Below are 114794 nucleotides of genomic sequence, written 5' to 3' on the forward strand. Positions count from 1 at the left end.
GACCCACCCCGGGCCGGGGTGGGGCGTTCCTCCCCCCCCGCCCGCCCCCCCCCCCCGCCCCCGGGGGGGGGGGGGGTGTGGGGGGGGGGGGGGGGGGGGGGGCCCCGGCCCCCCCCCCCCCCCGCTCCCCCGAGGCCTAGGCCTCTTCGTCGTTCACCCAGCTCATGAGCTTGCGCAGCTCACGGCCCGTGGTCTCCAGCAGGTGGTCGCTGTCGGCCTTCTTGTACTCGTTGTACTTGGGCAGACCGTTGTGGTACTCCGCCATCCAGGCCTTGGCGAAGGTGCCGTCCTGGATCTCGGTGAGGACCTTCTTCATCTCGGCCTTGGTGGCGTCGGTGATGATCCGCGGGCCGGTGACGTAGTCGCCCCACTCGGCGGTCTCCGAGATGGACCAGCGCATCTTCTCCAGGCCGCCCTCGTACATGAGGTCGACGATGAGCTTCAGCTCGTGCAGGCACTCGAAGTACGCGATCTCGGGCTGGTAACCGGCCTCGGTCAGCGTCTCGAAACCGGCCTTGACCAGGGCGGCGGTGCCACCGCAGAGGACGGCCTGCTCACCGAACAGGTCGGTCTCGGTCTCCTCGGTGAAGGTCGTCTTGATGACGCCGGCGCGGGTGCCGCCGATGCCCTTGGCGTACGAGAGGGCGAGCTCCAGGCCCTTGCCCGAGGCGTCCTGCTCGACGGCCACGATGCAGGGAACGCCGCGGCCCTCCTCGTACTGGCGGCGGACCAGGTGGCCGGGGCCCTTGGGGGCGACCATGCAGACGTCGACGTTGGCCGGCGGCTTGATGAAGCCGAAGCGGATGTTCAGGCCGTGGCCGAAGAACAGCGCGTCGCCGTCCTTGAGGTTGTCCTTGACGGACTCCTCGTAGACCTGGGCCTGGATCGGGTCCGGGACGAGGATCATGATGACGTCGGCCTCGGCGGCGGCCTCGGACGGGGTCACCACGCGCAGGCCCTGCTCCTCGGCCTTGGCCTTGGACTTCGAGCCCTCGTGCAGACCGACGCGGACGTCGACGCCGGAGTCACGGAGCGACAGCGCGTGGGCGTGGCCCTGGCTGCCGTAACCGAGAACCGCGACCTTGCGGCCCTGGATGATGGACAGGTCGGCATCGTCGTCGTAGAACAGCTCGGCCACTGGGTCTTCTCCTTGGTGTGCAGGTGTTGCGTCCCACCGTACGGCGGGGTGCGTCGTATGCGTTGTCGGGTCTCGCCATGCGAGCGGAGCGTGTGACTCCGCCCGGGTCCGTCCGCTCAGGCCGAGCGGTCGAGGGCGCGCAGGGACCGGTCGGTGATCGAGCGCGCGCCGCGCCCTATGGCGATGGTGCCGGACTGGACGAGCTCCTTGATGCCGTACTGCTCCAGCATCTTGAGCATCGCCTCCAGCTTGTCGGCCCCTCCGGTCGCCTCGATCGTGACGGCCTCCGGGGAGACGTCGACGGTCTTGGCGCGGAACAGCTGGACGATCTCGACGATCTGGGAGCGGGTCTCGCTGTCGGCGCGGACCTTCACCAGGACGAGCTCCCGCTGGATCGCAGCGGCGGGCTCGAGTTCGACGATCTTCAGGACGTTGACCAGCTTGTTGAGCTGCTTGGTCACCTGCTCCAGGGGCAGGCCCTCGACATTCACGACGATGGTGATGCGGGAGATGTCGGGGTGCTCGGTGGTACCGACCGCGAGCGAGTCGATGTTGAAGCCGCGTCGGGAGAACAGGGCGGTGATCCGGGCGAGGACACCGGGCTTGTTCTCGACCAGGACGGAGAGCGTGTGCTTTTCGGACATGGGAGTCGTTCTCTCTCTGTCTCTCAGTCGTCTTCGTTGTCGCCGAAGTCGGGGCGGACGCCGCGTGCGGCCTGGACCTCGTCGTTGGAGGTGCCGGCGGCGACCATCGGCCAGACCATGGCGTCCTCGTGGACGATGAAGTCGATGACGACGGGGCGGTCGTTGATGGAGTTGGCCTCTTCGATGACCTTGTCCAGGTCGGCCGGGTCCTCGCAGCGGATGGCGTAGCAGCCCATGGCCTCGGAGAGCTTGACGAAGTCCGGGACGCGGGTGCCCTTGGCGGCGTTGCCGTCCGTGTCCGCGCCGGAGTGCAGCACGGTGTTGGAGTAGCGCTGGTTGTAGAAGAGGGTCTGCCACTGGCGGACCATCCCGAGGGCGCCGTTGTTGATGACGGCGACCTTGATCGGGATGTTGTTGAGCGCGCAGGTGGTCAGTTCCTGGTTGGTCATCTGGAAGCAGCCGTCGCCGTCGATCGCCCAGACCGTGCGGTCGGGCATGCCGGCCTTGGCGCCCATGGCGGCCGGGACCGCGTATCCCATCGTCCCGGCGCCGCCGCTGTTGAGCCAGGTGGCGGGCTGCTCGTAGTCGATGAAGTGGGAGGCCCACATCTGGTGCTGGCCGACGCCCGCGGCGAAGATCGTGCCCTCGGGGGCGAGCTTGCCGATGCGCTGGATGACCTGCTGCGGGGAGAGGCTGCCGTCCTCGGGCAGGTCGTAGCCGAGCGGGTAGGTGTCGCGCCAGCGGTTGAGGTCCTTCCACCAGGCGGTGTAGTCGCCGGTGTTGCCTTCGGTGTGCTCGGCCTGGACGGCCTGGACCAGGTCGGCCAGGACCTCGCGGGCGTCTCCGACGATCGGGACGTCGGCGACGCGGTTCTTGCCGATCTCGGCCGGGTCGATGTCGGCGTGGACGATCTTGGCGTACGGGGCGAAGCTGTCCAGCTTGCCGGTGACGCGGTCGTCGAAGCGGGCTCCGAGGGCGACGATCAGGTCGGCCTTCTGCAGCGCGGTGACGGCAGTGACCGCACCGTGCATGCCCGGCATTCCCACGTGCAGCGGGTGGCTGTCGGGGAAGGAGCCGAGCGCCATCAGGGTGGTGGTGACGGGCGCTCCGGTCAGCTCCGCGAGGACCTTCAGCTCGGCGGTGGCCCCGGCCTTGAGGACGCCGCCGCCGACGTACAGCACGGGGCGCTTGGCCTGGGTGATCAGCTTCGCGGCCTCGCGGATCTGCTTGGCGTGCGGCTTGGTCACCGGGCGGTAGCCGGGCAGGTCCTGGGTGGGCGGCCAGCTGAAGGTGGTCTTCGCCTGGAGGGCGTCCTTGGCGATGTCGACGAGGACCGGTCCCGGACGGCCGGTGGAGGCGATGTGGAAGGCCTCGGCGATGGTGTGCGGGATGTCCTCGGCCTTGGTGACCAGGAAGTTGTGCTTGGTGATCGGCATCGTGATGCCGCAGATGTCGGCTTCCTGGAAGGCGTCGGTGCCGATCGCCTTGGCGGCGACCTGGCCGGTGATCGCGACGAGCGGCACGGAGTCCATGTGCGCGTCGGCGATCGGGGTGACCAGGTTGGTGGCGCCGGGGCCCGAGGTGGCCATGCAGACGCCGACCTTGCCGGTGGCCTGCGCGTACCCGGTGGCGGCGTGGCCGGCGCCCTGCTCGTGGCGGACCAGGACGTGGCGGACCCGGGTGGAGTCCATCATCGGGTCGTAGGCGGGGAGGATCGCGCCGCCGGGAATGCCGAATACCGTGTCGGCGCCGACTTCCTCGAGAGAACGGATGAGGGACTGCGCGCCCGTGACGTGCTCAACGGTGACGGACGGCTGTCCGCCGTTACGGGCGCGCGGCTGCGGGTGGTGGGCCCCGGTGGCCTGCTCGGTCATCGGCATTCTCTTCTCGAAGCTGAGGGTTTTCGCGGGTGTTTTGCAGCGGTTTGAGCGGTGTCAGTGCAACAAAAAACCCCTCGTGCCGTGAGGCAAGCGAGGGGAGCGCGCCGGGTGCGGTCCGCAGAGTGTCGTGGAGTGACTCTGCTTCAGCCGACGCGCTTTCCAAGTACGAGAATTCGGGTGCGCATGGCATTGACCCTCTCTCCGGCACGCATGACGTGTCAAGTGGGTGGGACGGGCGTCTCAGCATGTGATCCGGTGAGCAGCGGGATCGAGCCGCCCGCCATGGCCGGCCGGGGGCTCGGAATGCCCGGTACGGGGAACTCCCCGCGGACCAGGGCGCGTCGCAGTCGGTACTCGTCGAGCGGGCCGGAGAAGGCCATCCCCTGGCCGTGGGTGCACCCCATGGCGCGCAGGGCGAGGACCTGCTCGGGGACGTCGACGCCGTCGGCGACGGACTGGAGGCCGAGATCGCAGGCGATCCGCAGGAGGCCGCTGGTGATCTTGTGCAGCCTGGCCGACTCGACCACGCCCTCGACCAGATTCCGGTCGAGCTTCAGTACGTCGATGGGGAGCCGGCGCAGCGCGTTGACCGCCGCGAACCCGCTGCCGAAGCCGTCGAGCGCGATCCGTACGCCGAGCCGGCGCAGGGCCACGAGACGCTGCTCCAGGGCGTCGAAGGAGACCCGCGGGTCGCTGTCGGCGACCTCGATCATCAGGGCGCCCGAGGGCAGGCCGTGGCGGGTCAGCAGCGCCTCGATGGAGCCGGGGGGCGGGCCCGCGTCCAGCAGCCGGGCGGCGGAGAGCCGGACGGAGACGGCGACGGGGTGTCCGGCCCTGGCCCGGTCGGCGGCCTGGGCCACCGCTTCCTCCAGGAGCCAGCGGCCGAGCTCGGCGGTGCGGTCGTCGTCGCCCGCGACCCGGAGGAACTCGGCGGGGGTGAACAGGATGCCCTGGGCGGAGCGCCACCGGGCCTGGGCGGCGACGGCGGCGACGGAGCCGCTGGCGAGGTGGACGACGGGCTGGTGGAGCAGGGCGAACTCGCCGTCGCGCAGGGCGGTGCGCAGCCGGGTGGCCAGCTCGGAGCGGCGGACGACGTCGGCCTGCATCTGCGGGGCGTACAGCTCGACGCGGTCCTTGCCGCCGGCCTTGGCGCGGTACATCGCGAGGTCCGCGTTGCGCATGAGGTCGGTGGGGGTGATGGCGGGCTCGGCGAAGGCCACGCCGATGGAGGCGGCCACCCGGACCTCGCTGGGGCCGATCCGGTAGGGCTGGGAGAGGGTGAGGCGCAGCCGGTCGGCGATCTCGTGGACCTGGTACTCGCGGGCGCCCTGGTCGCGGGTGCCGTCGCCCATGATGAGCGCGGCGAACTCGTCGCCGCCGAGCCGGGCGGCGGTGTCGCCGGCCCGGACGGAGTCCTGGAGCCGGCGGCCGGCCTGGACGAGCAGTTCGTCGCCCGCCTGGTGGCCGATGGTGTCGTTGACCGCCTTGAAGCCGTCGAGGTCGATGAAGAGGACGGCGGTGCCGGGGTCGCCCGAGCGGCGGCCGCCGAGCGCCTGGCGGACCCGGGCGGTGAACAGGGCCCGGTTGGGCAGGTCGGTGAGCGGGTCGTGCTCGGCGTTGTGCTGCAACTGGGCCTGGAGCCTGACCCGTTCGGTGACGTCCCGGCTGTTGAGGAGGAGGCCGCCCTGGTGGCGGTTGACGGTGGACTCGACGTTGAGCCAGTCGCCCGTGCCCGAGCGGAAGCGGCACTCGATGCGGGTGGTGGGCTCCTCGTGCGGCGGGGCGGCGAGGAAGCGCCGCAGCTCGTGGACGACCCGGCCGAGGTCCTCGGGGTGGATGACCGAGGACAGCTCGGAGCCGACGAGGTCCTCCGCCTCGCGCCCGTAGACCCCGGCGGCGGCGGGGCTGACATAGCGCAGGGTGCCGTTGGGCGCGGCGATCATGATGACGTCGCTGGAGCCCTGCACCAGGGAGCGGAAGTGGTTCTCCTTCTGGGCCAGTTCCTGGGTGAGGGAGATGTTGTCGAGGAGCATGATGCCCTGCCGGACGACCAGCGCCAGGACGACGGTGCAGCCGGTGAAGATGACGACCCGGTCCACCCGGCGGCCGTCGACCACGTTGTACAGGATGCCCAGGGTGCAGACGGCGGCGGCGAGATACGGGGTCAGCGCGGCCAGGGAGCCGGCGATGGGCCGGCTGGCGATGGCGCGCGGTGGCCCGGGCCTGGCGGCCGGCCGGGCCGCGCGCCGGGCGCCCCAGGGGGCGTAGGCGAGGAGCAGCGACCCGGCGAACCAGCCGGCGTCGAGGAGCTGGCCCGAGTGGTAGGTGGAGCGCAGCAGCGGCGAGGTGAACACCGCGTCGCTGAGCACGGTGAGCGCCAGGGCGGCGATGGCGGTGTTGACCGCGGAGCGGTTCACCCCGGCCCGGCGGAAGTGCAGGGCGAGCACCATCGAGACAAGCACGATGTCGAGCAGCGGGTAGGCGAGCGAGAGGGCCGCGGGCGCGACGCTGGTGTCCGTGAAGCCCGCCAGGTGCGTGGTGTGCGCGAGGGCGAGGCTCCAGGCGAGCGTCAGCAGGGAGCCGCCGATCAGCCAGGCGTCCAGGGCCAGGCACACCCAGCCGGCGCGGGTGACGGGGCGTTTGGCGAGGACGAGCAGTCCGACGATGGCGGGCGGCGCGAAGCAGAGGAAGAAGACGTCGGCGAGGGAGGGGGTGGGCACGGGGACGCCGAGGATCACCTCGTACCAGCCCCAGACGGCGTTTCCGCAGGCCGCCATGAGGGACGAGAGCGAGAACAGCAGCCAGGCGGGCCGCAGCCGGCCCGCGCCCGTCCGTGCGTAGAGGAAACAGGAGACCGCGGCGATCAGCGCCGCCGCGGCGAGACCGAAGTCCCCCATGAAGACGGCCACCTGTGGTGAGCCCCAGCCGACGGCGGCACCCACGGAATACCCCGCGCAGACGAAGCCGAGCAGGATCCGGGACCGCATCCCCGTGGCACCGGAGGCGGACCGCGGGGCGAGCAGGGCTCCCAGCGCGCTCACCGGAGGGCTCCCCGCCCCGGGCCCGCCGGGCACGTGCTCCCCGGCGCCCGGCGCCTCGCGGGGACCCTGCGGCGCCGCTCGCTCCGGCCCGGCCGCGACGGCGTCGGCGATGCCGGTCCGGGGCAGGAATCCGGCCATCGGCGGGTGCTGCGCTCCATCGGCGCGGGCGGCAGCGACCGTCCGCCCGTCCGCGTCGGATCGTCTCTCCATGGCCAGCACATCGCCCGTCGCCCCCTCGCGTTCCGGTGCTCCCCCCGCGCCGTCCCTTCCACGGCGCAGCCCCCCGGATCGGACGATACACCAGATCCGTCACTCAGGGCCATAGATTCTCTACGCTCCGTGACGAAAGGCGAGGTGAGCGGCACTGCGTGCATCCGAACCGCCCCGTAGCGTGGCCGCCCCGGCGGGTCAGCCGGTGGTGCGGACGACGTTGTGCACGGGCTCTCCGGCGGCGAACCGGGTGAGCTGTGCGGCCAGCAGCCGCTTGGCGCGCGGTTCGAACGCCGAGGTGCTGCCGCCCACATGAGGCGTGATCAAGACATTCGGAGCATGCCAGAGAGGATGGCCCGCGGGCAGCGGTTCCGGGTCGGTCACATCGAGTGCGGCCCGCAGCCGCCCGGACTCGAGTTCGGAAAGCAGGGCCTTGGTGTTGACGACTCCGCCCCGGGCGACGTTGACGAGAAGGGCTCCGTCGGGCATCGCGGCGAGGAAGTCGGCGCCCACCAGCCCCTGCGTGGACGGGTTCAGCGGGGTGGAGAGGATCACCACGTCGGCCTCGGGCAGCAGGGCGGGCAGATCGTCGAGCGTGTGTACGGGGCCGCGCGCGGTGGTCCGTGCGGAGCGCGCGACGCGCGCCACCCGCGCGCACTCGAACGGGACGAGCCGGTCCTCGATGGCCGAGCCGATGGAGCCGTACCCCACGATGAGGACGGACTTGTCGGCGAGCGCGGGGTAGAAGCCGGACCGCCACTCCTCCTTGTCCTGGCCGTGGACGAACCCGGGGAGGTCGCGCAGGGAGGCGAGGACGAGCGCGAGCGTCAACTCGGCGGTGGACGCCTCGTGCACGCCCTTGGCGTTGCAGAGGCGCACGCCGGCGGGCAGCAGCCGGAGACCGGGCTCCACGTGGTCGATGCCGGCGGAGAGTGTCTGCACCACCTGGACGGCCCCCATCGCGGCGAGCGGGCGCACCGCGACCTCGGACCCCTTCAGGTAGGGCACGACGTAGTAGGCGCAGTCGGCCGGATCTCCGGGATAGTCCGGTTCGCCGTCCCAGAAGAGGTAGTTGAAGCTCTCGGGGAGTCCGTCGATCTCCTCGGCGGGGAAGGGCAGCCACACGTCGGCAGTCGTCGCAGTCATGGTCAGGAGGTTATGCGACGGGTGTGCGAGCGCTCCAGGACGGCTGCGCGGGGGCCCGGAGGGACCAGAGGTTACTTTTGGGTGCGGTGCGGCCCCGTGACCGCGGGAACGAGGGAGGGTTCGGGGAGTTGGAGTGCAGGACTATCGGGGCGGCGGGGCTTGCCGTGGGTGCGGTCGGGCTTGGCTGCATGCCGATGAGCTGGGGTTACAGCGCGTCGCAGCAGCTCGGCGACCGTTCGGTGCGCACGGTGCACGCGGCGCTGGACGCGGGCGTCCGGCTGCTCGACACCGCGGACATGTACGGGCCGTTCACCAATGAGCTGCTGGTGGGGCGGGCGTTGAAGGGCCGCCGCCACGAGGCGTTCGTCTCCACCAAGTGCGGGCTGCTGGTGGGCGATCAGCACATCGTCGCCAACGGCCGGCCGGGGTACGTCCGGCGGGCCTGCGACGCTTCACTGCGGCGGCTCCAGACCGATGTGATCGACCTGTACCAGCTGCACCGGGCCGACCCCGAGGTGCCGGTGGAGGAGACCTGGGGTGCGCTGGCGGAGCTGGTCACCGCGGGCAAGGTGCGTTCGCTCGGGCTGTGCGCGGTGGGGGCGCGGGCGCCGCGCCGGTCGGGCGAGGGGCCGCATGAGGGAACGATCCGGCAACTGGAGCGGATCCAGCAGGTGTTCCCGGTCAGCGCCGTCGAGGCGGAGCTGTCGGTGTGGTCGCGCGAGGCGCTGACGGAGCTGCTGCCGTGGTGTGTGGCGCGCGGGGTCGGGCTGCTGGCCGCGATGCCGCTGGGCAGCGGCTATCTGACCGGGACGCTGAAGCCGGGCCAGGGCTTCGAGCCGGAGGATCTGCGAGCCAGGCATCCGCGGTTCACGGCGGAGGTGATGGCGGCGAACCAGCCGGTGGTGGCCGGTCTGCGGAGGGTCGCGGAGCGCCGGGGGGCGACCGTGGCCCAGGTGGCGCTGGCGTGGGTGCTGCGGCAGGGCCCGCATGTGGTGCCGGTGCCGGGGGCGAAGCGGGAGCGGTGGGCGGTGGAGAACGCCGGGGCGGCGCGGGTGGTCCTGGACGACCGGGACCTGGCGGAGATCGACGCCCTGCCCGCAGCCCGCGAGTCGTGGGACTGAGCGTCACCGGCGCCGCGGCGGGAGAATGGCCGCATCGGGAACTTCTGGGCCGGTCGCCGTGTAGGAACAGGGTGTAGGTACAAGGTGCAGGAGCGGTAGTCGGGCAACCGTCGAAAGGATCGGTTCCGTGCGTGGTGCTCTGTTCGGACCTGTGCAGTCCCCGGCGATGCGCAGGGGGGTGGTGGCCGCGCTGGCGTCGGCCGCCCTGCTGCTGTCGACGGCGTGTTCCGCCGACGGGGACGGGGGTTCGTCCGGGCGGCCGGCCGGTTCCCCGACCGCCTCGGAGGGCTCCGCTCCGCCGGCCTCGCCGAGCCGGTCGGCCGACCTGCCGCCCGCGAAGGGGTCGGCGAAAGTGGTCTCGACGCTGACCGAGAATCTGAAGTCGCCCTGGGGTCTCGCCGCACTGCCGGGCGGTGATCTGCTGGTCGCCTCGCGTGACGAGGGCACGGTCCACCGGATCGACGGCGAGAGCGGCAAGCAGACGCTGCTGGGCTCGGTGCCCGGGGTGGCCCCGGCCGGCGAGGGCGGACTCCTCGGGCTCGCCGTCTCCTCCACGTTCGGCGCGGACCAGCTGGTGTACGCCTACTTCACCACCACGTCCGACAACCGGATCGTCCGCATGAGTTACGACGAGAAGCGCCCGGTGGGACAGCAGCTGGGGGCCCCGGACACCGTCCTGCGCGGGATCCCCAAGGGCAGCATCCACAACGGCGGCCGGATCGCGTTCGGCCCGGACAAGATGCTGTACGCGGGCACGGGCGAGACCGGGGACACCGGGCTGGCCCAGGACAAGGAGTCGCTGGCGGGCAAGATCCTGCGGATGACCCCCGACGGCGAGCCGGTGCACGGCAATCCGGAGGCGGACTCGGTGGTGTATTCGTACGGGCACCGCAATGTGCAGGGTCTCGCCTGGGACGCGCAGAAGCGGCTGTGGGCCGCCGAGTTCGGCCAGAACACCTGGGACGAGCTGAATCTGATCGAGCCCGGCGGGAACTACGGCTGGCCCGAGGTCGAGGGCAAGGAGGGCGAGGACGGGTTCATCGACCCGGTGGCGCAGTGGAAGACCTCGGAGGCCTCCCCCAGCGGCATCGCGTACGCCGAGGGCTCGATCTGGATGGCCGGGCTGCGGGGCGAGCGGCTGTGGCGGATTCCGCTGTCGGGCGAGAAGGCGGAGGAACCTTTGGCGGACCCCCAGTCGTTCCTGGATGAGAAGCACGGCCGCCTGCGCACTGTGGTGAGTGCGGGGAGCGACCGCTTGTGGCTGGTCACCAGCAACACGGACGGACGGGGCACGCAGAAGCCCGGGGACGACAGGGTCCTCCAGGTGGAAGTGCGGTAGCCGGTCCGCCCGCGCGGCATGTCGGAGGGAGCACGGCCGGTGTTCAATTTCTTCGAGGAGCTCTTCGCGCCGGGACGCAAACACGTCTCCGACGAGCAGAAGCGGCTGGAGCTGAGCCGGGTGGATCTCGGCGTCGGCGATCCGGACCGGGGGCCGATAGACCTGACGTCCGGAAAGGTGACCGTCCGCGCCCCGGCCCCGGACGGTGATCCGATCCCGGCCGGTGCTCCGGCCCCGGGCGATGCCTTGATACCGGCCGGTGCTCCGGAGCACCGGCACGGGCGCATGCTGCCGGTGGTGGCGCCCGAGCAGGACGCCGTGCTCGGGCGGCCCCGGCCCGGGAAGCCGGTGAGCGGACCGGAGCGCCGCGCGGACGAGGAGCCCGAGGTGTAGGGGCCCCGGAGGGGGCCTCAGGCGGCCGGGTAGAGCCTCAGGCGGTGGGCGAGGGCGGCCGCCTCGCCCCGGCTGGAGACGCCGAGCTTGGCCAGGATGTTGGAGACGTGCACGCTCGCGGTCTTCGGCGAGATGAACAGCTCCTCGGCGATCCTGCGGTTGGTGTGCCCGGCCGCGACCAGCCGGTGCACGTCCTGCTCGCGCGGGGTCAGCCCGAAGGACGCCACGGCGGCGATGGCGGGGTCCTGCTCCTCGGCCGGCGGCTGCCCCGGGCTCCCTCCGGCGGGTTCGGCGGCCAGGACGGCCGGGTGGATCCCGGTGTCGGGACCGGATGCCGCGCCGGAGCCGTCCAGGGTGATGCGGGCCCGGGCCGCCAGCTGTTCGACCGCCTCGGCGAGCGGGCGTGCGCCGAGCCGGCGGGCGGTCTCCAGTGAGCGGTGCAGCAGGGCCGTGGCGGCGGACCGGTCGCCGGGGGCGATGAGCAGGGATTCGGCCCAGCGGCGGTGGATCTGGGCCAGTTGGTAGGGGCGGCACAGCGGTCCGAAGGCCTCGGCGGCGCGTGCCCAGTGTTCGGGGGTGTCCGTGCCCTCCGCGCGGGCCAGCTCCGCCTCGATGAAGACGCCATGGGCCAGCCATACGGGGACGAGCATCGGGAGGTGCCTCACGCACCGGCGGATCAGGGCCAGCAGCTCCGGGCGGCCCGGTTCTGCGGCGGGCAGTCCGCGGGCGTCCGCCTCGATCATGGCGGCGGTCTGGAGCAGCGGCAGGGCGTAGCGCTGGGTGCTGTGCGGGAAGCCGGGCCGGGCCAGCTCCTCGAACGCGGCCCGTGCCTCGGCGAGCCTGCCCTGTGAGGCGGCCAGCACCATGCCGTGCCGGACGGGGTCGATCAGGTGCTGGTGCTGCGGATCGCGCTGCCCGAAGTGCCTGCGGACCAGGGCGAGGAGCTCCTCCCCCTCGGCGAGGTCCCCGCGGGCGACGGCCAGTTCGGTACGGCGGAGGGCGGCGAGGCCTTTCGACTTGGGCCCCAGCGCCAGGCGGGCGGAGGACACGGCCGCGGCCTCGCTCTGGGGCCAGTGCCCGAGGGAGAACAGGGACTGTGCCTGGTTGGCGTACACCCAGGCCCCGGAGTCGGCCAGGCCGAGGCTGTGGCAGATCTCGATGCCGTGGTCGGCGGCGGCGACGGCCTCCAGCGAGCGGCCCATCGCTTCGAGCGAGGAGGGCAGGTTGACGCTGACCCGGCCGAGGAGGTTGATCAGGTGCAGCTTCTCGGCGCGGTCCCGGACGGCGTACATCTCGGCGAGGCCGTCCTCGACGCCGCCCGCGTCCGCGGTGAGCCAGCCCCGGGTGAGGCGGGCGTGCAGCTCGATGTACTCGTCGCCGACGAGCCGGGCGTACTCCACGGCGCGGTCGCTGTCGGCGAGCGCCTGCGGGCCCGGCTCGTGCAGCGCCCGCCAACTGGCCACATTGGTCAGGACGTCGGCCTGCACGGGGGACGGCGGCAGTCCGCGCACCAGCTCCTGGGCGGTGGCCAGCTCCTCCCAGCCGTCTCCCTTGTCGAGCCCCTGCACCAGTCGGCTGCGCTGCACCAGGAACCAGGCCTCGCGCAGCGGGTCGGGCTCGGCGGCCAGGACCCGCATGGCCTTCTTGGAGATGGCGAGGGCGCGTTTGCGGTCGCCGCCGAAGTGGGCGGCGACGGTGGCCTCGGCCATCAGGTCCAGGTAGCGCAGCGGCGTGTTCTCCGGGTCGCGGCCGGAGCCCGGGTAGACCTCCGCGAAGTCGAAGGGGCGCAGGGTGGCGCGTACCGCGTCGGGCACGTCGTCCCAGAGCTCCATCGCCCTTTCCAGCAGCCTCAGTTGCTCGGCGTAGGCGTAGCGGCGGCGGGCCTCGACGGCGGCCCGGAGCACGGCGGGCAGGGCCTTGGCGGCGTCGTGGGCGGCGTACCAGTAGCTGGCGAGGCGGGTGGCGCGTTCGTCGTCCCGGACGAGGGAGGGGTTGGCCTCCAGGGCTTCGGCGTACCGGCGGTTGAGGCGGGTGCGTTCACCGGGCAGCAGGTCGTCGCTGACGGCCTCGCGGACCAGGGAGTGCCGGAAGCGGTAGCCGTCGTTGTCGGGCGCGGGTTGCAGCAGGTTGGCGCCGACGGCCGCGCGCAGGGCCTCGTCGAGCTCGTCCTCACCGAGTCCGGCGACGGCGGCCAGCAGTTCGTGTTCGACGAAGGAGCCGCCCTCGGCGACCAGTCTGGCGATCCGCTGGGCGTGCTCGGGGAGCGCCTCCACACGGACGAGCAGGAGGTCGCGGAGCGATTCGGTCAGCCCGGAGCTGTCGCCGCAGCACTCCAGGGAGCGGGCCAGCTCCTCGACGAAGAACGCGTTGCCGTCGGAGCGGTCGAATATCTCGTCGACGAGTGCGGCCTCGGGGGTCTCCGCGAGGATGCCGGCCAGTTGGCTGCCGACCTCGCCGTGGCTGAACCGGTCGAGTTCGACGCGGGTGACGGTGCGCAGCCGGTCCAGCTCGGCGAGGAGCGGGCGCAGGGGGTGGCGGCGGTGGATGTCGTCGGCGCGGTAGGTGCCGACGACCATGAGGCGGCCGCTGCTGAGGGTGCGGAAGAGATAGGCGAGCAGGTGCCGGGTGGAGGCGTCCGCCCAGTGCAGGTCCTCCAGGACGAGGACGACGGCCCGGTCGGCGGATATCCGTTCCAGCAGCCGGGCGGTGAGCTCGAAGAGGCGGGCGATGCTGTGCTCGTCGGTCGCGTCCCGGTGGGCCTCGCCCAGTTCGGGCAGGAGCCGGGCCAGTTCGCCCTCCTGGCCGGCGCAGGCGGTGGCCATCTCCTCGGGCAGGGCCCGGCGCAGGGCGCGCAGGGCGGTCGGGAAGGGGGCGAACGGCAGCCCGTCGGCCCCGATCTCGACGCAGGACCCGACGGCCACGACGGCGTCGCGCCGCTCGGCCGCCGTGACGAACTGCTCGACGAGACGGGTCTTGCCGACGCCCGCCTCGCCGCCGATCAGCAGCGCCTGCGGGTCGCCGGACGCGGCCCGCCCGAGCGCCTCGGTGAGCGAGGCGAGCTCCTCGGCGCGCCCGACGAACACGGGGCTGACTGACCTGGTCTCCACGCTGCCGAGCATCGCATACGCGGAGGAGGCGGTGGGATCTTTTCGGCCGACGGTGATCATGCTTCCGGTCAGGCGGCCGGGGCGAAGCGGGTGTGGTCGGCCTCCATCACCTTCCCTTCGGGATCACCGCGTCCGGTACGGCGGGCGGCCCGGCGGACGAGGCGGGCCCGGCCGATCTCGCGCTCGGTGTCGGCCTGGCGGATCAGCTCGGCGGAGGTGTGGCGGTAGAGCTCGTAGTCGTACACGGTGTACTCCCTGGTTCCTGGTCGTGGCAGCGGACCGGAGGGTTGCCCGGCCGGTCGGCCGGGGCCCTGTGTCGCTGTGTATCCACTGTCGTCGGCCAGGAGGGGGCACCGCATCGGGCGAGTTCCGCATCTTCCCGGTGCCGGGGGCCTTAGACGGTCCCCGTACGGGCCTACCCCGTGTCCGAGGGGTGGGCGGGTGCCTTAGGAGGTGCCGTACGGGGCCGCGGCCGGGGGGGGTCAGCCGGCGGCCGGGGCGCCCGCGGTGGGCAGGGCGGCGAAGAGGTCGAAGTACATGCCCACGGAGATCAGCACGCCGAGGACGCCGAGGGCGACGCCGGCCAGGGCGACCGCGCGGATCCAGGTGGGCTGCGGCTTCGCGGAGGGTGCGCCGAAGGCGGGGCGGACCAGGACGAAGGCGCCGACGAGCAGGGCCAGCACGGCGAAGACGCCGTTGACCAGGGCGGTGGTGTGCCAGGCGTCCCCGTAGATCTCGGAGATCTGCTGGGCCGCGCTGCTGCCGCCCGCGGTCTGGATCTGTCCGATGAGCGTCTCGCGCTCGGCGGCGACCCGGCCGGTCCACGCGCCGGTCAGGGCGACGACGCCCAGGGCGGCGGAGACGACGGCGGCCGCGCCCGTGCCGACGCCCTGCCGGGCCTCGTCGAAGGGGTCGGGCTCCAGGTCCTCGTCCTCGTCGTCGCTCTGCTCGGCGAGGTCGTCGGGGGCTGTCGCGGGGTCGGCGGCGTCCGACGGCGTACCGGTGGCGTCCTTCGGCTCGGCGTCCTTCACCAGGGAGTCCTGCGTGGTCGCCTCCTCCGTAACGGCGTCGGCGGTGCCCTCTGCGGGGTCGGTCGTCCCGGCGGGCGGGGTGGTCGTGGACGGGGTCGTCGTCTTGGAGGGGGAGGTGTTCATGCGCCGCACGCTAGGGGGCCCGGATGAGAGCCCTCTTAACGCCGGGCGTGCGCCGGGGCTCAGCGCCCGGCGCGGGCCCGCCACTCCGGGGCGAGGACGGACCAGATCTCCGAGTCGTGACGTACGCCCCGGTAGAGGTAGTTCTGCCGGATCACGCCGTCCCGCGTCATCCCGAGCCGCTTCGCCACCGCGATCGAGCGGGTGTTCGCGGCGGAGGCGTCCCACTCCACGCGGTGCATGCCGCGCTCGTACACCGCCCAGTCGATCAGGCGCTCGGCGGCGCGGGTGATCAGCCCGCGGCCCTGGGCGGCGGGCTCCAGCCAGACGCCGATCTCGCAGTTGCCGGACTCCGCGTCGAAGATCCGGAAGAGGACGCCGCCGACGAGGGTGCCGTCCAGCCAGATGCCGTACAGCCGTCCGGTGTCCGCCGCCTGCTTCTCCGCGTACCGCTGGAGCAGGGCGCGCGCCGAGTCCAGGTCGGTGGCGAAGGAGGCGAACGGGATCCAGGGGTCGACGCCCTCCCGGGCCCGGTCCATGTGGACGAGGAACTCCTCGGCCTGCCAGACCTCCAGCGGCCGCAGCTCCGCCTTGTCGTCACCCAGGGATATGGCGAACATCGTGCTCCTCCTCAGCCTGCGCGACGCTCTCTTCCATGGCGCGCGCCACCGGGATCTTCGCATGGAGCGGTACGCAGTCGGGCGGCTCGATGCTGATGCGGGGCAGCCGCCGGTCCAGCCAGCCCGGCAGCCACCAGTTCGCCCCGCCGAGCATGTGCATCAGGGCGGGCACCAGCAGGGTGCGCAGGACGAAGGCGTCCAGGGCGACGGCGGTGGCCAGCGCGATGCCGAACATGGCGATGACCCGGTCGCCGCTGAGCACGAACGCGAGGAAGACGGAGATCATGATCACGGCGGCGGAGTTGATGACCCGGCCGGTCTCGGCGAGGCCGACCCGGACGGAGCGCCGGTTGTCGCCGGTCTCCAGCCACTCCTCGTACATCCGGCCGACCAGGAAGACCTGGTAGTCCATGGAGAGGCCGAAGAGGACCGAGACCATGATCACGGGCAGGAAGGGTTCGATGGGCCCGGCGCTGCCGAGGCCGAGCAGTTCGCTGCCCCAGCCCCACTGGAAGACGGCGACGACGACGCCGAAGGAGGAGGCGACGGCGGCCACGTTCATCACGGCGGCCTTGAGCGGGATGCCGATGGACCGGAAGGCCAGGAGCAGCAGCAGGCAGCCGAGTCCGATGACGACGCCGACGAAGAGCGGGAGCTTGCCGACGATGATCTCGGCGAAGTCGTCGTAGCTCGCCGTCACCCCGCCGACCTGGGCCTCCAGCGAGGTCGTGTCCTGGACCGGCGGCAGCACCTCGCCCCGGATCCGGTCGACCAGCTCGCTGGTGTCCTGCGACTGGGGGGACGAGTCGGGTACGACGGTGAGGAAGGCGGTGTCGCCGCCCGCGTTGTAGGTGACCGGGCTGACGGAGGCGACGCCTTCGGTGGTGCGCAGCTTCTCGGGCAGGGAGTCCAGCGCCAGCCGGTCGTCGGCGCCGTCGAGCTGGGCGGCGATGGTGAGGGGGCCGTTGACGCCGGGCCCGAAGCCGTCGGCGAGCAGGTCGTAGGCCTGCCGGGTGGTGGCCGTGGCCGGGTTGTTGCCCTGGTCGGAGGTGCCCAGGTGGAGGCCGAGGGCGGGCAGGGCGAGCACGACCATGACGACGGCCGCGATGCCGCCCAGCAGCTTGGGGTGCCGCTCCACGAAGGCGGACCAGCGGGCGGCGAACCCGGTGGGCAGCTCGGGCCGGGGTCCGTGGTCGGCGAGCTCGCGCCGCTCACGGCGGCTGAGCGCCCGCATCCCGATGAGCGAGAGCAGGGCGGGCAGCAGGGTGACCGAGGCCATGACGGTGAGGACGACGGTGAGCGAGGCGGCGATGGCGACGCCGTTGAGGAAGCCGAGCCGCAGGATCAGCATGCCGAGCAGGGCGATGCAGACGGTGGCCCCGGCGAAGACGACGGCGCGGCCGGTGGTGGTGACCGCGTTCTGGGCCGCTTCGTCGACGGACATGCCGCGCCGCAGTCCTCTGCGGTGTCTGGTGACGATGAACAGCGCGTAGTCGATGCCGACGCCGAGCCCGATGAGCATGCCGAGCATCGGGGCGAAGTCCGCGACGGTCATCACATGGCCGAGCAGCACGATGCCCGCGTAGGCAGTGCCCACGGAGACCAGGGCGGTGGCGATGGGCAGCAGGCTGGCGGCGAGCGAGCCGAAGGCGAGGAAGAGCACCACGGCCGCGACGACGACGCCGATGCCCTCGGCGAGGTGGACGGAGGGCGCTTCGGTGAGGGCGACGGCGGTGCCGCCCAGCTCGACCTGGAGCCCGTCGGCCTCGGCGGCCTTCGCGGTGTCGACGAGTGCCTGGGCCTGGGAGGCGGGGATCTCGTCAGCGGGGCGGTCGAAGGTGACCGTGGCGTAGGCGGTGTGGCCGTCCTCGCTGATCTGGCCGGGGCCGGCCGCTCCGTAGGGGCCGGTGACCCCGCCGACGCCGGGCAGGCCCTCGATCGCGTGGAGCGTGCGGGTCATGGTCTGCTCGACGTCGGCGGCCGTGACCGTGGAGCCGGTGGTGTGCCAGACGACGGTGTCGGTGTCGCCGCCGAGGTCGGTGAAGCCGCGCGAGAGGAGCTCGGTGGCCCGGCCGGACTCCGTGCCGGGGACCTCGTAGTCGTTGGAGTACGCCGAACCCGCGAAACCCGCCGCGGCGGCGGTCCCGCCGAGGGCGGCGAGCCAGATGAGGACGGCGACGAGGCGGTGCCTGATGCACCAGCGGGCGATGGCAGCCAACGGATGAGCTCCCTGCGGGTTCGTGGACCTTTACCCGCAGATAACGCGATCTGCCCGCAAACGTCTCATGACCTGAGACCGTCACTCTGTCAGCAGAACGTGATCCTTTGTCCGTTTCGTGGCCATGGTCACAGGGCTTGATCTGTTCCCTACACGGGATGGATCAGGCCCTGCGACCGTGGGTTCGGACCTGGCCCGGTCAGCCGGAGACGCTGGCGCGGCCGTTCTCGATGTGTCCCATGAGCCGCCGACGGAAGCCGTCCTCCCCCTCGGCCGTGACCGCGAGGTCGTACCAGCCGTGGGCGTCGGCCGCCGAGTGCACGAGCGACCGGCTGCGGCCCGGCTTGACCGTGACACGGCGGGTCCAGTCCCGCACGTCGTCCTCGTCGACGTAGCCGAGCGGCCGCACCAGGAAGGTCAGGGTCCGGCGGCCGGTGTTGCGCAGGGTGAGGTGGAGGTCGCGGTCGCGGGGGTCGATGCGGGTGGCGACCTCCGCTCCCCCGTCGGCCGGTCCGGCGAACTCGCGCCGGAAGCCGTTCGGCCCGGTGACCGTGAAGCGGTACGCCTCCCCCGTCAGCGGGACGGTCCAGTGCGCGCTGCCCCGGACGTCCTGGTGGAGCGGGGCCGGGAACTCGCCCGCGTACGGGTAGAGCGCGAAGTGCGCCGAGGACCGGCCGCTGTTGGCGAGGTCCACGCGCAGGGCGTCGCCCGACCGGTGCGCACGAGCGTCCGGCTGGTAGGGCAGCGGGCGCGCCGGGCGTGCGCCGGGCTCCTGCTCGGGGAGGTGCTGGACCGCCGGAGGCTTCGGCTGCCAGCGCCCGCTGATCGGCGGGATCGCACCGGGCTGCTCGACGGCGGGCTGCCGCCGGGCCCGGGTGAAGTCGAAGGCGGAGGTGAGGTCGCCGGTGACGCGACGCCGCCAGTCGCTGATGTTGGGTTCCTTCACCCCGGTCCAGCGCTCCAGGAAGCGGATGACGGAGGTGTGGTCGAAGACCTCGGAGCAGACGTACCCGCCGACGGTCCACGGCGAGACGACCAGCAGCGGCACCCGGATCCCGAGGCCGGTGGGCCGGCCCTCCCACTGCTCGTCGGTGACCTCGGGCGGTGCGACGGGCGGCGGCACGTGGTCGAAGAAGCCGTCGTTCTCGTCGTAGTTGATCAGTACGGCGGTGTGCCGCCACACGTCCGGGTTCTTGCCGAGCGCGTCGAGGATCTTGTACACGATGGTGGCGCTGTGCACCGGCGACGAGGTGCTCGGGTGCTCGGAGTCGATCGCCGAGGGCACCAGGTAGGAGACCTCGGGCAGGGTCCCGGCGGCCACGTCCTTGGCGAACTCCTCGGCCAGCGTCCCGGACGGCACCCGGCGCAGCGCACGCTCGAACAGGCTGCGCTCCTGCTTCGTGAGGGTGGCGACGCCCTCGTCCAGCAGCCCGAGGAGCCGGGTGCGCTCGGCCTCGGACGCACCGCGGACCTTCGCGTAGAAGGCCTCCATGTACGTATGGCCGCCGGTCTTGGCGAGCGCCTTGCGGGCGACGGCCTTGAAGGTGGCGTAGAACTCGATCTGGTTGTCGGTGAAGTTCTCCCACTCGGTGTACGTACGCCAGCTGCGCCCGGCCTTCTCCAGCCGCTCGGCGTAGGTGGACCAGTCGTAGCCGGGGTGGCTGCCCTCGCTGTAGGCGTCGTTGCCGACGGCCCGCTTCCCGTTCGCCTCGAAGCCGGTCTTGCCGCTCCACAGGTGGTTGCGGTTGGGGCTGGTGGAGGTGTGGATCGAGGAGTGGTAGGCGTCGCAGACGGTGAAGGTGTCGGCCAGCTCGTAGTGGAGCGGGATGTCACGGCGGTCGTAGTACGCCATCGTGGCCGCGGTCTTCGCGCTGATCCAGCCGTTCATCCAGCCGCCGCCCCAGGCCTGCGCGCCGCCGTTCCAGGAGTGGTCGAGGGCGCCGATGTACTGGAGGTCCTTCTTCTGCTCCTCGGCCGCGCCGCGCACCGGGAAGGGCAGCACGGTGTCGCCGGCCGCGCCGGGCTGCTCGAACACCGTCCCGCCGGTGGGCAGCTCGATGGCGTTACGGTCGCCGAAGCCGCGTACGCCGCGCAGGGTGCCGAAGTAGTGGTCGAAGGACCGGTTCTCCTGCATCAGGATCACCACATGCTTGATGGAGCCGAGGCCTCCGGACCCCGCGTGGGCGGGCTGCGCGGCGATGGCGGCCTGGAGCGACGGCGGCAGGAACGATCCGGCCGCAGCGGCGCCGAGTGCGCCGCCGCCCAGCGCGAAGAGCCGTCGCCGAGACATGTCCGTGGTCAAAAGAGCCTCCTGGTTCCGGGTGGTCACAGCCGGGAAGCTAGTCAGCCCAGGTGGCGTCGGGAAGGACTGCGTACGGACCGGTGGTGAACGTCCAAGAGGTCGGACGAGAAGTCCAACCCGCGGCCTATACCCCGATGAGGTGCAGCGATCCCCACAGCGCGAGCGTCGAGGCGAGCAGCGTCGCCGGTACGGTCGCGAGTCCCAGCCGGGTGAAGTGGCCCAGCTGGGGGGCGTCCCCGTGGGCGTGCAGGATGCGCCGCCACAGGAGCGTGGCCAACGACCCGACGTAGGTGAGGTTCGGCCCGAGGTTCACCCCGATCAGGGCGGCGAGCAGCGGTCCGGGCCCGGCCGTCGCGACGATCGGCAGGAGGGCGAGGATCGCGGGCAGGTTGTTGATCAGGTTGGCGAGCAGCGCGGCGACCACGGCGACGCCGAGCAGGGCGGGCAGGGTGTCGCCGTCGGGCAGCAGGGCGGCGATGCCGTCGCCGAGGCCGTTGTCGACGACCGCCTTGACGACGACGCCGAGCGCCAGGACGAAGAGGCAGAACAGCGGGTTGGCCGAGCGGACGACGGCGACGGGCGTGGTCTCCCGCTTGGCCAGCGCCCGTACGGCGAGCACCAGGGCCCCCGCCAGCGCCGCCCACAGCGGCTCGACCCCCTCGAACGAGGTCACGACGAACCCGGCCAGGGTCAGCGCCAACACGACGAGCGTGAAGACGGGTACGGGGGTGCGCTCCGCCTCGGGATCCGGCGCGTGCGCCCCGGCGGCCAGGTCGGCGGCGAACGCGCGCCGGAACACCACGTACTCGACGGCGATGGCGGCGAGCCATGGCAGCGCCATCAGCGCGGCGAACCGGGTGAAGGAGAGACCGCTCGCGGTGAACGCCAGCAGGTTGGTGAGGTTGGAGACGGGGAGCAGGAGGGAGGCGGAGTTGGCGAGGTGGGCGCAGGCGTAGACGTACGGGCGCGGCCGCGCGCCGACCCGGGCGGCGGTGGCGAGGACGACCGGGGTGAGCAGGACGACGGTGGCGTCCAGGCTGAGGACAGCGGTGATGAGCGAGGCGACGACGAAGACGCCGCCGAGCAGGGGGCCGGTCTGGCCCCGGCAGGCGCGGGCGACGAGATCCCCGGCAGCCCGGAAGAGGCCCTCGTCGGCGCAGAGCCGGGCCAGCACCAGGATCGCGGCGAGGAAGCCGACGACCGGCAGCAGCTCGCCGACCTGCTCCCGGGCCTCGGGCCAGGAGACCGCCCCCACCGCGACCACGAGGACAGCGGCGGGCACGGCGACGGTCGCCTCCGGCAGGCCCCGGGGGCGTACGACGGCGAAGGCGAGCACGCCCAGGAGCAGGGCGAAGGAGACGAGCTCGGCGGTGACGGTGTTCAGCGGGGTCTCTCAGGGTTCTGCGAAGCACGGCCGGAGGGGCGGGTGCCCCGTGTTCGCGAAGCACGGCCGGAGGGGCGGTGCCCCCCGTGTTCGCGAAGCACAGGCGGAGGGGCGGTGCGCCCGTGTTACGGGTGCACCGCCCCTCCGGGTGGTGATCGGATCAGCCGGAATCAGCCCTCGACGCCGAGCTTCTCCAGGATCAGCTCGCGCACGCGCGCCGCGTCCGCCTGGCCGCGGGTGGCCTTCATGACCGCGCCGACGAGCGCGCCCGCCGCCGCGACCTTGCCGCCGCGGATCTTGTCCGCGATGGCCGCGTTGCCCGCGATGGCCTCGTCGACGGCCGTGGACAGCGCGCCCTCGTCGGAGACGACCTTCAGGCCGCGCTTCTCGACGACGGTGTCGGGGTCGCCCTCGCCCGCGAGGACGCCCTCGATGACCTGGCGGGCCAGCTTGTCGTTGAGGTCGCCCGCGGCGACGAGCGCGGCCACCCGGGCGACCTGCGCCGGGGTGATCGGCAGCTCGTCGATGGCGCGGCCGGTCTCGTTGGCGTTACGGGCCAGCTCGCCCATCCACCACTTGCGGGCCTGGTCGGAGGGTGCGCCCTCCTCGGTGGTGGCGACGATCAGGTCGACCGCGCCCGCGTTGAGGATGGACTGCATGTCGTGCGCGTTGACGCCCCACTCCTCCTTGAGCCGCGCCCGGCGCAGCCGGGGAAGCTCGGGGAGGCCCTTGCGGAGCTCCTCGACCCACTCGCGGGCGGGTGCCACGGGCACCAGGTCCGGCTCGGGGAAGTAGCGGTAGTCCTCGGCGTTGTCCTTGATGCGGCCGGCCGTGGTGGAGCCGTCCTCCTCGTGGAAGTGCCGGGTCTCCTGCACGATCGTGCCGCCCGACGACAGCACGGCGGCGTGCCGCTGGATCTCGAAGCGCGCGGCCCGCTCGACGGAACGCAGCGAGTTCACGTTCTTCGTCTCGGAGCGGGTGCCGAACGCCTCGCGGCCGTGCGGGCGCAGCGACAGGTTCACGTCGCAGCGCATCTGGCCCATCTCCATGCGCGCCTCGGAGACGCCGAGCGCCTTGATCAGCTCGCGGAGCTCGGCGACGTACGCCTTGGCGACCTCGGGGGCGCGGGCGCCGGCTCCCTCGATCGGCTTGGTGACGATCTCGATGAGCGGGATACCGGCCCGGTTGTAGTCGAGCAGGGAGTGGGACGCGCCGTGGATACGGCCGGTGGCGCCGCCGACGTGCGTCGACTTGCCGGTGTCCTCCTCCATGTGGGCACGCTCGATCTGCACCCGGAAGATCTCGCCGTCCTCCAGCTGGACGTCCAGATAGCCGTTGAAGGCGATCGGCTCGTCGTACTGGGAGGTCTGGAAGTTCTTCGGCATGTCCGGATAGAAGTAGTTCTTCCGGGCGAAGCGGCACCAGTCGGCGATCTCGCAGTTGAGTGCGAGGCCGATCTTGATGGCCGACTCCACGCCGATCTCGTTGACGACCGGCAGCGCGCCGGGCAGTCCGAGACAGACCGGGCAGGTCTGGGAGTTGGCGTCCTGCTTCAGCTCCGTGGAGCAGCCGCAGAACATCTTCGTCTTGGTGCCGAGCTCGACATGGACTTCGAGGCCCATGACGGGGTCGTAGGACGCGAGCGCGTCCTCGTACGACACCAGGTCAGTGACAGTCACGGTGAAACTTTCCCTCTCAGCCCAGCAGAACGTCGTCGTCGCCGAGACGCTTCAGTTCGCGATAGAGGATCGCGAGTCCGGTGACGATGGCGGCCGCGGAGACGGCCGCGTCGACGAGACGCAGCATGTCGTTGTCGTTGCGGGCGAGCTTCGCCTGCTTGACGACACTGATCGCGCCGAACGCGGTACTGCCGATCGCGATGTACGCGCCCGTCTTGGACTTCTTGAAGTTCTTGGCCTTCTTTGCCATGGCATTCACAGCGACGGAGCCTCCTCAAGCAGCGGGTGCCCCCACTTTTCCACGAACGCGGCCTCGACGGCCGCTCCGACCTTGTAGAGCCGGTCGTCCTTCATGGCGGGGGCGATGATCTGCAGTCCGACCGGCAGACCGTCCTCCGGGGCCAGGCCGCAGGGCAGCGACATGGCGGAGTTGCCGGCCAGGTTGGTGGGGATGGTGCACAGGTCCGCGAGGTACATCGCCATCGGGTCGTCGGCGCGCTCGCCGATCGGGAAGGCGGTGGTCGGGGTCGTCGGGGAGACGATCACGTCGACCTGCTCGAAGGCCTTCGCGAAGTCCTGGGTGATGAGGGTGCGGACCTTCTGGGCGGAGCCGTAGTACGCGTCGTAGTAGCCGGAGCTGAGCGCGTACGTCCCCAGGATGATGCGGCGCTTGACCTCGTCGCCGAAGCCGGCCTCGCGGGTGAGGGCGGTGACGTCCTCGGCCGACTTCGTGCCGTCGTCGCCGACCCGCAGGCCGTAGCGCATGGCGTCGAATCGGGCCAGGTTGGAGGAGCACTCGGACGGGGCGATCAGGTAGTACGCGGAGAGCGCCAGGTCGAAGGACGGGCAGTCCAGCTCGACGACGTCCGCGCCCAGCGACTTCAGCAGCTCGACCGACTCGTCGAAGCGCTGGAGGACACCGGCCTGGTAGCCCTCGCCGCGGAACTGCTTGACGACGCCGACGCGCATGCCCTGGACGGAGCCGTTGCGGGCGGCCTCGACGACCGGCGGGACCGGGGCGTCGATGGACGTCGAGTCCAGCGGGTCGTGTCCGGCGATGGCCTCGTGCAGCAGCGCCGCGTCCAGGACCGTACGGGCGCAGGGCCCGCCCTGGTCCAGGGAGGACGAGAAGGCGACCATGCCGTAGCGGGAGACGCCGCCGTAGGTGGGCTTGACGCCGACCGTGCCGGTGACGGCGGCGGGCTGGCGGATCGAGCCGCCGGTGTCCGTGCCGATGGCGAGCGGGGCCTCGTAGGAGGCGAGGGCGGCGGAGGAGCCGCCGCCGGAGCCGCCGGGGATGCGGGTGAGGTCCCATGGGTTGCCGGTGGGGCCGTAGGCGCTGTTCTCGGTGGAGGACCCCATGGCGAACTCGTCCATGTTGGTCTTGCCGAGGATGACGACGTCGGCGGCGCGCAGTTTCTGCGTGAGCGTCGCGTCGTACGGCGGGACCCAGCCCTCAAGGATCTTGGAACCGACGGTGGTCGGCATGTCCTTGGTGGTGAAGATGTCCTTCAGCGCGAGCGGGACGCCGGCCAGCGGGCCGAGCTTCTCGCCCGCCTCCCGCTTCGCGTCCACGGCACGGGCCTGGGCGAGCGCGCCCTCGCGGTCGATGTGCAGGAAGGCGTGGACCTTCTCGTCGACCGCGTCGATCCGGGCCAGGTGGGCCTCGGTGACCTCGACGGCGGTCAGCTCGCCGGAGGCGATCTTCCCGGCGATCTCGGCCGCGGTGAGCTTGATGATGGTGCTGATGTCCGTCATGGCGATTAGTCCTCCCCCAGGATCTGCGGCACCTTGAAACGCTGCTGCTCCTGGGCCGGGGCGCCGGAGAGCGCCTGCGCGGGGGTGAGCGACGGACGGACCTCGTCCGCGCGCATGACGTTGGTCAGCGGCAGCGGGTGGGAGGTCGGCGGTACGTCTTGGTCGGCGACCTCGGAGACGCGGGCGACCGCGCCGATGATGTCGTCGAGCTGACCGGCGAAGTGATCGAGCTCTTCGCCCTTCAGCTCCAGACGCGCCAGCCGGGCGAGGTGGGCGACCTCCTCGCGCGTGATGCCAGGCATGCAGCGATCCTCAGGGGTTGGTGTGTGGTTTTGGCCCAATCCTATGGGGTCACCCGGGGACGGGTGCCCCACCCCGATCCGCCCATGCCTTTCCGGCGGCACGGCCCTGTCCGAACGAGCGGCCTTCAGGGGCTCTCGGTCTCCGCCGCGCCGTTCACCGCACCGTTCACGACACCGTTCAGCGACGCGTTCATCGAGCCGGTCGCCGACCCGGTCGCCGCCCCGGTGGCTGCCGCGGCCGCCGCCTGGGCCTTCAGCTCCGCGGGCCGCCGCCAGCCGTGCTCGCCGCGCGCCCGCAGCCAGGCCGTCGTCTCCTGGGGCGGCATCGCGGCCGCCACCAGCCAGCCCTGCACCGCGTCGCACCTGAGGTCCCGCAACCGCTCCCACGTCTCGTCGTCCTCGACGCCCTCGGCGACGACGACCAGGCCCAGCGAGTGGGCCAGGTCGATGGTGCAGCGGACGATCTCCGCGTCCTCGTGGTCGACGGCGAGGCGGGCCACGAAGGACCGGTCGATCTTCAGCTCGCTGACCGGCAGTCTGCGCAGGTGGACGAGGGAGGAGTAGCCGGTGCCGAAGTCGTCCAGCGACATCTTCACGCCGTGCGCGGTGAGCCCGGCCAGGGTGTCGGCGGCACGCTGCGGGTCCTCGAGGAGCACATGCTCGGTGATCTCCAGTTGGAGCGCTCCCGCGGGCACGCCGTGGCGGGCGAGCCGGGCCGCGACGCCCCCCGCGAAGCCGGGGGTGTGGACGTCGCGCGGGGAGACGTTGACCGCGACCGGCACGAACAGGCCCTGCGCCCGCCAGCGGGCGACCTGGGCGAGCGCCGTCTCCAGGACGTACTCCGTGAGGTGCGGCATCAGTCCGGAGGACTCGGCGATGGCGATGAACTCGTCCGGAGGGACCCGGCCGCGCTCCGGGTGCACCCAGCGCACCAGCGCCTCCAGGCCGGCGACCTGCCCGTCGAAGCGGACCTTGGGCTGGTAGTGCAGCTCGACCTCGGACGCGTCCAGCGCCCGGCGCAGGTCGCCGAGGAGCCCGAGCCGGTCGGGGGTGTTGCTGTCCCGCTTGGACTCGTAGACCTCCACGCCCGTGCGGTCCCGCTTGGCCTGGTACATCGCGACGTCCGCCCGCCGCAGCAGGCCCTCGGCGTCCAGGGCGTGGTCGGGGTAGACCGCGACCCCGGCGCTGGCCTCCAGGACGAGGGTCAGCCCGTCCAGGTCGAGCGGCGAGGACAGCTCGGCGACCAGATGGCGGGCGACCTGCTGGGCGCTGGTGGTCGAGTCGGTGTGCGGCAGCAGGACGGCGAACTCGTCGCCGCCGAGCCGGGCCGCCTCCGCGCCGCGCGGCAGGGCGAGCCGCAGGCGTTCCGCTATCTGCAGCAGCAGCCGGTCGCCGGCCAGGTGGCCCAGGGTGTCGTTGACCGCGCGGAAGCGGTCCAGGTCGATGAGGACCAGCGCGGAGCGGGTGCCGATCGACTCCGCGTCCTCCAGCGCCGACCAGGTCCGCTCCAGCAGCCACTGGCGGTTGGGCAGCCCGGTCAGCGGATCGCGCAACTGCTCCTCGGCGCGGGCGCGGGCGATCCAGAGCGTGGAGTCCAGGGCGATCAGCGGCACCGCGAAGAGCGGCAGCAGGACGGGCATGGACATCGCGACGGCGCAGATCAGCGGGGCGAGCCCGAGGAGCGCGACGGCGACGAGCCCCTGCCGCAGCATCGCCGTGCGGGCGATGGTGGGCAGCCCGCCGTTGTGCGGGGCCTGGGCGTACCACAGCAGGACCCGGGTGACGAGCAGATACGTGGACGCCGTCAGGAGCAGTTCCGGGACGGCCGCGATACCCCAGTCGAGTGGCCGCCAGGGGTCCTCGACGGTGGGCACCTCGCCGAACGCGGCCAGCACGAGGGCCGCCGCGCCGATGCCCAGCATGTCGACCCCGCCGTGCAGCAGCCCCTGCCACCAGCGGTGCCGACGGGCGGTCCCGACGAGCACCACGACGGCGAGGCTGACGAGCACGGCCGGCAGCCAGCCGTACAGCAGCAGTACGGCGAGAGTGAGGGCGGCCCCGGAGCCGGTGCCGCCCCACCACCGGTCGCGGCCGAGCGCCACCAGATGGCCGACGATGATCCCGGTGAGCACGGCCAGGGACCAGCCCACCGCCCCGTCCGGGAAGAGCGCGTGGCCCTGCGACACGGTCCGGTAGGACCCGACCGCCAGCAGTAACGCGGCGATCCCCACGACGGCGGCGCCCACGGGGGGCGTGAGGCCGACGAAACCTTGCAGCCGCGACACCGGTGCGGCGCTCTCGGTCGGTTTCATTCCGTCCCTCTCACAGCCGGCGGTGCCGATGTCCCTCGGTGGCGCCACTCCCGTGACGTCACGGCCCGGTCGGGCAGCCGTGCACGGCGGGCGCACCTCTCAACAGTAGGCCGCGAAAGGCTTCCAGGGGCAGCGCTCTACAGCTCTTGCCCGAATGCGAACCGACGACCCGTCACCATCTGCTATTGGCCCGAACGGGTGGTGCGGCAGGGCCATTCGGGGAGCGACCGACCCTTCTTCACCCCTCTGCCCCATTTCCTTCCCCGCTCGGGCCGCGCCACGCCGGAACAGCGTCTCGAAGGCGTCTCGATCCGGAGAACAGCGGGCGAAGTGCGGCCCGGCGGTCGGTTACTCCCCGTTTACTCCGCGCTGTCCGCCGGGGCGGTTTCGGGCGCGGCTTCCGGGACGGGAAGGGCGGCCTCCCGGGCGCGTTCGGGTCCGTCTTCGAGCAGGATCGCGAATCCGTCCTCGTCGAGCACGGGCACCTTCAGCTGCATTGCCTTGTCGTACTTGGAGCCGGGGTTGTCGCCGACGACGACGAAGGCGGTCTTCTTCGACACCGATCCGGCGACCTTCGCGCCGAGGGCCTGGAGCGCCTCCTTGGCGCCGTCGCGGGTGTGGCCCGTGAGGGTGCCGGTGACGACGACGGTGTGTCCTTCGAGGGGGCGGGGGCCCTCGTCCTCGTCGGAGCCCTCGTCCGCCATCCGCACCCCGGCCTCGCGCCACTTGCGCACGATCTCGCGGTGCCAGTCCTCGGCGAACCACTGCTTGACCGAGGCGGCGATGGTGGGTCCGACGCCGTCGGCGTCGGCCAGCTCCTGCTCGGTGGCCTCCTCGATGCGGTCGATGGAGCGGAACTGGCGGGCCAGCTCCTGGGCCGCGACGGGCCCGACGTGCCGGATGGAGAGCCCGGTGAGGACCCGGGCGAGGGGGGCCTCCTTGGCGGCGGCGATGCCCTCCAGCATGGCGACGGCGTTCTTCTTCGGCTCGCCCTGCTGGTTGGCGAAGACCGTCGCGATCTTCTCCTCGCCGGTCTTCGGGTCGCGCTTGGGCAACCCGCTGTCCTGGTCCAGGACGTAGGCCCGGATCGGCAGGAGCTGGTCGATGGTGAGGTCGAACAGATCGCTCTCGTCCTTGAGGACCGGCTCGGCGGGCTCCAGCGGCCGGGTCAGGGCCGCGGCGGCCACATAGCCGAAGTGGTCGATGTCCAGGCTCTTGCGCCCGGCGAGGTAGAAGACGCGCTCGCGCAACTGGGCCGGGCAGGTGCGGGCGTTGGGGCAGCGGAGGTCGATGTCGCCCTCCTTCATGGGGCGCAGCTCCGTCCCGCACTCGGGGCAGTGGGACGGCATCTCGAAGGCCTTCTCGGTGCCGTCCCGCAGATCGACGACGGGGCCGAGGATCTCGGGGATGACCTCGCCCGCCTTGCGGATGACGACGGTGTCGCCGATGAGGACGCCCTTGGCCTTGACCACGTTCTGGTTGTGCAGGGTGGCGAACTCGACCTCGGAACCGGCCACTTCGACCGGCTCGACCTGGGCGTACGGGGTGACGCGACCGGTGCGGCCGACGCCGACGCGGATGTTGACGAGCTTGGTGTTGACCTCTTCGGGGGCGTATTTCCAGGCGATGGCCCAGCGCGGGGCGCGCGAGGTGGAGCCGAGGCGTCCCTGGAGCGGGATCTCGTCGAGCTTGACGACGACGCCGTCGATCTCGTGCTCCACGGAGTGCCGGTTCTCGCCGTAGTACGCGATGAACTCCCGTACGCCGGCGAGGGAGTCGACGACCTTGTTGTGCCGGGCGGTGGGCAGGCCCCAGGCCTGGAGGAGGTCGTAGGCCGCGGAGAGGCGGTCGATGCTCAGGCCCTCGTGGGCGCCGATGCCGTGCACCACCATGTGCAGCGGGCGGGTGGCCGTGACCTTGGGGTCCTTCTGGCGCAGGGAACCGGCCGCCGCGTTACGGGGGTTGGCGAAGGGCTTGTCGTCGGCGGCGACCAGCCGGGCGTTCAGCTCCTCGAAGTCCTCCATGGGGAAGAAGACCTCGCCGCGGATCTCGACGAGCGCGGGGATGTTCTCGCCCCGGAGGCGGTGCGGGATCTCGGCGATCGTACGGACGTTGGGGGTGATGTCCTCGCCGGTGCGGCCGTCGCCGCGGGTCGCCGCCCGGGTGAGGCGGCCGTGCTCGTAGGTGAGGTTGACGGCGAGCCCGTCGACCTTGAGCTCGCACAGGAAGTGGTGGTCGGGGGTGCCGACGTCCTTGGCGACCCGGTCCGCCCAGGCGGCCAGCTCCTCGTCGTCGAAGGCGTTGTCCAGGGAGAGCATGCGTTCGCGGTGGACCACGGAGGTGAACTCCGTGCGGTAGGGCCCGGCGACCTTCTGGGTCGGGGAGTCGGGGGTGCGCAGCGCCGGGTGCTCCTCCTCCAGGGCCTCCAGCGCACGCAGCTGCCGGTCGAAGTCGCCGTCGCTGACGACCGGCTGGTCCTTCACGTAGTAGCGGAAGCGGTGCTCCTCGATCTGCTCGGCCAGCAGCGCGTGCTTCTCCCGCACGTCCGCCGGAACCGAACTCTCCTGCTCCACCCGCTGTTCGCCGGCCATGGTCCCGTCCTCCCGTTTGCCCGTCGTCCCCGTCACTCAGGGTTGTCCGCGAGCGACCTCGCCGCTCTGGCGCTGTGAGCCAGCGCGGTGCGGGCGTACGCGGGCGACGCACCCGCGAGACCGCACGACGGGGTGATCGCGACGGACTCGGCGAGAGTCCCCGGATTCAGCCCCAGCCTGCTCCACAGCTTCCTGACCCCCATGACGCTACCGCCCGGGTCTGACAATCCCTCCGAAGCCGTGTCCGTGGAGGGCACCACGCCGAGGAAGAGCTGGGTGCCGCCCTCGACGGCTTCCCCGATCGCCTCCTCCTCACGCTCCGTGAGGAGGGAGAAGTCGAACGAGATTCCGTCCGCCCCGGCCCGGCGCAGCAGGGCGAACGGCACTTCGGGGGCGCAGGAGTGGACGAGCGTGGTGCCGTCCTCTCCCGCGACGGCGAGGACGTCGCGCAGGGTCCCCTCGACGACCTGGCGGTCGACGGCGCGGTAGGTGCGGTAGCCGCTGGCGGAGCGGACCCGGCCCAGCAGGACGGCGGTCAGGGAGGGTTCGTCGAGCTGGAGGACGACCTGTGCCCCGGGCATCCGGCGGCGGACCTCCGCGAGGTGGGCGCGGAGTCCCTCGGCCAGGGATCCGGCGAGGTCGCGGCAGGCGCCGGGGTCGGCCAGCATGGCTTCGCCGCCGCGCAGTTCCAGGCCGCCGGCGAGTGTCCAGGGCCCGACGGCCTGGACCTTGAGCAGGCCCTCGTACCCCTGGGTGAACTCCTCCAGGGCGTCCAGGTCCTCCCCCAGCCAGGAGCGGGCGCGGCGGGTGTCGCGGCCGGGCCGGTCGCTGATCCGCCAGCCGCTCGGCTCGACGTGTCCGTACATCTCGACGAGCATGCCGACGGTCCGGCCGATCATGTCGGCGCCCGGCCCGCGCGCGGGCAGTTCCGCCAGGTACGGCATGCCCTGGCCGTCGGCGAAGGAGCCGGTGACGGTCTTCGCCGCCTCCCTCGCGTCTCCCCCGGGCATCGACCCGATGCCGGTCGCCGGACACCCGCTGAACTTGCTCTTCTCGCTCACGCGCGAAGCCTACGGTCCGGGGCGGGGAACCTCCTCCCCAGGGCGCGTCAGCGGCCGGGGCGGACCGTCAGGTCGTTGACCTCGGCGTCGCGCGGCAGGTCCAGCGCCATCAGGATCGTGGTCGCCACCGACTCGGGGTCGATCCAGCGGTCGGCGTCGTACTCCTTGCCCTCCTGCTGGTGCACCTTGGCCTGCATGGGGCTGGCGGTGCGGCCGGGGTAGACGGTGGTGACGCGCACCCCGTTGCCGTGCTCCTCGTGGCGCAGCGAGTCGGCGAGCGCCTTGAGGCCGTGCTTGCTCGCGGCGTACGCGCTCCACCCGGCGTGGGCGTTGAGCCCGGCCCCGGAGTTCACGAACAGGACCTGGCCCTGGGAGACGCGGAGCTGCGGGAGCAGGAGGCGGGTGATCTCGGCGGGGGCGACCAGGTTGGCGTTGAGCTGGAAGTGCCAGGCCTTGGGGGTGAGCTCGCCGACCTCGCCGAGTTCGACGACGCCCGCGATGTGCAGCAGGGTGTCGATCCGCTCGGGCATGGCCTGCTGGCCGAACGCCCAGGAGAGCCGGTCGGGGTTGCCGAGGTCGCCGACGAGCGTGCGCGCGCCCGGGTAGCGGTCGGCGAACTCCTTGGCACGGCCGGCGTCGCGGGCGAGCAGGACGAGGTCGTCCCCGCGCTCCAGAAGACGGCGGGCGACAGCGGCGCCGATGCCGGATCCGGCGCCGGTGATGAGGTGGGTAGACATGGGGCGATCCTAGGTCCGGGGCTCCTGGCGGAGTCCGGCGGTCTCCTCCGGGTGGGCGAGCGCCGCTCCCGGATCCGGGCCGCTCACTGAAGTCCGGCAGTCTCCTCCAGGTAGGCGAGCGCGCCGACGCCGTCCTTCGCGAAGAAGACCAGGTCGGTCAGGGGAACGGGGAGGAAGCCCTCGTCCTCCATGCGCTGGAACTGCTGGCGCAGGCCGTCGTAGAAGCCCGCCGTGTTGAGCAGGACGACCGGTTTGGTGTGCTTGCCGTGCTTCTTCAGCTCCAGGATCTCGGTGGCCTCGTCGAGCGTCCCGGTCCCGCCGACCATGATCACGACGGCGTCGGCCTTCTCCAGGAGGAGCGCCTTGCGCTCGGCGAGATCGCGGGCGATGACCATCTCGTCGGCGTTCGTACGGGCCTTCGCGGCGAGGAAGTCGACCGATACGCCCACGAGCCGTCCGCCCGCCGACTGGACGCCGTCCGCGACGACCTTCATCAGGCCGCTCTCCGATCCGCCCCAGACAAGGGTGTGGCCGCCTCTGCCGAGCAGCTCGGCGAACTCCCGGGCGGGCACGGTGTAGCGATCGTCGAGGTCGGCGGCGGAGAGGAAGACGCAGATGTTCATGGGCCAACCGTACGACCCGCCTCGGACACTCCCCCGTTCCGGGGACGGATCGGCGAACGGGGAAGAAGACGGCCCCGTACGCCGCTGATACAGGCATGACTGCCACACGAGGACACCGCATCACCGTCGAGCCGGGCACCGCGCACGTCCGGGTGGTGCACGACGGACAGGTGCTCGCCGAGAGCCGCCGCCCGCTCGTGCTCCGCGAGACCGGCTGTCCGGTCCGCTACTACCTGCCGCCCGAGGACGTCCGCACCGAGCTGCTCTCCCCGTCGGACACCAACACCCACTGCCCGTTCAAGGGGGACGCCTCCTACTGGTCGCTGCCCGGGGCCGCCGATCTCGTCTGGGCCTACCCGGACCCGAAGCCGGAAGTCGCCGCGATCAAGGACCACTTCTGCTTCTACGCGACGGAGACGGTGGCCGACTGACCCCCAAGACGGGCTCCGTGAAGTTTTTTTCGCCGGAGCGATGAGTTTCCCGGACCGCCCCGGTCTCCTCTCCCATGGACAGGATTCTCTCCGCCGACGGCACTCCGATCGCCTGTCGCCGCCAGGGCGAGGGGCCGCCGCTGGTGCTGGTCGGCGGGGCGCTGAGCGTGGCTGCGACCGACGCGCCGCTGGCCGCTCTGCTCGCGCCACGTTTCACGGTGCTCACCTACGACCGCCGGGGCCGGGGCGCCAGCGGTGACACCGGGCGCTCGACCGTGGCGCGGGAGATCGAGGATCTTGCCGCCGTCGTCGGTGCGGCCGGGCCGGGCGCGTCGGTCTTCGGGATGTCGTCCGGCGGGGCGCTGGCCCTGGAGGCGGCGGCCGCGGGGCTCCCGGTGGAGCTGCTCGCCGTGTACGAACCGCCCTACACACCGGGCGCGTCGGGCCTGTTGTTCAAGTCTCGCTGCACGGTCCGGCTGCACCGGCTGCTGGCGGCCGGGAACCGGGTCGGGGCGGTGGAGCTGTTCCTGTCCATGACGGGCGTCGCCGAGGAGACGGCCGCCCGGATGCGGCGCACCCCGGGGTGGGCGGAGCTGGAGGCGATGGCGCACACCCTGGCGTACGACGACGCGCTGCTGGGCGACGGGGCGGTCCCGGTCGAGCGGTTCGCGGGTATCGCCGCCCGGACGCTGGTGGTCTGCGGCGGCTTCAGCAGCGCCCCGGCGCGCGCGGCGACCCGGACCCTGGCCGAGGCCCTGCCGCGCGGCCGGCACCGCACGCTGACGGGCCAGATGCGCGAGGTGGCGCCGCAGGTGCTGGCGCCGGTGCTGACGGAGTTCTTCGCCAGGGACGTGTACGCGTACCGGCGGGCGTCGTGAGCCGGTCCCGCGAAACGTCCGGGCGATGGCCCGACCCGGACGCTGCCTGGGCCCGGCGTCCGCCCCGGACACGTCGGCCCGGCAGACCGTCAGCTCTTCGTCCTGTCGAACGGCGGTACGGCGATCAGGCGGGCGAAGCTCTCGGGGCGGCCCCGTTCGCCGATCAGTTCGCCGTCCGCCTCGACCCAGGCGTGAGCGGCGAAGGGCGGTGCTGCCCGTACGCCGACGCACCAGGTCGGCCAGACGCCCTGGAGGCGGCAGAGCAGGGTGATGGAGACCGAGCGCGGCAGGCAGGAGCGCAGACCGTTGAGGCTGAGGCTGGCGGCGAGGACGGAGCTGCGGGCGGCATGGGCCTGTGCGCTGCTCGCGGGCGCGGCGCCCCGGCTGAGCCGGGTGAGCACACGGGTCAGCAGATGGGGTTTGAGCAGGGCCAGCGGCCGGGCCGTGCAGATGGCCAGCCGGGTGAGCAGCCGCAGCCGCAGCGGCCGTCTGGTGCGGTCGCGGTCCAGGGCGACGTCGATGCTCACTCCTGGACCACCCCGGCGGAGCGCATGGCCTCGATCAGGGCCCGTACGTCGTCGGCCGCGCGCGCCTCGTCCACGTCGAACTGCTCGGTGACGCTGCGGACGGCGTCAGCGGCGTCGCCGCCGTCCAGCAGGGCCTGAGCGGCAGCGGCGGCGCTGGGGTTCATCTGCCAGTACTGGCCGCTCTTGGTATCCAGCAGAACCGCACCGTATTCGGTCTGGGTGACGGTGAGATACGGGCGGTTGCGCAGCTTCATCGCATTCCTTTCTTCCGGCCGGGCACGTCAGGCGACCGCGCGCAGCCATGCTTCGCAGATGATGGTGGAGTCCACGGCGCCGTCCTTGAAGGCGGGCGTGCCGGGTGTCCCGGTCAGCCGGGAGAGGGATTCGGCGTCGACGAGTCCGGCCTTGGCCAGGGTGCTGTCCTCCCACAGCGACCGGATCTCGTCGCGGTGCCGGTAGAGGCCGGCGACCGCGTCGACGGTGCCTTCGAACTTGGTGACCCGGACCCGGCACTCCTCGGGGAGGACGCCGCGTACCGCCTTCTTGAGGACGGGCTTGAACTGCCAGGGGTCGGTCCGGTCCTCGGGGCGCACCGACAGGGCGGCGTCGACGACCGCGTCGTCGAAGTACGGCATCGTGACGGGGACGCCGGCCCGGCGCCCGGCCTCGGCGATCGCCGCGCACTCCTGGGTGCCGGTGTAAAGGGCGGACAACTCCCGGTGGCGGCCCAGGGTCGGCGCGTACGGTTCGGCCCGCGCAGCGGCCTCGCGCAGCCCGACGGTGACCAGTTCGCGGCACTCGGCGGTGAGCCAGGGCTGGACCACCGGCGGGACGACCCAGGCGAGCTGCGGGGTGCAGAAGCCGAGGTCGCCGGGGGCCTTCAGGTCCATCCCGGCCACTGCCCGGCGGTAGGAGCGCCGGTCGGCGAGCTGGCGCAGCACGGGGCGCCAGCGCCATCCGTAGAGCGTGCGGTAGCCGCGGATCCGCTGCCAGGCGAGCAGCGGGCGGCGGGCGATCAGGTCGTGGCAGTGGGCGCCGCTCTGGAAGAAGAGGTGGTCGCCGCCGTGTCCGGTCATGTGCAGCCGGGAGCCGCGCCGAGCCATCAGGGAGATCACCGCGGTGGCCCGGTCCCGGCTCATGGCGACGCCTGCGGGGATGTCGGTGCGGCAGCCGTCGTCGACGATGCCCCGGTAGAACAGCGGTGTCTGCTGCGGCGTGAGCTCCACGTGCTCGACGTGCGGCCAGTGCGCGGCGGCAAGACGGGCGTAGTGGGCGTCGTCGCTGATCGTCTCGTCGCCGGGGATGCCGCCGACGATCAGTTCGCCCGCGCCGAGCTGTCCGGCGGCGAAGGAGCACAGCGTCGTGGAGTCCAGTCCGCCGGACAGGTCCGCGCTCAGCAGGCCGTCCCGCTCGGTTCGTACGGTGACGGCGGCGGCCAGCGCCTCGTGTACGGCCGCCGCGCCGTCGGCCGCCGGGCGCACCGGGGCGGGCGGGGTGTGCCAGCGGACGTGCCGGGGAGCGGCGCGCCCGGCGGGGACGATCAGGCAGGCGCCGGGCGCCACGTCGGTGACGGCGCGCCACATGGAGCGTGGCGGGAGCTGGACGGCCAGGGGTTCGGGCAGCCGCATCGCCAGGGCGGTGAGGTCGATCTCGGCGCCCGCGAGGTCGGCCAGCGCGACAGCACGGTCGCCGGCGACGGGGCAGCCGTCGACGACGGTGTGGTGCACGCGCCGCATGCCGTAGGCCGTGCCCTGTACGTAGAGGGCGCCACCGACGCTGCCGACCACATGGAAGCTGCCGGGGAACGCCGCGGACAGGGCCTGAAGCCGTTCGGTGCTGCCTTGCAGCTTCCCGGTCTGGCGGGCGAGTCCGTCCGTCCGTTTCGGCAGCATGCCGATCAGCGCGACGGCGTCCGTTCCGGTCCGGGCGACGGCGATGTCCTCGTCCGCCCATCGGCCGATGATCCAGGGGCGGCCCGACGGGTGGTACAACACCCTCAGGCCGACGGCCTCCGGCTGGAGGCGACGGGCCACGGCGCCCGCGTCCTCGCGGTCAGGAAGCGCAAAGAAGTGCGGTGCGCCGCGGCTCGTCATCAGGGGTTCCCTCGGGTATCCGTCAGAACCAGCCGCGGCCGGTGCCGTCGTTGCCGACGATGACCACGAAGCCGGTGACGTCGTGGAAGGAACCGGCGGAAACGAACTCCGGCGTCTCGTAAGCCTTCTTCACCATGATTCAGCCCTCTCTCTCAGGGCGGCCTGGCGACCGCCGGGCACCATGTTCGCGGCCCCGGTGGGGGTGCCGGTAGGACGTTGGCCGCTTGGTGCCAGAGGTGGGAACGCGCTTGGCAGCAAAGGGCACAGCGCGCATGGCCGGCCGAGGGGTTGCCCCTGTCGCGCGCCCCCGTGTCCGGTCCGGGAAACGCCCGAGGGCGGCACCCCGTGAAAGGGGTACCGCCCTCGACACGCGCCGGGCAGCGAAAGGCGTCGCCCCGGATCAGCCCGCCGGCACCCGCTCGCGGCGGGCCGTCGTCGCGATGGTGGCCGAGCCGACCACGCGGGTGCCGTCGTACAGGACGACCGCCTGGCCGGGGGCCACGCCCCGGACCGGCTCGGTGAAGGTGACGTTCAGCTCCGTGCCGTCCACCAGCTCGGCCGTGACCTCGGTCTCGCCGCCGTGGGCGCGGAGCTGGGCGGTGTACGTGCCCGGGCCGGCCGGGGGCGTACCGCACCAGCGGGGCTTGATGGCGGTCAGGGAGGTGACGTCGAGGGCCTCGACGGGGCCGACGGTGACGGTGTTGTTCACCGGGGAGATGTCCAGCACGTAGCGCGGCTTGCCGTCGGGGGCCGGGTGGCCGATCTTCAGGCCCTTGCGCTGGCCGATGGTGAAGCCGAACGCGCCCTCGTGGGTGCCCAGCTTCGTACCGGACTCGTCCAGGATGTCGCCCTCGGCCGGGCCGCCGAGGCGGTTCGCCAGGAAGCCCTGGGTGTCGCCGTCGGCGATGAAGCAGATGTCGTGGCTGTCGGGCTTCTTGGCGACGGCCAGGCCCCGGCGCTCGGCCTCGGCGCGGATCTCGTCCTTGGTGGTGAGGGTGTCGCCGAGCGGGAACATGGCGTGGGCGAGCTGCTTCTCGTCCAGGACGCCCAGCACATAGCTCTGGTCCTTGGCCATGTCGGAGGCGCGGTGCAGCTCGCGGCTGCCGTCCTCGGCGAGCACGACCGTGGCGTAGTGGCCGGTGCACACGGCGTCGAAGCCGAGGGCGAGGGCCTTGTCGAGGAGCGCGGCGAACTTGATCTTCTCGTTGCAGCGCAGGCAGGGGTTGGGCGTGCGCCCGGCCTCGTACTCCGCGACGAAGTCCTCGACGACGTCCTCGCGGAAGCGTTCCGCCAGGTCCCAGACGTAGAACGGGATACCGATGACGTCGGCCGCGCGGCGGGCGTCCCGGGAGTCCTCGATGGTGCAACAGCCGCGTGCCCCGGTCCGGAAGGACTGGGGGTTCGCGGACAGGGCGAGGTGGACACCGGTCACGTCGTGGCCCGCCTCGGCGGCGCGGGCCGCGGCGACGGCGGAGTCCACGCCGCCCGACATCGCGGCGAGGACACGCAGGGGGCGCTGGGAAGTCTGAGTCATAGCTCCTCCAGGGTACGGGTCGCCGGGAACCGAATGCTCGCGGATATGCGTTGACGATCACATGGGGAACAACGGGAGCACCCGGGCGCCGAAAAAGCCCTCGGGCAAGTCGTCGGGCAGGCCGTCGGGCAGGTCGTCGCGGAAAAAGCCCGCCGACGGCGTCAGCCGGCGCGCGCTGCTGATCGGCGGCGGTGCGGTGGCGGCCGCCGGCACGGCCGCCGTGCTCGCGCGCGACAAGGTGAAGCGCCTGTGGTGGCAGGTGCCCGGCATCGAGAAGCCCCGGAAGCCGGGCGAGCTGGACTACGCGGGGGCGACCTGGGTGGCCGCGTCGGAGGCGAACTGGCGGCGTGCGGACCGCCCGGACGACTTCACGATCGACCGGGTGATCATCCATGTCACCCAGGGCAGCTTCGACAGCGCGGTGAAGGTGTTCCAGGATCCGGCCCACCGGGCCGCGACGCACTACATCGTGGGGCAGGACGGGCGGGTGGTGCAGATGATCCGCGAGCTGGACGTGGCGTACCAGGCGGGCAACCGCGCCTACAACGAGCGCGCCGTCGGCATCGAGCACGAGGGGTTCGTCGACCGGCCCAAGGACCTCACGAAGGCGATGTACGAGGCATCGGCGCGGCTCACGGCGTCGATCTGCGCCCGGCACGGCATACCCATCGACCGGAAGCACATCATCGGGCATGTGGAGGTGCCGGGCACCGACCACACCGATCCGGGGCCGCACTGGGACTGGGACCGCTATCTGGAGCTGGTGCGGCGGTCCGCGACGGCGCCGCCCACCCCTTCGCCCACGTCACCCACGCCTTCGGCGAAGGCCGCCGGCTGACGGTCACGGGGGCCGACCCCCAGCTGAACACGGTCACAGAGGCCGTCCCTCAGCTGAGCCCGGCCGTCCTCGCCCGCTCGACCGCCGGGCCGATCGCCTCGGCGAGCGCCTTCACGTCCTCCTCGGTCGACGTGTGGCCGAGCGAGAAGCGCAGGGTGCCCCGGGCCAGCTCCGGGTCGGTGCCGGTGGCGAGCAGGACGTGGCTGGGCTGGGCGATCCCGGCGGTGCAGGCGGAGCCGGTGGAGCATTCGATGCCCTGGGCGTCCAGCAGCAGGAGGAGGGAGTCGCCCTCGCAGCCCGGGAAGCTGAAGTGGGCGTTGGCCGGGAGGCGTCCGGCCGGATCCGGGTCGCCGCCGAGCACGGCGTCCGGCACGGCCCGGCGCACGGCGGCCACGAGGTCGTCGCGCAGGGAGCCCACACGGCGGGCGAAATGCTCGCGCCGCTCGGCCGCCAGCCGTCCGGCGACGGCGAAGGAGGCCACGGCGGGCACATCCAGGGTGCCGGAGCGCACATGCCGCTCCTGGCCGCCGCCGTGCAGCACGGGTACGGGGGTGTGGTCACGGCCCAGCAGCAGCGCGCCGATCCCGAACGGGCCGCCGATCTTGTGTCCGCTGACCGTCATCGCGGCCAGTCCGGAGCGGGCGAAGTCGACCTCCAGCTGCCCGAAGGCCTGCACCGCGTCGGCGTGCATGGGGATGGCGAACTCGGCGGCGACCGCCGCCAGTTCACGGACCGGCATGATGGTGCCGATCTCGTTGTTGGCCCACATCACGGTGATCATCGCGACGTCGTCGGGATTGCGGAGGATCGCCTCGCGCAGGTCCTCGGGGTGCACCCGGCCGTGGTGGTCGACGGGGAGGTAGTCGACGGTGGCGCCCTCGTGCTCGGCGAGCCAGTCGACGGCGTCCAGGACGGCGTGGTGTTCGACGGGACCGGCGAGGACCCGGGTGCGGCGGGGGTCGGCGTCGCGACGGGACCAGTAGAGGCCCTTCACGGCGAGGTTGTCGGCCTCCGTGCCGCCGGAGGTGAACACGACCTCGCTGGGGCGTGCGCCGAGGGCGTCGGCGAGGGCTTCTCTGGACTCCTCGACGGTACGGCGGGCCCGGCGTCCGGCGGCGTGCAGCGAGGACGCGTTGCCGGTCGCGGAGAGCTGGGCGGTCATCGCCCCGATCGCTTCGGGAAGCATCGGGGTGGTCGCGGCGTGGTCGAGGTAGGCCATGGTGGGGCCGATTCTACGAGCCCCGGGTGGGGCGCATGCCGGGCGCGTCACGGCCCGGTGCCCGCGCACGCCCGCGCGAGGTGCGGCGGACCGGCTCGGAGGGCGGTGGGGGAACCGCTGCGGAGTGGTGGAGGACCCGCTGCGGAGCGGCTCGACCGACGATCGCGGACCCGGTCCGGAGCCCGATCCGGAACGGGTGGGAAGCGGCTCGCGGGGCCGCGTCGGGGGTGTGCGTCAGCCGCCGAGGTTCCAGGCGACCGTGCCGTTGGCGGTGACCAGGACGGCGAGCACGGCGAGGTCGGCGACGCCCAGGGCGAGGCCGAGCCAGGCGCGTCCCCGGCGGCGGGTGCGGCGGGCCAGGGCCAGCAGCGCCATCACGATCGCGGTGGGCCCGAGCAGGATGTTGAAGACCAGCAGCCCGACGAGGCCGAGGACGAACGAGGCGACGGCGAGACCGTCCGCCTCACGGCCGGCGGCCCGGGGGGCGGGGGCCGGCGCGGCGGCCTCGGGAGCGGCGGCGACATCGGTGCCGCCACCGGCATCGGCATCCGTAGGGACATCCGTATCGGCATCGGTCACGCGGCGGGCGAAGTCGGTGAGGGTCATGGTGCGAGCTCCTTCGGATCGGTCCGGGAAACGGCAGGCTCGGCGGGTGCGGGTGCGGCGGGTCAGTGGGTGCGGCGCGACACGCGCTCGCGTACGGCGAAGATCAGCAGCCAGCAGCCGATCACGGCCGCGGCGGCCAGGGTCAGCGGCAGCGGGATGTGGGTGACCGCCCCGAGGACGATCCCCAGCAGGAGCAGCGCGGCGACGAGGACAAGCACGGCGGAACCTCTCTGTGCGACGACGAGTACCGCTCGGAAGCGGGCCGGAAGCCGTTCGGAGTACGAGTGTTCACTGACTTGGAAGTCTAAACCCCGAACCCCTTCCTCGACTCGGAGAACGGTTGTTTACTGAATGGCATGAGTCACATCCCCGTCGGAATCCGCCAGACCCAGAAGCTCAGGACCCGCCAGGCCCTTCTGGACGCCGCGCTCGTCCTGCTGGAGCACCAGAGCCTGAGCAGCCTGGGACTGCGGGAGGTCACCCGGGCCGCCGGGGTCACCCCGACGGCCTTCTACCGGCACTTCGAGGACACCGCCGCGCTCGGCGTCGCCCTGGTCGAGGAGACCCTGGGCAGCCTGCACGGGCTGATCGGCGCGGTGCTCGCGGAGACGGGCGACAGCGAGGAGCGGCTGGACCGCAGCGTGGAGGTGATAGCGCGCCATGTCGGCGCGCAGCCCGCCCACTTCCGGTTCATCGCCCGTGAGCAGCACGGCGGGGTGGGCCCGGTGCGCGAGGCGATCGCGACCCAGCTGCGGCGGTTCGCGGAGGAGGTGGCGTGCGCGCTCGGCCAGGAGCCGGGGTCCGCCGGATGGAGCGAGGAGGACCTGTTGATGCTCGGCGGTCTGTACGTGGACCACATGGTGATCACCACGTCGACCCTGCTGGAGGCCGGGCCGGCCGGTGAGGCGGAGGTCGTCCGGGTGGCCCGGCGGCGGCTGCGGCTGGTCACCATCGGCCGGGCGCACTGGCTGGACGAGGGGTGATCAAGGGGCTGCCGCGACGGCCCTTGACCCTCCCGTAACAGGAGGCTCTACGGTCCCCCGGTATGAAGATCGTCGTCCATGACACCGCCTCCGCCCTGCTCGACCTCCTGCACCGCCCCGTGGCCCAACGACCAGACGCCCTGCGCGAGATGCTCGCCCCGTTGCAGGAGGTGATGTCCCGGGTGGGGGTCGGAGACCTGGTCGAGACGCACCGCGCGGGCAGCGGTTTCCCGCTCGACCGGGACGACCCGCGCCATCTGGACGCTTTGGAGCGGATGCGGGAGGCCCGGGTGTGGCAGCGGGTCGAGGACTCCCTCGCCGCCGCACGGGAGCGGCTGAGCACGGCGGCGCCCGGTGCGCGGACCGCCGGCACCGTGCATGTGGTCCTGGTGCTCGGCGACCCGGACGACCCGCTGATGACCCTCAACCAGGGGTACTTCGGCCTCGGCGGCATCCCGGGCGCGATCCTGCTGATGATGTGGCCCACCGCGACCGGCCTGGCCAAGATCGGGCACGCCGCCGCCCATGAGCTGCACCACAACGTCCGGTACGCCAACGTGACCTGGGACCCGATGGCGGTCACGGTCGGCGAGCAGGTCGTGGCCGAGGGGCTGGCCGAGGCGTTCGTACGGGAGCTGGCGGGCGAGGACGCGATGGGCCCCTGGTCGACGTCCCTGTCCGGCGCGGAGCTGGACGAGGTCTGCGCGAAGGTGGCGGCCGGGATCGACGTGGCGGGGATGCAGAACCTGTCCCCGTACGTGTTCGGCGACCGCACCGCTCTTCACCTGGGGCAGAAGCCGGCCGGACTGCCGGACTTCGCCGGGTACGCGGCCGGGCTGCGCTTCGTGGACGCCCACCTCGCGGCCTCCGGGATGACCGCCGCCGCGAGCGTCACGCTGCCCGCACGGGAGATCCTCGCCAACGCGGGCGTGCCGACCACCGCGTGACCGGCCTCCGGAACCCGTACGACGTGACCCGCCTCCGGACCCCGTACGACCGGCTGCGGGAGACTGGCCCGATGAGGAGTGAGAAGCGGCGCCCCGAGGAGCCGCCCGCCGACGGGCTGACCGTCGGGCGCACGGCCGCGCTCGTCGGGGTCAGCGTGAAGACGCTGCACCACTGGGACGCGATCGGCCTCGTCCGGCCGGGCGGGCGCACCCGGACCGGGTACCGGGTGTACGGGGACGACGACGTCGCCCGGCTCCACCGGGTCCTCGTCTACCGGGAGATCGGCGTCCCGCTCGCCGCGATCGGCCGGCTCCTGGACGACCCGGAGGTCGACGCGCGCGAGCATCTGCACCGGCAGCGGGGGCAGCTCGTGGACCGGATCTCCCGGCTGGAGCGGATGGTCGGGGCGGTGGACCGCATGCTGCTGGAGTCGCGGCCCGGCATCCGGCTGACGCCCGGGGAGCAGGTGGAGATCTTCGGGGCCGACTGGCAGCCCGGCTGGGCCGAGGAGGCCGAGGAACGCTGGGGCGGCACGGCCCAGTGGGCGCAGTACGCGGAGCGGGCGGCCGGGATGGACGCCGAGGGCTGGAAGGACGTGGCGGCGGCCACCGACGCCCTGACCGACGACCTCGCGGACGCCTGCCGCACCGGCGTCGCCGCCGGCTCGGACCGGGCGAACGCCCTCGCGGAGCGGCACCGCGCGCAGATCTCGACGTACTTCGACTGCACGTACGCCATGCAGGTCTGCATCGGCCGGACGTATGTCTCCGACCCCGGGTACGCCGCGTACTACGACGCGATCGAGCCGGGGCTCAACGACTGGCTGTGCGCGGTGATCGCCGCGAACGCCCGGGCCCACGGCGTCGATCCGGAGTCCGCGAGCTGGGAGTGAGGGGCGGCGGACCGGGTCAGCCGTCGGCCGCGTACATCTCGACGACCCGGGCGGCGGCCTCGGCCAGCAGGGTACGGGCCTCGGGCGGGTCGAGGACCTCCACGGCCGCCCCGAAGGCGAGCAGGGACCGCGCCCAGGCGGTCTCCGACACGGCCAGCTCCGCGAGCAGCCACTCCCCCGGTTCCTCCCCCGGCCGGGGCGCGTCCGGCTGCGGCTCCCCGGTCAGCGCGCCCGCGTTCAGCCGCCGGAACAGCTCCAGGCGGGGGCGGTGCACCCGGACCCGCAGGCGTACGGCGGAGGGGCGCTGCTCCACCCCGGCGCGGAGCGTCTCCCACACCCCGGCCAACTCCGCGCCCGCGCGCCGCCGTACGGGGAGGCCGGTGGGTTCGGCCGTCTCGATGCGGTCGGCGCGGAAGAGGCGGGGGTCCTCGTCGAGATCCGCGACCAGGTACCAGACGCCGGCCTTCACGACGAGGCCGTAGGGGTCGACGGTGTAGTCGCGCGGGGCGTCCGCGCCGCTGTGCCGGTAGCGCAGACGCAGCGTCACGTCCGCGAGGACGGCCTCGTGGAGGTCGGCGACATCGACAGCCGCCCTGGGTCGGCTCATCCAGCGGGCCGGGTCGACGAGGATCCGGCGGCTGGTCTCCTCGGCGGCCGGTCGGTGCGGGGCGGGCAGGGCGGCCATGACCTTGCGCAGGGCGGAGGCGAGCGCGGCGTCCAGGCCGAGGGCGGCGTGCGCGTCGTCGGCGGTGAACACGAACAGGGCGCGCGCCTCGTCGGCGGTGAGGCCGGTGACGTCGGTGCGGAAGCCGGGCAGCAGGGCGATGCCGCCGTACCGGCCGCGTTCGGCGTAGACCGGGACCCCGGCGGCGGAGAGCGCCTCGACGTCGCGGTAGATGGTGCGTACGGAGACGTCGAGGCGCTCGGCCAGCTCGGTGGCGGGGACCGTGCCCCGGGTCTGGAGCAGCAGGAGGACGGAGAGCAGCCGGTCGGATTTCACCGGTCCATGATGGCCGGATCCCCGGGTGCCGCGACGTGACTGCGTGCGCTTGCCGCGGCTACTTGGCGCGCGGCGCCTTGGCCAGCTGGCGGGACTGGGCGACGAGGCGGTCGGCGCTGTCCCAGACCTCGGCGTCCTCCTCCAGGAAGCCGCCGGCGAGGTTGCGGGTGGTGATGGCGACGCGCAGCGGGCCCGGGGCGGGGCGGCAGCGGATGTGGGTGGTGAGCTCGACGGTGGGGGTCCAGCCGGTCAGGCCCAGCTCGAACGAGGTCGGCGGCAGGGCGTCCACGGTGAGCAGCAGCGACAGCGGGTCCGGGTCGCGGCCGTCGGCCAGGCCGAACCAGCCGCGCATCTCGCCCTTGCCGGACGGGGCTCCGACGGCCCAGCCGACGGTGGCCGGGTCGAGCTTGATGTCGAGGCGGTCGGTGATGGCGGAGCTGCCGGGGATCCTGGGCGCGCCGTCGCTCGGGCCGAGGCAGTGGTCGCGGTCGGGCATGGCGGGCGGGAGGGCCGTCGTGCGGACGTCGTCGGGGAGCGTGTCCAGGTCGCCGTAGGTGGCCAGGACCCGGATGCGCTCGATCTCGCTGCCGTCCTCGGCGTACTGGAAGAGGGAGGCCTGGCCCGTGGAGAGGGTGCGGCCGGCGCGGACCGTCTGGGTGCGGACGACGGCGGGGCCCGGCACGGAGGCGGTGAGGTAGTGCGCCGAGACGGAGAACGGGTCGGGGTGCGGCAGGGCCTCGCCCAGGGCCCGGCCGAGCAGGGCCAGCAGATAGCCGCCGTTGACGGCCTGGATGATGGTCCAGCCCGCGGAGAGCTCGGCGTCGTAGACGCCCTCCTCGCGCAGGGTGACCGCGGTGTCCCGGTCGAACTCGCTGTCGCCGATGGTTGCCCGTGCGGTCTGCGCCGCCTCAGTCGCTGCCTGTGCCATGGCATGCACGGTACATCGATCACCCTACTGAGCGGTAGCTTTTTGGGTGCCGCATTACGCGGCCGGGCGGCCGCCGGACACCTCTAGGCCTCTTCGGCCCGTGCGGAGGAACGGTTGTACGCGCGCGGCGCACGCCAGTGGTAGCGCAGCGCCAGCAGGCGCAGGGCGAACGCGGCGATCACCGCAAGGCCGCTGGTCAGAGCGTTGAGGGTGTCGAAGCGGATGCACAGGACCACCATGGTCGCGCCGACGATCGCGGGCACCGCGTACAGGTCGCGGTCCCAGCGCAGCAGCGAGGGCACCTCGTTGGCCAGCACGTCGCGGAGCACACCGCCACCGACCGCGGTGGCCAGGCCGAGCGCCGCCGACGCGGTGAGCCCGAGGCCGTACTCGTACGCCTTGACCGTGCCGGTCACGCAGAACAGGCCGAGCCCGGCCGCGTCGAAGACGTTGACGCCGACCTGGATGCGCTCCACGTGCGGGTGGAGGAAGAAGACCAGCACGGCGGCGAACAGCGGGGTGATGAAGTAGCCGAGGTCGGTGAAGGCGGCGGGCGGGATCGCGCCGATCATCACGTCACGGAACAGCCCTCCGCCCAGCGCTGTCACCTCCGCGAGGACCGCGATGCCGAAGACATCGAAGTTCTTGCGGACGGCGAGCAGGGCGCCCGAGATCGCGAAGACGAAGATCCCGACGATGTCGAGCGCATGCTGGACGGAGGGCGTGAACAGTTCGGTGAGCACCGGGCAATTGTGCCGGTCTTAGTCCTGGGCTCCGTCCTTGGCCGGTACGGCGACGGGCGCGTCGCCCTGGCCCGGCACCTTCGCGGGGGCCTCGGCCCCACCCTCCGCGGCCTCGGGGGCCTCGCCCTCCGACACCTCCACCGCTTCGGCCGCCACCGTTTCCGTGCCGATGACCGCCTCGATACCGGTGGCCAGGGTCTGCTTCACCGTCCCGGCCTCGATCTCGGCCGTGAAGTGGCAGGCCACCTTGTGCCCGTCGCCGGTGTCCAGCAGCGGCGGGCGTTCCGTGGCGCACTTGGTCTCCTGCACCCACGGGCAGCGGGTGTGGAAGCGGCAGCCCGTCGGCGGGTTCGCCGGGGAGGGCAGGTCGCCGTGGAGCAGGATCCGCTCGCGGCGGTCCTCGACCTCGGGGTCGGGCACCGGAACCGCCGACATCAGCGCCTTGGTGTACGGGTGCCGGGGCCCCGCGTACAGCGCGTCGCTCGGGGCCTCCTCGACGAGCCCGCCGAGATACATCACCCCGATGACGTCCGAGATGTGCCGGACGACCGCGAGGTCGTGCGCGATGACCAGGTAGGTCAGGCCGAGGGACTCCTGGAGCTCCTCCAGCAGGTTGATCACCTGCGCCTGGACCGAGACGTCCAGCGCGGACACCGGCTCGTCGCAGATGATCACGTCCGGCTCCAGGACCAGGGCGCGGGCGATGCCGATGCGCTGGCGCTGGCCGCCGGAGAACTCGTGCGGGTAGCGGGACATCGCGTTGGACGGCAGGCCGACCTTGGCGAGGATGTCCTTGATCTTCTCCCGGCGGTCCGCCGCGTCCTTCCCGATGCCGTGGGCGGCCATGCCCTCGGCCAGGATGGACTCGATGTTCTGCCGGGGGTTGAGGCTGCCCAGCGGGTCCTGGAAGACCATCTGGAGACGGCGGCGGAAGGCCCGCATCTCCTCGGAGGGCAGCTTCGCCAGGTCGGTGCCGTCGAAGACGACCCCGCCCTCGGTGATGTCGTTCAGCCGCAGGACCGCGCGGCCGAGCGTCGTCTTGCCGCAGCCCGACTCGCCCACCAGCCCGTACGTCTGGCCGGCCTCGACGCTCAGCGAGACGCCGTCGACCGCGTAGACGTGGCCCACCGTACGGTCGAAGAAGAGGCCCTTCTTGACCGGGAAGTGGACTTTGACGCCGTCCAGTTCGAGAAGGCTCATGCCGGGACCTCCGCCTTGGGCAGGACCGGGTTGACGCAGCGCACCTGGTGTCCGGCCGTGCGTGGTTCGGTCAGTTCGGGGGTGCCGGTGAGGCACTCCATCGTGTAGTGGTCGCACCGGGGTGCGAACGCGCAGCCGTCGGCCCAGGCGATCTTGTCGTTGATGGACCCGCGGATCGGGTGCAGCGGCTCGCCGCGCGGCGCGTCGAGGCGCGGGATGGAGCCGAGCAGCCCGTGCGCGTACGGGTGGGTGGGGTGGGCGAACAGCTCGCGCCGGCCCGCCGATTCCACCGCCCGCCCGGCGTACAGGACGTTGACCTCGTCGCAGAGGCCGGCGACGACGCCGAGGTCGTGCGTGATCATCAGCAGGGCGGTGCCCTCCTGGTCGACCAGCTCCTTCAGGAGCTCCAGGATCTGCGCCTGGATCGTCACGTCGAGCGCGGTCGTCGGCTCGTCGGCTATCAGCAGACGGGGGGCGCAGGCGACCGCCATGGCGATCAGCGCCCGCTGGCGCATACCGCCGGAGAGCTGGTGCGGGTACTCCTTGAGCCGCCGGTCCGGGTCGGGGATGCCGACCCGGTCGAGCAGCGACGCGGCTTCCTTGCGGGCCTTCTCGCCCTTCAGCCCGCGGTGGCGCTGGAGGATCTCGGTGACCTGGATCCCGATGGGGACGACCGGGTTCAGCGAGGAGAGCGGGTCCTGGAAGATCATCGCCATCTGGCTGCCGCGCAGATCGCGGAGCTTGCGCTCGTTCATGGTCAGCAGGTTCTGGCCGTCGAACTCGGCACGGCCGCCGATCCTCGCGGCCTTGCGGGGCAGCAGCCCCATCAGGGCGAGCGAGGTGACGGACTTGCCGCAGCCCGACTCGCCGACCAGGCCCACGACCTGGCCCTGGTCGACCTCGAAGGAGACACCGTCCACGGCCGTGGCGTCCTTGCGGCCGCGGGCGGTGAAGGTGACGCTGAGTTCCTCAACGGAGAGCAGTGACATAGGACTTCAGCCTCGCAACTTCGGGTCGAGGGCCTCGCGCATGGACTCGCCGAGCAGGGTGAAGCCGAGGGCGGTGATGATGATCCCGACGGCCGGGTAGGCGGCCATCATCGGCTCGTTGTCGAAGAAGCGCTGCGCCTGGGAGAGCATCACGCCCCACTCGGGAACGGCCGGGTCGGGGTTGCCGAGGCCCAGGTAGGACAGGGCCGCGGCCTCGATGATCGCGGTGGCCAGGCTCAGGGTGGCCTGGACGATCACGGGGCTCAGCGAGTTCGGCAGGATCTGCGTGAGCACGATCCGCTTGCGCCGGATGCCGACCGCCTTCGCGGCGAGCACATAGTCCGCGCCGCCCTGGACCAGCATCGAACCGCGCAGCAGGCGGGCGAAGATGGGGATCTGGACGACACCCACGGCGATCATCACGGTGGTCAGCGACTGGCCGAGGACCGCGGCGATGGAGACGGCGAGCAGCAGCGAGGGCAGCGACAGCATGATGTCGGTGAAGCGCATGATCACGGTGTCGACGCGCTGGCCGATCTTGCCGCCGAGGGTGGCGGCGGCTCCGGAGAGCACCCCGACCAGCGCACCGACGATCAGCCCGATGAGCATGGAGACGACACCGACGAGCAGCGTCTGCCGGGCCCCGACGAGCCAGCGGGAGAACATGTCGCGGCCCAGGTGGTCCAGGCCGAACCAGTTCTCGCCGCGCATGCCGACGAACTTGCCCTGGTTGGGGAAGACCTCACTGCGCCAGTTCTGCGCGGTGGGCCCGTGCGGGGCGACCCAGGGGCCGACGATCGCGACGAGGATGAACACGGTGATGATCGCCGCGCCGATGATCGCCATCTTGCTGGACCGCATCCGGCGGAACGCCTCGCGCCACAGGCTGGTGCCGGTGACGGTCTCGGTGCTCTGGGTCAGCTCGGCGAGACGGTCGATCTTGTCTGCTTTGTTGGTCATGATCGTCACGTCAGTGCACCCGCACTCTCGGGTCGATGATGCTGTACGCGAGGTCGACCAGAAGGTTGATGAGCACGTACACCATCGCGATGAAGAGAATGAATCCGACGAGGACCGGGTAGTCACGGCCGTCGATCGCGGTACGGATGAAGGAGCCGATGCCGCCGAAGTCGAAGACGGACTCGGTGAGCACCGCACCGGAGAGCAGGCTGCCGGTCAGCAGGCCGACCGCGGTGATCACGGGCAGCAGGGCGTTGCGCAGCACGTGGCGGCCGCGCACGGTCCGCTTGTCCAGGCCCTTGGACTCGGCGGTGCGGATGTAGTCCTCGCCGAGCACCTCCAGGACGCTGGCGCGGGTCATCCGGACGATCACGGCGAGCGGGATCGAGGCCAGCGCGACGGCGGGCAGGATCAAGTGCATGATCGCGTCCCAGCTCGCGTCGAGTTCGCCGGTCAACAACCCGTCCAGTACGGAGAATCCGGTGATGTCGGTGGCGTCGAGTCCGGTGGTGAGCCGGCCCTGGCTCGGGAACCAGCCGAGCTCCACGGAGAAGATCCCGCGCAGCAGCATGGCCAGGAAGAAGACCGGGATGCAGATGCCGAGGAGGGATCCGGAGACGGAGGCGACGTCCAGCCATCCGCCGCGGTGCTTGGCCGCCAGGTAGCCCATCGGGATGCCCACGACCACGGCGATCAGGATGGCGGCGACACTGAGCTCCACGGTGGCCGGGAAGCGCAGGGTGAATTCGTCCCACACCGGCTGGCCGGTCTGGGTGGAGGTTCCGAGGTCGAGCTCGAAGATGCGCTTGAGGAACCGCCAGTACTGGACGTGGACCGGCTCGTCGAGCCCGAGTGCCCGGTTGATTCTCGCTACTTCGGCTTCGGTGGCCCGCTCGCCCAGGATCGCTGAGGCGGGTCCGCCGGGCAGTCGGTTCAGCCAGAGGAACAGCAGGACCGACAGGCCGAGCAGGGTGGGAATGAGCTGGAGAAGTCTTCTTACGACGAGTCGCAGCACCCCGCATGCCCCTTTCTCACGTGCGTCGATGCGGGTCCGCCCGGCCACCTGACTGCTGTGGCCGGGCGGACCCGCTGGTGTGCGATTACTTGAAGGAGACCTCGGCGAAGTTCTCCTGCGTCAGCGGGGAGACCTTCGGCGGGTTGACGTTCTTGGCGAACGCGATGGCCGGCGGCGACGACGAGATCGGCACGCCCGGGACGTACTCCGCGATCGCCTCGTTGGCCTTCTTGTAGGCCTCGGTGCGGGCGGCCGGGTCGGTGACCTTGGAAGCGGCGTTCACGGCGTCGAAGACCTTCTTGTCCTTGAAGCCCCACTGCTTGTCCGGCCCGGAGAACCAGGTGCCGATGAAGTTGTAGCCGTCGTTGAAGTCACCGGTCCAGCCGAGCATGTGCAGGGCGCAGGAGCCCGCCTCGGTGGCGTCCAGGTAGTCCGGGGCCCACTTCATGGCCTTCGGGACGATGGTGATGCCGGCCTTCTCCAGGTCGGCCTTCATCAGCTCGAACATGTCCTGCGGAGCAGGCATGTACGGGCGGGTGACCTCGGTCGGGTAGCAGAAGTCGATCTTCAGCTTCTCCTCGCCGGCCTGCTTGAGGAGGTCCTTCGCCTTGACGGTGTCGAACGGGTACGTCTTCACCTTGTCCGAGTAGCCGGCGACCGTGTCGGGCATGAACTGGGTCCCGACCTTGCCGCCCTCGGGCAGCTGGGTGTTGACCAGGTTCTCGCGGTCGATGGCGTGCGTGATCGCCTGACGGACCTCGGGCTTCTTCAGCGCCGGGTTGGCCGACTGGCTCATACCGACGTAGAAGATGTTGAAGACGTCACGGGTCGGGACCTCGTAACCCTGCTTCTCCAGCGTCGTCACATCGGCCGGCGCGACCAGGTCGTAGCCGTCGATGTCACCCGCCTGGAGCGCCTGGCGGCGGGTCTCCTCGGTGGAGATGGTGCGGAAGACCAGGTTCTTCACCTTGGCCTTGTCGCCCCAGTAGCCGTCGAAGGCCTCCAGGGAGACCTCCTTGTTGCCCTTGTTCCACTTGGTGATCTTGTACGGGCCGGTACCGGCGACCGTGCCGGCCTCCTGGCTGTACTTCGGGTACGTGATCGCGTCGCCCTTGGCGGTCGCGTTCTGCTTCGCGTACTCCTTGAGGGCCTTCGGCGAGTGGATCGCCAGGGCCTGGAGCGAGAAGCCGCCCGGGAGGTTCGCCGAGGGCTCGTTGACCTCGATGACAGCCGTGTTGTCGTCCTTGGCGGTGCAGGACTTGTAGTTCGGCTTGGGCGTCTCGGGGTCCTCGTTCTTCGCGAAGCCGCCCATGATGGTCTGCCAGTAGTAGGAGACCGCGCTGGACTGGTACGTGCCCGTCCAGTTGAACCAGTAGTCGTAGTTCGCGCAGACCGCGGCGGCGTCGAACGCCTCGCCGTCGTGGAACTTCACGCCCTTGCGCAGGTTGAACGTCCAGACCTTGCCGGCCGGGTCGCTGTCCCACGTCTCGGCGAGGCCGCCGACGAGCTTGCTCCCACCGGGCTCGTGCTCCAGGAGCGCCTCGAAGGCCTGACGGGTGACGCGGAACGTCTCGCCGTCGCTCGCGAGGGCCGGGTCGAGGGAACCGGGGTCACCGGCTCCGGCGAAGACGAAGGTGTTCTTGTCGCCCCCCTTGGAGCCGCCTTCGTCCCGCTCGCTGGAACAGCCCGTGGCGATCAGCCCGACAGCAACCGCTGTCGTGATCGCCCGGACAGCCCGGGACTTGAATATTCGCATGGGTCCACCCCTGGTTCGCCATGTGGTGAGGTTTGATGGCCGCACACTACAGACGGTGCCTGCCGCAAGAGAACAGTCCGGATAGCGGTGAGACCTAGTCGAGACCCGGACAGTTAACAAACCGTCCAGTTCCGGGACATCCTCACGGGGGAAGTTAACAAGCCGGACATCGAGGGGTGTTCGACGGAGGGTGACCGGAGGCGGAGAGAGGCGGCCGGAGGCGGAGGGCGCGTCCGACCGCGCAGCCCGCCCGAAGGAGCCGGCCGGAGGCGGAGCCGTCCGCGCACTCCTCCCTGTCGCCGCTCAGCGAGGCTGGGGCGGGTATCCGTATCCGGGGGCGGCGAGGGGCGGCGGGCCGGCGGGGGCGTGGGCCTCGCGGTCGTAGAACGGGCGGGCGTTCGCGCGCAGCCACATACCGACCGGGTCGTACTCGTCGGACATGGCGACGGTGGAGACGGGCAGCCCCTCGGGGACCGCCCCGACCGACTGACGCATCATCTCGCGCACCGACTCGACGGAGGCGCGGTCGGTGTCGTAGAGGTCGAGGCCGATCGCGAGATACGGGACGCCGACCGCGGGGTGCACCCACGCGCGGCGCAGGGAGCGGATCGCGGGGGTGCGGTGGGCGTTCTGGGTGAGCAGAGCGTAGAACTGCGGGAGTTCGATGGCGGGTTCGGTCAGCCGGAGCGGTCCGGCGGGCAGCCGGTCCAGGCCGGTGGCGATACGGCGCAGATCGAGCCAGGGGATGCCGACACCGCCGCCGGGGGCGTGCGGATTCAGCCAGATGCCCCAGCGGTCGGGGAAGAGGGCGCGCGCGATGTCGCGTCCGGTGACCAGCTCGTGGGACCTGTTCCAGCCGCTGGCGGAGAGCTCCTGGGCGGAGGTGACGCAAGGGGCGTAGCCCAGGCCGTCGATCTCCATGTTGCCGTACTGGGCGTCCGGTGAGCCGGCCGTGCCGTGCCAGAGCAGCATCCAGATCCGGCCCTCGGCGACCGCGGCGAGCAGCGCCTCGTAGGTGTCGTAACGCCCGGGGGTCACCTGGCGCAGCATGTGCTCGACCTTCCCGGCCGCCGCAGTGCCTGACGCACTCACCCTGGGTTCCGCCCCTCGTCGATCCGTCGTGTTCACGCCATCGCTCCCGGGCACAGGGGAGCGACCACGCCATCAAACCAGCTTATGCGTCACTTCTGACACCGACTTGACGCCATGGTCCGGCGGTGCCGTCACCCAGCCGCTTTCCGTTGCCGTCCGTGGGCCTCGTACCGGTGGGTCAGTGCCCCTCGCGCCGGTAGAAGGGGCGCACTTTCTCCCGCAGCCAGTCGCCGACGAGGTCCTGGGCCACGTCCAGCAGGACCAGGTTGACCGGCCAGGGCACCTGGACCCGGCCGAGCGCCCGGCCGATGGCGTCCATGGGCGCGCTCTGCCCCGCGCCGTCCCAGGTGGCGAACTCGACGCCGACGAAGAGCACCGGGTCGCCGCCCTCGATGCTGGCCAGGGCCCGGCGCGCGGTGCTCACCACCCCGGTGGCCTCGAACTCCTCGGAGACGGCGGTGAGGAAGTCGACCGGGTCGTGCTGCCAGTCCGGCTCGAACAGCCGGACCCGGCCGCCGGTGGCGGGCCCGTCCAGGGCGGTGCGGCCGGCCCGGCAGAGCTCGGCGACGGCGGGCGGCGGGAGCGGTATGCCGACCGCACCGCCGGGGTTCACGGCGATGCCGACCTGCGGGGGCAGGCCCCGGGCGAAGTCGCGGGCGGGCGCGACGGCGAAGGACATGTGGCTGCCGACGCAGCTGAGGAACTGGGCCTCGGAGCTGAAGACGGGGACGAAGGCCGCGCCGTCGATCTCCATCATCGGCAGGTCGAGGTCCGCGCTCGCGGGGCTGCCGCCGGCCGGCAGCGGCACCCAGACGGAGCTGCGGCCGAGCACCTCGACGAGGCGGCCGCCCGCGTCCGGGACGCCGAGCGAGGCCGTCAGCACCTCTTCGAGCTCGTTGGCGGGCCACCCCTGCTGGGGGTGCGCCGGTGCGGGTGCCGGAATGTCCACTGCCTCTGTGCCCTCTCTCCACCGCTTCGGCCGCGCGCGGCGGCCGTCCTGCTCCGGCCAGCACCCTAACCTTCAGCGGGCGGTGGAAGCCCCGGCGTCGGTGAAGGAGATCCGGCCGAGCGCCCCCGCGGCCACCCGGTCCAGCAGCACCGCGGAGGCGCAGCCGGCGGGCAGCAGCCCCTGTTCGGTGTCGCGGAGCAGCCGGGCCACCGCGTGCCGGTGGCGGGCGAAGGCGTAACCGGAGACCCCGCGTCCGCGCTCGCGCTGCCCCTGCCGGGCCACCTCGGGCGTCACGTCGAGCAGGATCAGATGGAGGGTGTGGCCCCGGCTCACGGCGTGCCGGGCGAGCCAGCGGCGTACCCAGGTCTGGGTCCCGCAGTCGTGCACGACGACGGATTCACCGGAGCGCAGGGCGTTCCAGAGGCCGAGGTAGTGCGCGGCGCGGACCAGGGGGCGGTAGAGGGCGTAGGGAAGTAACCGGGGCAGGGCGGCGGCCCAGCTGTCGCGGGTGTTCTGGGAGTCGATGGCGCGGCCGCGCGCGGCCCGCCGGATGAGGGTCGACTTGCCGCTGCCGGGGAGTCCGGAGACCACGACGACGTCACCGGCGGTGAAATCGAGGCGGTACGGGCCGCAACGGGCGCGCCCGCGCAGGTCGCGTACCACCGGCGCATGCGTCGTCAGCAGTTCCCGTACGGGTGCGCCGGGCTGTGCGGGCATCGCGCCGTGCGCTCCCCCCGCGGTCGGTGCCGACCGCTGCAACGTCATCGCCCATCCCCCTGCCGTCGGGTCACCCACGCCTGCCCCTGAGTGTAAAGAAAAGGTAATGCCGCACAACCGACCCCGGGGCCGGTCGCTCCGTCTTCACCTGCATGGGGACCAGGCCCCCCACTCTCCTCCCATGCGTGCAATGATGGCCCCGCCAACTGCATACCGGCCGTTCGAATCCGCGCGGGAGAGTTCCGGCCACACTGTGAGCCGGGCGCCGAAGGAGCAAGATCCTCCCTTGAATCTCTCAGGCCCCGTACCGCGTGGATGAGGCAGATCTGAAAAGCGAGCCGCCCCGCGGCTCCACCCAAGGTGCAAGCCGAGCCCTCTGAACAGGGGCGCCCTCCAGGGGCATACCCCGTCGGGGGCTATCGGCGAACCTCTCAGGTTCCGATGACAGATGGGGAGGATTCGTCCTGACGTCGTCATGCCCTGGAGCCGTATCCATGAGCACTGCCCCCCGTCTTACCGCCCTCGACGCGCTGCACCGCTCGCTCGGCGCCACCATGACCGACTTCGCGGGCTGGGACATGCCCCTGCGGTACGCCAGCGAGCGCGACGAGCACAACGCCGTACGCACCCACGCCGGCCTCTTCGACCTGTCGCACATGGGCGAGATCACCGTCACCGGCCCCGAGGCCGCGGCCTTCCTGAGCTACGCGCTGGTGGGCAACATCGCCACCGTCGGCAACGGCCGCGCCCGCTACACGATGATCGTCCAGGAGGACGGCGGGATCGTGGACGACCTGATCGTCTACCGCCTGGGAGAGACGGGGGCCACCGAATATATGGTCGTCGCCAACGCGGGCAACGCGCAGATCGTGCTGGACGCGCTGACCGCCCGCGTCGGAGGCTTCGACGCCGAGGTGCGCGACGACCGGGACGCGTACGCGCTGCTCGCGGTCCAGGGCCCCGAGTCGCCCGCCATCATGAAGGCCGTCACCGACGCCGACCTGGACGGGCTGAAGTACTACGCGGGCCTGCCGGGCGCGGCCGCCGGGGTCCCGGCGCTCATCGCCCGTACCGGCTACACCGGCGAGGACGGCTTCGAGCTCTTCGTCGCGCCCGAGCACGCCGAGCAGCTGTGGCGCGCCCTGACCGAGGCCGGCTCGGCCCACGGACTGATCCCCTGCGGGCTCTCCTGCCGGGACACGCTGCGCCTGGAGGCGGGCATGCCGCTGTACGGGCACGAGCTGACGACCGCGCTCACCCCGTTCGACGCGGGCCTGGGCCGGGTCGTGAAGTTCGAGAAGGAGGGCGACTTCGTCGGGCGCGAGGCCCTGCAGGCCGCCGCCGAGCGGGCCGAGACCGCCCCGCCGCGCAAGCTGGTCGGCCTCATCGCCGAGGGCCGCCGCGTCCCGCGCGCCGGTTTCCCGGTCGTCGCCGACGGCAAGGTGATCGGCGAGGTCACCTCCGGCGCCCCCTCCCCGACCCTGGGCAAGCCGATCGCCATGGCCTATGTGGACGCGGCCTTCGCCGCGCCGGGCACCGAGGGCGTGGGCGTGGACATCCGCGGCACGCACGAGCCGTACGAGGTCGTCGCGCTGCCGTTCTACAAGCGCCAGAAGTGATATCCCGGGAACGACCGGGGACAATCCGGTCCTTCCCGCCGCGCGCAGGCGTCACGGAAGTGACGTACCTCCGTCTCACACCGTAAGACCACCGTTCATCAGCACTCCCCCGCGTACAGGAGAATTCAGGTCATGAGCAACCCCCAGCAGCTGCGGTACAGCAAGGAGCACGAGTGGCTGTCGGCCCTCGAGGACGGCGTCGCCACCATCGGCATCACGGAGTACGCGGCCAACGCGCTCGGTGACGTCGTCTACGCCCAGCTCCCGGAGGTCGGCGACACGGTGACCGCGGGCGAGACCTGCGGCGAACTGGAGTCGACCAAGTCCGTCAGCGATCTGTACTCGCCGGTGACCGGTGAGGTGACGGCGGCCAACCAGGACGTCGTCGACGACCCCTCGCTGGTGAACTCCGCTCCCTTCGAGGGCGGCTGGCTGTTCAAGGTGCGCGTCGCGGAGGAGCCGGCCGATCTGCTCTCCGCCGACGAGTACACCGCGTTCTCCGGCAACTGAGACCTTAAGGGACCCCCTGATGTCGCTTCTGAACTCCTCCCTCCACGAGCTGGACCCGGACGTCGCCGCCGCCGTCGACGCCGAGCTCCACCGTCAGCAGTCCACCCTCGAAATGATCGCCTCGGAGAACTTCGCTCCGGTCGCCGTCATGGAGGCCCAGGGCTCCGTCCTCACCAACAAGTACGCCGAGGGCTACCCCGGCCGCCGCTACTACGGCGGCTGTGAGCACGTCGACGTCGTCGAGCAGATCGCGATCGACCGGATCAAGGCCCTGTTCGGCGCCGAGGCCGCGAACGTCCAGCCGCACTCCGGCGCCCAGGCGAACGCCGCCGCGATGTTCGCGCTGCTGAAGCCGGGCGACACGATCATGGGCCTGAACCTGGCCCACGGCGGTCACCTGACCCACGGCATGAAGATCAACTTCTCCGGCAAGCTCTACAACGTGGTCCCGTACCACGTGGACGAGAGCGGCACCGTGGACATGGAGGAGGTCGAGCGCCTCGCCAAGGAGTCCCAGCCGAAGCTGATCGTGGCCGGCTGGTCCGCCTACCCGCGCCAGCTGGACTTCGCCGCCTTCCGCCGGATCGCGGACGAGGTCGGCGCGTACCTGATGGTCGACATGGCGCACTTCGCGGGCCTGGTCGCGGCCGGTCTGCACCCCAACCCGGTGCCGCACGCCCACGTCGTCACCACCACCACGCACAAGACCCTCGGCGGTCCGCGCGGCGGCGTGATCCTCTCCACCCAGGAGCTCGCCAAGAAGATCAACTCGGCGGTCTTCCCGGGTCAGCAGGGCGGCCCGCTGGAGCACGTGATCGCGGCCAAGGCGGTCTCGTTCAAGATCGCGGCGGGCGAGGAGTTCAAGGAGCGCCAGCAGCGCACGCTGGACGGTGCGCGGATCCTGGCCGAGCGCCTGATCCAGCCGGACGTCACCGAGGTCGGCGTCTCCGTCCTCTCCGGCGGCACCGACGTGCACCTGGTCCTGGTCGACCTGCGCAACTCCGAGCTGGACGGCCAGCAGGCCGAGGACCGGCTCCACGAGCTGGGCATCACGGTCAACCGGAACGCCATCCCGAACGACCCGCGCCCCCCGATGGTCACCTCGGGCCTGCGGATCGGCACCCCGGCGCTGGCCACCCGCGGCTTCGGCACCGAGGAATTCACCGAGGTCGCGGAGATCATCGCCGCCGCCCTCAAGCCGTCCTACGACGCGGACGACCTCAAGGCCCGCGTGGTGGCGCTGGCCGAGAAGTTCCCGCTGTACCCCGGCCTGAAGTAACACCTGGACTGCGGTTCCGCACGTTCGGACGGGGCACCGCGCACACTGAACAGAGTGAGCGTGGTGCCCCGACCCGTGTCCCCGATGATCCTTCTTGTTCCGCTTGCCCCGCTTGTCCCGCACCACCCAGGCAGACAACGGCGTCTTCCAACCCCAAGGAGTACTCCCGTGGCCATCTCGGTCTTCGACCTCTTCTCGGTCGGCATCGGCCCGTCCAGCTCCCACACGGTGGGCCCGATGCGCGCCGCCCGGATGTTCGCGCGCCGCCTGAAGAACGAGGGTCTGCTCGCGCACACCGCCTCGATACGGGCCGAGCTGTACGGCTCCCTCGGCGCGACCGGCCACGGGCACGGCACGCCCAAGGCGGTCCTGCTCGGCCTGGAGGGCGAGTCGCCCCAGACCGTGGACGTGGAGTCCGCCGACGGCCGGGTCGAGGAGATCCGCTCCACCGGCCGGATCAACCTCCTCGGCATGCACGAGATCCCGTTCGACTTCGACGCGGACCTGGTCCTGCACCGCCGCAAGGCGCTCCCGTACCACGCCAACGGCATGACGATCCTCGCGTACGACACCGAGGGCGCCCCGGTCCTGGAGAAGACGTACTACTCGGTCGGCGGCGGCTTCGTCGTCGACGAGGACGCGGTGGCCGGCGAGAACCCGATCGTCCCGGACGACACCGTGCTGCGGCACCCCTTCCGCACCGGTGACGAGCTGCTGCGGCTCTCCCGCGAGACCGGCCTGTCGATCTCCCGGATGATGCTGGAGAACGAGCTGGCCTGGCGCACCGAGGCGGAGATCCGCTCCGGGCTGCTGGACATCTGGCGCGTCATGCAGGCCTGCGTCTCGCGCGGCATGTCCCGCGAGGGCATCCTCCCCGGCGGCCTCAAGGTCCGCCGCCGCGCCGCGAACTCGGCCCGCCAGCTGCGCGCCGAGGGCGACCCGCAGGCCCACGCGATGGAGTGGATCACCCTCTACGCGATGGCGGTCAACGAGGAGAACGCGGCGGGCGGCCGCGTCGTCACCGCTCCCACCAACGGCGCGGCGGGCATCATCCCCGCCGTTCTGCACTACTACATGAACTTCGCGGCGGGCGGCTGCACCGAGACCGAGAAGGAGGACAGCGTCGTGCGCTTCCTCCTCGCGGCCGGTGCGATCGGCATGCTGTTCAAGGAGAACGCCTCGATCTCCGGCGCCGAGGTCGGCTGCCAGGGCGAGGTCGGCTCCGCCTGCTCGATGGCGGCCGGCGCCCTGGCCGAGGTCCTCGGCGGCTCCCCCGAGCAGGTGGAGAACGCCGCCGAGATCGGCATGGAGCACAACCTGGGCCTGACCTGCGACCCGGTCGGCGGCCTCGTCCAGATCCCGTGCATCGAGCGCAACGGCATGGCGGCGGTGAAGGCGGTCACCGCGGCGCGGATGGCGCTGCGGGGCGACGGCAGCCACAAGGTCTCCCTCGACAAGGTCATCAAGACCATGAAGGAGACCGGGGCCGACATGAGCGTGAAGTACAAGGAGACGGCCCGGGGCGGGCTCGCGGTGAACATCATCGAGTGCTGAGAGGGCGGGCCCTGACCAGCGCGTTTGTTACTTTCAGCACTGTCAGGGCCTTCCCTGCTTGCACGACGGAAAGTCCCTGGAGACGCCCTGGGACAGACGTGAAAGTCCCTGGAAAATCCCATGGGATGGGCCTCTGACCTGCAGGTTCGTGACGCATAGTCAACGATGGGAGCCCCCGCCCCCGCCATCTGGATGTATCCAATCGATCCCCCAGACTAACCAGAGGGGTATCATTCGATACATGAGTGCTGCGGAAATCTCGCGCTTGAACCAGCGGCTGGCTGACCTCTCCCCGACGTTCACGACAGCGCAGGCACGTCAGGCCCTGCTCTCCGCTCGCGATCTGGCGCACCTAGTCACCGAAGGCGAGATAGACGAACTGTCCCGTGGTGTGTATCGGCGGGCAGACGCGCCGGAGACCGCATACGCAGACCTACTGGCCGTGTGTACGCGGGCGCCTCGCGCTGTCCTGTGCGGGGAGTCCGCCCTGGCTCTGCACGAGCTGATCGACGACATCCCCAGCGCTGTACACATCGCCGTACCACGCGGATCACGTCGTCCCACGATCTCCTATCCCCCGACCGTGGTGGCGCAGTACGCGGCGAAGACGTTCAACCTCGGCGTCGAGCGGTTCGAGGCCGCGCCGGGAGAGACCATTCCCATATACAACGCCGCCCGCAGCGTCGTCGACGCGATGCGCCACCGTGGCAGAATCGGCGAGACCATGGCCCTGTCCGCACTCGGCCGCTACCTACGTCGCAGCGGACGGAGCGGGGTCGGCGAACTCCAATTCATCGCCCGCGAGCTGGGCGCGCTCTCCGTCATCCGCCCGGCCGTAGAGGCGGTGCTTGCCTGATGGTCAACCCAACTCGGGATACCACCGCAGGCCGCGTCTACAACGACCTGCGCAATCTGGCTCGTCGGAACAGCCGTTCAACGGACGAGGTCATGGTCGAGTACGTACTCGAACGATTCCTCTACCGCCTGGCAGCATCCCCCCTCGGCCGCGAGCACTTCATCCTCAAGGGCGGTCTTCTACTCGCCCAGTTCGGCGCCCGCCGGATGACCCGTGACATCGACATCCTTGGCCGCGCGTTCTCCGGCGAGGAAGCCGAGATCATCCGCAGAATCGCCGCGATCGCCACCACTGAGGTCGACGACGGCGTGGCATACGACTCCGCCACGCTCAGAACCGTACCCATCCGAGAGGAGGACGAGTATCACGGCGTACGGCTGTCCATGGCCGCATCGATCGCCCGTGCGCGCCTCAAGCTCCAACTGGACATCAGTTTCGGCGACCCCGTCACTCCCGGACCTCAGATCATCAACTACCCGCAGCAGCTCACCACGGACAGCTTCCAACTCTTCGGTTACCCGCTCGCCACCGTCATCGCCGAGAAGCTCTCCACCGCCATCTCGCTCGGCGATCTCAACACCCGCGATCGGGATTACGCGGACCTCTACCGCCTGCTGACGCTCAACAATCTCAACGGCGAAGAACTGGCCGCAGCGCTGACTGCCACCGCCACACACCGTGGCATCGAGCTGAAGCCCCTCAGCGCCACGATCACCGACCTCGCCGAGCGCCGCCAATCCTCCTACACCGCCTGGCGCCGCCGACAGGGATCTTCCTCGGCCGGCTATCCAAATCTCTTCACTGACGTTGTCGGGCTAGTCATCGCGTTCGCAGACCCACTGCTCGCAGGCACCGCCGCCACACGTAGTTGGAACAGCTCAGCCAGTACGTGGACTTGATCTCACTCCCTCACAAACCGCCGGAGATGCCTCGCACCCCGAAGCGTCAATGAGCCTCTTTCATCCTGTGCTGGCAGGTGAACGGACTGGTCAGCAGGTGTGGAAACGAGACAGGGCCTCTCGTCGTTGGCACTCAACACACCAGCGACCGAAGAGGCCCTGTTGGTTCCGTATCCTGCCAGGCGCAACGTCCCTCACGAGCTCGTCGAGCATGTTTCCTGGCTGCTGCACGAGCACCGCCTGGCACGCAGCACCCACTGGCGCAAGCTCGGTTGCTTCAAGCAAGCACTGCTCACACTCGTCCATCTGCGTAAGAACGAGACGTTCTCGCAGCTCGGAGCGGGTTTCGGAATATCCCAGGCCACCGCCTGGCGGTCCGTGGACGAGACTCTGGATGTCCTGGCCTCCTGGGCGCCCGGACTCCACGAAGCCCTCACCGGCCTCGGCGGGGCGCCCACGTCATCGTCGACGGCACCCTGATCCCCACCGACCGAATCCGCGCGGACGAGCCGTACTACTCGCAAAAGCACCGCAAGCACGGCATGAATGTGCAGGTCATCGCCGCCCCGGACAGCACCCCGCCGCGGTTCTCCCGCGCGACGCCCGGCCGCCGGGACCACGCCCGGCTGAGGGCTCCGGGCGAACGCGCCTTCGCGGAGCTGAAGACCTGGCGACTGCTCCGGCGAGCGCGATGTTCCACCCGCCGTATCGGCACCATCGTCCAGGCCGTCCACACCCTACTGACCTGCGACTACAGAGGATGAAAGAGGCTCAATGACATCCCGTCACCAACTTTGGGAGGTGCGCCCGACGCACGGAGTGGCGGGTGCCCGGTCGTTCGTGACGCCAGGCGAGCCCTGCGACCAAGGCGAGGAGGCTACGGACGCCAGCAGGGAGCAAGGAGTGCCCATTTGGCCCGGCGGTCAGGCTGGCCCGCCCACCCACAACTTGTCAATCAAACGCAGCAGGACATCATATGTCTCTCCACGGTGGTATTTGATCACGGGGGAGTCCCTACCATGCCGGTCTGCCGAGTACGGAGTCAGATAGACGACACGTTCGGTTGCGATGATCCGGCCGATGTGTGGAATGCCATAACCACGTATTTCGAGGTGCCCCTCCATCGTGATCGGAGCAAGGTAGTCGTAGGTCGCAGCGATCTGGCGGCGCAACAGGCCGGCACCGAAAGCGGAGTCGAAGACTTGGATCTCCTCCTCCCGGTCGGCGATCCAGTCCGGTTCTCCTGCGGGGACATCAAGTTTCGGCAGCAGTATGCGGCAGCGGGAGCGGCGAGCCCGACAGCGAAGGAATAACTCCTCGAACAAGTCACGCTGTAGTTCATTACCGCGGCCTGTCAGAACGGATATCTCCCTCGCCCGACTCAGTTCCCGCTTGATGTCGTGTGCCGCATCTCGACTGTTGGCGAATACTTCTTCCACATCCAGGTGCAGTAGATGGGCAGCAAGGCCACGCAAAAGGCGACGGGCAGTCTTCGAGAATACCCATACCAGCACCAAGAAAAGAGCGCTGGCGAGCAGTGACGTGCCGATATCGCGTAGAATTTCCATTCCTCATCCCCGTTGCCACCACTCGTTTCATCCGGTCAGCGCCTCAACCCGACCAGCTTTCACGCACCGCGAACAGATCCCGGAGGTGTTCCACGGCTTTCTCATCGGGACGGGCTTCTTCCAGTGCCGCGAGCAGGGCGCGACGGGCCTCCAGGCCGCCCGCGCCGTAGGCATACTCGGCGATCGCCCGCAGATGGTCCCGCGCCATGTTGTGGTCTGCGATGGGCAGGAGTCGGCCCGCATTCATGAGCCGCTGCATGTCCCGCACGATCCCCCTACGAAATTCGTGGCTGTCCATGTCCTGGAAGGCTTCCAACACGTTGACCAGTCGGGCTTCGACGAGCGTGGACTCAGACGAGGCGGCGACCCCGGCCAGGAAGGCGACGACCTCGTCGAGGTCGACCGGAGTCCATGTCGCCGCAAGGCAGTTGGCCCGTGCGGACACAAGTGCGGCACGCAGGTTCAAGCGCGCGGGGAACTCGGCTGCCAGCACCTTAAGCTGGTCGACCGCCTCCGGAGTGCCGCGGCGGCTCAGTGTCCCGGGCAACGCCTCACGCCAGTCCAGCGCCTCCATCTCGGGAGTCACGGTATGTACCCCGAGCGGTCGGCTGTTCCAGTCCTGCGGGAAGACCGTGTTCAGCCACCGATAGAGCGCGCTCAGCCCCTCTTCGTCGGCGTGTACCTCGACATGCCCACGCTCGGAGCGCCCTGCGCATTTCAGAGCGAGATCCCGGCTGAAGCGAGCCGATGCGTCAATGAGTTCTCCGAGACCGGTCCACGCCTCAAAGCCGTCGACCTCCACCAGAACGCAGGCGGCGAGCACCGGGAGCTCGAGATCCCCGGCTTCGCTGTCCCGCTCCACTGCCATGAGTACGGACTCGGCGACAGACCGTGCAAGGGTGTTCTCCACGGCAAGAAGGCCGGCGAGGAGACCGGACCACGTGCGAACCAGCGCTGACCGACCCTCCTCTCCCTTCTCGAATACCTCCGCGGCCACCGACCACGCACCCGCCGGGCGCGCCGAGCGGAAGTCGGGCAGGAGGGCAGCGGACAGCGCCGCCAGGAACTCTTCCTCTATCTCGGTGACGACCGAGGACCAAGTCGCCTCGATGCGTTCCAGAACCAACGGTTGTACGCCACGGTCCAGTTGCGCCCTGGCAGCTGTCTCGATCGCACGAGCAAGGCCCTGGAGGTCATTGATGGCCACCCTCTGGAGCAGCAGCGCCCACGTCGTGGACGAGAGGACGTACCACGGGTCAGCGATTGCGCCCACCCAGGAACTCCACCGGTCTGGTTCGAGTTCGTCCAGCCGACCTACTTCATCGAGCAGCGACAACGACAGGACGCCGGCCCAGGCGCGCTTGTCCTGTTTCTGCAGTCCGAGCCATTCATCGGCGTGGTCATGCTCGAGCCGTAGGAATTGCAGTGCGCAGCAGGGCAGATCAGCGAGTTCCTCGGCGGTGAATACGGAGCATCCCGGCCAATCGCTAACCTTGTCGTCAAAGCGGAGCTGCCCCGTTCCGGTAGTCGGATCGACCTGCAGGTCCCAGAGCAGAGCCCAGAAGCTGTCCGTGTCGTGCTGGCGTGCCCGCTGGAGGCGCTCTCGCTGCCGTGCGATGAACTTCACGCTCTCGGGCCAGGGCTGCGGGGATGAGGCACGGTGGTTACTGCGCCAGTTGTCAGCGAAGTCACCATGGATGTCGATCGGTTCGTAGAACCATCGGAGATACGGCCAGGCAGGATTGCCCTGGCTCTCGTAGGCCAGCTCGAAGTGTTCTTGGCTCCCCTGATCGAAAAGTATCTCTGCGAGCTGCGCATACGCGTCGGCCTGCTCGGCCTGCTCGGTGCAGTCTGCGGCCGTCTGCAGCGCCCAGGCGAAGTCACCCGAGTCGAGCAGCTTGTGCCGGTCGCCGTGCGATCCTTCGGGCTCACCGAACCACGCGCGGGGGGACTGCCATTCGCGCACGACGAGCCACCCGAAATACCTCATGGTCTGCCCTGCAGCGATTCCCTGGGAGAGCAGGGCGGCGGCAAGCTTGCGCCGCAGATCGCGTACCGGGACCGGCTCGAGCCCATCGGGCGTGAGCGGGTTCAGTACATGAGGGAACTGCGCCTTCTCATGACGCAGTATGCGTGCCGTCAGAATCCGGGCGATGTCGGGCAACAGTGGCTCCGCACCTGGAAGACTCAACGCCCTGTCGACCGTGCCGGAAACAAGCCTGTCTTCCGCGAACGGCTTCCTGCGACCGGCGGGGCTCGCTGTTCGGCCCTCCACGTCCTGTGCCAGCCATGCCACGATGCGGTGCACGTCCCCCGCAGGGCACTTGCCGGGCATCTCGGCGAGAAAGTGCTCGTACGCCCCGTAGCGGTCAACGCTTGGTGCCTCGCTCAGCGCGTCGAGCACCGTCTTCGTGTCGAGGAAGCGTGGCCAGAGCAGAGTGAGCAGAGCACCCCGGAGTCTCATGCCCTCATCGGTCTCACTTCCCTGCCCGAGCGTGGCCAACACTTGCTTGAGGACAGGTGCGGCCACGGACTCGTCGCAGGCGAAGGCGGCTCTGGCGGCGTTCGCACGGTTGCCGGTCGGCCACCGAGGATCTGCCGCCACCTTCAGAAGCAGCGGTGCGAGACCGGGCGAAGGACACTGCTTCGCCAATTGAATGGCCACTTGGGCCCGAGCCCGAGTCTCCCAGTCACCGAAATCCGCAGGGTCCAAGGCGAGAGCCGGGGCAAGTTGACCGGCCAGAGCGGGATGACCCAGCGCCCAGCGGGTCTCATGCCATCTGGCTTCACCGAGTTCCACATCGGCAGCACGCTCCAACAAGCGCCTGACTATCAATTCTTTGACGTTGTCGGAGTGCACGAGTCCGCTGTGCATGGTCAAGCTCTCCGGGTCGGCCGAAGCGAGCCATAGTGTGCGGTCGGGATCCAAAGCCACCAGCCAGGCAGCGGATTCCCGCAGAGAAACAGGGATGCCGGCCGATTCCTGGTCCGGCGCTTCGACCAGGAACAGGCGGCGGAGCGCTGCATCCGGGACGGCTCGGGAGATGAGGTGCTGGGCGGCGAGGAAGGCCGCAAGCGACGAATGACGAAAGGCGAACCTGTGGTTACCGCTCGCGGTGAACAGCCCTGAGGACAGCACTTCATCGACGACGGTCGGGGTCACCTCGAAGGTCTGACAGCCTGACGTCTGTTCGCTGCCTCCGGAGACGGTGGACACATCCAGGTCGGTGGTCCGTGGCCGACCCTCGCGAGGACTCCCCCGCCACAGGGTGCGCCGGCCCGAAAGCACCATTCGTGCGGCGATACGGCCCGCGACTTCCAGCCGCTGCGGCCAGGTCGTCGCCGGTGCGGCCACGGTGAGGCGGTCGGGGTCGTACTCCTGCGACAGTAGTCGAACACTGTCCTCGAACAGCTCCTTGGCGCCGCCCCTCAGGCAGCCGTGTGCCTGGTACTCACGCACGATGAGTTCGAGGGTGAGCGGCACACTGGCGAGAGCTCCCGCGCGGAGGGCGACCACCTCGGAGATCAGCTGCTCCCCGCCTACACCAGCGCTGTCCACGAGCGCCACGGCATCGGACCGCGACAACGGGGCGAGGTCCACCAGGGAACAACCGCCGAATGCCTTATGGAAAACGGATGTCAGACCGGACGGGTAGTCGCCCGTCCGGCAGGCGAGCAGCAGCCTGAGCCCCCGCACGTCTTTATTCTTCAGGCAACGCTTCAGGTAGGAGGGAAGATGACGACAGATCTCGCTCTCGTCGGCCTGGTCGATCACCATCGTCAGGTTCCCGCTCGGCGAGGGCCCCTGACCGGCTGCCAGGCTCGGTAGCCCCCTGAGATGACTCCCCAAGACCTCGTCCCAGGTGGCAGTTGTCAGATCGGGGCCATCGACCCACACACAACGGTCCGCCCCGTCGGGGACGAAGGGGTCGTCCCACATCGGTAATCCCTGCACCAACGACCTGAACACCGAGGTCTTTCCAGCACCCGGCTCACCCAGCAACACGGTTGCCCCCTCACGGGCGACATCACCCGGGGCAACGAGCAGACCCGCAGTCGCCTCGGATCCAAGCGGCGCCATGATGTGCTCGCTGCCCAGGAATCCGTCGGCGTCCAACGGGAAGAAGTCCCCGTCGGGAGAGCTGTCAGCACGGACGCGGCACCAACGCGGGGCCTGTACGGCGAAAAATTCAGTCGTCATGGCAACAACCTGCTCAGCCCTTCGAGGGCTCCGTCGTCAGGCCGAGCGTACTCAAGTGCGGAGTAGAGGGCCCTGCGTGCGGCAGGAGGATCCCGGTAGGCGTTCATCCGACGGATGATCTCCCGCACATGATCACGTGCCATCGGCGATTCCGCCGCCATGAAGGCATGAGGCTGGCCAAGTGTGCGCCCCATGTCGGTGAGAAGACTATGCCGGAAATCCCCCCTGCCCATGTCGTCAAAGGCCATCAGGGCTCTCACCCACTCGGCCTCCGGTGCTGCCGCCTCGCCCATCGCTCCGGTGGAGCCTACGGTGAGGCTCGATCCGCCAGATCCAGCCGTATCCGGCAGCAGCTCGCACGCGAGGGCGGCCGACGCGGCGGCGGCGTGTGCGGACGCCCGGTGCTGTGAACCCGACGCATCGGCTTCGCCTTTGTTGGCATCGGCGTGGTCGCTAATGCCTCGAAGGGTGAGGATCCGAAGGTCCTCCGAAAGGTCAGCGACCCGGGCAACGCCGGCAGACTCCATCTCGATGGCCAGGGCGTCACCGTAGTGGAACGCGATCTGGTCACGCAGAGGAGCGTCTGAGGAATTGAGGACGACCTCACCAGCGGCGATGGGCTGGAAGTGAACCTGCGGACCGCCCTCCCGCCATGTCGCTCGCACCTCATCAGGCACCCACTTGCGCCAGCTTTCCGAGCACAAGGCGATTCCTGCCGTCTGCTCCAATCTGTGCGACACAGCACCTGGAACCGGTCGGGCGTGGAAGCCTTCGGGTGCCTCCTTGCCCGAATGCAGGTGATAGATCTTCGTCGACACCACGACGTCACCGAGTTGAGCCTCTGGCTTCAGTCCACCCGCAACGCCGACGAAAAGCAACGCATGCGGGCGCAGCCACTGGCGGACACGCTCAGCAATGCTGGCCGACGTGAGGTTGCCAGCTCCGATTCGTGCGACGGCAACGGTCCCTGCAAGTCCGGGGAGTGTCCCCTTCACGAGGCTCGTGCCTTGCGGATGAACGAGCGTCGACTGGTCGCGCAACAAGTGCAACACAGCCCGGAACTCAACTGGTAGTGCGGTGAGAACTACTACGTCTGCACTCGGCTCCACGTACCCTGCCCTTGGCCTCAGCCGACAATCTCACGCAACACTAGCGCGGACAGGGCATGTGCTGTGGGCCGAACGTCCGTGAAAGATGGTGCATGGGCAATGCCGCCTACAGGGTCTCACCGATCGGACAGGAAGGGGCTGACCTGTATACCTACCAGCGCACCACCGTTCGCGTTGGTCCTCGGATCCTGGAATTAGCAGTACGTACCCCTATGACCGGTTGGTACCAGTAAGGGGAGACACACCGGCGCCCTACCAACCCGCTCACGGGCACCTACTCCGGAATTCTGTGGGCAACTGTCGGCATGAAAGTCCCTGAAAAATCCCTGCTGTGACGCCGATCGGACCTGCTTACGCCAAACCCGCAGTTCACACCCTTAGTCAAAAGCGGCCCACATGAGCGTCATGCACAAGGAGACGGCGCGGGGCGGGCTCGCGGTGAACATCATCGAGTGCTGAGGTTCTAGTCCCTGACCAGCGCGTTTCCTTCTTTCAGCGCTGTCAGGGCCTTCCCTGCTTGCACGGCGGAAAGTCCCTGGCACAGACGGGAAAGTCCTTGAAAAGTCCCTGGAGTGTCCCGGAAGCACAGATGGCGTGTTGCCCGCCGGTGAGATCGAGGTCGCCGAAGTAGCGGATCTCCGCGATGCGGTGCTTAGCCGCGAGCGTGTTGACCGATGCACGGAATGTGCCGCCGAAGCGCTCAGGCGACATGAGCGCTCTGGGCAGGGACCGCCGACGGCACCGAGGTCTACTCCACGCCGTTCTCAGGCTCGCCGCTGTGCTGCGGTTCAGACTGATCGGCCACTGGGCCCCTCCAGCAGGTACCGGCTATTCCAGGGAGAGATACGCCCGGCCCCATCATCGCTCTCGGCCACCGCTGCTGCACGCCGTTTGCGCGTTCGGCATCGTACGAGTGACTACGCCCGGACCGCCGACTCGGCCGCTGACACCCGGATCAGTCGCGGTACCAGGGTTTCCAGGCCCGCGACGCGGTCCAGACGGATACAGCTCTCGACGCGGCCGTTGATGTCCTGCTCGATCTTCCGGACCACGGTCGGCGTCTCACCGTGCCGGACTGCGGCGTACGGATCGCAGCCTTCCAGCCGGGCGCGACGTTCACGCACGCTCATGAATGCGAGCGCAACTGGCCTAATCCCATGGTGCAGCACTCTCGCTGAGCGCCTGGGGTGGGTGCACCCACCGAGGACTCGCGATCATCTCGACCTGGCCGGCCACCACAAGGGGGACGCAAGGGTCTTCTCCACGCTCGCCGACTACACCCACGTGCTTAGCCTCGACGCCTCGGTCCTCGGCCTCCCCTCGACAGGTGATAGATCGCCGAAACCAACGCGTCGGCACACGGCTCCCGCTAGGCATCTGGGCACCTGCTGTACCGCCGTTGGAGGAGTCTTGGGAATCGAAGGCGCGCAGAAGTCCGCCTGGGAGAACAAGGCCCTCAAGGGGTCCAACGCCAGTGACGCGGCATGGGAGTTCGGAGGTCGGTGAAGCCTTCGCCGCTTGGCGCAAGGGCGAGGCCAGCCTCGGGGAGGTAGGTCGTACGTTGCGCAGTTTCGGCCTGGCCTGCTTGTCGTTCGTTGGGCGGTGCCCGCTCGGGCCCGGCCGGAGCACTGCCTCGTTCGCTCCCGCCGACATTTCCGCTGGGCGTACAGCGAGCCAACGAACGAACGCCCTGGAGTCTGAAGCAGATGGTGGGTTCTGGCCCATGATGTACCGGACGGCCCCCGCCGTTGAGCGATCGGGCGGGGGCTTCGTCAGTTGTCAGGTTGATGCAAGTGCCCGCTCAGGCGATCACCTGAAGCCCCATCGCGAAGTAGTGACACGGTGCCACCCCGCCTAAGCTGTCTGCGTTCATCCTCGTTCTCCAGGAGTTCACGATGCCGACGACGCCGCCCGGCTACGGCTATCCCCAGCAGCCCCCGCCGTACGGCCATCTCCCGCCTCCGTCGGCGCCTGCGCGGCGCTGGTGGCAGCACCCTGCGGTCGTCATCGCGGCCCTGGTCGTCTTCCCGCCCGGCGGGATCGCGCTGGCGTGGCTCAGCCGATGGAGCCGGACGAAGAAGATCATCGCATCCGTTCTCGCGAGCCTCTGGTTCATCACGCCGTTCCTCGGCGACCCACCGAAGAACCCGGAAAGCGACGCCAAGCCGAAGTCGGTCGCGACTGTTACGGCAACGGCTGAGGCGGCGGCCACGCCCACCCCGTCCGCGAGCCCGTCACCCAGTGGGCCGCCCAGCTACGTGGGGCAGAACCTCAAGAAGGCCAAGGCTGCCGCCTACTCCGCCGGGTTCAACGCAATCTCCCACGACGCCTCGGACGGCGACGCCGGACAGTGGGCCGATGGCAACTGGAAAGTGTGCTTCCAGACCTCGGCGGCCAAGAAGGCCGGCTCGATGCCCACGCTCGACTTCGGCGTAGTCCGCAACGAGTGGCCGTGCCCTGCGAAGGACGGCGAGACGATCCCGTACCCGAAGATACCGAAAGTCGTCGGCCAGACCTTCGAGAAGGCGTCCACAACGCTCGAACCGCTCGCGCTCCAAGCGATCGAGGCGGACAGCGCCTACTCCGACGTCACACTCCCCGCCACCGTCGGCGACTGGACCGTCTGCTTCCAAGACCCGGAGGCCGACGAGGATATCGAGTATCCGAAGACCATCACGGCAAACCTCAAGGTGACTGCACCCGGCACAGCCTGCCCGAAGACGGAGTTCACGGAGCTACACCCCGATCCGGCACCACCCAGCACGGACGACGACTCGGACGGTTCCAGCTCCTCGTCATCCGGCGGCTCCGATGGGGGCGGCAGCGTCGGCACCGTCACCCCCGGCGCCTACTGCTCCCATCCCGGATCGACGGGAATCGGCAAGGAGAACGGCAGGCTCTATACCTGCAAGGGCCCCGGCGAGGAACGCTGGCGCCGCTGACCCAACACGAAACCCCACTCGGCGCTCCAGTGGGTGGACTGGAGTGGGTTGTCAGACGCCGGGCTTCGGCTATGACCTCGGCGTCGATGTCCGCCTCTGGGGTGTCGCTGTGCTCGAGGGTGTCGCCTTCGTCATCGAGCAGGACGAGCCGTTCGGTCAAAGGCAGATCGTGCCCGAACCGGCGGTGAATACGGACGATGAGCGGCCATGTCTTGAGTGGGGCCGGCGTGTACGTGACGGAAAGCCCGGACCTACGACGCCAGCTCCGGTGGACATCAAGGGACGGCCCTGCTTCTGCCTTCTCCGGGGCAGACCCGCAAGGTCCCGCTCGCCCCGAACCTCGCGGCCCGGGCTCGAGCGCACTTCCGACGCTTCCCCCCTGGTCGCCTGCACCCTGCCGGGGCTGATCCCCGAACCGCCGGCGACCGCCTTGGAGGAGAAGCGGCGCAAGCCATGGGCACCTGGCTGGAGCAGGACCATCAGCACAAAATCCGCAGGTCAAAGACTCGATTGGCCGTGGGCCGTCGTGATGCGGGCCACGGCGGGACATTGATCGGGTATCCGTGATTCCGCCTCCTCGGATGTAAGGGGAGCGCGGCGGTGGCATAGCTTCGGGCGGCGGTGACCGGGCCTGCGGAAGGAACCCGCGCGCGTCGTCATTCGGGGTCCCAGCCGGAATGGCCCTGCGCCCTGCTTCCCGGCAGTCGGCCGGGCGTGCTCCGCTGCACGCCGTAGGGCCGATGTTCCTTCCGCGGGCCCGGGCCCGCGCACCTCCAGGGGTGCGCGGAGGGTGAGCGCGGGCGACTGCCCGTGAAGAGGTGCGGTCCGTGGTCGTTCACCGAGAATAAGGAAGATGAAGAGCGAGGCTGGCGATGTGATCGCGACCTGTGGTTCTGCCCTGCGGTCCCTCGCACGCGCCTTCGCCGAGCCGCACGCCGAGCCGGTGCTGCTGTTCGTCGAAGGCTCCGCCGGTCTGGGAAAGAGTCATCTGCTGCACGGACTGGCCGCTCTGCCCGAGGCCCCGGATGTGGTCCGCCTGTGGTGGCGGTGCGGAGCCGACGGCGGGCAGCAGGTGGAGGACGGGCTTTGGGGGAAGCCGACCCTGCTGCTGGTGGACGACGTCCAGCGGGCCGGCGAGGACGAGCTGCGGCGGTTGCGGCGGGTGCTGGAGCGGCTGGAGCCGGGGTCGGCGGCCGTGGTGTCCTACCGCCCCGAGGAGCTCCCCGTTCCCGGGCTGCCGCTGGGCGGTCCGGAGACGACCTATCCGTTCCGGCTGTCGGTGCTCAGGGTCCGGCTGGCGCCCTGGGACGAGGAACGCGTCCGGCAGACGGCCGCGGAGGTCCTGGGCGAGAGCGGCTGTACGGCCGAGGCCGTGGGCACGCTGCACGAGCGCACCGGTGGTGTGCCCCGGGTGGTCGTCGATCTGCTGGCCATGCTGCGGGAACGGCGGCCGGCCTGCACCGGCACGGCCGCCGAGGTGGCCGCGGCCGGTGTGCCGGCCCGTCTGGCGGAGCTGGTGCTGAACCGTACGTACGCGCTGTCCCCGGCGCACCGGCCGCTGGTCTGGGCGGCCGCCGTCCTGGACGGACCCGCCGCCCGTGACGAACTGATCGCGGTGTCGGGGCTCGGAGCCGTACCGGGGAGCGATGCCCTGTTGCGGGCCCTGGAGAGCGCGGCCCTGGCGGAGCTGGGCGAGGGACGTTACGGCTTCGCCGTGCCGTTGGCCGCCGCTGCCGTACGGGACGCCGTGCCCGGTCCCGTACGGCAGGATCTGCACCGGCGGGCGGCGGCCGTGCTCCGCCGCAGACAGCCCGTGGCGTGGGCGGCCGTGGCCGGGCACCACCGGGCGGCCGGCGAGGACCGCGGCTGGCTCAGGGCGGTGGAGAAGGCGGCCGAGTCGGCGGCGGCGTCCGGCCGGCACCAGCAGGCGATCACCCTCCTGGAGCGGACGCTCGCCACCCCCGGCATCCCCCCGCAGGCCCGGGCCCGGCTGGCGCCGCTGCTGGCCCGCAACGCGGTCACCGGGCTGCGCTCGGACCAGACCGTGGAGGTGCTCGAGCAGATCGTGCGGGACGCGGACCTTCCCCCGGCCGTACGGGGAGAGCTGCGGCTCGACCTGGGGCTGATGCTGTGCAACCAGATGGGCCGGTTCACCGAGGGCTGGCGGGTGCTGGAGATCGCCGCCGCCGAACTGCGCGAGGTCCGGTCCGTCCTGGCCGCACGCGCCATGGCGGCGCTGGTCACTCCCTATTGGCCGGGCCCTTCCCTCGACGTCCACCGGGCGTGGCTGATCAAGGCCGTGGCCGCCGCTGACGACAGCGGGGACGAAGCCATGCGTACGGCGGTCCTGGCCAACCATGTGGGACTCGCCATGAGTTGGGCCGACCCCGAGGCGTGGGACCTGGTGAAGCGGCTGCCCGTGAAGAGCACGGACCCCGCCTGCGCCCGGCAGGCGGCACGCGGTCTGTGCAACGCCGCGGACTCCGCGGTCTGGCTCGGCTTCTACGGGCGGGTGGACGGCCTGCTGGCAGAGGGGCGTGAACTGGCCGCGCGCAGCGGCGCGCCGTACACGGAACACAGCGCGTCGGGGACGCGGCTGCTCCAGGAGTGGTGGACCGGCCAGTGGCTGGGCCTGGCCAACCGGTGCGAGGACTTCGTCACCGCCACCGCGGACATGCCGTTCATCGCTTCCGACGCCTACGTGGTGCGCGGCCTGCTCGCCGTCGCCCAGGGGGACTGGGGGGAGGCCAGATCCTGGCTGTCCCAGCGGGGGACCTTCGGGACGGAGTACCTGCCGGTGCCCCTGGGCGCGACGGCGGCCGGTGCGGTGATCCGCCTGACGCTGGCCCGCCAGGAGGTGACCGCCGCGGCGGAACACGCGCGGGCGGCCTGGGAGGTGGTGGCCGAGAAGGGGGTGTGGCCCTGGGCCGCCGAACTCGCGCCGTGGGCGGTGGAGGCACTGGCGCGCGCGGGCGACACGGACGCGGCGCACGCCCTGGTCCGGGACTTCTCCCAGGGCCTCGGAGACGGTGACGCGCCCGCCGCCAGGGCCGCACTGGTGTGGAGCCGGGCCGTGCTCGCCGAGACGGAGGCGCTGGCCCAGGGGCGGCGGAGCGGTCTGCTGGCGGCCGCCGAGTCGTACCGGAAGGCCGCGGCGTCCTACGCGGAGCTGCCCCGCCCCTACTCCCGGGCCCTGACGGTCGAGGGCGCCGTACGCTGCGTACTCGCGGCGGACACCGGGGACGCCACGGACACCACGGGAGACTCCGGTCCGGGCGCGGCGAGCGAGGACACCGCCGCCTCGACGGGCCCGGCGGCCGACCCTGCCGCCACCACGTCGGCGATCACCGAACTGGAGTCCTGCGCCCAGGACTTCACCGACCTGGGCGCCCTCTGGGACGCGACGCGGGCCCGCGCCCTGCTGCGTACCCGGCAGCCCGCCAGGAAGGGCCGGCCGCCCGGCCGCCCGTCGCACACCGACCAGTTGTCCCCCCGGGAGGCCGAGGTCGCCCAGCTCGCGTCCTCCGGCCTGACCAACCGGGAGATCGCCGCGACCCTGCACCTCTCCCCACGGACCGTGGAGCAGCACATCGCGGGCGCCATGCGGAAGACCGGCGCGCTCTCCCGCCGCGACCTCGCTCACCGGCTCTGACGAGGCCCCACGGGCAGGAAGGACCGGTCGGCCCGGAAGCTTCTGTCGTGCTCCCAGACCGCCACGGTCGCGGCCGTCCAGTCGAACACCCACCCGGAACGCACCCCGCGCGCTCCCCAGCCGTCCGGACGTCGGCGCGGAAGGGCGAAGCCCGCCTTCTGTGCGGCGACCGCCGCGTCGCACGCCTCGCGCGCGATGCGCAGGGCGTCCGACCCGGTCTCGGCGGACCCGGTGAAGACGTGCAGGCCGCACCGCTCCGGCTGCGTGGAGTTCCTGGTGGGGACATTGACCTGGAAGTAGAGCTCGCCCATGACGCCATCTCCTCGGTGTCGCGGTTTCCTGCCCTACGGCGCGGGCCGCGACGGATGCGCGCCGACCGGGCCGAGGTCCCTCGCACCGGATCCACCGCTGACAGGTCACACCAACGTACGAGGCGCGGGCGATCCTCAATATCCGGAATGACCCGATCACCTATACGTATCCCCGCACGTCCCTACGGAGCCCGGCGTATCGCGGCGTATCCGCGCGCAGCCCTGCGTGATCCGGCGCGGTCCGGCGTATCCGCGCGCCTCCCGGCGGCCACGGGCGAGCGTGGCGGCGCTCGCCGCGTCCGCGGCGGGGCGGGCCGGGCGCACGACGCCGTATCCGTGATTCCCGCCTACGGATAAAAACGCGCACGCTCTGTCACTAGGTTCCCCCCACCGACGCACAGCACCGCCATGCCCATGACCAAGGGAAGCATGAGCACCTCCATGAAACTCATCCGTCTCGGAATCGCGACAGGGTCCTTCGCCCTTCTGTTCGCCAGTGGCTGCCAGTTATCCCCGACCGAGACCGGGAACGAAAAGCCCATCGTCATCGGGACGGCCAGTGTTCCGGCCGGACTGGACCCCGCCGGGGTGTATGACGCCGGATCCTGGGCCGTTTTCACCAACATCTACCAGAACCTGCTGACCTTCGAGCCGGGGTCGCCCACCCCGAAGCCCGACGCGGCCGAGTCCTGTGCCTTCACCGGCCCCGCACTCACCTCGTACCGGTGCGAGCTCCGTGACGGCCTCACGTTCTCCAACGGGAATCCGCTCACCGCGACGGCGGTGAAGAGGTCGTTCGAGCGCATTCTCCGCATCCGGGATCCGCTGGGGCCGGGGCCTCTGTTCGCGAACCTCCTCTCCGTGGACGCCCGGGGTTCTCTCGTGACGTTCCGCCTCGCGAACGCCGATGCCACCTGGCCGTCGAAGATCGCCACCGGGGCGGGGTCCATCGTCGACCCGGCGGAATTCCCCGCGAACCGGCTGCGGGAGGAGAAGAGCGCCTCTGGATCGGGTCCCTATGTCATCTCGTCCTACACGGCCGGGAAAGCCATCACTCTGGAACCGAACCCCGCGTACGACGGCGCCGTGACCAAGCGGGGGGTCGCGGTCGAGGTCCGCTACTTCGAGACGTCGCGGAACGTCGAGGAGGCGTGGAACGCCGGAACGGTCGACATCGCCTACGCGGGGCTTCCGGCCGCCACCCTCGCGGGGATCGACCCCAGCGACACGGACGTGCGTCTCTCCACCGGAGACAGCGCCGAGGCGCACTATCTCGTGCTGAACCTGCGCTCCCCGCGCAAGCCCCTGGGGAACGCCGAGGCCCGCAGAGCCCTCGCCGCACTCATCGACCGCGGACACCTGGCGAGCGAGGTGTTCGACCACACCGTGACGCCGCTGTACTCGCTCGTCCCGCAGGGCGTCGTCGGACACAGCACGGCGTTCTTCGACCGCTACCCGGAGGCGGATCCCGCGTACGCGGCCCAACGCCTGCGATCCGCCGGCGTCACCACTCCGGTGCGCATCAAGCTCGGCCACCAGACCGGCATCGCCGCCGTCGAGGCGGGCGTACTGAAGGAGCAGTTGGAGAAGGGCGGTCTGTTCCGGGTCGAGCTGGTCGAGGAGCGTGACTTCACCACGTATCAGAAACGGAGCCTGAAAGGCGAGTTCGACGTCCACCTCTACCAATGGATACCTGACTTCCCCGACGCGGACACCTTCGTCCAGCCGTTGGTGGGGACCGGCAACGTCCTCGGCAACGGCTACACCTCGGCCGAGGTCGACCACGCCATCAGGGATACCCAGCGGTTCAGCGATCGCAGCAAGGCCATCGAACGGTTCCGGACGGTCCAGGACACGATCGCCAAGGACGCGCCCCTGATCCCCGTCTGGCACAAACAGCGTCATGTGGTGACGCGTTCGACCGTTCTGGGCGGTCATCTCCTGGCCGAGGACGCGATCTGGCGACTGTGGGAACTGCGCCGGCTCTGAAGCCCCGGGGCCGATACGGCCCCTCGCATTATCTGCGTATCCGTGAATGCGTCGCTCCGGGTTTCCCGGCGGACGCCGGGCCTCAATAGTTCGGCTCGCGGCGAGTTCTGAACTCGCCGTCGGCCAGGGCCCGGCGATTCACCCCCCATACGGGTCTTGGCTGTCATCCGGAAGGAATCAGCGTGCGCAACACTCGTAAGTACAGCCTTGCCGCCGCGGGCGTTCTGCTCTCGGCCGCCACGGTCCTGGGAACGCAGACCATGGCCCAGGCACAGGACGGGGCGACCACTCCCCGCTACCAGCCCGAGATGGTCCGGGCGTTGGCCGCTTCGCTCGGTGTGAGCGAGCAGGCCGCGGTCGACCGGCTGGACCGGCAGGACGCCCAGCAGGCCAAGCTCGCCGACCTGCGGAAGCGCGGCATATCCGGCGACGGGGCGTTCTTCGACGCCTCGGGCCGGCTGACCGTCAACGCCGACGACCGGGCCGAGGCGGCCCGGATCGAGAAGGCCGGCCTCGACGCCCGCGTGCCCGCCAGAGGCCGGGCCGCACTCGACAGAATCAAGGCCGAGCTGGACCGCCTCGCCGCCGGGAAGACCCCCTCCGGCGTGGTCGCCTGGTCCGTGGACCTGCCCGCCGACCAGGTGACCGTCAAGGTCAACAACGACCGGGGAGCCGCCGCCAAGGCGTTCCTCGCCAAGGCCGCCGAGCACGGCTCCGCCGTCCGGATCGTGCGGGGCCAGGAGAAGCTGGAGGCCAAGGCCGCGATCTACCCCGGCAGCAAGATGACGTTCAACAACACCACCCAGTGGTGCTCCGTCGGCTACGGCGCCCGTGACAGCTCCGGCAAGCAGTACCTGGTGACCGCCGGGCACTGCGTCACGAACACCCTGCGCTACGACGGGGCGGCCTTCGCCCAGGGCTACAAGACGCGTTACGCCCTCGGCACCCGCAGCGTCGACATGGGCATCGCGACCATCAACTCCGGCCACTCGATCACCACCGGCGTCGGCACCTGGGGGAACAGCGACCCGGTCGCCGTCCGGGGCGGCACCCGCGCCTCGTCGGGCGCCGCGGTCTGCAAGTCCGGCGCCACCACCGGCTGGACCTGCGGCACGATCGGCTCGTACAACAACACCGTCACCTACACCGACCCCAACGGCGGCCCCGACACGGTCGTCAGCGGCCTGGCCACCTCCAGCGTCTGCGTGGAGGGCGGCGACAGCGGCGGCGCGTACATCTCCGGAAACCAGGCCCAGGGCATGACCTCGGGGGGCCCGACCAACCAGAAGTGCACCGGTGGGGTCAACTCGCGCGGCTCCTCCTACTTCCAGCCGCTCGACGACACCCTTCGCTACTACGGGCTGACGCTCAACACCAACTGAGCACGGCCGTAACAGGAAGGCCGGGGGCGCTCCCGAGACCGGGCGAGCGCCCCCGGCCGTTTGTCCCCGAGCCCTGACTCGGACGGGGCGTTCCGGAAGCGCGGCCGGGCGGTCAGTCCCCGACCCGGCCGACCTGGAGCTGCCGGCCCTGGGTGGTCACCACCGCCACCGGGACCCCGTCGGGAACCTGTCCGCCGAGTTCGGCCAGCAGCCGGTCCAGCGGTGGCAGATCGGCCGGGGTACGCACGGCGATGTACAGCGTCCGGGAGCGTGCCTGGACGTCGATGACCTGCGCGCCCGGTGTGCCGGACAGCCAGGTGGTCGCGGCGGCGGAGGTGCGGGTGGTCCATACGTGGAGCAGTACGGTCACCGTGGTGCTGGCCGCGAGCACCAGGCCCACCGCGGCGAACAGCAGCCCGAGCGTCGCGTAGGCGCGGCGCGACGCGCGGGCCGGGCGTTCCTGGGCGTGGTCGAGCGCGGCGAAGACCACCATGCCGGCGAAGACGAGGGCGAGCAGGTTGGAGACGAAGAGCACCAGCGCGCCGAGCGCCAGCCACCAGGCGCTCTGTCCGGCACAGACACCGACGACGACCAGCGGCGGCACCAGCGAGATGGCGATGGCCACGCCGGGCAGCACGGCCGCGACGTCCTTGCGGGACAGGGCGAGCGCTCCGGCGAAGCCGGTCGCCAGGGCGGCCACCAGGTCCAGCAGGCCGGGTGACGTCCGGCCGGCGATCTGACTGTCCGACAGCAGATCGTAATCGGCCGGTACCGCCAGCGAACCCACCGCTCCGACCGCCACCACCAGCAGCACCCCGGCGAGCACGAAGCGGCCGGCCGAGCCGCGTCGGCCCTGTACGGCACCGATGGCGATGCCCATGATCGGGGTGGACAGCGGCGCGATGATCATCGCGCCGATCACCGTGGCCGTGGAGTCGGTCAGGACACCGCCGGCCGCGATCACCGCGGAGAAGAACAGCATGGTCCAGAACGCCGACTGCTTGGCGCGCGCGTCCCCGCACGAGAGGTCCAGGTCCTCCGCGAGTTCGGCCTGCGACCGCCGTTGACGCTCCGGAAGCACCCACGCACGCAGTCCTGTGATCATCGGTTCAGTATCGGAGCCGGGCACCGGCGGACACGGGAGCCACCCGTGGTGGTCACCCCTTCGGGTCAGCGCGGCGGAACCCTGCTTTTCGGACATCCTTCCTTCCCTCGGAACCATCCGTCATCGCCCGTTCGTCTGATATGACGGTGTGTGGGGGAAAGCGCAGGGGGGCGCGGGGGCATGCTGCGTATCGACTTCGGCAAGGACGATCTCAACCGGCTGCGGGTGGCGGGGGCCGGTGACTTCATGTGGGACGTGGTGCTCAGCCTGCAGCTGCTGCAGAACCGGCACGCCGCGCTGGTCTTCGACCCGTGGCGGCAGCAGGTGCGCGAGCGGCTGGCGCGCGAGGGGCTGGGCAGGATGACCCGGGCACTGATGCAGTTATGCCCGTGCGCGCCCTTCTTTCCGGACTTCCTCACCCCCGGGCTCGGCGTCGCCGACCCCGACGCCGGACTGGACGCGGTGCTCTCCACACCCAGACGGAGCCTGCGGCAGGAGATCGCCCAGCTCTACGAGGGCCGGGCGATGCCCGCGGGCGCTCGCAGGCTCGCCGCCGGCGGGAGCGAAGCACTGCACCAGCTGGGGGCGGCGGTGCGCCGCTATCACGCCGTGGCGGTGGCACCGTACCGGGCGGCCATCGACCGTGCCGTCGGCGCGGACCGGGCGGCGCGCGCGGAGGCGGCGCTGGCCACGGGGGCGGAAGGTCTGCTGGCCGGCTACCAGCCGGAGCTGGCCTGGCGGGGCGGCCGGCTGGAATGCGGCTACCCCTTCGGCCGGGACCTGGAGCTGAACGGCCGCCCGCTGACGCTGATCCCGTCGTTCTTCTGCGCCCGGTGGCCCGTCACCCTGGCCGCCCCCGACCTCCTTCCGGTGCTGGTCCACCCGCTCCCGCTCGCGCCGGGCTGGCTCCTGGACGCCGATCGGGAATCCGGCTCCGCGAAACGGCTGCACCGGCTGCTCGGACGCACCCGGACCCAGGTGCTGGAGTTGCTCGAAAGCCCCATGTCCACCACGGGGATCGCCACCGCGCTCCGGCTGTCCCCGGCCAATGCGAGCCGGCATGCCGCGGTGCTGCGCGAAGCGGGGCTCGTCAGCTCCTTCCGGGACGGACACCGCATGCTTCATCGGCGGACGGCGCTGGGGAAGGCGCTGCTCAACGGAGTGTGAGGGGGCGGGCGACGGAGCGCCCGCCCCGGACGGTCCTCCCGTCCCGGGGCGGGCGCGTTCCTGCCGATGCGCGGATCAGCAGTTCTTGATCTTCCAGACCGGGTTCCAGTTGTACGAGGCCGACGTCGCGGGCGCGGTCGAGGACCCGTGCTGCGTGCCGTTCTCCTTGTAGAAGATCGCCTTCGTGCCCTTGGTCTGGGTGTTCACGAACCCGCCGGTGCCACCCCAGTACGACAGCGAGTAGGTCTTGCAGACCCACAGGTCGAACACCTTCCACTTCTTGACGACCGGGTCCCACACGCGGGTGCACAGTCGCCCGGACGAGCACGTGTAGTCCGTGCTCGACGCCACGTAGCGGATCCGCTCGGCGGCCGGCGAGATCTGCGGCGACGTCGCGAGCACGCCCACGTCCGCGCCCACCGGATCCGACGGTGTCCGCAGCGTCTTGTCGCTGCCCTCCCAGTCGGCGGCGCCGACCGTCCGGGCCGTATCATCCGCCTGCGCGGGCGTCACCGCCAGCAGTGCGCCGGCAGCCAGACTCGCCCCCGCGACAAGTCCCACCATCTTGCGATGTACCTGCATCTGTCTGTACCCCTCCGTAAAGCGAAGAATCGAACCGTGCCCCGTACGCAGCCCATCGTGGACGTTCCGTCTCCGGCGGACGGAACATTCGATGGATACGCAATCAAGGAGCGCGGCCGTCCTCGGCCCGGCCTACCGCCCCGCGCGCCCCCGCTCCTTCGCCAGCCACGGCCCGAACTCGCTCTCCAGCACCAGCCGTCCGAGCTTGCGGTACTCCTGGAGCACCGCCGTGACGAGCTGGTCCATCGTCAGCGGGGCCCGCGACTCGGCCGCGAGGTAGGCGGCGGTCACCGCGCAGGCCCGGATCGATCCGCCGGCCAGCTCGAAGCGGTTCGCGCAGAACTCCAGGTCCAGCGCGGGATCGCGGGGGATCTCCGGGCCCAGGCAGCGGTCCCACAGGGCCAGGCGCTGTTCGGCGTCGGGCATCGGGAACTCGGCGATCACGTCCAGGCGGCGGGTGAACGCCTCGTCGAGGTTGGCACGGAGGTTGGTGGTGAGCACGGCGATGCCGTCGAAGGACTCCATGCGCTGGAGGAGGTAGGCCGACTCCACGTTGGCGTGCTTGTCGTGCGCGTCCTTGACCTGGGACCGCTTGCCGAAGATCGCGTCGGCCTCGTCGAACAGGAGGATGCCGTTGACGTCGGACGCCTCGACGAAGATCCGCTCCAGGTTCTTCTCGGTCTCCCCGATGTATTTGTCGACCACCGTGGACAGGTCCACGACGTAGAGCTCCATGCCCAGTCCGGCGGCGATCACCTCGGCGGACATGGTCTTGCCGGTGCCGGACTCCCCGGCGAACAGGGCGATGACGCCTCTCCCCCGCCCGCCGCCCGGGCGCATCCGCCACTGCCCGAGCACCGTCTCGCGGTGGCGGGCGCGCAGGGCGAGTTCGGAGAGCTGGGTGCGGGTCGCCGGGGGCAGCACCAGGTCGTCCCAGCCGACCGCGGGCTCGATGCGGCGGGCCAGCCGTTCCAGGCCCGCGCCGTTCTGGGCGCGGACCGCCGTGCGCAGGTCCTCGGGGGTCACCGGCCGGGGCCCGAGGGCGGCGAGCCGGGACGCGACGGTCGCGGCCCTGCGGAGTTGGCCGGAGTCGAGCCGATAGGCGGCGGCCGCCTCGATGAGGGCGTCGTCGGCGGTCGCGTGCGCGGCGGACAGGCCGACGGACCGGCCCGCGTCGGCGAGTGCGCGCCGCCACTGCCGGGCGGCGCCGTCGGGGCCTGGCGGCGGGACGGGGAAGGGCACCGGGCTCTCCGCCGTCCACAGCGGATCCCAGTTCTTCTTCCCGTACGCGATCAGGGGCGTGGAGCCGAGCGCCGCACAGAGCGAGGCGAGCACCCGGGCGCCCTCGGGGCGTTCGGGGGCCAGCGTTTCGAGCGGGCCGAGGATCACACCGGCCCGGCCGAGGCGGGCCTCGGTCGCCAACGCCCGTACGAGCGGGGCGGGTTCGGTGGCGGTGGCGAGCGCCGCGATGTCGACGACCAGGGGGCGGCGGCCGGCGGTGTGCAGCGCCTCGACCGCGAGACCGCGCGGGTCGCCGCCCCGGTCGAGCAGGTGCACCAGGCCGCTGCCCGTGCCGAGGGCGGCCGCGATCCGGGGGACCTCGGGCCGGTCGTCCGGTTCCGGCGGGGGCGCGGCCTCCTGGACGAGCCCGCGCAGCCGGCCGTCGGTCTCGTCGTCGCCGAGGAGATGTGCGGTGACCCGGTCAGGTACGCGCAACAGCCGGGAGAGCAGGGGGCGTTCGGGGTCCGCGATCTCCAGCAGGCCGCCCGCGACGAGCGGGGCGGACGGCGAGAACCGGAAGCGGCCGGAGCCCGCGGCGGGCAGCCCGCAGAGTTCCAGGGCCAGGCCGATGGTGGGCCGGCGGCGGGTGAGGTCGTCGTTGAGGTAGCCGTACAGCCGCTCGAAGCGGGTGTCGATGTCGGGTGCCAGGGCGACCAGGAGGAGTTCGACGTCCGGCGGGGCGAGACCGAAGCGTTCGGCCAGGTCGCCGAGCCGGCCCCCTTCCGTGCGGGGCGGCGCACCGTCCGCGTACGGCGGTACGGGGGTGAAGGCGTCGCGGGTCTCCATGATCCGGATCGCGGCCTCGGGGGTGAGGTACTGCCCCCGGTAGGGGTCGTCGGGGTCCGGGTCGACGGCCCGGCGTGCGGCGACGGCTTCCCGGACGCGTTGCTCGACGCGGCCGAGCCGCTCCCAGAGTTCCTCGACGTCGGTCAGAAGGCCTTGGTCGTGGGTCGGTTGTGGTGCCAGGGTCATCGTGCGGCGTTCCCCCGCTTGCGCCGGCCGGGCGGCAGTTGTCGTTCACGGGGCGCGGCGAAACCGTCCCCGCCCGGGTCGGATGCTCCGTCGTAGCGCAGCCGGCGGCCGGGGCTCTCGACGTCGCCGTCCAGGTTCGGTGCGGTCTTCATCACGAGTCCTTCGGTGACCGGCGGGCCCGCCTCGGTGCGTTCACCGGCCAGCGGTGCGACGACCCGCAGGTCGATGGCGGCCTTCAGCTCGCCGCCGAGCGCGGACCAGACGTCGGATGCGGACGGTCCGCCGGCTCCCGGCCCCGCCGCCTCCAGCTCCACGGTCAGGCCGAGCTCGGCGAGGCTGCCCGTGTGCATCCGGGCGGGCAGCACGTCGGAGCGGACGAGGGTGCGCAACACCTCGGAGAGCAGCCGGTGTTCGTCCTGCGGGCGGTTGGTCCAGGCGGTGACCAGATAGGTCAGCTCGAACCAGCGCGGCGGGGTCCGCCAGCCGGTGACCACGCCCGCCCCGTCGTGCACCTCGGCCGTGCCGGTGCGCCGTCTGCCCGCGTCCTCGCGGATGCCGTGCAGGAAGACGCTGATGGTGGGGGCGTTGCGGCGGGCGGACCAGTCCTTCGTCGGGGCGTCGAAGACCAGGTCGACACCACTTTCCTCCAGACCGGCCTCGGCCAGCAGCAGCCGCAGCCCCTCGTCGACTTCGTGGATCATCGGCGGATCACCTCGTCGGGCGGGGTGATGGTGCCGAGCACCACGAGGAAGTCCGTCTTCACCGGGCTGAACCCGGGGCCCTGCGCGGCCCCGTCTGATCCTTGGCCAGGATGAGGAGCTGGGCGATGAACGTGCCGTCACCGAGCGGCCGGGTGGGGGCCGCGCTCGCGGTGATCCCGGGCTTCCAGCTGAGCGTGACGGGCGCGCCGGGCGGGAAGTCCTTGCCCCGTACGGAGGTGACGAAGCCGGGCTTGCCGACCTTGGGCACCGCGATGATGCGGGGCTGGAGGATGCGCAGCGGGATCCGGGAGACGTTGTCGCGGAGGTTCGCGTCGGTGCCGGTGGTGGTGAGCGACGCGGTGATCGTCGTACGGAGCGCCTTGTCGGGCGAGAGGACGACGCTGATGACGGTGGACGCGCCGGGTGCGAGGTCGGGGAGCGTGCAGGTGCCGCCGGTGCAGCCCGCGGGGGACGGTCCGGCGGGGATGTTCGCGGGCAGTCCGAGCGTCAGCCGGAGTCCGGTGGCGAGCGCGTTCCTGCCGTTGCGCACGGTGTACGTGACGACGACCTTGCCGCCGACGTAGCCGGGGCTGGGCTGGGCCCGCACGGTGACGCCGGGTCCGGCCTCGGGCGCGGGCGGCGGGGGTGCGGGGGCCGGCGGCGCGGGCGGGGCGGTCGTCGGCGGCGGGGCGGGGGCCGTCGGTGTGGGGGTCGGGGTGGGCGTCGGCTCGGTGGGGGTCGGCGTCGGGGTCGGCGTGGTGGGTGTGGGGCTCGGGGTCGGCGGCGGCACGTCCTCGACCGGGACGATCGTGCCGGTGGCGTTGTCCGTGGGGTTGGGGTCGAGGACGGCCCCGGTGACGGACCAGTTGATCCGCTGGTCGCCGGTGGTCACCCCGGTCAGCCGGGCGGTGATGGTCACGTCGGTGCCGGGCGGGACGATGCCGAGGTCGCACTGGGGTGTGCCGGCGGGGCAGGTCCCGGCGTCGGTGGTCAGCTCCTCCAGCCGTATGCCGGGCGGGGCGTCGACGGTGAGCGTGGTGCCGGGCGAGGGCGAGGGGCCCCGGTTGGTGACGGTGATCGTCACCTCGGTGGACGAGCCGACCTCGACCGCGGGCGCGGTGGGCGGTGCGGTCAGCGACAGGTCGACCGACTGCTGGAAGGCGGGCTCCTTCTGCCGTCCGGCGTGCGTGTTGTCGACGGGGGCCAGGTCGCCGGAGGCGATGTCGAGTACGGAGAGCTGCTCCATGGAGTTCGGTGCGAGCTCCCGGCGCGAGGTGAACAGGAGCTTGGTGCCGTCGGGCGACCAGGCCACGTCACGGGGCTGGTGGGGGCCGGTCGCGGTGGTGTCGGGGATGGGCAGGTCGCAGCCGGCGGGGTTGTCCTTCTGGACGGAGGGCAGCACGACCCGGCAGCCGCCGCCGCTCAGGGGCTTGATGAGGACGCCGGCCTGTTCGTTGACCCGGCCGCCGCCGTCCTTGCGGTTGAACGCCACCTTCAGACCGTCCGGGGAGAACGCCGGGCTGTCGTCGATGACGTCGCAGTCGCCGGGGCAGATGGTGGCGCTCAGGTCCCGCTGCCGGCCGAGGTCGGCCACGGGGACGACCCAGATGTGCTTGTTGCCGCCGTTGCCGTTGATGACCTGGTTACGGGTGAAGGCGAGGTTGACGCCGTCGGAGGACCAGGTCGGCTGGGCGTCGCCGCCCGCCTGCTGGCCCTCGGGCGGCCGGACCTCGTCGAGGATCGCGCCGGTGGCGACGTCGGCGATGAGGATCCGGCCCGGTCCCGCCGCCTCCCCGGTGCCGCCGGGCGAGGTGCGGGTGAACGCGAGCTTGGTGCCGTCGGGCGAGAAGGTGGGGTCGGTGTCCCAGTCGTTCGGGCCGCGCCCGGCGAGCGGCAGTACCGCCTCGTTCGTGCCGTCGGCGTCGGCCATCCAGATCCGCTCGATCCGCCCGGCGTCGGAGTCCTCGAAGCGGGTGAGGACGATGCGCCGGCCGTTGGGCGTGTAGTTCTGCCGCTCGGTCCACGGGTCGTACCCGGCGGCCGGGTTGAACAGCGGGTCCTCGGCGGGGTTGTCGTTGGTACGGGCCGCCGGGTCCTCCTTCAGGATGGTGAGGCCCAGGTCGCGGGGGTCGGAGCCGTCCTGGCGGACGTCCTGGAGGGTCACGATCTGTGTGGCGGCCAGCAGCTCGTCCGGCTTCTTGACGGTCTCGGGGTCCGGGGTGATCCGGGAGACGACGACGGTCCCGGCCGGCGGGAACCAGGTGGGCGGCCCCACCTCGCGGTTCTCGTTGACCAGTTGGTCCGGCGGCTCGTCCCCCTCGAACGCGGTCACCCGGTAGACGTGGTCGAAGTCGTCGCAGCCGCAGGTGTGGTAGGGGCTGAGGAAGACGATGTCGTTGCCGTCGGGCAGCCAGGAGGCGGAGCGGGTGCCCCACTCGGCGTGGGCGCCGGCCAGCAGTGGCCGGTCGGTCCCGATGCCCTGGGTGGCGCGGAGTTCGGTGCCGTCGTCGACGTCCGGGTCGGGGTTCGTGGTGAGGGTGTACGCGACGAGGCCCCGGCGGGCGTCGTCGTCGACCGGGTTCCAGGACGGCTCGGTGGCGTCACCGGCCGGGCCGTCGCTGATCCGGGTCCGCGGGCCGCCGTCGACGGCCCGCTCGAATATCTGCCACCCCCGTGCGGCGTCGCCGTCGCAGGCGTACGCGATCCTCGTGCCGTCCGGCGACCAGGTCGGGGACTCCTCGTTGTCGGGGGTGTCGGTGAGCCGGCGCAGGTTCGAGCCGTCGACGCCCACCGACCACAGGTCGCGCTGGACGGTGCCGCCGGGTCCGGGCTCGGCCGCGTCGAAGACCACGGTCCGGCCGTCCGGGGAGAGTTCGGGGTGGGCGGTGTCCTGGTCGGTGGTGAGCCGGAGCACCGCACCGTCCGCGCCGCGTACGTAAACCTGGGGCTTGGCGCTGTCGCGCAGGCTGGTGAAGACCAGGACGTCGCCCCGGGCGGAGGGGTCCTGGTCGTAGTGGGCGGGCCCGTCGCCGAACAGCGGGTCGCTGGTGTCCGCGTCGTTGGCCTGCCCCAGGCTGCGGTGTTCGGTACCGGCGAAGGCGATGCGCCCCGCCTCGAGCGGTTCCGCGTCCGCGACGGCGGCGACGGCCTCGCCCGCCCCGTGCGGGGCGGCGGCCGAGCCGACCAGCAGCAGGGGCGCCAACAGCACCACCGCGCCGGTCAGTCGGCTCAGCCGGGAATGCTTTGCCGGGCCAGCAGTGCCGGTCACGGCCCACCTCACAGTCTGTCGATGACTCTCCACCGGCCAGCTTCGCCCGCGCGCGGGGGCGAAGGACAGGCCGCGAGTACCCGGAGCGGGGGAAGGGACCGCTGCCCTTTGCGGCGGGTGGGCGCCCCGCGCCCGGGGCAGCGGGCCGCCGGAGCGACCGGAGCCGGCCGGCCTCCGGGGCGGGGCGGCCGGCCTCCGGGGCGGGCCCGTGCCGGGTCACGGTGGAGGCCGGCCGGCTGCCCTGGCCGCTTGACGCGCCCGGCGCCGGACGGCCGGCCCTCAGATCAGCCCGTGCCGCATCGCGTATCCCACCGCGTGGGCCCGGTTGCGCAGTTCGAGCCGGGTCGCGACCTCGTGCAGCACGTTCTTGACGGTGCGTTCGGAGTACGAGGTCTTCCGCGCGATCTCCGCGGTGTCGCAGCCCTCCGAGACCAGCCGGATCATCTCCGCCTCGCGCGCGGTGAGGGTGGAGAGCGTGAGCCCGCGGGGGTCGAGGACCGTCCGCTGGAGGGAGCTGACGTGGTCGAGGAGCTTGCCGAGCAGATCGCCCGGCAGCACGCCCTCGCCCTTGGCCATGGCCCGCACCAGGTGGACGAGCCGGTCCTGGTCGGCCTCGCCGCGCCGGAGGACGGCGGCGACCCCGCACTCGATCATGGTCTGGAGGGCGCCCGACTCGAAGAAGCCCACGACCAGCCCGGTGCGGGTGGAGGTGTTGCGCTGGAGGCGGTGCAGGAGCTGGACGGTGGGCTCGTCCACCATGTCCACCACGACCAGGGAGACCTGTGCCCGGTCCGCCTCGGCCTCCGGCAGCAGTTCTATCTCGGGCCGCACGCGCAGTTGGTGGATCATGCCGGTCTGCAGGATCAGGTCCTCCGCGTACACCGCCACGGAGACCCTGCCCCCGGGCGCTCCCCCGGAGCCGGCCGTGCGGCGGTCCGCCGCGTCGGGCCTGCGGTACTGCCCGCGCGTCGCCGTGCCGTTCGCGGTGCCGTTCGCCGTGCCGCTGGTCGTGCTGTTGGTCGTGTCCGTGATCGTCGTCATCGTTCCGTGCCCGTCTTCCTCAGGTACTTCAGCCCGATTTGCCTGCTGGTCCTCATATCGCCCCGGCCGGCCGGGGCAGGGTGCGCGGGCCCGTGGAGGGGGTGCGGGGACACCGCGCCGGTGGGCCCTCGGGGCACCACCCCTGCCCGCTTGTTGCCCTCGCGTCTCTGCTGCCGGGCGGCGTCGGCGGCCTACCGTCGCAGAGTGACCACATCTGCCGAACTCGAAAGCCCCATGGTGACGGTGTCGCCGGGCGGTACCGCGACGACCACCCTGACCGTGCGCAACGACGGCGACATCGTCGAGGCCTACACACTCGACGTGGTCGGCGACTGCGCCGCCTGGACCACCGTCGAGCCGGCGCGTGTGTCGCTGTACCCGGGCACCTCCGAGACGGTGACCCTCACGTTCGCCCCGCCCCGCTCCCACGAGGTCCGGGCGGGCGAAACCCCCCTGGCCGTACGGGTCCTGCCGGCGGAGCGGCCCGAGTCGGTGGTGGTTCCCGAGTCCACGGTGACCGTGGAGCCCTTCCACGAGCTCCGCTCGGAGCTGGAACCGCGCCGCCGCCGGGGCTGGCTGGGCGCCCGCTTCCGTACGGCCGTGCAGAACAAGGGGAACACCCCGGTCGACGTGGCCCTCACGGGCAAGCAGGCGGGCGAGGATCTGCGCCTGGCCTTCACGCCGGACAAGAAGCGTCTGGAGCCGGGCGAGTCGGCGGAGATCCGGCTGAAGGTCCGGGCCCGGAAGCTGATCTGGTTCGGCGAGCCCGTCACCTGGCCGTTCGAGGTCCGGGCGGCCGATGGCGCCGAGGGGGAGGCCGAGGACGAGCGGATCGGCGGACCCGAGCCGCTGCCCGGGGAGTTCGCCCAGATACCGGTGCTGCCCAAGTGGCTGCTGATCGTGCTGGCGGCGCTGCTGGCCCTGCTGCTCGCGTGGTTCGCCCTGGTGCGGCCCGCGGTGCAGAGCACGGCCAAGCAGGCGGGGACGAAGGCCGCGCAGGAGGAGACCGAGCGCGGTAAGGAACAGGGGGCGACCCCGCCCGGCGGTGCGGACAACCCGGCCGGTGGTCAGGGCGAGGGAACCGGTCCGGACGGAACAGGCCCCGGCACGGGCGGTTCGGGCCCGGGCGGCTCCGGCGGAGGCGGCGGGGGCAACGGCGGTGGCGGACTCGGAGGCGGACAGCAGGCCTCGGAGACCATCGACGTGCAGACCCGGGTGGGAGCCACGGAGGAGAGGGCCTACAAGGTTCCGGCCGGGAAGGTGTTCGGCGTCACCGACATCGTGGTGGCGAACTTCCAGGGCGACGAGGGCACCGTGACGATCTCCTTCGGAGAGCGCAAGATCACGACCATCGCGCTGGAAACCTTCCGCAACCAGGACTATCACTGGGTCACCCCCATTCAGGTTCCGGAGAACGCCACCGTCACCGCTTCCGTCACCTGTGCCAAGCCCGGCACTCCGGCCACCGGAACGCAGGCTTCCGGGTGCCATCAGGTTCTGAATGTCAGCGGCGTGCTGAGCGATCTCGCACGATAGAAACAGCGGCGCCGAGCGCTCCGCTTCGCCTGTCGACGAGACAACAGCAGAAACCCGGCCGAGAGGAAACCCGGCGTGCCGGACGATGGCGGATTCGCCCTCCCGGATACACCAGAGGTCTCTGCCGGTTCGGTCGCCCGCGGCAGCGACAGCATCGGAAGAATATCCGCTTCCGGTGGCCGCGGGCACGAACGGGCCTGCTCAGGAGTGGTTCTGACGGTTCGATGGTGAGTGGCGGGTGCCCGTTCGGAGCCTTCCCGTGCCCGCTTCCCCCCTCCGTACCCGGCCGGATCCGCCCACCTTCTCGGCGCATTCTGGCCGAATCGCGTCACCTCGGAGTGTTTCCCCGGTGGCCCCGGACGGCCCCCGGCCTTCCGTGGTTTACCGGGAAAAAGAGATACCAAACACATCGGGTCCCCGGCGCGCCGCCCGCACTTTCGCCCAATCCCCCGGCAGAGGGCGACTGCGGCGACCGCGGCTCTCTGTTCCGTAACGCGTTGTTCTCGTTCTCTTCATGTCACCGGCTCTTCACGTCACCGGCGGAATGCACGTCGACGACCGCGAATACGGAGGCTGTTCCGACCGGACCGCCAAGGGCAGTGTTCCCCGGGGCACGGGGACCGGAAAGGGCACTCTCCTTGCCCCGCGTCCAGGACTCTGGGGCCTACTCCCCGCCCGGGCGGGGAGTAAAGACTGGGCGGTGATCGAGTGACCGTCCAGAAGGAGCGAGCATGCCGTCGTACCTCACCCCCGGTGTTTACGTGGAGGAGGTGCAGTCCGGAGCACGGCCCATCGAAGGTGTCGGCACCGCGGTCGCAGCCTTCGTCGGCTTCGCCGGGACGGGCCCCTTCCACCAGCCGACACTGGTGACCAACTGGGACCAGTACGTCCAGACGTTCGGCACCTTCACCGCCGACACCTATCTCACGCACGCCGTGTACGGCTTCTTCGCCAACGGCGGCGGCGCGGCCTACATCGTGCGCATCGGCGGCCCCGCACAGGGCGCGGAGGGCACGGCACAGGGTGCGGTCGCCCCGGCCCCCGCCGCCGTCGCGCTCGGCGGGTTCCTGGTCGCCGCCAAGCCCGGCACGGGCGACGGCCTCTCCGTGGAGATCGCCGACGCCGAGGGCGAGAACCCTCCGGAGGACCGCTTCCGGCTGCTGGTGCGCCAGGGCGGCAAGGCCGTGGAGACGTACGACGTCTCCACCCGCAAGAACGTCAAGGGCTATCTGGTCACCCAGACCCGCGACTCCAAGCTGATCCAGGTCACCGAGCAGCCCGGCACGGCCCAGAGCCGCCCCGAGAAGCAGACCGTCGCCCTCGCCCCCGCCACCGCGGGCGCCCCCGGGACCGGCTCCGGTGTGGCCCGGATCGACGCCTCCGAGTACGTGGGCGACGCCTCCGCGCGTACCGGGTTCGCCGGTCTCGAAGCGATCGACGAGATCACGATGGTCGCCGTCCCGGACCTGATGAGCGCCTTCCAGCGCGGCGATATCGACGCCGAGGGCGTCAAGACCGTGCAGCTGGCGGTCATCTCGCACTGCGAGCAGATGGGCGACCGGGTCGCCGTGCTCGACACCCCGCCGGGCATGAACGCCCAGCGCGTCCGCACCTGGCGCAACGAGGACGCCGGTTACGACTCGCGTTACGCGACCCTCTACTACCCGTGGGTCAAGGTCTTCGACCCGGCGAGCGGCCGCAACTCCCTGGTCCCGCCGAGCGGTCACGTGGCCGGCGTGTGGGCGCGCAGCGACGGCGAGCGCGGTGTCCACAAGGCCCCCGCCAACGAGGTCATCCGGGGCGCGGTGGACCTGGAGATCCGCCTCAGCAAGGGCGAGCAGGACCTCCTCAACCCGATCGGCGTGAACTGCGTGCGCGCCTTCCCCGGCCGCGGCATCCGCATCTGGGGCGCGCGCACCCTCTCCTCCGACCCGGCCTGGCGCTACCTGAACGTGCGCCGCCTCTTCAACTACCTGGAGGAGTCGATCCTCCTGGGCACCCAGTGGGTGGTGTTCGAGCCGAACGACGACCGCCTCTGGTCGAGCATCCGGCGCAACGTCACCGCGTTCCTCACCGAGGAGTGGCGCCGCGGTGCGCTGTTCGGCCGCACGGCCGAGGAGGCGTTCTACGTCCGGTGCGACCGGAGCAACAACCCGCAGGAGTCGATCGACCTCGGTCAGGTCGTCTGCGAGATCGGGGTGGCGCCGGTGAAGCCCGCGGAGTTCGTGATCTTCCGTCTCTCGCAGTTCTCGGACAGCACCAGCCTCGTCGACGAGTGACCGTGGCCTCGCGGTCCTCCCGCACCCCTTAACTTCCCTTTCGATCAGAACAGGTGACACATAGTCATGGCAGAGGGCGACGCTCTTTCCACCCACGTCTTCGGCGTTCAGCTCGGCGGCTACCTCGTGGAGTCCATCCAGGAGATCAGCGGCATGACCGTCGAGGAAGAAGTCGTCGAGGTCCGTCAGGTGACGGCCGAGGGCAAGCAGATCATCCGCAAGCAGCCGGGCGCCCGCCAGGCGGGCGAGGTGACGATCACCCGCGGGCTCGACAAGAGCAGCGAGTTCACCACCTGGATCAAGGAGACCCTCAACAACGGGGCCGTCGACACCGCGCGGCAGAACCTCACGATCGAGATCAAGGACTCGACCGGTGAGACCGTCCGCCGCATCCAGCTGATGCAGGGCTGGGCCTCCAAGTGGGAGGGCCCCTCCCTCAAGGCCGGCGAGTCCAGTGCCGCCACCGAGACGGTGACCATCACCTTCGAGGAGATCGTGGTCGAATGAGGCGCCGGACCGTTACGCCGGGCGCGGGCCTCGAAGAGGTCCTCGACACCCTCGCCGCCGCGCCCGCAGCACCCGGTGCACGCGAGGAGGCCGCGGCTCCCGCGCCCGCCCCCGCCCGTCCCCGGGAACGGGACACACTGCAGACGGAGTTCGCCTTCGAGCTGCCGCGCGGGTACGTGGACGACGAGGGCCGGCTGCACCGGAGCGGCACCATGCGGCTCGCGACGGCCCGCGACGAGCTGCGCCCGCAGATCGACCTGCGGGTGAAGGAGAACCCGGCGTATCTGTCCGTGGTGCTGCTGAGCCAGGTGATCACCCAGCTCGGCACGGTCACCGACGTGCACGCCGGGATCGTCGAGCGGATGTACGCGACCGACGTGGCGTTCCTCCAGGACTTCTACCGGCGGATCAACAGCGAGGGCCACACGCATGCCGCGGTGACCTGCCCGCTGTGCCACGGGTCGTTCGAGGTGGACCTCTCGGGTGGGCGCCTGGGGGAATCGTGACGTACGCGCTTCCCCGGCTGCGGGAGGAGATCGCGTACGTCGCCTACCACTTCCATTGGCAGCGTGAGGACATTCTCGACCTCACCCACGGCGAACGTCAGCAGTGGGTGCGGGAGATAGCGCGGATCAACACCCGCGTCAACGAAGGCGGGTGATCGCGTGGGGCTCGGGGACTGGTTCCGCCGGACGGACCGGCAGCCGTCCGGTGCGTCCGGTGCATCCGGTGCGTCCGCTCGGGAGAGCGGAAGCGCCGGGGACGCGGGGGCTCCTTCCGTACCCGCCGCGCCCGCAGTGCCCGCTCCTGTCCCTGCCTCCGGCGGGGGCGATGGCTGGGACGGCGGCTGGCGGCGGGTGGCCCCGCCGTCGGTGACCGTCGCCCGGTCCTCGATCGGCGTGAGCGACGGACTGCGGTTCCGGTCCCGGCTGGCCTCCTGGCAGAACCCGGCCCTCGGCGGCGAACTCGGCCACTCCGTCCTGCCGTCGGCCCCGGTCGGCCTCATCCACGGAGTCGCCCGCCCGGGCGGCGCGCGGGCCGCGTCCCCCGGCGGGCCGCTGCTGCTGCGCGCCGTCCGGCCCCCGGGCTCCGACGAGCCCGCCGAGCCAGCGGCGGACCTGCCGCCCGCCACGGTGAACCGGGCGGCGGGCAAGGGCGGCAGGACGAACGGCGGTACGGGCGCTGCGGGGTCGGGGACTGCGGGGTCGGGGAAGCCGGGTCCTGGATCGCCGCCTCCGGTCCAGCGGGCGGGCGCGGCGCGTGGGCCGGCCACGTCCACCGTGAGCCGGTCGCCGTCCGACGCGTCGGGAGCGTCGGGAGCGTCGGCGCAGCGCGGTCCGTCGGGGGCTTCCGTGCCATCGAAGTCTTCGGGCCCGTCCCGTCCTTCCGGCCCGTCCGACGCCACGACCCCGTCCGTGCCGTCCGGTGCCAGGTCCTCCGGCTCCGGGCCTGCCTCCCGGGCGGTTCTCGGGAGCGCCCCGAACACCGTCACGGCCTCGCCGTCCTCGCGGCATGCCGGCGACGGACCGGACTCCGGGCAGCGGGCCCGGCCCGCTGCCGTACGTCCCCATCGGATCGCCCCGCCCCTGATCGTCGCCCGACGTCCGGCGATGCCACTGCGGCAGATCGCCGGGCTCCCGCCCGCCACTCCCGTCGCCACTCCCGTTGCCCCTTCCACGCCCTCCGCGCCTTCCCCGTCGGCCGCTTCTTCCGTATCGGCCGCGCCGTCCGGTCCGGCTGCTCCCGCCGCCGTCCAGCGGGCCGTATCGGAGCGGCGAAGCGGTCCTGACCGTACGGTTCCGGACTCCCCGTCCCCTGACCGTGCCGCCGGACCGCCCGCCGCCGAGGTGGTGCGTCCGGCCCTGGGCAAGCCCCTGCGCGAGATGCCCGCCGGAGCCAGGCCGGCCAGCGGTGACGGCCCGGCGGGCGTCGTTCCGGCCGCCCCCGCGACGGCACACCCGACAGCGGAGATGCCGGTGCTCCAGCGCCAGGCGTCGGACGCGCCGAGCCAACCGGCCACGCCGAACGCGACGCCCGGGGTGCCTACGGTCCCCTCGGCCAGTTCGGCGAAGGCGAAGGCGTCGGCGTCGGCGCGGCAGCAGCCGTCCCCTGCGCCGGACTCCCGGTCCCGGACGACTCAGCCGTCTCAGCCGTCTCAGCCGTCGACGTCGTCATCGGGGCCCTCCCCTTCCGTGCAGCGAGCACCGGCCCCGGGCAGCGCGACGCCCGACGCTTCCGGCGGCTCACGCGCCCGGGCACGGGGTGGGATCGGCACGCCGCTGCCCTCGCTGCCGCCGACCGCCCGGCTCGGCGGCGACGCTCCGCTGCTCGGTGACCGCCGGTCCACCGGGACACGGCCTGATGCGGGCCGGGCCCCGGGCCACCGGCCGGCGACGGCTCCGGGCTCCGGGCCCGCCGTTCCGGCCCACGCCCCGGCACCGCCGGGCACGCCCGCCGCGATGCCGGTGCGATCGGCCGCCACCGCGTCCACCGCAGCCGCCGCGGCCTCCACCTCCTCGCCCGGCACCGCCGCCGTTCAGCGCGCTACGACCTCCGCCGCTCCCCCACCGCCGGTACGCGTACGGCCGATCGCTCGGGACCGGGCGCCCGCGCAGAGCACCAGCCGTGCGACACCGTCGCCGTCGCCATCGCCGTCCCTGTCGCCCACGGTCCAGCGGTCACGGGCCCTGCTTCCCAGCCGCGGCCTGACCGTGAACACCGGTTCCGCAGAAGGTTTTTCAGCGCCTCCGACGACGACTGCGGCGGGCGGCAGCACCGCCCGCCCGGTCGTCGCGGCCACCTGGCGGCGCGACGTGCCGCAGGCGGGCCCCGCCGACGGGGGCGCCGGAAGCCTGCCGAGCACCCGTCAGCCGGCGCCCTCCGGCGCGGCGCCGGGCGACCCGGTCCAGCGTTCCGCGACCACCGCCGCGACCACCAACCCTGCCCACCGGCGCGGCGGCCCGACCGAACCCGGCCGCGCCCCGCAAGCCACCGCCACCGCCGCTGCCTCGGCCACCAGCACCACCACCGCCCCCGCCCGTGGCGTGCTCCAGCGACTCGTACGGCGGTCCGGGCGGGTCACGACGCCCTCGCCCCCAGCCGTACCCCCCGGCGCACCACCGCACCGGGCTCCGCAGCCGGGTCCCGCACAGCACGCCTCCCCCGCTGTCCCTCCCGTACAACGCGCCGCCACCGCTCCGGCCGTGCCCGCCGCGCCGCTCCCGTACGCCCAGCCGGGGATACCGTCGGCGTCTCCGGGGGCATCGGCGTCCGTAACCGCCCCCGGCCCGCGCCGGGTTCCCGTCGTCCGGCCGCATCCGCCCGCAGCGGCACGGCCGGAAGCCGCCGTGCCCGTACCCGTACAGCGGCAGGCGATGCCGGTGGTTCCCGAAAGCGCCGGTCCGCCGGCCGCCGGACCGGCCCCCGTCGCCGGTGCCGCTCCCGGCGCGCCGCCCGGGCTCTCCGTACGGGTGCCGCCCCGCACGCCCGCGCAGGCCGCCGGAGCGGGTCGCCCCGAGAGCAGGGCGCAGGCGGTCCAGCGTGCGGCGGCGAACGCCGGGATCACCGGGGTTCCCGTGCAGGCCGCACCGGCGAAGCCCGCCGTGCAGCGGGCGGGACCGGCGGCCGGGGCCGAGGACGCCTCCAACGCTCCTTCGGCGAACCGGCTGAGCGGAACGGAGATCGAGGAGCTGGCCCGTCGGCTCCTCGACCCGGTGAGCCGGCTCATCCGCGCCGATCTGCGGCGGGGCCGCGAACGCAGCGGGCGGCTGCACGACGGCCGCCGCTGACGGCACGCCCGCCCCGGCGCCACAGCCGCACCCGCCCGCCCCCGTACGACCCGTACGACCGACAGCAGAGAAGAAGACGAGAGACGCATGACGGACAACATCTTCGCGACGAGCGTGTTCTTCAAGCTCGCGATCGGCGGCAGCGACCTGGGCGCGTTCCACACCTGCTCCGGTCTGGGCGCCGAGGTGGAGATGGAGACGTACGCCGAGGGCGGCAACAACGGGTTCACCTGGCAGCTGCCGGGGCGGATCACCTGGACGAACATCACGCTGACCCGCCCGGTGACCGCCGACACGATGAAGATCGCGCGCTGGCTGAACGAGACGATCCAGCGGGTCGAGCCCAAGGACGGCGAGATCGTGGCGCTGCGCCCCGATCTCAGCCGGATCATCAGCTGGCAGGTCCACGGGATCGTGCCGGTGCGCTGGCAGGGGCCGTCCTTCGATCCGGCCAACTCCCAGGCGGCGATCGAGACGCTGGAGATCGCGCACGAGGGCCTGGAGCCGTCCTGACGGGAAACAGCGCATCCGGCAGGACCAGACCCAGGACGAAGGAAGGAGGAACGCCATGTCACCCGCTCTCCGCGCGAGCCGCGCCCGTGCCCAGCTGACCATCATGGAGCCGCCCTCGACCGTCGGCGCCAAGCCCGGCGGCGCGCTCGCCCGGCTCACGTTGCAGTTCAACCCGGCGAAGCTGTCGCTGAGCAAGAGCACCGAGTGGCGGCGCACTCCGTCCCGGATGGCCGGGCAGTCCGCGCTGCCCGAGTTCGTCGGCAGCGGGCCCCGGGCCCTGTCGCTGGAGGTCTTCCTCGACGCGACCGCCACCCACGACAACTCCGTGGAGAAGGCGGTGGAGCAGCTCATGACCGCGTGTGTCCCCACGCCCAGCAGCCTGGCCCGCAAGACGCCCGCCAGCCCCTGGGTGCGGTTCGACTGGGGGACGTCGAAGACGACCTCGTTCGACGGGGTGCTCTCCAATCTCTCGGTCTCGTACACCCTGTTCGACGTGGACGGGAAGCCGCTGCGCGCCACCTGCTCCCTGTCGATCGAGGAGGCGAGCGTCGACCCGGCCGGCCAGAACCCCACCTCGGGTTCGAAGGAGGCGCGGCGCACCCACCGGGTCGTGGCCGGGGACAGCCTGCCGCTGCTGGCCTGGCGGGAGTACGGCGACGCCACCGCCTGGCGGACCATCGCGCACGCCAACGACATCGACGACCCCATGCAGTTGACGCCCGGCCGGGAACTCCTGGTGCCCGGGCGGGAGGACCACCTGGCGGAGGAGACCCGATGAGCGGAAAGGACGCCCCCGGCCGCTCCTTCGCGGCCGACCCGATCGTCGAGGCGCCCGCCGAGCTGCCCGCCGTCTGGGCCACCCAGCTGGTGAGCTGCGTGGTCGACGAGAACGTGGGCCTGCCGGACACCGCCGTCCTGATGTACCGGGACCCCGACCACACCTTCCTCGCCAAGACCGGCATCGGCATGGGCACCCCGCTGAAGATCTCGGTGGTCACCGTGCAGGACCGGGTGCGCGAGCGGCTGTTCACCGGTGAGGTCACGGCGATCGAGCTGGACACCGACACCACCGGATCGTTCACCGTCGTGCGGGCGTTCTCCAAGGCGCACCGGCTCCAGCGCGGCCGGAAGGTCGTGGCGTACCGGAACATGAAGACGGCGGACATCGTCCGCAAGGTCGCCACCGGGGCCGGTCTGGCCTGCGGGCGGATCGAGGCCGCGTCGATCACGTACAAGCAGCTGACGCAGCCGAACGTGTCGGACTGGGAGTTCCTCCAGCACCTGGCGGCCGAGAGCGGGGCGACCGTACGGGTGGACGACAAGGGCCTGTTGCAGTTCACCGAGCCCGACCCCGCCTCCTCGGCCCCCTCGCCCTCGACGTCCGCCTCGCGCGATCCGATGGTCCTGGAGTACGGGAACAATCTGCTGGCCCTGCGTGCGGTGCTGACCGGGGCGGACGGGGCGGACAGCGTCGAGGTGCGCGGCTGGAACGTCGACACCAAGACCCGGCTGGTGGCCCGGCAGCAGTCCGTCCGCAGCGACACCGTCGTGCCGGGGATGAGCCCGTCGACGGCGGCGCAGATCTTCGGCTCCGGTGGCTCCCGTACGACGATCGCCGACACCCCGTACCGCACCCAGGCGGAGACCCGGGCGGTGGCCGGTGCGCTCGCCGCGTCGGTCAGCGCCGGGTTCGGGGAGGTCGAGGCGGTCGCGTACGGGAACCCGCAGCTGCGGGCGGGTCTGCCGGTGGCCCTCGGCAACGTGGGGCCCGCGTTCTCCGGCCGCTACACCGCCACCGCCGCGCACCACGTCCTCGAACCCGACACCGGCTACCGCACGACGGTGATCGTCAGCGCCTCGCCGGACCGTTCGCTGTCGGGGCTGACCGGTGGCGGGAACGCCCCCTCGCGCGGGCCGCGCATGCCCGGTCTGGCGATCGGCGTGGTCACCGACATCCGGGAGGAGGGCAGGGGCCAACGCGGCTGGGTGCGCCTGAAGTTCCCCTGGCTCGACGACACGTACGTCACCGACTGGGTCCGCACCGTGCAGTGGGGCGGCCAGGGCGGCGGCGGGGTGTTCAGCCCCGAGGTCAACGACGAGGTGCTGGTCGGGTTCGAGCAGGGGCTGCTGGACAGCCCGTATGTGCTCGGCGGCCTCTACAACGGGGTCGACAAGCCCTCGCCGCACGACGTCCCGCTGGTGGACCCGACGAGCGGGAAGGTCAACCGCCGTTCGCTGGTGTCCCGTTCGGGGAACCGGCTGGAGCTGCTCGACGCCCCGCGCGGGCCGTCGGGCGTCCGCATCGCGACCGGCGACAAACGGCTCGACGTCGTCCTCGACGAGAAGAAGGGCGAGATCACCCTGACCGTGAAAGCCCGTGGCGGCACGCGGGAGTTGAGCTCGGTGACGCTGTCCGCGTCGGGCATCACGCTCGACGCCGGGGCCACGGGCGACGTGACCATCAAGGGCCGTTCGGTGACCGTCAACGGCAAGACGGGGGTCACGGTCGACGGCGGTCTGCTCGCGGTCCTCAAGGCCAAGCTCATCAAGATCAACTGACCGTGCGGCGTGCGGCGTACGCCGCCCCCGTCCCTCGTATCCCTGAAGTCTCTTTCGCATCAAGGAGAACCCCGGCCATGCCCCCCGCAGCCCGCACGGGCGACAGCACCGCCCACGGCGGTCTCATCGGCACTCCGCCCCCGGGTGCGGTGGCCGTGGCCACCGTGCTCATCGGCGGCCGGCCCGCGGCCGTCACCGGGAGCCTGCACGCGTGCGTCGTCCCCCCGCACGCGGCGCTCGGACCCGGCAACGTGATCATGCCCAACCCCGCCGCCGCGATCGGCGGCGCGGTGCTGATCGGCGGACTGCCCGCCGCCCGGATGCTGGACAAGACCACCTGCGGCGCGCCCATCATCAGCGGCGCGCTGAACGTCCTGATCGGGGGCCCGATGTGAGCGGCGGCGGATTCATCGGGCGCGGCTGGGGCTTCCCGCTGCGGGTCGGGCCGACGGGCGGGATCGCGCTGGTCGAGCGGGACCGGGAGATCGAGGAGGCGATCGGTCTGATCCTCGGGACCGCGCCGGGCGAGCGGCCGATGCGCCCGGAGTTCGGCTGCGGCATCCACGACTACGTCTTCGCGCCCGGCGACGGGGCGACGGCCGGCCGGATCGCGCAGGAGGTCCGGACCTCGCTGGAGCGGTGGGAGCCGCGCATCGAGGTGACGGACGTGGTGATCGCGTTCGACGCCATCGAGGAGGGCACGCTCTACATCGACGTGCACTACACCGTGCGGGCCACCAACGACCTGCGCAACCTGGTCTTTCCCTTCTACACGATCCCGTCGTCCGAGGGCTCGGCCGCGGAGACCACTCAGGAAGCGGGGATGCGCTGATGGCCCTGCCTTCGCCCAATCTGGACGACCGGCGTTTCCAGCAGCTCGTCGACGAGGCCAAGCGGTACGTCCAGCAGCGCTCCCCCGAGTGGACCGACCACAATGTGTCGGACCCCGGGGTCACGCTGATCGAGACGTTCGCGTACCTGGTCGACCAGTTGCTCTACCGGCTGAACCGGGTGCCGGACAAGAACTACGCGGCCTTCCTCGACCTGCTGGGCGTGACGCTGTTCCCGCCGGCCGTGGCACGGGCCGAGATCGACTTCTGGCTGTCCGCGCCGCAGCCGGAGACCGTGTACCTGCCCGCCGGTACGGAGGTGGCGACCGCGCGCGGTGAGGCGGAGGAGCCGGTGGTGTTCTCCACCGCCGACGACCTGCCGATCGTGCCGAGTTCGCTGGTCCGGCTGGTCACCGCGCCGGTGTCGGGCGAGCAGACGGACCGGACCGCGCCGCTCGGCGCGGGCAAGGACATCCCGTGCTTCCAGAACCGGCCGGAGCCCGGTGACGCCCTGCTGTTCGGTCTGCCGACGGCCGTACCGCGCTGCATCGTCGCCGTCCGCCTGGACAGCCGGGTGGAGGGCGTGGGCGTCGACCCGCGTCAGCCGCCGCTGGTGTGGGAGGCGTGGGACGGGGCGCGCTGGGTGATGTGTGCGACCGGCACCGACAGCACCGGCGGGCTCAACAGGCCCGGCGAGGTCGTCGTGTTCGTCCCGGCCGGGCACACCGCGTCCGTCGTGGCGGGGACCCGGGCGGGGTGGCTGCGCTGCCGGGTCACCGCTCCGGAGCCGGGCCAGCCGTTCTACTCGGAGTCGCCGACGATCCGGGAGGCCGAGGTGTTCACGGTCGGCGGCACGGCGGCCGCGGAGCACGCGGAGACCGTCGTCGATGTGCCGCTCGGGGTGTCGGAGGGCGTCGCCGGGCAGCGGTTCTCGGTGAGCCGGGCGCCGCTGCTGCTGGACGGGGAGCCGCCGGTGGTACAGGTGTCGGCGGAGGAGGGCTGGCAGATCTGGACCCCGGTCGAGCACTTCGGCGCGTCCGGGCCCGGTGACCGGCACGTCCGGATCGACGCCGTCTCCGGGGAGTTCGCGTTCCCGCCGGAGGTGCGCGAGCCGGACGGCACGATGCGCGCGTACGGCGAGGTGCCGGAGAAGGGCGCCCAGCTCCGCGTCCCGCGCTACCGGACCGGTGGCGGGGCGGCGGGCAACGTCGCCCGGGGCGCGATCTCCGTGCTGCGCAGTTCGGTGCCGTACGTCGCGGGCGTGAACAACCGTGAGGCGGCGACCGGCGGGGTCGACGGGGAGACCGTCGAGAACGCGAAGGTGCGCGCGCCCAACATCCTGCGGGTACAGGAGCGGGCGGTCACGGCCGAGGACTACGAGGTCATCGCCCGGGAGGCCGCGCCGTCGCTGCGCCGGGTGCGGTGTGTGCCGGCCGTGGCGGGCGAGGCCGGTGCGGTACGGGTGCTGGTGGTGCCCGACGCGGTCGCCGACGAGGACGGCCATCTCCGCTTCGAGCAGTTGATCCCCTCCGACCAGGTGCTCGCCGCGGTCACCGAACGGCTCGACGAACGACGCCTGGTCGGCACCCGGCTGATCGTGGAGCCGCCCGCCTACCAGGGCGTCACGGTCGTCGCGCGGCTGGTGGCCGCCCCTGGCGACGTGGACCGGGTGCGGGCGGAGGCGCTGGAGGCGCTGTTCCGGCACATCGACCCGTTGCGCGGCGGGGCGGACGGCGAGGGGTGGCCGTTCGGCAGGCCCGTGCAGTACGGGGAGGTCTTCGCCGTGCTCCAGAGCGTGGAGGGGGCCGGTCTGGTGGAGGACGTCCGGCTGTTCCCGGCGGACCCGATCACCGGCCGGCGCGGCGCGGCGGTGGACCATGTCGACGTCGCGCCGGGGGCGTTGGTCTTCTCGCACCAGCACCAGGTGGTGGTCACCGCGAGCGGGGCCGGTGAGGGCGTATGACGCGGGCCGCGGTACCCGGGCTGCCGAGCCGCTACCCGATCGGGGAACTGCTGCCCGCCCTGTACGCGGACGACGACCTGGCCCAACGGTTCACGGCGGGCCTGGACACGGTGCTGGCGCCGGTCCTGTCGACGCTGGACAACCTGCCCGCCTACTTCGACCCGACGCTGGCCCCGGCCGACTTCCTGCCCTGGCTGGCGTCCTGGGTGGGCGTCGAGACCGATCCGGCGTGGCCGGTCGAGCTGCGCCGGGCGGTCGTCGCGCGCGCCGTCGAGCTGCACCGGTGGCGCGGCACCCGGCGGGGTCTCGTCGAGCGGCTGCGGCTGGTCTGCGGGGTGCACGCGGAGGTCCGGGACGGCGGGGGCGCCACCTGGTCGGCCGAGCCGGGCGCGGCGCTCCCGCCGCCGCCGACCGGTGAACTGCTCGTCCGGGTCTGGCCGGTGCGCGCGGGCACTCCGGTGGACGCCCGCCGCGTCCTGGACGTCGCCACGGCCTCGTGCCCCGTCCACCTCACCTGCCGGGTGGAGGTCCTGCCGGGCCCGCCCGAAGAGCCCGAACAGACAGGAGGCTGACGTGATGCGTTCGTGCCCGGCGTGCGGTACGGCCAACGGCGAGAGCGACGACTTCTGCGGCAACTGCGGCGGCTACCTGGGCTGGTCCTCCCAGCCGGTGCGGCGTACGCGGGCTGCGGCTCCGGAGCCTGAGCCGGAGGCCTCGGGTCCGGCGGCATCGGGGCCGGAGGCGTCGGATCCGGTGGCGTCGGATCCGGTGGCGTCGGATCCGGTGGCGTCGGATCCGGTGGCGTCGGATCCGGTGGCGTCGGATCCGGTGGCTCCAGTGGCGTCGGCTTCGGTAGCTCCGGTGGTTGAGCCGGATGCTCCGGTGGCTTCGGAGGCTCCGGTGGCAGAGCTGCCGGTCGTCCCGGAGCCGGAGGCCGCAGCCGCCCCGGTGGCGAAGGGCGTAACCGTCCCGGAGCCGGAAGGCGCAGCCGTCCCGGTCGCGGAGGCCGAGGCCTCCCCGGAGCCGGAAGCTGCCGGGCCCCCGACGCCACCGGCACCTGCGACGCCGCCACCCGCGCCGGACGCCGACGGCCCACCCGCACGCCCGGCGCGCCCCGCCCCTGCGGCTCCGCCTTCGGCCTCGCCCTCGGAGCGATCCGAAGCTCCGCCCCGCCCTGCCCCCGGGGCCCCGGAGCAGCCCGTACCGGCGGCCTCCGATCGGCCCGAATCGCCCGCGCGCCCCGCAGCTCCGCCACGCCCCGCCCCGGCGCGCCCCGAACACCCGCCGGAGCCACCCCGGTCGGCTCCGGCGCCTCCCGCGCCCCGGGCGGAGCCCGCGCCCGTGCCCACCCCCGTACCGCCGCAGCCCACCGCGCCACCGGCGGGGTCGACACCCGTACCGGCAAGGCCGCATGCGCAGCCCGTGCCGCCCGTGCCGCCCGTACAGCCCGTACAGCCCGTACAGCCCGTACAGCCGGCTCCCGTACAGCCCGCTCCCGTACGCCCCGGAATCCCGGCGTCCGCACCGGTGCCCAGGAGCGAGCCCGGGCACATGTCCGAGGCGAACGCGGCGGACGAGCCGATCGGGGCGGTGCGACCGGCCAAGCCCGTGAGCCGGCGGCCCGTCGTGCGGCCGGTGGCGGAGGAGGAGACGCCGGACGGTCCGCCCTGCCCGGCCTGTGGCACGCCGAACCTGCCGGGGCGGAAGTTCTGCCGCCGGTGCGCCGCTCCGCTGCAGGCCCGGGAGGAGCCGGCCGCCCTGCCGTGGTGGCGCACGGTGTGGCCGTTCCGCCGCCGGGTGCGCGGCGGTTCGGGCCGGGCGCTGCGGCGGACGCTGCTCGTCCTGGCCGTGGTCGGGCTGCTGTTCGCGGGCTTCCTGCTCCTCCCGATGGGGCGCTACCTCTTCGAGGACGTCCGGGACAAGCTCGGCGGCACGGCGGAGATCAGCCCCACCGGGGCGACCGCGACCGCGTCGGCTCCCGGTCACCCGGCGGGCGCGGCCATCGACGGGCTGACGAACAAGTACTGGGGCGCGCCCGAACTCGGCGCGTCGCTCACATGCTCCTTCGAAACGCCGTTCCGGCTGGTCGGCATCGTGGTGCACACCGGGGTGTCGAAGGAACCCCAGGAGTTCCGGCGGGGCGCGCGGCCGACCCGGGCGGACCTGCTGATCACCACGGAGGACGGCACGGTCCACGAGAAGGCGGTGACCTTCAATGACAAGCCCGGCGAGCAGCCGATCCGGACGGGCATCAGCGATGTCGTCTCCGTCGAGCTGGTGCTGCGGGAGGCGGCCGGCCGGGGCGAGGGCCGGCCGATCGCGGTCGGCGAGGTCGAGTTCTTCCAGCGCACCTGAGCCGGAATCCGTCGCTCCGCAGGTTCACTCGGCACCCGCTGCCGGACCCTCGTCACTGCCGTAGCGGCGGGCCCCACAGGTTCACCAACTACCCAGTAGTGGTCAGAGAGTTCATGACGATCAAACAATTTCGGTCACAAATGGCTTCCCTCGGAGCCCCCACAGGGGGTTGACTGGGCATTACACATGGTGACGCGCCCGCCCACCGGCTCGCCGACCCTGTCCCGGCTGCCCCGGCGCCCGGCGGAGGAAGGAGGACAGCGATGGCCCTCTCACCTCGTACGGTCGCCCTGTCGCCCGGCCTCCGGGCTCCCGGCCGCCGCTTCCCGACGGGCCCGTCCCTTGCCGGACCACCCGGAATGCGCCGTTCACATCGTCCGCCCGTATTCATCAGACGAGGGGCAGCAATGAGCCAGATCACGTTACCGGCGTTTCACATGCCGTTCCAGAGTGCCGGCTGCAATCCAGGCCTGACGGAAACCCGTGGGGCCGCCTGGGAATGGGCCGAGTCCGAAGGGCTCGATCTATCCGTCCCGGCCCGGAAGAAAATGATCCGGACCCGCCCGGAACTCTGGATATCCCTCATCTTCCCGAAGGCGACGCAGGAACATCTCGACCTGTTCTGTCAATGGCTCTTCTGGGCCTTCCTGGTGGACGACGAGTTCGACGACGGCCCGGCCGGACGCGATCCGCTGATGTGCGAGAGGGCGATCACCCGCCTGGTGGACGTCTTCGACGGGGCCGCGCCGAACGGACCGATGGAGCGGGCGCTCGCCGGGCTGCGGGAGCGGACCTGCCGCGGTCGGTCGCCGCAGTGGAACCGGCAGTTCCGGCGGGACACCGCCGCCTGGCTGTGGACGTACTACGCCGAGGCCGTCGAGCGGGCCGCCGGACAGGTGCCGAGCCGGGCCGAATTCGCCAAGCACCGGCGGGATTCGGTCGCCATGCAGCCCTTTCTCTGCCTGCACGAGATCACCGCCGGAATCGACCTTCCGGATTCCGCCCGGAGCCTGCCCGCGTATATCGCCCTGCGGAACGCGGTCACCGACCATTCCGGTCTCTGCAACGACATCTGTTCCTTCGAGAAGGAAGCCGCTCTCGGCTACGAGCACAACGCCGTACGGCTGATTCAGCGCGACCGGGGCTGCACCCTCCAGGAAGCCGTCGACGAGGCCGGGATCCAGCTGGCCCGGATAGCGGAGCGGGTGCAGCGGGCGGAAAAGGAGCTGATCGAGGAAATCGAGGCGGCGGGCATCGGCGGCCCGACCCGGGCGGCCCTGGAACGCTGCGTCCAGGACTACCGGGGGCTCGTCCGGGGCGACTTCGACTACCACGCGCGGGCCGAGCGCTACACCCGTCCGGATCTGGTGGAGCTGGACGAACGGGACTCGCTGTCCCAGTACTTCGCCGCCTGAGCCGTCCGAGCGCCCGGGGCCGCCCGGGTGGTGTCGCGGGCGGTCCGGGTGGTGTCGCGGGCCACCACCTCCGGGAAGGCATACGTCTCACCGCGAGAGAGGTTGGCACGCATCATGTCGGACATCGTGACGGGGACTCCCCCGTCGGCGAGGACCGCGCACGGCACCGTGCGCGGTGCGGTGGAGCGGGGCGTCGCGGTCTTCCGCGGCATCCCGTACGCGGCTCCGCCGGTGGGCCCGCGAAGGTTCCGCGCGCCCGGGCCGCCGGAGCCGTGGGAGGGCGTGCGCGATGTGTTCGCGTACGGTCCGACGGCCCCCAAGCGGCCGTACGCCCCGCCGCTGGACCGGCTGCTGCCGGACCCGGCGGTGCCGGGCGACGACTGGCTGAACCTCAACGTGTGGACGCCGTCCACCGAGGGCGCCGGGCTCCCCGTCCTGGTGTGGATCCACGGGGGCTCGCTGGTGCACGGCTCCTCGGCGGTGCCGGTGTACGACGGGTCCGCGTTCGCCCGGGACGGGGTGGTCCTCGTCTCCGTCAACTACCGCCTGGGCGTCGAGGGCTTCGGCGTCTTCCCGGACGCGCCCGCCAACCGGGGACTGCTGGACCAGCTGGCCGCCCTGGAGTGGGTGCGCGACAACATCGCGGCGTTCGGCGGCGACCCGGACCGGGTGACGGTGGCCGGGGAGTCGGCGGGGGCGGTCAGCATCGCCGCTCTGCTGGCCGCACCCCGGTCGGCGGGGCTGTTCCGGCGGGCGGTGCTCCAGAGCGGGGCGCCCGCCGCACTGCCCCCGGCCGCCGCGCGCGGCACGACCGAGCTGATCGCGAAGCGGCTCGGGGTGCCCGCGACAGCGGCCGCGCTGGCCGCCGTGGACCCGGAGGCGCTACTGACCGCGCAGACCGAGGTGACGAGCGGCGGAAACCCGTTGACCGGCCGCAACTCCTTCCAGGCGGTCGTGGACGGCGACCTGCTGCCCCATGACCCGGTGGCGGCGCTGCACGCGGGTGCGTCCGCCGGGATCGACCTGCTGATGGGGACGAACACCGAGGAGTACCGGCTCTGGTTCGTGCCCGGCGGGCTGACCGAGCGGATCAGCCGGCTGAAGCTCCGTCTGGCCCTGTTGAAGTTCAAGGTGCCGAACGCCACCGCCCGGGTCTACCGGGCCAACCGGCCGGACGCCACCCCCGGCGAGCTGCTCGGCGCGCTCGCGACGGACCTGCTGCTGCGCGTCCCGCTCAACCGGCTGGCCGACGCCCGGACGGACGCACCGGGCTCCACGTATGTGTACGAGTTCGGCTGGCCCACCCCCGTACAGCGGCTGGGTGCCTGTCACGCGCTGGAGCTGGGCTTCGTCTTCGACACGCTCGCCCACCCCGACACGAGGGCCCTGACCGGCCCCGACGCCCCGCAGGACCTGGCGGACGCGATGCACCGGGCGTGGGTGGACTTCGCGAGGGACGGGGACCCGGGGTGGCCGTCGTGGGACGCGCGGCGGCCCGTGACGGTCTTCGGCCCGGGAGCTCCGGCCCTCGTCCTGGCCCCGCGCGACGACGAGCTGCGCGGCTGGGAACCGTACCGCAACAACCTTTAGGGCCGGAGCGAGATCCAGTGCGGGTCGGGGACGACGGTGAGGACCGCCGAGACCACCACGACCAGACCCAGCACGACCTGTTCGCGGCGGGCCAGCAGGTGCGCGACCGCCGGGTCGGCATCCCGGAGCATCCGCCGCCGGGCCGCCACCGCCAGCACGCTGACCACGGCCATCAGCGCCAGCTTGACCAGCAGGGTGCGCCCGTAGGCGGAGCTGAACACCACGTCCAGCGGCAGCCGGCGCAGGGCCGAGACCGTGCCGGTGGCGGCGAGGGCGACGTACAGCCAGATCGCCAGGCGTGCGTACCGGCCGAGGAGCGCGCGGGCCGCGACGGGTGAGCCGCGCCAGAGCCACATGGTGCGCAGGACGTACAGCAGGCCGCCGGTCCACAGCGACGCGGCGGTCAGATGGACGACGGTGAGGGCGGCGCCGAACTCGGGGCTGTACGCCTCCGGATGCGCGCGCAGGGCCTCCGCGCCGATGACGACGGCGAGCGGGGCGAGGGCGAGGGCCGGGCGCTTGCTCGCGGCGCAGAGGGCGGCGACGACCAGGCCGTTGGCGATGAGGAGGAGCAGGCCGCCCTCACGGGTGCCGTAGGTCTCGGTGATCCCGAGGTCGCTGACGGCGGCGAGCCGGACGATCTGCCCGGCCGCTGCGGCCGCCCCGGCGACCGAGGCGGCGGCCGCCCAGCTCCGTACGGCGGTACGGGGGCGGCCCCGGACGGGCCGGACGAGCTGCGGGCCGAGGAGTTCGCCCAGGTGGAGGGCGAGGGCGGCGAACAGGACGGTGCGGAGCACGGTGGTGAGCCCCGCGCCGGGTATCCGGAGCTCCCCGGTGCCGCGTGCCAGGAGGCCGGGGCCGAACAGCGCCATGAGGAGTGCGAGGACGCCTGCGGCGCCGAGCAGGAGAGGGGTGGTCCAGGAGCGTCCGGCGGGCGGCCCGGACATCTCCGGCGCGTCGCCGGTCGGCACTGCTGCGGCCGGCGCGTCGCCCGGCCGCACCGGTGCGGCCGGGGCAGGGGGTGTCCCGGGCCCGGCCGGCGCGGGGGCTGTGCCGGGCGCGGCCGGGTCGGCGGGGGGTCCGGAGAACATCACGGCCCGATCCTCGCCGGTGGACAAAGACACAGCAAGCCGCGCACGGTGGGCGCGACGGCCGGAAGACACCCGGAAGGGGGCCCTCCGGGCATCGGGTCCTCGGGCATCGGCCCTTCGTTCGGATCACGTCGGCCGACCGGCCGGCCGGTCCCGACGACGCGGGACCGGCCGCCGACCGGGACCGGCTCAGCCGACGGGACCGGCTCAGCCCTTGTTCTGCGAGGCCCAGAACTCGTCGAAGGTGAGCAGGCCGTCACCGTTGGCGTCGTGGGCGTTGATGATCGCCTGCGCCACCGTCTCGGTGACGAAGGGGTCGCCCAGCTGGGCCATGGCGCTCTTGTACTCGTTGGCCGTGATGAGGCCGTCGCCGTTCTGGTCGAACCGCTCGAATGCCGTCCGCGCCGACTCGATGTCCGCCACAGTTCCGCCCCTTCGTGATGCCGGATGTCAGGGTCAGATTATCGGGCCGTCCGGGTGACGCCGTCGGCCGGTCGGTCCATCAACTCCGTGGCGGTCACGGCGTGCAGCCCGCGCCGGCCGATCTCGGCGAGGAGCAGCGGCAGCGCGTCGGCGGTGACCGGACGGCCGAGGCTCAGCTCCACCACCGATCCGTTGCGGAGCTCCCCGGCGACCTTCCGGGTGACGGCGGCGACGCGGGTCGCCGCGTGGTCGAGCGACTCCACGTCGCAGCCGAGGACATGGGGGTAGCCGGCCCGCTGGGCGAGGCGCTGGACGAGCGGGGAGGCGTACGCGGTGGGTGAGGGGCGGAACCAGGTGCCGATGGATCCGGTGAGCCGGCGCAGCCGCCGGGCGCAGGCGGTGATCTCCTCGTACGCGGCGCGCTCGTCGAGGGCCGCGAGGTCGAGGTGGTGCTCGGTGTGGTTGCCGATCTCGTGGCCCCCGTCGAGGATCCGGCGGGCCAGGCCGGGGTGTTCGGCGAGCCAGGTGCCGACCGCGAGCACCGTGACGCGCGCCCCGGCCTGTTCGCACCGGGCGAGTGCGGTACGGGCCAGGCGGGGGTCGCCCCGCCCGTCGAAGGTGAGGGCGACGCGGGGCCGGTCGCGGGGGCCGTGCGCGATCCGGAAGGGCAGCCCGGGGAAGCGGCGCGGGGCGGCCGGAGCCCCCTGACCCGCCTCCGGCACGGCGGACCCGGTGGGCTCAGCGCGTCCGACGGCTTCACCCGCCGCCCCATCGCTCCGGGCGCATCCGACGGCGAGGGCGGCGGCCAGCACCCCCGCCCCGGCGCCCAGCGCTTCGCGGCGGCCCATCGCGGCCCTGCGTCCGTCCATGCCCGACCACCTCACGCTCCACGGATGCCACCGGTCCCCGGGACACAGTAGAGGCGGAATGGACGAAATGAGGCGATTTAGCAGTTCAACAGATGATCAATGAATCATTCACCGGTCGCCATAAGAATGCATGAAATACCAGGCAAGTGACCGAGCACACCTACGATTCAACCGCCAAATGCCCGATTGATACAAAAATATCCAGATAAGCCGCTTTGGCACCGGGGTCGCCCGTCTGCCATAGTCGGTGCCACGACCCCCATTGACCCGGGCCAGGTCGTCAAGAGCGGCCGTGAACACACCCCCCATTTCACGGCCCCCGTCAGAAGCCCCCGCAGCGCCGCACCCCGGCCGACCGGGGGCTTCTGCGTATTGACCGGGGCTTCCCGGGCGTATCAGCGGTCGGAGATCCGCATCTCGAACCAGGTGGTCTTGCCGCGCGGCAGCAGATCCACGCCCCAGCGGTCGGAGAGCTTGTCGACGAGGAAGAGCCCCCGGCCGCTGATGTCCATCTCGCGCACCGGCATCAGACACGGCAGTCCGCGCGAGGGATCACGCACCTCGATACGGATCCAGCCCCGGCGGCGCACCATGCGTAACCCGAAGACCCGGGCCCCGGTGTGGCGCACCGCGTTGCCGACCAGCTCGGAGACGAGGAGCACCGCGTACTCCGCGGTCTGCGGCGAGAGGGCCCACTGGCGGAGCACGACGCAGGAGGTGAGCCGACGGGCCGTCGCCGCCGACTCCGGACGGGACGGCAGCCGGACTTCCCCCTCGGTCGGATTTCCGAACAACTCCACCGCCTTGAACGCCTGTTCGTCATCCATGGTCGACGTCCAGCGTGCCGCGGTCGCGCTGCTGCGCGGTCGCGGCTGATCCACACCCTCCAAGCCCGCCATGCCCACCATCATGGCCGCACGGATCGGCCTCCGGGGCCGTTCCGCGGGAATCCGCACCCCGGAACAACCCGTTCCGCAGAAGGCTTTTGGCATATGCCCCTGGCAAACGAGTGCCCCGAACGGCCCGGCTGAGCTGCGGCGATGCCCGGCCCGACGAGGGTTGCCCGGCCGATGGCGACACCGGGCCTTAAGGTTGCCTTAAGGCCCGGATAATCCGCCCTGACGGATGAACTCCCCGCACGGGACCGCCCGACCCGACTACCGGGCCACCCGTTCTGACTACCGATCAGCCGAACGTCGCCTTACCCGGGCCCTCCTCGACGAAGCTGCGCATGCCCCGCTCGCGGTCCTCGGTGGCGAACAGGCCGGCGAACCAGTTCCGCTCGATGGTGAGCCCGGTGTCGAGGTCCGTCTCCAGTCCGGCGTCGATCGACTCCTTGGCCGCGCGGAGCGCCAGCGCGGGCCCCTTGGCCAGCTTGGCGGCCCAGGCGTGCGCCTGCTCGTAGACCTCGGCGGCCGGGACCACCCGGTCGACCAGGCCCAGCGTCAGGGCCTCCTCCGCCTTGACCATGCGGCCGGTGAAGATGAGGTCCTTGGCCCGGGAGGGGCCGATCAGGCGGGCGAGGCGCTGGGTGCCGCCCGCGCCGGGGATCAGGCCGAGGAGGATCTCCGGCTGGCCGAGCTTGGCGTTGTCCCCGGCGATCCGGAAGTCGGCGCAGAGCGCCAGCTCGCAGCCGCCGCCGAGCGCGTAGCCGGTGACGGCGGCGGCGACCGGCTTGGGGATGCGGGCGACGGCGGTGAAGGCGTCCTGGAGGCCCTTGGACCGGAGCACCATCGCGGTGTGGTCCATCGCCTGCATCTCCTTGATGTCCGCGCCCGCCGCGAACACCTTCTCGCCGCCGTAGAGGATCACGGCGCGCACGTCCTCGCGCCGGGTCGCCTCCTCGGCCAGCTCGCGCAGCCGGTCCTGGATCGCCACGTCCAGGGCGTTCATGGGCGGCCGGTCCAGCTGGATCGTGCCGACACCGTCGCGTACTTCGAGAGTCACAGTCATGCCAAGAGGTTAACCACCGCTAACGCGGGCGGGCCCGGTGCCGTTGGTCACAGCACCGGGCCCGCTCACACGCACGCCGCGCGGAGTGGAGGAAGCCTTACTTCTTCCACTCCTCCCAGTCCATGTTCCAGCCGTTGAGGCCGTTGTCAGGGGCGATCTGCTTGTCCTTCGAGTTCTTCACGATGACCACATCGCCGATCATCGACTTGTTGTAGAACCACGCCGCCGGCGTCTGGTTGTCGTAGCCGCCGCGCACATCGCGCAGACCGACACAGCCGTGGCTGGTGTTGGTGGTGCCGAAGATGGAGGACGCGCCCCAGTAGTTGCCGTGCAGGAAGGTGCCCGAGGTGGACAGCCGCATGGCGTGCGGCACGTCCTTGATGTCGTACTCGCCACCGAAGCCGACGGTGTCGCCGTTCATCCGGGTCACCTTGAGCTTCTCGCTGATGACCATCTGGCCGTTGTACGTGGTCGTCGCCGGGGCGCCCGCGGAGATCGGGATGTCCTTGATCTGCTTGCCGTCGCGGACCACCTTCATCCGCTTCGCGCTCGCGTCGACCGTGGAGACCTGGCTGCGGCCGATGGTGAACTTCACCGTCCTGGTCTGCTTGCCGTAGACGCCCGGCCGGCCCTCGACGCCGTCGAGGTTGAGCTCGACGGTCACCTTGGTGCCCGCTGCCCAGTACTTCTCCGGGCGGAAGTCGAGGCGGTCGTTGCCGAACCAGTGGCCCTCGATCTCGACGGCCGGCTCGGCCGTCACCTTGATCGCCCGCTCCACCGCGTCCGGGTCGGTGATGCCCCGGGTGAAGTTGATGGAGACCGGCATGCCGACCCCGACCGTGGAGCCGTCCTCCGGCGTGTACTGCCCGATGAAGGTGTTCGCCGGGACGAGGGTGGTGAAGGTGGTGTCCTTCGCCGACTCACGGCCCTCGGCGTCCTTGGCGACCGCGTGCACCGTGTACTTGGTGGCGGCGGCGAGGTGCCGCTCCGGCGCCCAGCTCGCGCCGTCGGCCGCGATCTCGCCCGCGACCTCGTTGCCCTTGGGGTCGGCGACCTTCACCGTGGTCAGCTTGCCCTGCGAGGCGCCGATCTTCAGCGCGCCGCTGGTCGCCACGGACTCCGCACCGTCCTTCGGCGCGATGGTCACGACCGCCTGCGAGGCGGTCGTGTCCTCCTTCTTGGCGCTGCCGCCCGCCGGCTTGTTCTTGTCCCCTGCGTCGGCACTGCCGCCGCACGCCGTCACCAGCAACAGCAGTGCTCCCAGAACCAGGGCCAGAAGCCCCGGTCCGCCGCGCCGCTTCCCGCTCGCCCCGGCCGATGCCCCCGATATCGGCTGCCCGTTCACTGTGGTCGTCTCCCCTCGCACGGCCTGGTCCCGCCATGGCCCGCACCCCCGCGCGCCGAACATGCGCGCCGCCGCAAGATAATCACATCGCGGGCGGGGTGAACTCCCTCCGGAATGTCACCGTTCCGTCCCAAGTGGTCCGGAGAGCTGCGCAGGTGGCGCGGGGTGCCGGGGCCGAGCGGGGGGACCATCGGGTCCCGGGGGCGGCCGGGAGCCTCAGCGCAGGGCGGAACCGGCCTTCCACTTCTTCCAGCCGAGGTTCCAGCCGCTGAGCCCGTTGTCCGGTGCGACCTTTTTGTCCTTGGAGTTGACCACCTCGACGACGTCGCCGATCAGGGTCCGGTCGAAGAACCAGCCGCCGGGGGTGGCGCCGCTGCCGCCCTTGGCGTCGCGCAGCCCGATGCAGCCGTGACTGATGTTCTCCTCGCCGAAGACGGACTCGTCGGCCCAGTAGTTGCCGTGCAGGAAGGTGCCGGACTCGGTGAGCCGGATCGCGTGCGGTACGTCCTTGATGTCGTACTCGCCCTTGCCCTTCTTGTCCGTGAATCCGACGGTCGCCCCGTTCATCCGGGTCACCTCGTGCATCTCGGAGACCACCATCCTCCCGTTGTACGTGGTCGTCTTCGGGGCGCCCGCGGTGATCGGGACCGTATCCACAAGCTCTCCGTCGCGGCGCACCTCCATCGTCTTGGCCTCCGCGTCGACCCGGGAGACCTGGGAGCGGCCGACCGTGAA

Annotated in this window: 93 protein-coding genes, 2 pseudogenes and 1 riboswitch (1 of these 96 running past the window's edge); of the genes and pseudogenes, 37 read left to right on the forward strand and 58 right to left on the reverse strand. The window is 71.6% G+C overall.

Going from position 1 to position 114794, the window contains the following annotated elements; genetic code table 11:
• Positions 1 to 136: 136 nt before the first annotated feature.
• The 5 genes from ilvC to ACIQPT_RS28625 all read right to left on the reverse strand — a co-directional run bounded on the left by ilvC (position 137) and on the right by ACIQPT_RS28625 (position 8059).
• Positions 137 to 1138, reverse strand: coding sequence for a ketol-acid reductoisomerase (gene ilvC, locus ACIQPT_RS28605; RefSeq protein WP_384331516.1), 1002 nt, complete (start codon positions 1136 to 1138; stop codon positions 137 to 139).
• A gap of 116 nt (positions 1139 to 1254) precedes the next feature.
• A complete protein-coding gene (ilvN, locus tag ACIQPT_RS28610) occupies positions 1255 to 1782 on the reverse strand; it encodes an acetolactate synthase small subunit (RefSeq protein ID WP_003966072.1) in 528 nt (175 codons plus the stop codon).
• A gap of 23 nt (positions 1783 to 1805) precedes the next feature.
• Entirely contained in the window at positions 1806 to 3662 is a 1857-nt protein-coding gene (locus ACIQPT_RS28615) for an acetolactate synthase large subunit (RefSeq protein WP_401159945.1), read from the reverse strand.
• Positions 3663 to 3880: 218 nt separating this feature from the next.
• A complete protein-coding gene (locus ACIQPT_RS28620) occupies positions 3881 to 6703 on the reverse strand; it encodes a putative bifunctional diguanylate cyclase/phosphodiesterase (protein WP_401160121.1) in 2823 nt (940 codons plus the stop codon).
• Between the two features lie 408 nt (positions 6704 to 7111).
• Positions 7112 to 8059, reverse strand: a complete 948-nt coding sequence (locus ACIQPT_RS28625) for a 2-hydroxyacid dehydrogenase (protein WP_401159947.1) — start codon at positions 8057 to 8059, stop codon at positions 7112 to 7114.
• Positions 8060 to 8223: 164 nt separating this feature from the next.
• Here ACIQPT_RS28625 and ACIQPT_RS28630 point away from each other — a divergent pair, with 164 nt between their 5' ends.
• From ACIQPT_RS28630 to ACIQPT_RS28640, 3 genes are all read left to right on the forward strand, one after another.
• Entirely contained in the window at positions 8224 to 9180 is a 957-nt protein-coding gene (locus ACIQPT_RS28630) for an aldo/keto reductase (RefSeq protein WP_401160123.1), read from the forward strand.
• A gap of 127 nt (positions 9181 to 9307) precedes the next feature.
• Entirely contained in the window at positions 9308 to 10519 is a 1212-nt protein-coding gene (locus tag ACIQPT_RS28635; protein ID WP_401159949.1) for a PQQ-dependent sugar dehydrogenase, read from the forward strand.
• A 39-nt stretch (positions 10520 to 10558) separates the two neighbouring features.
• On the forward strand, positions 10559 to 10912 hold the full coding sequence (locus ACIQPT_RS28640; RefSeq protein ID WP_401159951.1) for a DUF6191 domain-containing protein: 354 nt from the start codon (positions 10559 to 10561) through the stop codon (positions 10910 to 10912).
• A 17-nt stretch (positions 10913 to 10929) separates the two neighbouring features.
• Here ACIQPT_RS28640 and ACIQPT_RS28645 read toward each other — a convergent pair whose 3' ends face one another.
• From ACIQPT_RS28645 to ACIQPT_RS28720, 16 genes are all read right to left on the reverse strand, one after another.
• Positions 10930 to 14079: an AAA family ATPase gene (locus ACIQPT_RS28645; protein WP_401159953.1), complete on the reverse strand. Its 3150-nt coding sequence runs from the start codon at positions 14077 to 14079 to the stop codon at positions 10930 to 10932.
• An 8-nt stretch (positions 14080 to 14087) separates the two neighbouring features.
• Entirely contained in the window at positions 14088 to 14264 is a 177-nt protein-coding gene (locus ACIQPT_RS28650) for a hypothetical protein (RefSeq protein WP_401159954.1), read from the reverse strand.
• A 237-nt stretch (positions 14265 to 14501) separates the two neighbouring features.
• Positions 14502 to 15182 (reverse strand): hypothetical protein, encoded by a 681-nt coding sequence (locus tag ACIQPT_RS28655; RefSeq protein ID WP_401159956.1) that lies wholly within the window; start codon positions 15180 to 15182, stop codon positions 14502 to 14504.
• Between the two features lie 50 nt (positions 15183 to 15232).
• Positions 15233 to 15790, reverse strand: a complete 558-nt coding sequence (locus tag ACIQPT_RS28660) for a GNAT family N-acetyltransferase (protein WP_401159958.1) — start codon at positions 15788 to 15790, stop codon at positions 15233 to 15235.
• Positions 15768 to 18008, reverse strand: a complete 2241-nt coding sequence (locus ACIQPT_RS28665; protein WP_401159960.1) for an MMPL family transporter — start codon at positions 18006 to 18008, stop codon at positions 15768 to 15770. Before ACIQPT_RS28665 ends, ACIQPT_RS28660 begins: the two co-directional genes overlap by 23 nt.
• A gap of 199 nt (positions 18009 to 18207) precedes the next feature.
• Positions 18208 to 20310 (reverse strand): phosphocholine-specific phospholipase C, encoded by a 2103-nt coding sequence (locus ACIQPT_RS28670; RefSeq protein ID WP_401159962.1) that lies wholly within the window; start codon positions 20308 to 20310, stop codon positions 18208 to 18210.
• Positions 20311 to 20434: 124 nt separating this feature from the next.
• Positions 20435 to 21694 carry an SLC13 family permease gene (locus ACIQPT_RS28675; RefSeq protein WP_401160125.1) on the reverse strand — a complete coding sequence of 420 codons (1260 nt, stop codon included), beginning with the start codon at positions 21692 to 21694 and terminating at the stop codon, positions 20435 to 20437.
• Positions 21695 to 21864: 170 nt separating this feature from the next.
• A complete protein-coding gene (gene gatB / locus ACIQPT_RS28680; protein ID WP_401159964.1) occupies positions 21865 to 23373 on the reverse strand; it encodes an Asp-tRNA(Asn)/Glu-tRNA(Gln) amidotransferase subunit GatB in 1509 nt (502 codons plus the stop codon).
• A 16-nt stretch (positions 23374 to 23389) separates the two neighbouring features.
• Entirely contained in the window at positions 23390 to 23623 is a 234-nt protein-coding gene (locus tag ACIQPT_RS28685; protein ID WP_164609992.1) for a hypothetical protein, read from the reverse strand.
• 5 nt (positions 23624 to 23628) lie between these two features.
• Entirely contained in the window at positions 23629 to 25131 is a 1503-nt protein-coding gene (gene gatA, locus ACIQPT_RS28690; protein WP_401159965.1) for an Asp-tRNA(Asn)/Glu-tRNA(Gln) amidotransferase subunit GatA, read from the reverse strand.
• Positions 25132 to 25136: 5 nt separating this feature from the next.
• A complete protein-coding gene (gene gatC, locus ACIQPT_RS28695) occupies positions 25137 to 25433 on the reverse strand; it encodes an Asp-tRNA(Asn)/Glu-tRNA(Gln) amidotransferase subunit GatC (RefSeq protein ID WP_003966094.1) in 297 nt (98 codons plus the stop codon).
• A gap of 125 nt (positions 25434 to 25558) precedes the next feature.
• Complete coding sequence (locus ACIQPT_RS28700; protein ID WP_401159967.1) at positions 25559 to 27745, reverse strand: putative bifunctional diguanylate cyclase/phosphodiesterase; 2187 nt, start codon at positions 27743 to 27745, stop codon at positions 25559 to 25561.
• A gap of 359 nt (positions 27746 to 28104) precedes the next feature.
• Positions 28105 to 30336 (reverse strand): NAD-dependent DNA ligase LigA, encoded by a 2232-nt coding sequence (gene ligA, locus ACIQPT_RS28705; RefSeq protein ID WP_401159969.1) that lies wholly within the window; start codon positions 30334 to 30336, stop codon positions 28105 to 28107.
• Between the two features lie 32 nt (positions 30337 to 30368).
• A complete protein-coding gene (locus tag ACIQPT_RS28710) occupies positions 30369 to 31397 on the reverse strand; it encodes a methionine synthase (protein WP_401159971.1) in 1029 nt (342 codons plus the stop codon).
• 47 nt (positions 31398 to 31444) lie between these two features.
• Positions 31445 to 32134, reverse strand: coding sequence for an SDR family oxidoreductase (locus ACIQPT_RS28715; protein WP_401159972.1), 690 nt, complete (start codon positions 32132 to 32134; stop codon positions 31445 to 31447).
• Between the two features lie 83 nt (positions 32135 to 32217).
• The gene (locus ACIQPT_RS28720; RefSeq protein ID WP_401159973.1) at positions 32218 to 32757 is read right to left on the reverse strand and encodes a TIGR00730 family Rossman fold protein; all 540 of its coding nucleotides are present in this window, start codon (positions 32755 to 32757) and stop codon (positions 32218 to 32220) included.
• Positions 32758 to 32852: 95 nt separating this feature from the next.
• On the opposite strand from ACIQPT_RS28720, the gene ACIQPT_RS28725 reads away from it, so the two are divergent.
• Both ACIQPT_RS28725 and ACIQPT_RS28730 read left to right on the forward strand, forming a co-directional pair.
• Complete coding sequence (locus tag ACIQPT_RS28725) at positions 32853 to 33188, forward strand: DUF427 domain-containing protein (RefSeq protein ID WP_401159975.1); 336 nt, start codon at positions 32853 to 32855, stop codon at positions 33186 to 33188.
• Between the two features lie 74 nt (positions 33189 to 33262).
• Positions 33263 to 34066 carry an alpha/beta fold hydrolase gene (locus ACIQPT_RS28730; RefSeq protein WP_401159976.1) on the forward strand — a complete coding sequence of 268 codons (804 nt, stop codon included), beginning with the start codon at positions 33263 to 33265 and terminating at the stop codon, positions 34064 to 34066.
• An 89-nt stretch (positions 34067 to 34155) separates the two neighbouring features.
• On the opposite strand, the gene ACIQPT_RS28735 is transcribed toward ACIQPT_RS28730, so the two are convergent.
• The 5 genes from ACIQPT_RS28735 to mnmA form a co-directional block, all read right to left on the reverse strand.
• Entirely contained in the window at positions 34156 to 34593 is a 438-nt protein-coding gene (locus ACIQPT_RS28735) for a lasso peptide biosynthesis B2 protein (RefSeq protein ID WP_401159978.1), read from the reverse strand.
• The gene (locus ACIQPT_RS28740; protein ID WP_228923081.1) at positions 34590 to 34847 is read right to left on the reverse strand and encodes a lasso peptide biosynthesis PqqD family chaperone; all 258 of its coding nucleotides are present in this window, start codon (positions 34845 to 34847) and stop codon (positions 34590 to 34592) included. The genes ACIQPT_RS28735 and ACIQPT_RS28740 overlap by 4 nt, the downstream gene beginning before the upstream one ends.
• A 27-nt stretch (positions 34848 to 34874) precedes the next feature.
• On the reverse strand, positions 34875 to 36686 hold the full coding sequence (locus ACIQPT_RS28745; RefSeq protein ID WP_401159980.1) for an asparagine synthase-related protein: 1812 nt from the start codon (positions 36684 to 36686) through the stop codon (positions 34875 to 34877).
• Positions 36687 to 36708: 22 nt separating this feature from the next.
• Complete coding sequence (locus ACIQPT_RS28750; protein ID WP_401159981.1) at positions 36709 to 36822, reverse strand: keywimysin-related RiPP; 114 nt, start codon at positions 36820 to 36822, stop codon at positions 36709 to 36711.
• A 264-nt stretch (positions 36823 to 37086) separates the two neighbouring features.
• Positions 37087 to 38220, reverse strand: a complete 1134-nt coding sequence (mnmA, locus tag ACIQPT_RS28755) for a tRNA 2-thiouridine(34) synthase MnmA (RefSeq protein WP_401159983.1) — start codon at positions 38218 to 38220, stop codon at positions 37087 to 37089.
• A gap of 61 nt (positions 38221 to 38281) precedes the next feature.
• Between mnmA and ACIQPT_RS28760 the strand changes: the two genes are divergently transcribed.
• A complete protein-coding gene (locus ACIQPT_RS28760) occupies positions 38282 to 39058 on the forward strand; it encodes an N-acetylmuramoyl-L-alanine amidase (protein ID WP_401159984.1) in 777 nt (258 codons plus the stop codon).
• A gap of 49 nt (positions 39059 to 39107) precedes the next feature.
• Here the strand turns inward: ACIQPT_RS28760 and ACIQPT_RS28765 are convergent, their stop codons facing one another.
• The 3 genes from ACIQPT_RS28765 to ACIQPT_RS28775 form a co-directional block, all read right to left on the reverse strand.
• Positions 39108 to 40277, reverse strand: a complete 1170-nt coding sequence (locus tag ACIQPT_RS28765) for a cysteine desulfurase family protein (protein WP_401159986.1) — start codon at positions 40275 to 40277, stop codon at positions 39108 to 39110.
• Between the two features lie 234 nt (positions 40278 to 40511).
• Entirely contained in the window at positions 40512 to 40883 is a 372-nt protein-coding gene (locus ACIQPT_RS28770) for a hypothetical protein (RefSeq protein WP_401159988.1), read from the reverse strand.
• 62 nt (positions 40884 to 40945) lie between these two features.
• Positions 40946 to 41101: a hypothetical protein gene (locus tag ACIQPT_RS28775; protein ID WP_401159989.1), complete on the reverse strand. Its 156-nt coding sequence runs from the start codon at positions 41099 to 41101 to the stop codon at positions 40946 to 40948.
• 138 nt (positions 41102 to 41239) lie between these two features.
• Here ACIQPT_RS28775 and ACIQPT_RS28780 point away from each other — a divergent pair, with 138 nt between their 5' ends.
• From ACIQPT_RS28780 to ACIQPT_RS28790, 3 genes are all read left to right on the forward strand, one after another.
• The gene (locus ACIQPT_RS28780; RefSeq protein WP_401159991.1) at positions 41240 to 41866 is read left to right on the forward strand and encodes a TetR family transcriptional regulator; all 627 of its coding nucleotides are present in this window, start codon (positions 41240 to 41242) and stop codon (positions 41864 to 41866) included.
• A 62-nt stretch (positions 41867 to 41928) separates the two neighbouring features.
• Positions 41929 to 42813, forward strand: coding sequence for a DUF2268 domain-containing protein (locus ACIQPT_RS28785; RefSeq protein ID WP_401159993.1), 885 nt, complete (start codon positions 41929 to 41931; stop codon positions 42811 to 42813).
• Between the two features lie 71 nt (positions 42814 to 42884).
• Entirely contained in the window at positions 42885 to 43706 is an 822-nt protein-coding gene (locus ACIQPT_RS28790) for a MerR family transcriptional regulator (protein ID WP_401159994.1), read from the forward strand.
• A gap of 16 nt (positions 43707 to 43722) precedes the next feature.
• Here ACIQPT_RS28790 and ACIQPT_RS28795 read toward each other — a convergent pair whose 3' ends face one another.
• From ACIQPT_RS28795 to ACIQPT_RS28845, 11 genes are all read right to left on the reverse strand, one after another.
• Positions 43723 to 44706: a helix-turn-helix transcriptional regulator gene (locus tag ACIQPT_RS28795; RefSeq protein ID WP_401159996.1), complete on the reverse strand. Its 984-nt coding sequence runs from the start codon at positions 44704 to 44706 to the stop codon at positions 43723 to 43725.
• A gap of 58 nt (positions 44707 to 44764) precedes the next feature.
• On the reverse strand, positions 44765 to 45634 hold the full coding sequence (locus tag ACIQPT_RS28800; RefSeq protein ID WP_401159998.1) for a thioesterase family protein: 870 nt from the start codon (positions 45632 to 45634) through the stop codon (positions 44765 to 44767).
• Positions 45635 to 45717: 83 nt separating this feature from the next.
• Entirely contained in the window at positions 45718 to 46377 is a 660-nt protein-coding gene (locus ACIQPT_RS28805; protein ID WP_401159999.1) for a trimeric intracellular cation channel family protein, read from the reverse strand.
• A gap of 18 nt (positions 46378 to 46395) precedes the next feature.
• Complete coding sequence (locus tag ACIQPT_RS28810; protein ID WP_401160001.1) at positions 46396 to 47577, reverse strand: ABC transporter ATP-binding protein; 1182 nt, start codon at positions 47575 to 47577, stop codon at positions 46396 to 46398.
• Positions 47574 to 48566 carry an ABC transporter ATP-binding protein gene (locus ACIQPT_RS28815; protein ID WP_164609927.1) on the reverse strand — a complete coding sequence of 331 codons (993 nt, stop codon included), beginning with the start codon at positions 48564 to 48566 and terminating at the stop codon, positions 47574 to 47576. Before ACIQPT_RS28815 ends, ACIQPT_RS28810 begins: the two co-directional genes overlap by 4 nt.
• Before the next feature lie 6 nt (positions 48567 to 48572).
• Complete coding sequence (locus ACIQPT_RS28820) at positions 48573 to 49535, reverse strand: ABC transporter permease (RefSeq protein WP_359137041.1); 963 nt, start codon at positions 49533 to 49535, stop codon at positions 48573 to 48575.
• A gap of 1 nt (position 49536) precedes the next feature.
• On the reverse strand, positions 49537 to 50541 hold the full coding sequence (locus ACIQPT_RS28825) for an ABC transporter permease (RefSeq protein WP_401160004.1): 1005 nt from the start codon (positions 50539 to 50541) through the stop codon (positions 49537 to 49539).
• An 85-nt stretch (positions 50542 to 50626) separates the two neighbouring features.
• A complete protein-coding gene (locus tag ACIQPT_RS28830) occupies positions 50627 to 52297 on the reverse strand; it encodes an ABC transporter substrate-binding protein (RefSeq protein ID WP_401160005.1) in 1671 nt (556 codons plus the stop codon).
• A gap of 303 nt (positions 52298 to 52600) precedes the next feature.
• Positions 52601 to 53347 (reverse strand): enhanced serine sensitivity protein SseB C-terminal domain-containing protein, encoded by a 747-nt coding sequence (locus ACIQPT_RS28835; protein ID WP_401160127.1) that lies wholly within the window; start codon positions 53345 to 53347, stop codon positions 52601 to 52603.
• Between the two features lie 220 nt (positions 53348 to 53567).
• Positions 53568 to 54338, reverse strand: a complete 771-nt coding sequence (locus ACIQPT_RS28840) for an enhanced serine sensitivity protein SseB (RefSeq protein WP_401160007.1) — start codon at positions 54336 to 54338, stop codon at positions 53568 to 53570.
• Between the two features lie 72 nt (positions 54339 to 54410).
• Complete coding sequence (locus tag ACIQPT_RS28845) at positions 54411 to 55103, reverse strand: AAA family ATPase (protein WP_401160008.1); 693 nt, start codon at positions 55101 to 55103, stop codon at positions 54411 to 54413.
• 174 nt (positions 55104 to 55277) lie between these two features.
• Positions 55278 to 55375, forward strand: a riboswitch (glycine riboswitch).
• 174 nt (positions 55376 to 55549) lie between these two features.
• Between ACIQPT_RS28845 and gcvT the strand changes: the two genes are divergently transcribed.
• The 7 genes and pseudogenes from gcvT (at position 55550) to ACIQPT_RS28880 (ending at position 62536) form a co-directional block, all read left to right on the forward strand.
• Positions 55550 to 56674 (forward strand): glycine cleavage system aminomethyltransferase GcvT, encoded by a 1125-nt coding sequence (gene gcvT / locus ACIQPT_RS28850; RefSeq protein WP_401160010.1) that lies wholly within the window; start codon positions 55550 to 55552, stop codon positions 56672 to 56674.
• Between the two features lie 132 nt (positions 56675 to 56806).
• Positions 56807 to 57184: a glycine cleavage system protein GcvH gene (gene gcvH / locus ACIQPT_RS28855; protein WP_010060008.1), complete on the forward strand. Its 378-nt coding sequence runs from the start codon at positions 56807 to 56809 to the stop codon at positions 57182 to 57184.
• Positions 57185 to 57203: 19 nt separating this feature from the next.
• On the forward strand, positions 57204 to 58463 hold the full coding sequence (gene glyA / locus ACIQPT_RS28860) for a serine hydroxymethyltransferase (RefSeq protein WP_401160013.1): 1260 nt from the start codon (positions 57204 to 57206) through the stop codon (positions 58461 to 58463).
• A 168-nt stretch (positions 58464 to 58631) separates the two neighbouring features.
• Positions 58632 to 60017, forward strand: a complete 1386-nt coding sequence (locus tag ACIQPT_RS28865; protein ID WP_401160015.1) for an L-serine ammonia-lyase — start codon at positions 58632 to 58634, stop codon at positions 60015 to 60017.
• 241 nt (positions 60018 to 60258) lie between these two features.
• Positions 60259 to 60873, forward strand: coding sequence for a type IV toxin-antitoxin system AbiEi family antitoxin domain-containing protein (locus ACIQPT_RS28870; protein ID WP_401160017.1), 615 nt, complete (start codon positions 60259 to 60261; stop codon positions 60871 to 60873).
• Positions 60873 to 61772 carry a nucleotidyl transferase AbiEii/AbiGii toxin family protein gene (locus ACIQPT_RS28875; RefSeq protein ID WP_401160019.1) on the forward strand — a complete coding sequence of 300 codons (900 nt, stop codon included), beginning with the start codon at positions 60873 to 60875 and terminating at the stop codon, positions 61770 to 61772. The genes ACIQPT_RS28870 and ACIQPT_RS28875 overlap by 1 nt, the downstream gene beginning before the upstream one ends.
• Positions 61773 to 61934: 162 nt before the next feature.
• Positions 61935 to 62536 (forward strand): annotated as a pseudogene (locus ACIQPT_RS28880) (transposase family protein).
• A gap of 159 nt (positions 62537 to 62695) precedes the next feature.
• Here ACIQPT_RS28880 and ACIQPT_RS28885 read toward each other — a convergent pair.
• From ACIQPT_RS28885 to ACIQPT_RS28900, 4 genes are all read right to left on the reverse strand, one after another.
• Positions 62696 to 63340, reverse strand: a complete 645-nt coding sequence (locus ACIQPT_RS28885) for a hypothetical protein (RefSeq protein ID WP_401160021.1) — start codon at positions 63338 to 63340, stop codon at positions 62696 to 62698.
• Between the two features lie 43 nt (positions 63341 to 63383).
• Entirely contained in the window at positions 63384 to 67541 is a 4158-nt protein-coding gene (locus tag ACIQPT_RS28890; protein WP_401160022.1) for an NACHT domain-containing protein, read from the reverse strand.
• The gene (locus ACIQPT_RS28895; RefSeq protein WP_401160024.1) at positions 67538 to 68650 is read right to left on the reverse strand and encodes a hypothetical protein; all 1113 of its coding nucleotides are present in this window, start codon (positions 68648 to 68650) and stop codon (positions 67538 to 67540) included. Before ACIQPT_RS28895 ends, ACIQPT_RS28890 begins: the two co-directional genes overlap by 4 nt.
• Before the next feature lie 917 nt (positions 68651 to 69567).
• Entirely contained in the window at positions 69568 to 69780 is a 213-nt protein-coding gene (locus tag ACIQPT_RS28900) for a hypothetical protein (protein ID WP_401160026.1), read from the reverse strand.
• Between the two features lie 765 nt (positions 69781 to 70545).
• On the opposite strand from ACIQPT_RS28900, the gene ACIQPT_RS28905 reads away from it, so the two are divergent.
• Together ACIQPT_RS28905 and ACIQPT_RS28910 are read left to right on the forward strand one after the other, a co-directional pair.
• Positions 70546 to 71592 (forward strand): PASTA domain-containing protein, encoded by a 1047-nt coding sequence (locus tag ACIQPT_RS28905; RefSeq protein ID WP_401160028.1) that lies wholly within the window; start codon positions 70546 to 70548, stop codon positions 71590 to 71592.
• A gap of 853 nt (positions 71593 to 72445) precedes the next feature.
• Positions 72446 to 75244: a LuxR C-terminal-related transcriptional regulator gene (locus tag ACIQPT_RS28910; protein WP_401160030.1), complete on the forward strand. Its 2799-nt coding sequence runs from the start codon at positions 72446 to 72448 to the stop codon at positions 75242 to 75244.
• On the opposite strand, the gene ACIQPT_RS28915 is transcribed toward ACIQPT_RS28910, so the two are convergent.
• Entirely contained in the window at positions 75232 to 75555 is a 324-nt protein-coding gene (locus tag ACIQPT_RS28915) for a hypothetical protein (RefSeq protein WP_401160032.1), read from the reverse strand. The genes ACIQPT_RS28910 and ACIQPT_RS28915 overlap by 13 nt on opposite strands.
• 408 nt (positions 75556 to 75963) lie before the next feature.
• On the opposite strand from ACIQPT_RS28915, the gene ACIQPT_RS28920 reads away from it, so the two are divergent.
• A complete protein-coding gene (locus ACIQPT_RS28920) occupies positions 75964 to 77544 on the forward strand; it encodes an ABC transporter substrate-binding protein (RefSeq protein ID WP_401160034.1) in 1581 nt (526 codons plus the stop codon).
• Between the two features lie 182 nt (positions 77545 to 77726).
• Positions 77727 to 78926, forward strand: a complete 1200-nt coding sequence (locus ACIQPT_RS28925) for a S1 family peptidase (RefSeq protein ID WP_401160035.1) — start codon at positions 77727 to 77729, stop codon at positions 78924 to 78926.
• 112 nt (positions 78927 to 79038) lie between these two features.
• Here the strand turns inward: ACIQPT_RS28925 and ACIQPT_RS28930 are convergent, their stop codons facing one another.
• Positions 79039 to 80031, reverse strand: a complete 993-nt coding sequence (locus ACIQPT_RS28930; RefSeq protein ID WP_401160036.1) for a DUF389 domain-containing protein — start codon at positions 80029 to 80031, stop codon at positions 79039 to 79041.
• A 180-nt stretch (positions 80032 to 80211) separates the two neighbouring features.
• On the opposite strand from ACIQPT_RS28930, the gene ACIQPT_RS28935 reads away from it, so the two are divergent.
• Positions 80212 to 81198, forward strand: coding sequence for an ArsR/SmtB family transcription factor (locus ACIQPT_RS28935; RefSeq protein WP_401160038.1), 987 nt, complete (start codon positions 80212 to 80214; stop codon positions 81196 to 81198).
• 75 nt (positions 81199 to 81273) lie between these two features.
• On the opposite strand, the gene ACIQPT_RS28940 is transcribed toward ACIQPT_RS28935, so the two are convergent.
• The 5 genes and pseudogenes from ACIQPT_RS28940 to ACIQPT_RS28960 form a co-directional block, all read right to left on the reverse strand.
• Complete coding sequence (locus ACIQPT_RS28940) at positions 81274 to 81762, reverse strand: hypothetical protein (RefSeq protein ID WP_401160040.1); 489 nt, start codon at positions 81760 to 81762, stop codon at positions 81274 to 81276.
• A 150-nt stretch (positions 81763 to 81912) separates the two neighbouring features.
• Complete coding sequence (locus ACIQPT_RS28945; protein ID WP_401160042.1) at positions 81913 to 84033, reverse strand: ATP-binding protein; 2121 nt, start codon at positions 84031 to 84033, stop codon at positions 81913 to 81915.
• On the reverse strand, positions 84030 to 84734 hold the full coding sequence (locus tag ACIQPT_RS28950; protein WP_401160044.1) for a DUF4255 domain-containing protein: 705 nt from the start codon (positions 84732 to 84734) through the stop codon (positions 84030 to 84032). Before ACIQPT_RS28950 ends, ACIQPT_RS28945 begins: the two co-directional genes overlap by 4 nt.
• Positions 84731 to 87945: pseudogene (locus ACIQPT_RS28955) on the reverse strand (hypothetical protein). The gene ACIQPT_RS28950 and the pseudogene ACIQPT_RS28955 overlap by 4 nt, the downstream one beginning before the upstream one ends.
• Before the next feature lie 336 nt (positions 87946 to 88281).
• Positions 88282 to 89043, reverse strand: coding sequence for a response regulator transcription factor (locus ACIQPT_RS28960; protein WP_401160046.1), 762 nt, complete (start codon positions 89041 to 89043; stop codon positions 88282 to 88284).
• Between the two features lie 234 nt (positions 89044 to 89277).
• Here ACIQPT_RS28960 and ACIQPT_RS28965 point away from each other — a divergent pair, with 234 nt between their 5' ends.
• The 16 genes from ACIQPT_RS28965 (at position 89278) to ACIQPT_RS29040 (ending at position 108378) form a co-directional block, all read left to right on the forward strand.
• The gene (locus ACIQPT_RS28965) at positions 89278 to 90579 is read left to right on the forward strand and encodes a hydrolytic protein (protein ID WP_401160129.1); all 1302 of its coding nucleotides are present in this window, start codon (positions 89278 to 89280) and stop codon (positions 90577 to 90579) included.
• Between the two features lie 731 nt (positions 90580 to 91310).
• Positions 91311 to 92858: a phage tail sheath family protein gene (locus ACIQPT_RS28970; protein WP_401160047.1), complete on the forward strand. Its 1548-nt coding sequence runs from the start codon at positions 91311 to 91313 to the stop codon at positions 92856 to 92858.
• 66 nt (positions 92859 to 92924) lie between these two features.
• On the forward strand, positions 92925 to 93365 hold the full coding sequence (locus ACIQPT_RS28975; RefSeq protein WP_007457189.1) for a phage tail protein: 441 nt from the start codon (positions 92925 to 92927) through the stop codon (positions 93363 to 93365).
• Positions 93362 to 93871: a hypothetical protein gene (locus ACIQPT_RS28980; RefSeq protein WP_401160049.1), complete on the forward strand. Its 510-nt coding sequence runs from the start codon at positions 93362 to 93364 to the stop codon at positions 93869 to 93871. The genes ACIQPT_RS28975 and ACIQPT_RS28980 overlap by 4 nt, the downstream gene beginning before the upstream one ends.
• Positions 93868 to 94026 (forward strand): DUF6760 family protein, encoded by a 159-nt coding sequence (locus tag ACIQPT_RS28985; RefSeq protein ID WP_003966147.1) that lies wholly within the window; start codon positions 93868 to 93870, stop codon positions 94024 to 94026. The genes ACIQPT_RS28980 and ACIQPT_RS28985 overlap by 4 nt, the downstream gene beginning before the upstream one ends.
• A gap of 1531 nt (positions 94027 to 95557) precedes the next feature.
• Positions 95558 to 97153, forward strand: a complete 1596-nt coding sequence (locus ACIQPT_RS28990) for a hypothetical protein (protein WP_401160050.1) — start codon at positions 95558 to 95560, stop codon at positions 97151 to 97153.
• An 87-nt stretch (positions 97154 to 97240) separates the two neighbouring features.
• Complete coding sequence (locus tag ACIQPT_RS28995) at positions 97241 to 97666, forward strand: phage tail protein (protein ID WP_030079082.1); 426 nt, start codon at positions 97241 to 97243, stop codon at positions 97664 to 97666.
• 55 nt (positions 97667 to 97721) lie between these two features.
• Positions 97722 to 98444, forward strand: coding sequence for a LysM peptidoglycan-binding domain-containing protein (locus tag ACIQPT_RS29000; protein WP_401160052.1), 723 nt, complete (start codon positions 97722 to 97724; stop codon positions 98442 to 98444).
• On the forward strand, positions 98441 to 100225 hold the full coding sequence (locus ACIQPT_RS29005; RefSeq protein WP_401160053.1) for a VgrG-related protein: 1785 nt from the start codon (positions 98441 to 98443) through the stop codon (positions 100223 to 100225). Before ACIQPT_RS29000 ends, ACIQPT_RS29005 begins: the two co-directional genes overlap by 4 nt.
• A 77-nt stretch (positions 100226 to 100302) precedes the next feature.
• A complete protein-coding gene (locus ACIQPT_RS29010) occupies positions 100303 to 100620 on the forward strand; it encodes a PAAR domain-containing protein (protein WP_401160054.1) in 318 nt (105 codons plus the stop codon).
• Positions 100617 to 101057 (forward strand): GPW/gp25 family protein, encoded by a 441-nt coding sequence (locus tag ACIQPT_RS29015; protein WP_401160055.1) that lies wholly within the window; start codon positions 100617 to 100619, stop codon positions 101055 to 101057. Before ACIQPT_RS29010 ends, ACIQPT_RS29015 begins: the two co-directional genes overlap by 4 nt.
• The gene (locus ACIQPT_RS29020; protein WP_401160057.1) at positions 101057 to 103018 is read left to right on the forward strand and encodes a putative baseplate assembly protein; all 1962 of its coding nucleotides are present in this window, start codon (positions 101057 to 101059) and stop codon (positions 103016 to 103018) included. Before ACIQPT_RS29015 ends, ACIQPT_RS29020 begins: the two co-directional genes overlap by 1 nt.
• Entirely contained in the window at positions 103015 to 103590 is a 576-nt protein-coding gene (locus tag ACIQPT_RS29025) for a phage tail protein I (RefSeq protein ID WP_401160059.1), read from the forward strand. Before ACIQPT_RS29020 ends, ACIQPT_RS29025 begins: the two co-directional genes overlap by 4 nt.
• A gap of 979 nt (positions 103591 to 104569) precedes the next feature.
• The gene (locus ACIQPT_RS29030) at positions 104570 to 105373 is read left to right on the forward strand and encodes an NADase-type glycan-binding domain-containing protein (protein ID WP_401160061.1); all 804 of its coding nucleotides are present in this window, start codon (positions 104570 to 104572) and stop codon (positions 105371 to 105373) included.
• A 437-nt stretch (positions 105374 to 105810) separates the two neighbouring features.
• Positions 105811 to 106788, forward strand: a complete 978-nt coding sequence (locus tag ACIQPT_RS29035) for a terpene synthase family protein (RefSeq protein ID WP_401160063.1) — start codon at positions 105811 to 105813, stop codon at positions 106786 to 106788.
• 114 nt (positions 106789 to 106902) lie between these two features.
• Entirely contained in the window at positions 106903 to 108378 is a 1476-nt protein-coding gene (locus tag ACIQPT_RS29040; protein ID WP_401160065.1) for a carboxylesterase/lipase family protein, read from the forward strand.
• On the opposite strand, the gene ACIQPT_RS29045 is transcribed toward ACIQPT_RS29040, so the two are convergent.
• The 7 genes from ACIQPT_RS29045 to ACIQPT_RS29075 form a co-directional block, all read right to left on the reverse strand.
• Positions 108375 to 109469: a CopD family protein gene (locus tag ACIQPT_RS29045; protein ID WP_401160067.1), complete on the reverse strand. Its 1095-nt coding sequence runs from the start codon at positions 109467 to 109469 to the stop codon at positions 108375 to 108377. The genes ACIQPT_RS29040 and ACIQPT_RS29045 overlap by 4 nt on opposite strands.
• Before the next feature lie 207 nt (positions 109470 to 109676).
• The gene (locus ACIQPT_RS29050) at positions 109677 to 109892 is read right to left on the reverse strand and encodes an EF-hand domain-containing protein (RefSeq protein WP_401160069.1); all 216 of its coding nucleotides are present in this window, start codon (positions 109890 to 109892) and stop codon (positions 109677 to 109679) included.
• Between the two features lie 38 nt (positions 109893 to 109930).
• Entirely contained in the window at positions 109931 to 110761 is an 831-nt protein-coding gene (locus ACIQPT_RS29055; protein WP_401160071.1) for a polysaccharide deacetylase family protein, read from the reverse strand.
• Positions 110762 to 111156: 395 nt separating this feature from the next.
• On the reverse strand, positions 111157 to 111672 hold the full coding sequence (locus ACIQPT_RS29060) for an ATP-binding protein (protein ID WP_401160073.1): 516 nt from the start codon (positions 111670 to 111672) through the stop codon (positions 111157 to 111159).
• Positions 111673 to 111946: 274 nt separating this feature from the next.
• A complete protein-coding gene (locus tag ACIQPT_RS29065; protein ID WP_401160074.1) occupies positions 111947 to 112714 on the reverse strand; it encodes an enoyl-CoA hydratase/isomerase family protein in 768 nt (255 codons plus the stop codon).
• A gap of 97 nt (positions 112715 to 112811) precedes the next feature.
• The gene (locus ACIQPT_RS29070; protein ID WP_401160076.1) at positions 112812 to 114059 is read right to left on the reverse strand and encodes an Ig-like domain-containing protein; all 1248 of its coding nucleotides are present in this window, start codon (positions 114057 to 114059) and stop codon (positions 112812 to 112814) included.
• A gap of 216 nt (positions 114060 to 114275) precedes the next feature.
• Positions 114276 to 114794 carry the 3' end of an Ig-like domain-containing protein gene (locus ACIQPT_RS29075; protein ID WP_401160078.1) on the reverse strand. The gene runs 723 nt beyond the window's last position, so only the last 519 of its 1242 coding nucleotides appear in the window; its start codon lies beyond the right edge, outside the window; the stop codon is at positions 114276 to 114278.

The sequence above is a fragment of the Streptomyces sp. NPDC091289 genome (genome assembly GCF_044757365.1).
Taxonomy (GTDB): Bacteria; Actinomycetota; Actinomycetes; order Streptomycetales; family Streptomycetaceae; genus Streptomyces.

What these genes read in the sequence shown, in the direction of transcription:
- ilvN (WP_003966072.1), bottom strand. Translation starts at nt 1,782, where the DNA reads ATGTCCGAAAAGCACACGCTCTCCGTCCTGGTCGAGAACAAGCCCGGT.
- ACIQPT_RS28615 (WP_401159945.1), bottom strand. Translation starts at nt 3,662, where the DNA reads ATGCCGATGACCGAGCAGGCCACCGGGGCCCACCACCCGCAGCCGCGC.
- ACIQPT_RS28625 (WP_401159947.1), bottom strand. Translation starts at nt 8,059, where the DNA reads ATGACTGCGACGACTGCCGACGTGTGGCTGCCCTTCCCCGCCGAGGAG.
- ACIQPT_RS28645 (WP_401159953.1), bottom strand. Translation starts at nt 14,079, where the DNA reads ATGATCACCGTCGGCCGAAAAGATCCCACCGCCTCCTCCGCGTATGCG.
- ACIQPT_RS28660 (WP_401159958.1), bottom strand. Translation starts at nt 15,790, where the DNA reads ATGTTCGCCATATCCCTGGGTGACGACAAGGCGGAGCTGCGGCCGCTG.
- ACIQPT_RS28685 (WP_164609992.1), bottom strand. Translation starts at nt 23,623, where the DNA reads ATGGCAAAGAAGGCCAAGAACTTCAAGAAGTCCAAGACGGGCGCGTAC.
- gatA (WP_401159965.1), bottom strand. Translation starts at nt 25,131, where the DNA reads ATGACGGACATCAGCACCATCATCAAGCTCACCGCGGCCGAGATCGCC.
- gatC (WP_003966094.1), bottom strand. Translation starts at nt 25,433, where the DNA reads ATGCCTGGCATCACGCGCGAGGAGGTCGCCCACCTCGCCCGGCTGGCG.
- ACIQPT_RS28700 (WP_401159967.1), bottom strand. Translation starts at nt 27,745, where the DNA reads ATGAAACCGACCGAGAGCGCCGCACCGGTGTCGCGGCTGCAAGGTTTC.
- ligA (WP_401159969.1), bottom strand. Translation starts at nt 30,336, where the DNA reads ATGGCCGGCGAACAGCGGGTGGAGCAGGAGAGTTCGGTTCCGGCGGAC.
- ACIQPT_RS28715 (WP_401159972.1), bottom strand. Translation starts at nt 32,134, where the DNA reads ATGTCTACCCACCTCATCACCGGCGCCGGATCCGGCATCGGCGCCGCT.
- ACIQPT_RS28720 (WP_401159973.1), bottom strand. Translation starts at nt 32,757, where the DNA reads ATGAACATCTGCGTCTTCCTCTCCGCCGCCGACCTCGACGATCGCTAC.
- ACIQPT_RS28725 (WP_401159975.1), top strand. Translation starts at nt 32,853, where the DNA reads ATGACTGCCACACGAGGACACCGCATCACCGTCGAGCCGGGCACCGCG.
- ACIQPT_RS28730 (WP_401159976.1), top strand. Translation starts at nt 33,263, where the DNA reads ATGGACAGGATTCTCTCCGCCGACGGCACTCCGATCGCCTGTCGCCGC.
- ACIQPT_RS28740 (WP_228923081.1), bottom strand. Translation starts at nt 34,847, where the DNA reads ATGAAGCTGCGCAACCGCCCGTATCTCACCGTCACCCAGACCGAATAC.
- ACIQPT_RS28745 (WP_401159980.1), bottom strand. Translation starts at nt 36,686, where the DNA reads ATGACGAGCCGCGGCGCACCGCACTTCTTTGCGCTTCCTGACCGCGAG.
- ACIQPT_RS28750 (WP_401159981.1), bottom strand. Translation starts at nt 36,822, where the DNA reads ATGGTGAAGAAGGCTTACGAGACGCCGGAGTTCGTTTCCGCCGGTTCC.
- mnmA (WP_401159983.1), bottom strand. Translation starts at nt 38,220, where the DNA reads ATGACTCAGACTTCCCAGCGCCCCCTGCGTGTCCTCGCCGCGATGTCG.
- ACIQPT_RS28760 (WP_401159984.1), top strand. Translation starts at nt 38,282, where the DNA reads ATGGGGAACAACGGGAGCACCCGGGCGCCGAAAAAGCCCTCGGGCAAG.
- ACIQPT_RS28765 (WP_401159986.1), bottom strand. Translation starts at nt 40,277, where the DNA reads ATGGCCTACCTCGACCACGCCGCGACCACCCCGATGCTTCCCGAAGCG.
- ACIQPT_RS28770 (WP_401159988.1), bottom strand. Translation starts at nt 40,883, where the DNA reads ATGACCCTCACCGACTTCGCCCGCCGCGTGACCGATGCCGATACGGAT.
- ACIQPT_RS28780 (WP_401159991.1), top strand. Translation starts at nt 41,240, where the DNA reads ATGAGTCACATCCCCGTCGGAATCCGCCAGACCCAGAAGCTCAGGACC.
- ACIQPT_RS28785 (WP_401159993.1), top strand. Translation starts at nt 41,929, where the DNA reads ATGAAGATCGTCGTCCATGACACCGCCTCCGCCCTGCTCGACCTCCTG.
- ACIQPT_RS28790 (WP_401159994.1), top strand. Translation starts at nt 42,885, where the DNA reads ATGAGGAGTGAGAAGCGGCGCCCCGAGGAGCCGCCCGCCGACGGGCTG.
- ACIQPT_RS28800 (WP_401159998.1), bottom strand. Translation starts at nt 45,634, where the DNA reads ATGGCACAGGCAGCGACTGAGGCGGCGCAGACCGCACGGGCAACCATC.
- ACIQPT_RS28810 (WP_401160001.1), bottom strand. Translation starts at nt 47,577, where the DNA reads ATGAGCCTTCTCGAACTGGACGGCGTCAAAGTCCACTTCCCGGTCAAG.
- ACIQPT_RS28815 (WP_164609927.1), bottom strand. Translation starts at nt 48,566, where the DNA reads ATGTCACTGCTCTCCGTTGAGGAACTCAGCGTCACCTTCACCGCCCGC.
- ACIQPT_RS28830 (WP_401160005.1), bottom strand. Translation starts at nt 52,297, where the DNA reads ATGCGAATATTCAAGTCCCGGGCTGTCCGGGCGATCACGACAGCGGTT.
- ACIQPT_RS28835 (WP_401160127.1), bottom strand. Translation starts at nt 53,347, where the DNA reads ATGCTGCGCCAGGTGACCCCCGGGCGTTACGACACCTACGAGGCGCTG.
- ACIQPT_RS28845 (WP_401160008.1), bottom strand. Translation starts at nt 55,103, where the DNA reads ATGACGTTGCAGCGGTCGGCACCGACCGCGGGGGGAGCGCACGGCGCG.
- gcvT (WP_401160010.1), top strand. Translation starts at nt 55,550, where the DNA reads ATGAGCACTGCCCCCCGTCTTACCGCCCTCGACGCGCTGCACCGCTCG.
- gcvH (WP_010060008.1), top strand. Translation starts at nt 56,807, where the DNA reads ATGAGCAACCCCCAGCAGCTGCGGTACAGCAAGGAGCACGAGTGGCTG.
- glyA (WP_401160013.1), top strand. Translation starts at nt 57,204, where the DNA reads ATGTCGCTTCTGAACTCCTCCCTCCACGAGCTGGACCCGGACGTCGCC.
- ACIQPT_RS28870 (WP_401160017.1), top strand. Translation starts at nt 60,259, where the DNA reads ATGAGTGCTGCGGAAATCTCGCGCTTGAACCAGCGGCTGGCTGACCTC.
- ACIQPT_RS28875 (WP_401160019.1), top strand. Translation starts at nt 60,873, where the DNA reads ATGGTCAACCCAACTCGGGATACCACCGCAGGCCGCGTCTACAACGAC.
- ACIQPT_RS28885 (WP_401160021.1), bottom strand. Translation starts at nt 63,340, where the DNA reads ATGGAAATTCTACGCGATATCGGCACGTCACTGCTCGCCAGCGCTCTT.
- ACIQPT_RS28890 (WP_401160022.1), bottom strand. Translation starts at nt 67,541, where the DNA reads ATGACGACTGAATTTTTCGCCGTACAGGCCCCGCGTTGGTGCCGCGTC.
- ACIQPT_RS28900 (WP_401160026.1), bottom strand. Translation starts at nt 69,780, where the DNA reads ATGAGCGTGCGTGAACGTCGCGCCCGGCTGGAAGGCTGCGATCCGTAC.
- ACIQPT_RS28905 (WP_401160028.1), top strand. Translation starts at nt 70,546, where the DNA reads ATGCCGACGACGCCGCCCGGCTACGGCTATCCCCAGCAGCCCCCGCCG.
- ACIQPT_RS28910 (WP_401160030.1), top strand. Translation starts at nt 72,446, where the DNA reads ATGAAGAGCGAGGCTGGCGATGTGATCGCGACCTGTGGTTCTGCCCTG.
- ACIQPT_RS28915 (WP_401160032.1), bottom strand. Translation starts at nt 75,555, where the DNA reads ATGGGCGAGCTCTACTTCCAGGTCAATGTCCCCACCAGGAACTCCACG.
- ACIQPT_RS28920 (WP_401160034.1), top strand. Translation starts at nt 75,964, where the DNA reads ATGCCCATGACCAAGGGAAGCATGAGCACCTCCATGAAACTCATCCGT.
- ACIQPT_RS28930 (WP_401160036.1), bottom strand. Translation starts at nt 80,031, where the DNA reads ATGATCACAGGACTGCGTGCGTGGGTGCTTCCGGAGCGTCAACGGCGG.
- ACIQPT_RS28935 (WP_401160038.1), top strand. Translation starts at nt 80,212, where the DNA reads ATGCTGCGTATCGACTTCGGCAAGGACGATCTCAACCGGCTGCGGGTG.
- ACIQPT_RS28940 (WP_401160040.1), bottom strand. Translation starts at nt 81,762, where the DNA reads ATGGTGGGACTTGTCGCGGGGGCGAGTCTGGCTGCCGGCGCACTGCTG.
- ACIQPT_RS28945 (WP_401160042.1), bottom strand. Translation starts at nt 84,033, where the DNA reads ATGACCCTGGCACCACAACCGACCCACGACCAAGGCCTTCTGACCGAC.
- ACIQPT_RS28950 (WP_401160044.1), bottom strand. Translation starts at nt 84,734, where the DNA reads ATGATCCACGAAGTCGACGAGGGGCTGCGGCTGCTGCTGGCCGAGGCC.
- ACIQPT_RS28960 (WP_401160046.1), bottom strand. Translation starts at nt 89,043, where the DNA reads ATGACGACGATCACGGACACGACCAACAGCACGACCAGCGGCACGGCG.
- ACIQPT_RS28965 (WP_401160129.1), top strand. Translation starts at nt 89,278, where the DNA reads ATGGTGACGGTGTCGCCGGGCGGTACCGCGACGACCACCCTGACCGTG.
- ACIQPT_RS28970 (WP_401160047.1), top strand. Translation starts at nt 91,311, where the DNA reads ATGCCGTCGTACCTCACCCCCGGTGTTTACGTGGAGGAGGTGCAGTCC.
- ACIQPT_RS28975 (WP_007457189.1), top strand. Translation starts at nt 92,925, where the DNA reads ATGGCAGAGGGCGACGCTCTTTCCACCCACGTCTTCGGCGTTCAGCTC.
- ACIQPT_RS28980 (WP_401160049.1), top strand. Translation starts at nt 93,362, where the DNA reads ATGAGGCGCCGGACCGTTACGCCGGGCGCGGGCCTCGAAGAGGTCCTC.
- ACIQPT_RS28995 (WP_030079082.1), top strand. Translation starts at nt 97,241, where the DNA reads ATGACGGACAACATCTTCGCGACGAGCGTGTTCTTCAAGCTCGCGATC.
- ACIQPT_RS29000 (WP_401160052.1), top strand. Translation starts at nt 97,722, where the DNA reads ATGTCACCCGCTCTCCGCGCGAGCCGCGCCCGTGCCCAGCTGACCATC.
- ACIQPT_RS29005 (WP_401160053.1), top strand. Translation starts at nt 98,441, where the DNA reads ATGAGCGGAAAGGACGCCCCCGGCCGCTCCTTCGCGGCCGACCCGATC.
- ACIQPT_RS29010 (WP_401160054.1), top strand. Translation starts at nt 100,303, where the DNA reads ATGCCCCCCGCAGCCCGCACGGGCGACAGCACCGCCCACGGCGGTCTC.
- ACIQPT_RS29020 (WP_401160057.1), top strand. Translation starts at nt 101,057, where the DNA reads ATGGCCCTGCCTTCGCCCAATCTGGACGACCGGCGTTTCCAGCAGCTC.
- ACIQPT_RS29025 (WP_401160059.1), top strand. Translation starts at nt 103,015, where the DNA reads ATGACGCGGGCCGCGGTACCCGGGCTGCCGAGCCGCTACCCGATCGGG.
- ACIQPT_RS29030 (WP_401160061.1), top strand. Translation starts at nt 104,570, where the DNA reads ATGTCCGAGGCGAACGCGGCGGACGAGCCGATCGGGGCGGTGCGACCG.
- ACIQPT_RS29035 (WP_401160063.1), top strand. Translation starts at nt 105,811, where the DNA reads ATGCCGTTCCAGAGTGCCGGCTGCAATCCAGGCCTGACGGAAACCCGT.
- ACIQPT_RS29040 (WP_401160065.1), top strand. Translation starts at nt 106,903, where the DNA reads ATGTCGGACATCGTGACGGGGACTCCCCCGTCGGCGAGGACCGCGCAC.
- ACIQPT_RS29045 (WP_401160067.1), bottom strand. Translation starts at nt 109,469, where the DNA reads ATGTTCTCCGGACCCCCCGCCGACCCGGCCGCGCCCGGCACAGCCCCC.
- ACIQPT_RS29055 (WP_401160071.1), bottom strand. Translation starts at nt 110,761, where the DNA reads ATGGACGGACGCAGGGCCGCGATGGGCCGCCGCGAAGCGCTGGGCGCC.
- ACIQPT_RS29060 (WP_401160073.1), bottom strand. Translation starts at nt 111,672, where the DNA reads ATGATGGTGGGCATGGCGGGCTTGGAGGGTGTGGATCAGCCGCGACCG.
- ACIQPT_RS29065 (WP_401160074.1), bottom strand. Translation starts at nt 112,714, where the DNA reads ATGACTGTGACTCTCGAAGTACGCGACGGTGTCGGCACGATCCAGCTG.